Origin of the sequence: Nocardioides sp. cx-173, assembly GCF_021117365.1 — a bacterium.
Lineage (GTDB): Bacteria > Actinomycetota > Actinomycetes > Propionibacteriales > Nocardioidaceae > Nocardioides.
Map to the genome: position 1 here is coordinate 1574340 of NZ_CP088262.1, position 110395 is coordinate 1684734.

Below are 110395 nucleotides of genomic sequence, written 5' to 3' on the forward strand. Positions count from 1 at the left end.
GCGCTCGGGCACCCCTACACCGTCCGCGGTGTCGTCGTCCGGGGCGACCAGCGCGGCCGCGACCTCGGCTATCCGACGGCCAACGTCCCCACCGACGGCCTCACTGCCGCCCCAGCCGACGGTGTCTACGCGGGCCGCCTCCGACGTCTCGACACCGGCGAGGTCTTCCCGGCGGCGATCAGCGTCGGCACCAACCCCACCTTCGACGGGGTGCGCGCCCGGCGCGTCGAGAGCTACGTGCTGGACCGCACCGACCTGGAGCTGTACGGCGTCGAGGTCGAGGTGTCCTTCGTCGACCGGCTCCGCGGGATGGTGGCCTTCGACTCCGTCGACGCCCTCGTCGTGCAGATGCGCGACGACGTCGACCGCGCCCGCGAGATCCTGGGCGCCTGAGGTGTCCCATCACCACCCGACGCAGGGAGACCCGGTTGCGGCCACCGACGCGTGGTTCCTGGCCCAGGGCCTGACCTACTTCGTGCCCGAGAAGCGGGCGTCGGTGCGCTCGGCGCTGAGTCGACGCCGGGTGCTGCCCCTGCTCGGGCTGACCGCCGTGGTGGCCGTCGCGGTGGCCGTGACGCTGCCGTTCCTCGACAAGGGCGAGGAGTACCTGCCTGCCGTGCTGTGGACGCTGCTCGGCGTCGTCGCCACCTGGTACGCGCTCACGGCCTTGGAGGCCCGCTCCATCGTCACCTGGGCCCTGGCGCGCACCTTCGGCAGCCTGTGGACCCTGCTGCCGATGATGACCCGCGCGCTGCCGATGCTCCTGGTCTTCGTGACCTTCCTCTTCATCAACGCCGAGGTCTGGGAGGTCGCATCCTGGCTGGAGACCGGCGACCTGTGGCTGGTGGCGCTGCTCTTCGGCACCATGGCCGCGGCCTTCCTGCTGGTGCGCCTGCCCGAGGAGGTGGACCGCACCGACGACGACGTCGATGAGGCCCTGCTGCTCCACGCGACGGCCGGGACCCCGCTGGAGCAGGCTGCTCGGGAGCTGGTCGACGATCCTGATGCCGACCCGGCGTCGTACGCCGAGGTGGGCGGCTACGAGCGCTGGAACCTGATCCTCGTGCTCGTCGTCATCCAGGCCACGCAGGTGCTGCTGCTGGCGGTCACCGTCTTCGGCTTCTTCATGCTGTTCGGCTCGCTCATCATGCAGCCGGTGATCGTCGAGACGTGGACCGGCGGCAAGCCCGACACCATCCCCTTCCTCGACGGCATCCGCTACCTCGACAACATCTCGGCCGAGCTGGTCAAGGTGTCGGTGTTCCTGGCGTCGTTCTCCAGCCTGTACCTCACCGTCTCGACGGTCACGGACGAGACCTACCGCCAGCAGTTCTTCGGCAGCGTGCTGCACGAGATGGAGCAGGCCGTCGGCGTGCGCGCGGTCTATCTCGCGCTGCGCGACCGGCAGGGGGCCGGGTCCTCGGAACGGTCCGCGGACCCGACCCTTTAGACGTCGAGGTCCTTCTCCACCAGCGCCGCGATCGTCTCGACGTCGGCCTCGTCGTCGCCGGAGACCTCGACGGTGTCACCGTTGCCCGCGCCGAGGGTCATCAGCAGCAGCGCGGAGCTGGCGTCGACCGGCTCGTCGCCGGGGATCCCGATCAGCACCTCCGAGTCGAGGTCGCCGGCGGCCTCGGAGATGATCGCGGCGGGACGGGCGTGCAGGCCGACGGCGGAGCCGACCTTGACGGACTTCGTGGGCATGGTTCTCCTTGGGTGGTGAGTGGTGGGCGGTGCGTCAGAGGGTAGCGACGGCCCGTCCGAGGATCGCGATCGCCTGATCGGCGGTCTGGACGCCGCGCAGCTCGCGGGGGAACTCGGGCCTGACCAGCGCGCGGGCGAGCCTGGTGAGGATCTGCAGGTGGGCGTCGTCGCCGCCCGCGGGGGCCGCGATCAGGAAGGCGAGGTCGGCGGGGCCGTCCTCGGCGCCGAAGTCGACCTTGGGGGAGAGCCGCGCGAAGACCAGGGTCGGCACCTCGACGCCCGCGGTGCGGCAGTGCGGGATGGCGATGCCGCCGGTCAGGCAGGTGGCGGCCTTGGCCTCGCGGGCGAGGACGTCGGCGACGAGCGCCTCGAGGTCGGTGGCGCGGCCCGCCTGGGCGACGACGTCGGCCAGGGCGTGGATCACCGCGTCCTTGTCGGCGCCCAGGTCGGCGTCGAGCCGGACCAGGTCGGGCGTGATCAGAGCGGTCATGGGGGTCAGCCTTCGTGAGGGAGGAGCGCACGTACGGGGACCAGGGCGGCGTCGACCTGGGCGGGACGAGGGATCGTCGTGCCGGGCAGGCCGGCGGCTGCACTCCCATAGGCGACGGCGAGTGCGAGTCGTTGGTCGGGTGGCTGACGACGAAGGTCGCCGAGGAGGTACCCGAAGAGGCTGGAGTCACCCGCGCCGACGGTGCTGACCACGGTGGTGGGCGGGGGAGATGCGTGCCAGGCGCCCTCGGCGTTGACCAGCACGGCTCCGTGGGGGCCGAGGGTCACGAGCACCTCGTCGACGCCGGCGTCGATCAGGGAGCCGGCCGCGCGGGCGGCGGCGGCCGGATCTGCCTCGAGCATCGCCGGGTCCTCGCCGGTGAAGGAGGCGAGCTCCTCCCCGTTGGGCTTCATCAGGTGCGGAGCACCGTCGGCCAGGGCGGCGACGAGGGCGCGCAGCGGGGCGTCGCTGGTGTCGACCGCGACGCGGACCCCGCGCGCGCGCAGGACGGCGACCAGGCCGGCGTACCAGCCGTCGGGCGCGCCGGGCGGCAGTGAGCCGGCCAGCACGACCCAGTCGGCACCGGTGGCGCGACGGGTGACGGCCTCGGCCAGGGCGTCGAGGTCGGCGCCGGCGACCGTGGGGCCGGGGCTGTTGAGCTTCGTCGTGGTGCCGTCGGGCTCGCTGATCGTGACGTTGACCCGCACCGGTCCGGCCGGCGCGACCGGCTCGTGGGGGATGTGGGCGGCGCGCAGCTCGAGGACGAACGGATCCTCCTCGTCTGCGGGGAGCACGGCCAGGGTGGGCACCTCGGCGCTCACGGCGGCTCGGGAGATGTTGACGCCCTTGCCACCGGCCTGCGAGGTCACCGCCTCCGCGCGCTGGACGGCGCCGCGGCGCAGGGGACCGGTGAGCGTGACGGTGCGGTCGATGCTGGGGTTGGGCGTCAGGGTGATGATCACGCGACCACGACCTCGACATCGGCGCTCCGGAGCGCCTGCAGGTCGTCCGCGCCGATGCCGTCGTCGGTCACGAGGGTGTCGACGTCGTCGAGGGTGGCGAAGCGTACGGCGAGCTCGCGGCCCAGCTTGCTGGAGTCGGCGAGCACGACGACGCGCCGCGCGGCCCGGACCAGGGCGCGCTTGGTCGCAGCCTCGTCGCGGTCGGGGGTGGTCAGGCCGTGGGTCAGGGAGAGTCCGTTGGTGCCGAGGAAGACCAGGTCGGCGCGCAGGTCGTCGAGGGCCGCGACGGTGTCGGCGCCGACGGCGGCCTGGGTGGTGGCGCGCACCCGGCCGGGCAGGAGGTGGAGCTCCATCTGGGGCTGCACGACCAGGCGCGCGGCGATCGGGACGGCGTGGGTGACCACGGTCAGGCGCAGGTCGCGGGGGAGCGCCCCGGCAAGGCGCATCGTGGTGCTGCCGGCGTCGAGGAGCACGGTTCCGCCGGCGCTGGGCAGCAGGTCGACGGCCGCCCGGGCGATCCGGTCCTTGCTCTCGGTGTTGGCCGCGTCGCGCTCGCCGAGTCCGGACTCGATGGCGGCCAGCGCGCCCGCCGGGACGGCGCCGCCATGCACCCGCTGGACCAGGCCGAGCCGCTCGAGCGCGGTGAGGTCGCGCCGGACGGTCTCGGTCGTCACGGCGTACTGTTGGGCCAAAGCGGTGACCGACAGGCGCCCTCGCGTGGCCACCAGCTGGGCCATCGCCTGCTGGCGCTCCTCGGCGTACATTGTCATCAGCCCCGTGGCCTCCATCACGTTCTGTGTATGTGTTGTTTTACGTCCGTTTCTGTTGACTGTCAAGGCCGCCGCGGCTTTACTGTGAGCATGGCCACTGACTCGCCCGCTCTGTCAGCCGGACTCCGCGGCACCCCCGTCGTGCCGGGACTCGCCTTCGGGCCGGCCCTGGTCGCCCGGACCGAGGTCCCCACCGAGGCCGTCGCCCGCTTCGGTGACGGGGGCTTCGCCGACGAGGAGGCCACCCTCGCGGCGTACGACGCGGCGGTCGAGCAGGTCTCCTCCGGCTTCATCACCAAGGCGTCCGCGGCCTCGGGCGCGGCCGCGGAGGTCCTCACGGCCAGCGCCGGACTGGCACGCGACAAGGGGCTGCGCTCGGCGGTGCGCAAGGCCCTGCGCGGCGGCGACGACCTGCTGGCGGCGGTGCACGCCGCGGTCGAGCAGTTCGTCGGCGTGTTCACGTCGATGGGCGGGCTCATGGCCGAGCGAGCCACCGACCTGCGCGACATCGAGCGGCGCCTCGTCGCCCGCATCGTGGGGGAGGCCGAGCCCGGCGTCCCCAACCCCGAGCGGCCTTCGATCGTGGTGGCCGAGGACCTGGCCCCCGCCGACACCGCGGGCCTGGACCCCGAGGTGGTGCTGGCGCTCGTCACCGAGCGCGGCGGCCCCACCAGCCACACCGCGATCATCGCGCGCCAGCTCGGGATCCCCTGCGTGGTCGGCACGGCCGGGGTCATGGCGCTGGACGCCGGGCGGCCGCTGCTCGTCGACGGCACCGCCGGCACCGTCCAGGTCGACCCGGACCCCGCGGAGGCCGAGCGGCTCGTGGCCGCCGATCAGGAGAGCCGGGCCGCGCTCGCGACCTGGAAGGGACCCGGCGCGACGGCCAGCGGCCAGCCGGTCAAGCTGCTGGCCAACGTCGCGGACGGGCCGTCGGCGTCCGGTTCGGCCGACGCCCCGGTCGAGGGCGTGGGGCTCTTCCGCACCGAGCTGTGCTTCCTCAACCGTGCCGAGGAGCCGAGCGTCGAGGAGCAGGCCGACATCTACGAGTCCGTGCTCGCGCCGTTCAAGGGCATCGGGCATGTCGTGGTCCGCACCCTGGACGCCGGCAGCGACAAGCCGGTCGCGTTCGCGACCCACGAGGGCGAGGAGAACCCCGCCCTCGGCGTACGCGGGCTGCGCCTGTCCTTTGACAACCCGGGCCTGCTGGAGCGCCAGCTCGACGCGATCGCCCTCGCCGCCGAGCGCTCCGGCACCGAGACCTGGGTGATGGCGCCGATGGTGGCGACCGTCGCCGAGGCGCGCGACTTCGCCGCCGCCGTGCGCGGTCGCGGCCTGAAGGCCGGCGTGATGGTCGAGGTGCCGTCGGCCGCGCTGCTGGCACCGCGGATGCTGGAGGTCGTCGACTTCATGTCGATCGGCACCAACGACCTGACGCAGTACACGATGGCCGCCGATCGCATGGCCACCGACCTGGCCCACCTGACCGATCCCTGGCAGCCCGCCGTGCTGCAGCTGATCGCGATCACTGCCGAGGCCGGACGGCAGGCCGGCAAGTCCGTCGGCGTCTGCGGCGAGGCCGCCGCCGACCCGCTGCTGGCGTGCGCGCTCGTGGGCATGGGCATCACCTCCCTGTCCATGGCCGCCGCCGCCGTCCGCCCCGTCGGCGCCAGGTTGGGAGCGACCACCTCCGAGCAGTGCGAGGACGTCGCCGAGGCCGCACTCGGAGCCGACGACCCCGTCGCCGGCCGTGCTGCGGTGCTGGAGATTCTGGGCGGGTGAGGGCATTGGCAGGGTTATCAGCAGATGCTGGTAAACCTGCTTGCTGCTGGGCATTTCCCTGACGTTCTGGGGTGAAATAACGGCCCAGAACGTCAGGGTTACCAGCAGATGCGGATAACCCTGCTCACGCCCGCAACCACGCCAGCACCGCGCGCACCCGACGATGATCGTCGTCGGCGGTGGCGAGGTCGAGCTTGGTGAAGATGCCGTTGATGTGCTTGGCGACGGCCTTCTCGGTGACGACCAGGCGGGCGGCGATGGCGGCGTTGGCGCGGCCCTCGGCCATGAGGGCGAGGACCTCGCGCTCGCGGGGGGTGAGCCGGTCCAGGGGCCGCTCGTGGCGGTGCGCCATGATCGAGGAGACGACCTCCGGGTCGAGCACGGTGCCGCCCGCCGCGACGCGGCGTACGCCGTCCACGAACTCCGCGACGTCGGAGACCCGGTCCTTGAGCAGGTAGCCGACGGCCCCCTCGCCGCTGGCCAGGAGCTCGCGGGCGTAGAGGTGCTCGACGTACTGCGAGATCACCATCACCGGGAAGCCGGGCCGGGCCACGCGGGCGGCGATGGCGGCGCGCAGGCCCTCGTCGCTCTGGGTGGGCGGCAGGCGCACGTCGACGACGGCTGCGTCGGCGGCGGGATCGCGCAGGGCCGCTGCCAGCGCGGGCTCGTCCTCGACCGCGTGCAGGATCGTGAAGCCGTTGCTCTCCAGCAGCTGGGTCATCCCGGCGCGGAGGAGGGCATGGTCCTCGGCGAGGACAAGTCGCACGGCACCTCCCTCGTCACCACGGTCGGCCCGCCGCTCGGGCTGCTCACGGACATCGTGCCGTCGAACGCGGCGAGACGGCGGCCGATCCCCAGCATGCCCGACCCGGCCGCCGGATCGGCGCCGCCGCACCCGTCGTCGCCGACGACCGCCCGCAGCCGCCCCGACTCGTGCGTCAGCGTGATCCGCGCCCGCTGCGCCCGGGCGTGCTTGCCGACGTTGGCCAGGCACTCGGCGATCGCGAAGTAGACGGCCGACTCGACCGGTGCCGGCGGCCGCCCGTCCAGGGCGGCGTCGAGGTCGACGGGCACCGCCATGTCGAGGGCCAGGGCCTGCGCGGCCCCGACCAGCCCGCGGTCGGCGAGGACCGGCGGGTGTATCCCGCGTACGACGGAGCGCAGCTCGCCGATCGCGGCCGACGTGGTCTCCCGCGCGTCGTTGACGAGGCGGCGTGCGGCCTCGGGATCGTCGGCCAGCAGCTGGTCGGCGAGGCCGAGGCTCATCGACAGCGCCACCAGCCGGGCCTGGGCGCCGTCGTGCAGGTCACGCTCCAGCCGCCGGAGCTCGGCGGCCGAGTGGTCGACCGCGTCGGCCCGGGTCTCGGTGAGCACCTGCACCCGCTGCTCGAGGTGCTCGGTGCGGCTCGAGGCGAGGAACCACAGGTCGACCAGCGACCGGGCCTCCATCTGCGCCCTGATCCCGAACGCCCACAGCGGCAGCAGTACGAAGAGCGCCAGCTCGAGCACGCAGACCAGCGCGAGGACGAAGCCGAACGTCGAGGCCCACACCGCCCACGCCAGGTCGCGCCAGGTCATCGGGTCCCGGAGCACGACCAGCAGCGCCTGGACCGGGTGGCGGGGGACCGGCCGGTAGGGCCGTGGCACGGGGACCCCCAGCACCCTGGCCGCCATCACCCGGTGCCGGTCGGCTATCCAGCGCAGGCACGGCACCGCCACCGCCAGGATCACGATGCCGACCCAGACGACCAGCGTGGCCGTGCCCACCACGGCGAGGATCAGGAACGCCAGGGCCGGGATCGCCAGCACGAGCTGGGCAGCGGCGTACGCCGTCAGGCGCAGCCGGCCCGGCGGGGCGCTCTCGGACGGGGTGCTCACCGCCCCATCCTCCCCGAAATCCGGGGCGCCGGCAGGGGTGCAGGCACCACCGGCGAACCGGGTCCCAGCGCCCCTGACCCTGGGCCTTCGCGTCACGAGGCTGGACTCCCCGAGCCAAGGAGACCGCCATGACCACCAACCCGCTCACCGTGCTGCCGCTGCGCGCGGCCCGCTGGAGCGCCACCCACCCGTGGCGCGCCATCGCCGCCTGGCTGGCGTTCGTCGTCCTCGCCGTCGGCCTGGCCTCGGTCGTCGCCAGCGTCGAGACCGAGGACGCCGACTACCGCCTCGGCGAGTCCGGCCGCGCCGACGAGCTCGTCCTCGAGGCCGGCCTGGACCGCCCCGACTCCGAGAGCGTGCTGATCACGGCGGCGGACGGCGATCTCGACCCCGAGGCCGCCGAGCGGACCGCGGCCCGGATCGCCGACGGCATGGCGGGTCTCGAGGGCGTCGACGCGGTGGCGGCCCCGCAGTGGAGCCCCGACCGGACCGCACTGCTGGTCGCGGTGCAGCTCGCCCGCGACGGTGAGGTCGACGTCGACCCGCTCCGCGAGGTGACGGCCGCAGCCCAGGCCGCGGACCCGGGTCTCGAGATCCGCCAGACCGGCGACGTCTCGCTCGACGAGGCCATCGACGAGCGTGTGGCCGACGACCTCGCGGCGGCCGAGGGGATCAGCGTCCCGGTCACGCTGGTGCTGATGCTGGTCGCCTTCGGCGCCCTGATCGCCGCGGGACTGCCGGTCCTGCTGGCGTTCACCAGCGTCGCCGCGACCATCGGGATCATGGCGCCGGTCACGCACCTGGTGCCGGCCGAGGGCACGGTCACGAGCATGATCGTGCTGATCGGCATGGCCGTGGGCGTCGACTACTCGCTGTTCTACCTCAAGCGCGAGCGCGAGGAGCGGGCCGCCGGACGGACGACGCTCGAGGCCGTCGAGATCGCGGCCCAGACCTCCGGGCACTCCATCCTGGTCTCGGGCGGGGCCGTGATCGCCTCCATGACCGGGCTGTTCGTCATGGGCGGCGCCACGTTCAACTCCCTGGCCGTCGGCGCGATCATCGTCGTCGCCGTGGCGGTGCTCGGCTCCATCACCGTCCTGCCCGCGCTGCTGGTCAAGCTCGGACGCTGGGTCGACCGCCCCCGCGTGCCGCTGCTGTGGCGGGTCAACGCCCGGATCGGTCGCGGCGGGCTGAGCCGACGCCTGCTCGGTCCCGTCGTACGGCGACCGGGCGTCGCCCTCGCGCTCTCCGGGGTCGTGGTGGCCGCCCTGGCCGCGCCCGCGCTCGGCCTGCGGACCAACGCCGCCAACCTGGAGACGCTGCCCGCGTCGATCCCCGAGGTGTCGACGATGCGCGACCTGAGCGCTGCCTTCCCGGCGGAGGGTGCTGCGGCGACCGTCGTCGTCCGCGCCGACCCCGCGCAGCAGGGCCGGGTCTCCGCCGCGCTCGACGACCTCGAGCGACGGGCAGTCGCCACCGGCGACTACGTCGAGTCCGGTGAGGAGGCCACGACGTCCGCCGACGGGCGCACGACGGTGCTCCGCATCGGCATGCCGTACGACGAGGCGGATGAGCGCGTCAACGAGGCCCTGCGCGACCTGCGAGCCGACCTGGTGCCGGCGGCGTTCGAGGCGGTCGATGCCGAGACCGCCGTGGGTGGCGGCGCGGCGGAGAACCTCGACTACCTCGACCGGCAGTCCGACCGCCTTCCGCTGGTCATCGGGTTCGTGCTGCTGCTGACCTTCCTGATGATGCTGGCGACGTTCCGCAGCCTGCCGATCGCGCTGCTCTCGACCGCGCTCAACCTGGCCTCGGTCGGGGTGTCGTTCGGGTTCATGGTGCTGGTCTTCCAGCACGGCTGGGGCACGGACCTGCTCGACTTCGACACCCCGGGCTTCGTCATCGACTGGCTGCCGCTGTTCGTGCTGGTGGTCCTGATCGGGCTGTCGATGGACTACCACGTCTTCGTCGTCAGCCGGATCCGCGAGCACCTCGACGCCGGGCTTCCGGCCCGGCTGGCCGTCCAGCGCGGCATCGCCGACACCGCCGGGGTCGTGACCAGCGCGGCGGCGGTGATGGTCTCGGTGTTCGCGATCTTCGCGACCCTGTCGATGCTCGAGATGAAGATGATGGGCGTCGGTCTCTCGGCGGCCATCCTGCTCGACGCCACGATCATCCGGCTGGTGATGCTGCCGGCCGCGCTGGTGCTCCTCGGCGACCGGGCCTGGTGGCCCCGCCGACCGGCCGGGCCGCCCGACGCCGTCAGCGGCGCGCGGCCTGCACCGTCACTGGTACGCCGTTGAGCGCCGCGTTGCCGGACACGTCGAGCACGGAGGGGTCGGTGAGGTCGTTGATCGAGACCCCCGCGACCTGCGACGCGTGCCGCATCCGGGTGCCGGCGACCTGGTGGCCGTAGCCGTGGGGGAGGGACACCACGCCCGGCATCAGGTCGTCGGTGGCGCTGACCTCGACCTCGACCTCGCCCACGCGCGAGCGGACCCGGACCCGGTCGCCGTCGGCGAGGCCACGAGCGGCGAGGTCGGCGGGGCTCATCAGCAGGTGGTGGCGCGGCCGGCCCCGGGTCAGCCGCGGGGCGTTGTGCATCCAGGAGTTGTTGTCGCGCTGGTGGCGCCGACCGATCAGCAGCAGCTCTCCCTCCCGTACGGCGCTCTGGGCGAGGGCGGCCCGCAGCCGGTCGAGGTCGGCGACGAGGAGCGGCGGGGCGAGGTGGATCCGGCGGTCGGCGGTCTGCAGCCGTCCCGGCATCGTCGGGCGCAGTGGGCCGAGGTCGACGCCCTCGGGGTGGGCGCGCAGGCGGCGCATCGACACCGTGCGGCCGGTCGCGAGCAGGCCGGCCACCACGACGGCGGGGGAGGCGGCCATGCGCGCCGCGGCCACCACCCGCGCGCGCAGCGGCAGCCGCGGCGCCCCGGGCCGGCGCTGCAGCCGCGTGGCGAGACCGGCGAAGATCTGCCAGTCGTGGCGCTGGTCGGCGGCCTTGGCGAACACCGGCGGGGTGTAGCGGGCGGTGTTGCGCACGGCGAAGTTGTGGAAGACCAGGTCGTACTGGTCGCGCTCCAGCGCCGAGGTCGGCGGCAGGATGATGTCGGCGTGCCGCGTCGTCTCGTTGACGTAGAGGTCGACCGACACCATGAAGTCGAGCCCCTCGAGCGCGCGCCCGAGCCCGCCGCCGTCAGGCGTCGACAGCACCGGGTTGCCGGCCAGCGTGACCAGCGCGCGGATCCGGCCCTCGCCCGGGGTCTCGATCTCCTCGCGCAGCACCGAGACGGGCAGCTCCCCGGCGAACTCGGGCAGGTCGCGCACCCGGCTGCGCCAGACGTCGAAGTGCCCAGGGCCGATGACCCGTCGCCCCACGATGTCGACGGCCGGCTCGGGGAAGAGGACCCCGCCCTCGCGGTCGAAGTTGCCGGTCAGCAGGTTGAGGCACTGGATGGCCCACTGGCACACGGAGCCGAAGCCCTGCGTCGAGACGCCCAGCCGCCCATAGGCCACCGCCCCCTCGGCGCCGGCGAGGTCGCGTGCGATCTGACGGACCACCGAGGCCGGCACCCCGCTCACCGCCTCGGCGTGCTCGGGGGTGAAGTCGGCGACCGCGGCTTCGACCGCGGCGACGTCGTCGACGTACGTCGGCGGGTCGGTCAGGCCCTCGGCGAACAGCACGTGCACCATCGCGAGCAGCACGGCGGCGTCGGTGCCGGGGCGGACGAAGTGGTGCTCGGTGGCGACCTTGGCGGTCTCGGTGCGGCGTGGGTCGAGCACGACCATGCGGCCGCCGCGCGCCTTGAGGTCGCGCAGCCGCTGGGGAAAGTCGGGCGCGGTCATCAGGGAGCCGTTGGACGCCATGGGGTTGGCGCCCACCACCAGGAAGTACGACGTGCGGTCCAGGTCGGGCACCGGGAGCAGCAGCTGGTGGCCATAGAGCTGCCAGGCGACGAACTGGTGGGGGAACTGGTCGACCGAGGAGGCGCTGAACCGGTTGCGCGTGCGCAGCGCCCTCACGAACGCCGTGCCGTGGGTGGCGGAGCCGAGCGAGTGGGCGCTGGGGTTGCCGAGATAGACGCCCACGGCGTCTCGGCCGTGCTCGGCTGCCGTGGCCGCGAGCCGGTCGGCCACCAGGTCGAGCGCCTCGTCCCAGCCCAGCTCCTCCCACCCGTCGCCGACCCGGCGCACCGGGCGGCGTAGCCGGTCGGGATCGGTGTAGACGTCGGCGAGGGACACGCCCTTCGGGCAGATGTGGCCCCGCGAGAGCGGGTCGTGCTCGTTGCCGCGGATCGCGGTGACGGCCCCGCGCTCGAGGGTGAGCTCGAGGCCGCAGATCGCCTCGCACAGGTTGCACGCCGCCAGCCGCGTGCCGGTGTAGTCGGACGGCACGGGTGACGCGCTCAGGAGGCCCACGTCCCGCATCGTGCCACGGAAAGCGGACATCGCCGAGAGTCTAAATCGCCTAAGTTACTTGTGTTACGTTACCGAGCATGCGAAGCGCCGTCCCGGGAGCCACCCGCCGTACCGTCCTGTCGACCACCGTCGCCGCCGGCGGGGCCTGCGCCCTGGCGCCGCTCGGCCAGGCCGCCGCAGCACCGGCAGCGCCTGGCGGGCCGATCCTCAAGCCCCTGCCAACGGCGCGGTTCGTCGACTTCGGCACCAACGCCGAGATGCGCTGGGAGTCGGTCGACCCGCGCCGCTACCTGACCGAGCAGTCACGGCTCTTCGTGCGCAACCACACCCGTACCCCGGTGATCGACCGCGACTCCTACGCGCTGCGGATCTTCGGCGACGGGCTGGCCCGCGGACGCTCCGCCGACGCCGCGGTCGAGCTGGGCTGGCGCGAGCTGCGCCGACTGCCCACCACCCAGCTCACGTCCGTCCACGAGTGCACCGGCAACGGCCGCAGCCTCTTCGCCAGCCAGCAGGGCACGCCGGCCTCGGGCACCGCCTGGACGCTCGGTGCCGTCGGCGCCGTGACCTGGACCGGGGTCCGGCTCGCCGACGTACTGCGCCGGGTGGGGCTGGACCGGCGCGCCGTCTCGGTGCAGGCCACGGGCCTGGACGACCCCTACGTCAGCGGCGGCGTCGACTACGGCCGCGTACGCCGCCCGTTCCCCATCGCCAAGGCGCTCGACGACGCGCTGCTGGCCTGGGGCGCCAACGGCGAGGACCTGCTGCCGGACCACGGCTACCCGCTGCGCCTGGTCCTGCCGGGCTGGGTCGGCATCGCCAGCATCAAGTGGCTCGGCTCGCTCGAGGTGTCGCGCACGGAGCTGACCTCCCCGTGGAACACCAAGTGGTACCGCATGACCGGCGGCGAGCACCCGGCCGACTCCCCGCCACTGACGGTCAACCCGGTGCGCTCGGCCTGGGAGCTGCCCTGGGGCGCCGAGCTGGAGGCCGGCCGCCGGGTCGTGCTCACCGGCCGCTCCTGGAGCGGCGCCGGCCCGGTCACCCGGGTCGAGGTCAGCACCGACGGGGGAGCGACCTGGCACCCGGCGGCGCGACGCCGCAGGGGCGGTCACAGCCGTGGCCGCGACGCGGCGTGGGCGCAGTGGTCCTACGTGTGGGACCGGCCCGCCGTCGGCAGCCATGAGCTCCTCGCCCGGGCCACCGACGCCCGCGGACGCCGCCAGCCGCTGGTCACGCCGTACAACGACAACGGCTACTTCTTCGACGCGGTGGTCCGGCACCCGGTCACCGTCGCCTGACCGGTCCAGCATCGGCGGCTTCTTCGCGGCGCTGGTCACCTCGCAGGCGGTCGGCGAGCTGGTCCACGACGCCCAGGACGTCGCCGCCTCCCGGGGCGAAGGGGGCACCTCGGCCGCGGCGACGTTGGTTTGGGACTGATCGGCCCCGCGCGCTAGGCTGCTGCGGTTGCCCTAGGGCGACATCCTGCCGTGAAACGGCCGCGGACAGAGAGTGCCCGGGTGAACAGGCCCCGGCGCGCCGCGCAACGAGTGAACCAGAAGGAGCCGCATGTCCATCGGAACCGATGCAGCGACGAAGAAGAAGATCATCGCCGAGTACGGCACGACCGAGGGCGACACTGGTTCGCCGGAGGTGCAGATCGCGCTGCTCAGCCACCGCATCGCCCACCTCACCGAGCACCTCAAGACGCATAAGCACGACCACCACAGCCGTCGTGGTCTGCTGCTGCTCGTCGGCCAGCGCCGGCGGCTGCTCAACTACCTGCGCAAGACGGAGATCGAGCGCTACCGCTCGATCGTCGAGCGCCTCGGCCTGCGCCGCTGACTGACACGTTGGGACTCACCACCTGGTGGGTCCCAACGCTGCATTGCAGGCTGCACGACAACTGAACAACCACCACAGGAGCGATCCGCGCCACCGCAGGCCCGGTCCTCGGTAGTGATCTTCAGGAGCCCGTCACACCGGCTGCTGCGGGTCTCGATCGAAGATCGGCCACCGCCCCGGCCACTGCCAGGGCATCGTGCGCGCAGTCGCGGATCGCACCGCGAACAGAAAGATCCCACGTGACAGAACCCGTCATCTCCGCCGTCGAGACCGTTCTCGACAACGGCAAGTTCGGCACCCGCACCGTCAAGTTCGAGACCGGGCTCCTCGCCCGCCAGGCCGCCGGCTCGGTGACCGCCTACCTCGACGACGACACCATGCTGCTCTCGGCCACCACGGCCGGCAAGCATCCCAAGGACCACTTCGACTTCTTCCCCCTGACGATCGACGTCGAGGAGCGGATGTACGCCGCGGGCCAGATCCCCGGCTCGTTCTTCCGCAGCGAGGGCCGTCCCGGCGAGGACGCGATCCTCACCTGCCGCCTCATCGACCGTCCGCTGCGCCCGACGTTCAAGAAGGGCCTGCGCAACGAGGTCCAGGTCGTCATCACCGTGATGGCGCTCAACCCCGACGCGCCGTACGACGTCCTGGCGATCAACGCCGCGTCGCTGTCCACCCAGCTCTCCGGCCTGCCGTTCTCCGGCCCGGTCGGCGGCGTCCGCGTCGCCCTCATCGAGGGCCAGTGGGTCGCCTTCCCGAGCCACAGCCAGCTCGAGAACGCCGTCTTCGACATGGTCGTCGCCGGCCGCGTCACCGAGACCGGCGACGTCGCGATCATGATGGTCGAGGCCGAGGCCACCGAGCAGACCTGGACCCTGGTCCAGGGCGGCGTGCAGGCGCCGACCGAGGAGGTCGTGGCCGGTGGCCTCGACGCCGCGAAGCCCTTCATCAAGCAGCTGTGCGACGCCCAGGCCGAGCTGGCCAAGGAGGCCGCCAAGCCGGTCCAGGACTTCCCGGTCTTCCTCGACTTCGAGGACGACGTCTACGACGCCGTCGCCGCCGCCGCCTCCGAGGGCGCCGGCTCCGCGCTGGTCATCGCCGACAAGCTCGAGCGCGAGGCCGCTCTCGACGCCGTCAAGGCCTCGCTTCTCGACCAGCTCGGCGCCCAGTTCGAGGGTCGCGAGAAGGAGATCGGGGCCGCGTTCAAGGCGGTCACGAAGTCCCTCATGCGCGAGCGCGTGCTGCGCGACAAGATCCGCATGGACGGCCGCGGCCTCGCCGACATCCGTCCGCTGCACGCCGAGGTCGGCGTGATCCCGCGCGTTCACGGCTCGGCCCTGTTCGAGCGCGGCGAGACCCAGATCCTGGGTGTCACCACGCTGAACATGCTGACCCTGGAGCAGAAGCTGGACACGCTCTCCCCGGAGAAGACGCGCCGCTACATGCACAAGTACATCTTCCCGCCGTTCTCCACCGGCGAGACCGGCCGCGTGGGCTCGCCCAAGCGTCGCGAGGTCGGCCACGGTGCGCTCGCGCGCCGCGCGCTGCTGCCGGTGCTGCCGACGCGTGAGGAGTTCCCCTACGCGATCCGCCAGCTCTCGGAGGCCATGGGCTCCAACGGCTCCACCTCGATGGGCTCGGTCTGCGCCTCGACCCTGTCGCTGCTGCAGGCCGGTGTCCCGCTGCGGGCCCCCGTCGCCGGCATCGCGATGGGCCTCATCTCCGGTGAGGTCGACGGCAAGACCGAGTACGTCGCGCTGACCGACATCCTCGGTGCCGAGGACGCGATGGGCGACATGGACTTCAAGGTCGCCGGCACCCCGGACTTCGTGACCGCGCTCCAGCTCGACACCAAGCTCGACGGCATCCCCGCCGAGGTCCTGGCCGCCGCGCTGAACCAGGCCAAGGAGGCCCGCACGGCCATCCTCGCGGTCATGAACGAGGAGATCAGCGTCCCGGAGGAGATGTCGGTGCACGCGCCGCGCATCATCACGGTGCGCATCCCCGTCGACAAGATCGGCGAGGTCATCGGCCCGAAGGGCAAGGTGATCAACCAGATCCAGGACGACACCGGCGCGTCGCTGTCCATCGAGGACGACGGCACGATCTACATCGGTGCGACCAACGGCGAGGCCGCCGAGGCCGCCCGCCAGGCCGTCAACGCGATCGCCAACCCGACCATGCCCGAGGTCGGCGAGCGCTACCTCGGCACGGTCGTCAAGACGACCAACTTCGGTGCGTTCGTCTCGCTGATGCCCGGCAAGGACGGCCTGCTGCACATCAGCAAGCTGCGTGGCCTGGCCGGCGGCAAGCGCGTCGAGGCCGTCGAGGACGTCCTGTCGGTGGGCCAGAAGGTCCAGGTCGAGATCGCCGAGGTCGACGACCGCGGCAAGCTGTCGCTCATCCCCGTGGTCGAGGAGGACGCCGCCGAGGCGACCGCCGAGACCGCGGACGCCGAGTGACCGACGCTCCACAGTCGACCCGCCCGAGCTCCTCGGGCGGGTCGACGCCTTCTCGGGGTGCGGGGAGGGCCGCCGGCGCGCAGCCGGTCGGCTCGACCCGCACCCTGCAGACGGTGCGCGACGCCGACGGGCAGGTGACCTCGCGCGTACGCCGTACCGTCCTGCCCGGCGGGCTGCGCGTCGTCACCGAGCAGCTCGCCGGAGCCCGGTCGGCCAGCATCGGCGTCTGGGTCGGCATCGGCTCGCGTGACGAGACCGCGAAGCTGCACGGCGCCTCGCACTTCCTCGAGCACCTGCTGTTCAAGGGCACTCCCGAGCGCTCCGCGCTGGACATCTCCATCGCGCTGGACGCGGTCGGCGGCGAGTTCAACGCGTTCACCGCCAAGGAGTACACCTGCTTCCACGCGCGCGTGCTCGACGAGGACCTGCCGCTGGCCGTCGACGTGCTCGGCGACATGATCACCAGCTCGCGGATCACCGACGAGGACGTCGAGGCCGAGCGCGACGTGATCCTCGACGAGATCGCCATGCACGACGACGACCCCGACGACGTCGTCCACAACCTCTTCGCCGAGCAGGCGTGGGGGAGCGGTACGCCGCTGGGCCGGCCGATCGCCGGCTCCGTCGAGTCGATCGAGGCACTGACCCGCGCCCAGATCCTGCGCTTCTACCGGCGCCACTACCGCGCCCCCAACATGGTCGTCGCGGTCGCCGGCAACCTCGACCACGCCACGGTCGTGCGCCAGATCCGACGCTCGTTCGGGCGCAACGACTTCCTGAGCAGGGACGCGCCCCCCGCGCCGCCGCGCACCTCACGCCGTACGACCAAGGTGCGGGCGGGCGCGGTCACGGCCGTGCGGCCCTTCGAGCAGGTCAACCTGGTCCTCGGCATGCAGGGCCTGCCCCGCAGCGACGAGCGCCGCTTCTCGCTCGCCGTGCTCAACACCGCCCTGGGCGGCGGCACCTCGAGCCGGCTCTTCCAGGAGGTGCGCGAGCGCCGCGGCCTGGCCTACTCGGTCTTCTCCTTCGCCAGCAACTACGCCGACTCCGGCGTCGTCGGTGTCTCGGTCGGCTGCCTGCCGTCCAAGCTCGACGAGGTTCTCGCGGTCGTGCGCAGCGAGCTGGCCAAGGTGGCCGCCGAGGGCATCTCCGCCGACGAGCTCGCCCGGGGCAAGGGCCAGCTTCGCGGCGGCCTGGTCCTCGGCCTGGAGGACTCCGGCTCCCGGATGTCTCGCCTGGGCAAGGCCGAGCTCGTCCACGACGAGCTGCTCGGCATCGACGAGGTCCTCGCCCGCATCGAGGCCGTCACGCTCGACGACGTCCGCGCCATCGCCGCCGAGGTCTTCGCCCGGCCGGAGGTGCTTGCGGTGGTGGGGCCGGCGTAGGGGCAGGGTTATCAGCAGATGCTGATAACCCTGACGTTCTGGGGCGGAACTCTGGGCCAGAAGCGCCAGTTCTGGCCCAGAACCTCCATCGCCGCGCCGCGCCGCGCCGCGCCGCGCCGCGGCTAGGTCGCCAGCAGTACGACGCCGGCGCAGGCGGAGGCCCAGAGCACGCTGGTGAACGTGCCGATGATGAAGCGCTCGGCGGTGCCGGTGTTCTCCTGGTTGCGCAGCTCGGGGTAGCGGCCCAGGCCCTTGAGGGCGAGCGAGATCGCGACGCCCTCGGGCCACCCGGCCATCAGGCTGGCGGCGACGGCCGCGCGCTCGAGGCCGCCGATCCAGGCGCCGCCGCGCAGGACCTCCTCGGCCTGCTGCATGCTCTGCGCGCCCGTGCCGCCCTGGCGGTCCACGAACGCGAACACCCACGCGGTGACGGGGCCGCCGCCCGCGATCGCCAGGAGCCCGGCCAGGGCCACGCCCACGGCCACGGGCGTCTCCCCCTCCAGCTCGGCGGGTACGGCGGTCGCCAGCGCGGCGGCCAGCACGGCGAGGGAGGCCGGTGGCCAGATGCTGCGGCCGGCGGGCGTCCAGCCCCAGGCGGCCGCGACGGCGCCCGCCGCGAGCAGGGCGAGCACGAGGGCGCCGGTCTCGTCGGGGGTCATGGGGTGGCTCCTGTCGGGTCGATGAGCTGGCCGGCGAGGTAGGTGACGAGCTCGCGGGCGCGCCGCCCCTCGACGATGCCGGCCGGCTGCGCGCGCTGGCTCACGGCCGACTGGGTGATGCCGAGGCGCCGCCCGGCCTCCTCGTAGGAGAGACCCTGGGCGTCCACGAGGTCGGCGACCTCCCAGCCGCGGGCGGTGCGCCGTGCGAGCACCGCAGCCCACAGCCACAAGGTCGTCTCGAGAGCACGGGCCGGACCGGCGCCCGTGCCGTCGACGACGCGCAGGTGCCAGGGGCTGGACTTGGCCGCGGTGACGGCCTCCCGGGCGTGTACGAAGGCCGCTCCGGAGCCGGCCCGGGTCGAGGGCGGCAGGGGCAGGTCGACCGCCCCGAAGCCCACCCCGATATTCCACGCGCCGGCGCGCAGCAGCATCTCGAGGGCGGCCGCCAGGGCGGCCGGGTCGTCCAGGACGCCTTGGAACTCGTCACCGGCGGTGCGCTCGAAGCCGCGCAGCTGGGGGAGCCGGGCGAGCTGCCCGAGGGTGGCCGGCACCAGGTCGGGGCCACTGCGGCTGCCCTGCTGGTCGGCGGTGAGGACCGCAAGCATCCGCCCCACCTCCGATCTGGCTGTCGCCTGATGAGCACCCTACATTAGGCAGCAACCTAATGTCGAGCAATCATAAGGCTCTTGCCTTATCGGCGGCCGATGATGCCGATGACCGCGGGCTGCTTGTTGTCGATGACCGACACCCGGAACCCACCCTGGGCCAAGGCGGCGGACGCCCGCTCGAGCACCCGCGGCACCTCCTCGGGCCTGCTGGCCTCGTAGAACAGGTACACCGCGCCGCCGGGGACCACGCGCTCGTGCAACAGCGCCACCTCGTCGGCGCAGTCGCGCACCCAGAACAGGTTCACGTTGAAGGCGAACACCTTGGTCAGCCGCTTGACCGGGACCCGCAGAGTGGCCAGGTCGATCTGGCGGACCGTGAGCCGTCCGGACTCGACATGGGCGGCGTTGCGCCGCTTCGTGCGGTCGACGCCGGACTCCGAGCGGTCGATGGCGAAGAGCTTGCCGCTCTCGAGCTTCGCGCAGATGAGCTCCGCCGCCGCGCCGGGACCACACCCGATCTCCAGGACGTGGTCAGCCGGCTGAACGTCCATGAACTCCACTGCCCAACGGATGCGGGCCGGGATCGTGTTCGCCGCCATGGGCACCAGCCTGCCAGACGCAGGCGCCCGCGTGCAGGGACGGGGCCACCTCGAGGCCTCGGTGTCGCGCTAGATTGCTCCGGTGGCGAGGATCAAGGTGGGCGTGCTCGGCGCGCGGGGAAAGGTTGGCGCCGAGGTCTGCGCGGCCGTCGAGGCGGCGGACGACGCCGAGCTGGTCGCCGCCGTGGACCAGGGTGACGACATCGAGACCCTGGTCGAGCGGGGCGCCGAGGTCGTCGTCGACTTCACCCACCCCGACGTCGTGATGGACAACCTCGCCTACTGCATCCGCCACGGCCTGCACGCCGTGGTCGGCACCACCGGGTTCGACGAAACGCGGCTCGGCGTGCTGCGCGACCTGCTCGACGACGTGCCCGACGTGGGTGTCCTGATCGCCCCCAACTTCTCCATCGGCGCGATCCTGATGATGCGCTTCGCCGCCGTCGCCGCACCCTTCTACGAGTCGGTCGAGATCGTCGAGCTCCACCACCCCGACAAGGCTGACGCGCCGTCGGGGACCGCACGCCGTACGGCGGAGCTGATCGCGGCCGTACGCCGCGAGGCGGGCCTCCCCGCACCGCCCGACGCCACGAGCACCGCACTGGACGGGGCTCGGGGGGCCGACGTCGACGGCATCCGCGTGCACGGCCTGCGGCTACGGGGGCTCGTGGCGCACCAGGAGGTGCTCCTGGGCGGCGTGGGGGAGACGCTCACGATCCGGCACGACTCGATGGACCGGACCTCCTTCACGCCCGGGGTGCTCACCGGCGTCCGCCAGATCCGGAGCCGCCCCGGGCTGACCGTCGGGCTCGAGCACCTCCTCGACCTGGACTGATCCGGCCCACGGCTCGCGCCGCCAGGCCGACGCGACCGTTTCTGCAGGTTTGTGCAGTGCACACACGTGCACCCACCGCACCGGTGCGCCCGGCCGCCCGGTGCGCCAGGGTCTTTCGCAGGGACGGCCACTCCGGTACGTCGCAGAGAGGACCAGAATGCGCACGTCACTCGGACTCGCCGTCGCGGCGGTGCTCGCGGCCGGCACCCTCGGCGCCCAGGCCACCTCGGCCGCCGGCGCCCCCACCTTGGCCGCCGACCGCCAGCACCCCGTCACCGGAGCCCTGGCGGCGCTGGCCCAGCACCCCACCGCGGCACGCTCGTCGGCCGGGCAGGAGTTCCTGCCCGGCGGCACCGTGGTGGATCCCGACGGGAGCACCCACGTGCGCCTGGAGCGCACCTACTCGGGTCTCCCGGTGCTCGGCGGCGACCTCGTCGTCCACCGCGGCCCGGCCGCCGGCTGGGAGGGGGTCAGCCAGACCCTCGCCGCTCCGCTGGAGCTCGCCACCACCCCCGCAGTGGCCGGTACGACCGCGCAGGAGCGGGCCCTGAGCGCCGCCGGCGCACTGAAGGGCATCCGCAACCTCCGCGCCGGCGACAGGGCTCCGCGGCTGGTCGTCGATGCGCTCGTCGCCACGCCGCGCCTGGCCTGGGAGGTCACCACGCTGGGCCGCCACGCGGACGGCACCCCGAGCCGGCTGGCGACGTACGTCGACGCCCGCAGCGGCCAGGTCCTTCGGCGCGAGGAGCGCATCCAGACCGTGGACGGCTCCGGGCAGTCGCTCTACAGCGGCGCCGTGCCGATCCAGGTGGCGCGGTCCGGCTCGGCCTACACCCTGACCGACCCGACTCGCGGCAACGCCAAGACCACCGACATGCAGAACAGGCAGGACTCCATCCTGTGCCAGGTCCTCGGGGCCGGCTGCAGCAACGGCGTCGCGTACTCCAGCCCCGATACGTCGTTCGGCAACGGCACCAGCGCCGACCGCGAGTCGGCCGCCGTCGACGCCCACTACGGCGGCGCCGTCACCTTCGACTACTTCAAGCAGGTGCACGCTCGCAACGGCATCTTCGGCGACGGCACGGGCGCGCCCAGCCGCGTCCACTACGGCAAGGGCTACGTCAACGCCTTCTGGGACGGCACCAAGATGACGTACGGCGACGGCGACGGCGTCGAGTTCGGCCCGCTGGTCTCGCTCGACGTCGCGGGCCACGAGATGAGCCACGGGGTCACGGAGAACACGGCCGGGCTCACCTACTCCGGCGAGTCCGGCGGCCTCAACGAGGCCACCTCCGACATCTTCGGGACGATGGTGGAGTTCTACGCCGCCAACGCCGCCGACCCGGCCGACTACCTGGTCGGCGAGGAGTTCGACCTCGCCGGCCACCAGGGCCTGCGCCGCATGGACAACCCGATCGCCGACGGCAGCTCACCCAACTGCTGGAGCGCCAACACCAAGAACCTCGACGTCCACTACTCCTCGGGCGTCGGCAACCACTTCTTCTATCTGCTGGCCGAGGGCTCTGGCGCGAAGATCATCGGCGGCGTCGCCCACAGCTCCTCGACCTGCAACGGCACGACGGTCACCGGCATCGGCCGCGACGCGGCCCAGAGGATCTGGTTCCGGGCGCTGGACGTCTACATGACCTCCGGCACCACCTATGCGCAGGCCCGCACCGCCACGCTCAGCGCGGCCGCGGACCTGTACGGCGCCGGTAGCGCGCAGCACACCGCCGTCGCCTCGGCCTGGAGCGCCGTCAGCGTGAGCTGACCGTCTCCCAAGGGGAAGGGGCCCGTGCCGGACGGAACCGGCACGGGCCCTTCTCGTCGTCCCACGGGTAGACAAGATTCACCGGGCACCCGGTGAATCTCACGCTGCCCGTATGAAGCTTCGTGGGGGAGCCGGGAGTTTCACCGGGCACCCGGTGAAACTCCCCTCCGTACGTCGGCGCTACGGCTCGACGGTGACCTTGATCGCGGCGCCGCGCTGGACGATGTCGAAGGCGTCGAGGACCCGGTCGAGGGGGATGTGCTCGGTGATCAGGTCCTTGACGGGGACCTGGCCGGTGGAGATGTACTCCAGGGCGCGCTTGTTGTGCTCGGGGGCGGAGCCGTTGGCGCCGTGGATGTGCAGCTGGCGGTAGTGCACGACGTTGGAGTCGCAGGTGATGGTCGGGTCGGTCTTGGGCAGGCCGCCGAAGAACGAGATCCGCCCGTTGCGCGCGGCCATCGCGATGGCCTGCTCCTGGGTGACGTTGGCTGCGGTCGCGGTGATGATGACGTCCGCGCCCCGGCCGCCAGTGAGCTCCATGACCCGCTCGACGACGTCGACCTCGGCGCCGTTGATGACCTCGTCGGGCTGAACGGCTTCGGCCGACATCGCGAGGCGGTCGGCGTTGACGTCGATGAGGAAGACCTTGCCGGCCTGGTGGACGCCGCGCGCGATGCGGATGTGCATGCAGCCGATCGGGCCGGCGCCGAAGACGACGACGGTGTCGCCGGCCTCGATGCCGAGCAGCTCCTGGGCGTTGATCGCGCACGCGAAGGGCTCGGCCGCCGACGCCTCGTCGTAGCCGACGTTGTCGGGGATCCGGTTGAGGCCGTCCACCTTGAGCACCTGCTTCGGGACGATCATGTACTCGGCGAACCCGCCGTCGTACTGGTAGCCGACCGAGGTCTGGTTCTGGCAGACCGCCATCCAGCCCTTCTGGCACTCGTAGCACTCGCCGCACGGCACCGCCGCGATCACCTGGGCGCGGTCGCCGACCTGCCAGTCGCCGCCGTACGTCGCCTGCACGTCGGCCCCGACCTCGACGACCTCGCCGGCGATCTCGTGCCCGATGGTGCGCGGGGGCGTGAGGTTCTGGTGGCCGTTGTGGAGGATCTTCACATCGGTGCCGCAGGTCGAGCAGTTCTTGACCTTGAGCTTGATCTCGTCGGGCCCGCACGTGGGCTCCTCGACGTCCTCGATGCGCACGTCCTCGGGGGCGTAGAACCTCAGGGCCTTCATTCGTCCTCCAGCTGGGGGTCAGGGGGTGGCCGGCCTCTGCCGACCGCGCGTGATGTGACCATGGATACTACCGCATTTGTGGGTTTGATACTGAGTGTGTGGGTTTAGGCTCTTGACGGACGTGAAGTTGAGGAGATACAAAGGCATTCGAAGATCGTGATCGGTGTCACACGCCGATGACTCAGCCCCAGCCCGCTCAAGGGAGAGCTCGATGACCAGCACCGCCACCACGGGGTCCGCCAGCGGCGGGCTTCGCACCCAGGTTCAGCGCTTCGGCACGTTCCTGTCCAACATGGTTCTGCCCAACATCGGCGCGTTCATCGCCTGGGGCCTGATCACCGCTCTGTTCATCGAGACCGGCTGGATCACCTTGATCGGCAAGGACGTCTTCGGCTACGAGGGCGGCTACGGCTTCGTGGAGGACCTCGGGGCCTGGGGCTCCGGCGCCGACGGCACCGGCATCGTCGGCCCGATGATCACCTACCTGCTGCCGTTGCTCATCGGCTACACCGGCGGCCGGATGATGTACGACGACAACATCCGCGGTGGTGTCGTCGGCGCAATCGCCACCATGGGCGCCATCGCCGGTGCCTCGGTGCCGATGTTCCTGGGCGCCATGGTGATGGGCCCCCTTGCGGGCTGGTCCATGAAGCGCCTCGACGCCCTGTGGTCGCACAAGATCCGCCCCGGCTTCGAGATGCTCGTCAACAACTTCTCCGCCGGCATCTGGGGCGGCTTCCTCGCCGTCATCGGCTTCGTCCTCGCCGGCCCCTTCGTTGAGGAGTTCAGCAAGCTGGCCTCCAACGTCGTCAACACCCTCGTCGACAACAACCTGCTGCCCCTGACCTCGATCTTCATCGAGCCGGCCAAGATCCTCTTCCTCAACAACGCGATCAACCAGGGCATTCTCACCCCTCTCGGCACGACCGAGGCTAAGGACACCGGTCAGTCGATCCTGTTCATGCTCGAGGCCAACCCCGGCCCCGGACTGGGTCTGCTCCTCGCGTTCGCCGTCTTCGGCAAGGGAGTCGCCAAGGCGTCCGCCCCTGGCGCGATCCTCATCCAGTTCGTCGGCGGCATCCACGAGATCTACTTCCCCTACGTTCTGATGAAGCCGATCCTGGTGCTGGCCGTCATCGCCGGCGGCATGTCCGGCGTCGCGGTCAACGTCGCCTTCGACTCCGGCCTGCGGTCTCCGGCATCGCCCGGATCGATCATCGCGGTCTGGACGTCGTCGCCGCCCAGCAGCCTGGTCGGCGTGACGCTGTCGGTGGTCGTCGCGGCCGCTGTGTCCTTCCTGGTGGCCTCGTTCCTGCTCAAGATCGACCGCAGCGTCGACGAGGGCGACCTGGGCGCGGCCACGGCTGCGATGGAGGCCAACAAGGGCAAGAAGTCGTCGGTGGCCGGGATGCTGACGCGTCGCGACGCGGACCGCACCGGCCCCATCACCTCCATCGTGTTCGCCTGCGACGCCGGCATGGGGTCCTCGGCGATGGGTGCGTCGGTGCTGCGCAAGAAGATCCAGGCAGCCGGGCACCCCGAGGTCACGGTCGTCAACAAGGCGATCTCGAACCTCACCGACGACTACGACCTCGTGGTCACGCACCAGGACCTCACCGAGCGGGCGCGGCTCAAGACCGGGTCGGCGATCCACGTCTCGGTCGAGAACTTCATGAACAGCCCGCGTTACGACGAGATCGTGCAGCTGGTCGAGGAGTCCGGCGAGAGTGGGGGATCGGCGGCCGCCGAGCCGGAGGCCTCCTCGGCCGCCGCCTCCGCCGGTGTCGGCGGGCTGCTGTCGCCGGAGTCGATCGTGCTGGACGCGGGGTCGGGGACGCGCGAGGAGGCGATCACCCGCGCCGGTGAGCTGTTGGTGGCCGCCGGCGCCGTGGAGCCGTCGTACGTCGACGCCATGCACGAGCGCGAGCAGTCGGTGTCCACCTACATGGGCAACCTGCTCGCGATCCCGCACGGCACCAACGAGGCCAAGCCCGCGATCAAGCGGAGCGCGATCTCGTTCGTGCGCTACTCCGACGGGGTGCAGTGGAAGAACAAGGAGGTCAAGTTCGTCATCGGCATCGCGGCGCAGGGCGACGACCACCTCAAGCTGCTGGGACAGATCGCGGAGGTCTTCTTGGACTCCGAGCGGGTGGCCCGCCTGGAGGCGGCCACGAGCGCCGACGAGGTCCAGGAGGTCCTCGGGGCGGTGCAGCCGGTGTGACCTGGTCGGTGCCGCCCTCAGAGCAGCCGCAGCAGCGCCGCGATGAGGGCGGCACCGAACACCACGACGAGGAACGGTGCCCTCAGCAGGAGCAGCACCATCGCCGCGGCCAGCGCCGCGGCGCGCGCGTCCAGCACCAGGTCGTGACCGCCGGTGAAGACCTGCACCGCGACCAGTCCCGACAGCAGGGCGACCGGGATCAGGTCGGCGATGCGGGCGACCAGCGGTCGCTCGAGGACCCGCGGCGGGACCGAGAGCCCCGCCAGCTTGAGCAGGTAGCAGCCGACCGCCGCCACGAGGATCGCCGTCCAGGTCATGGCGTGCTCCTCGAACGGAGCAGCAGGCCGGCCAGTAGGGCGACGCCTCCGGCGACCAGCACGGGTACGCCGGCCGCCGTCACCGGCACCGCGCCGAGGGCCACGACGGCGGCCAGCAGCGCGACCGCGAGGTTGCGGCGCTCCTGCAGCCGCGGCCAGAGCAGCGCGAGGAACGCCGCCCCGACGGCGGCGTCCAGGCCGTACGTGCGCGGGTCGCCGATGGCCGTGCCGGCGACGGCGCCGAGCAGCGTGAAGAGGTTCCACAGGACGAAGATCGACACGCCCGTGGTCAGGAAGCCGGTCCGGGCCCCCTCCCTGGTCCTGCGGGTTACCGACATCGCCGTCGACTCGTCGATCACCAGGTGGGCGGCGCCGAGACGACGGGGCCCGGTCCAGCCCAGGAGCCCTGCCAGCCGCAGGCCGTAGAGCGTGTTGCGGGTGCCGAGGAGCAACGCCGTCAGCGCGCCGGAGAACGGCGCGCCCCCGGAGGCCAGCACCCCGACGAGGGCGAACTGCGAGGCGCCGGTGAACATCAGCAGCGACAGGGCGCAGGTCTGCAGCACGTCCAGCCCGGAGGCGACCGAGACGGCGCCGAAGCTCACGCCGTAGGTGCCGGTGGCCAGGCCGACGCCGAGGCTGTCGCGGACGATGCGCCGGCGGTCCTCGGGGTCTGCCGACGGCGGGGTCACGAGAAGGCGGTGTGCAGGCGGACCTGCTTGACCTGCGTGCTGCCGGTGCCGTCCAGGTCCAGCGTGCGGTGCGCGCCGTCCGGCGCCCATCCCGCCTCGCTGAGGAAGACCCGGGTCGCGTCGTCCGTCGCCAGTGTCCAGACCATCGCATGGGTGAACCGGTCGGCCAGCATCGTGTCGACGGCGGCCTGGAGCAGCCGCGAGCCGTGCCCCTTGCCGCGCTCCTCGGGCGCGACGGTGAGCTCCTGCATCTCGCCGTCGGAGACCGGGTCGCAGTCGGGGTCCGAGGCCGGGCCGACGATCGCGAAGCCGCACACCCGGTTGCGCTCCAGCGCCACCAGCACCCGGTTGCGGGCGTCCTGCGGCTTGCGCAGCGCCTCCTGCCAGGCGGCTGCGGCGGCCCCCGGGTCGTGGGGGAGCGCCTCGGCCGGCAGGACGTCGGCGTACTGCTCGCGCCAGGTGCGCACCTGGAGCTCCGCGATGGCCGCGGCGTCGTCGGCCCAGGCGATGCGCACGGACACGTCGGCGATGGGGCTGCTCACGCGATCATCTTGGCATCTCGTCGTCGACGAGGTGGCGCAGGTAGGCGTCGGGGCGCTCCAGGAAGCGGCGCCAGTGGTCGACGACCTGCAGGTCCTCCCATGCCGTCTCGCGAAAGCCCCACTCGCCGACCTCCAGGATCCGCGCGCCCGGCATCGCGGCAAGGACGGGGGAGTGGGTGGCGCACAGGACCTGCCCGCCGGCGGCCGTGACCCGCTGGAGGACCGCGACCAGCGCGAGCGTGGACGAGAACGACAGCGCGGCCTCGGGCTCGTCGAGGCAGTAGAAGCCGGCGGAGCCGAAGCGGCTCTCGAGGACCGCCAGGAACGACTCGCCGTGGCTGAGCTCGTGGAACGGCACGTCGCCGCCGAGGTCCTCGATGTAGGTGTACCAGCCGTGCATCGTCTCGGCGCGCAGGAAGAAGCCCCACCGGCTCGCCCCGATCCCGCGGCGTACGGCGAGGGCGCGGTGCAGCGGCGACTCGGACTCACGGGTGGAGTGCCGGCTGTGGGTCGAGCCGCCCTCGGGCGAGAGGCCGTACGCCGCGGCGACGGCCTCGACGACGGTCGACTTGCCCGAGCCGTTCTCACCGACCAGGAACGTCACCCCGCGGGCGAGCTCGAGCCCCTCGCGGGCGAGCTGCCGGACGACCGGCAGCGTCATCGGCCAGGACCGGGGCTCCAGGTCGTGGCCGGGGTCCACCTCGACGCGGCGCACGGGGGGCTGGTCGAAGTCCACGCGCCCAGGGTAGGCGCGCCCGGCTGGGAGCGGCGTCCTAGTGTCGGTGGCATGGAGATTCGTAACCTCGGAGCAAGCGGCCTGAAGATCTCGGCCATCTCGTACGGCAACTGGCTGACCCACGGGTCGCAGGTGGAGGAGGACGCCGCGCTGGCGTGCGTCCGGCAGGCCCTCGACGAGGGCATCACCACCTTCGACACCGCCGACGTCTACGCCAACACCGCGGCGGAGACCGTGCTGGGCAAGGCGCTGGCCGGCGAGCGCCGCGAAGGGCTGGAGATCTTCACCAAGGTCTACTGGCCCACCGGTCCAGGCGCGCACAACGACCACGGGCTGTCGCGCAAGCACATCCTGGAGTCCATCAACGGCTCGCTGCAGCGCCTCGGCACCGACTACGTCGACCTGTACCAGGCCCACCGCTACGACCACGAGACGCCGCTCGAGGAGACGATGGAGGCCTTCGCCGACGTCGTGCGCTCCGGCAAGGCGCTCTACATCGGGGTCTCGGAGTGGCGCGCGGAGGAGATCCGGGCCGCGCACGCGCTGGCCCGCGAGCTGCACGTCCCGCTGGTGTCCAACCAGCCGCAGTACAACATGTTGTGGCGCGTCATCGAGGCCGAGGTCGTGCCGACCTGCGAGGAGCTCGGGCTCGGCCAGGTGGTGTGGTCGCCTATCGCGCAGGGCGCGCTGACCGGCAAGTACCAGCCGGGCAAGCAGCCGCCGGCGGGGTCGCGGGCCACCGACGACAAGGGCGGGTCGAACATGATCTCGCGCTGGCTCAAGGACGACGTCCTGGAGCGCGTGCAGCGGCTGCGGCCCGTCGCCGACGAGGCCGGGCTGAGCATGGCGCAGCTGGCCGTGGCCTGGGTGCTGCAGAACCCCAACGTCTCCAGCGCGATCATCGGCGCCAGCCGCCCCGAGCAGGTGACCGAGAACGTCAAGGCCGCAGGCGTGAGCCTCGACGAGTCGACGATGAGCGCCATCGACGAGGCCGTCGGAGACGTCGCCGAGCGCGACCCCGCTAAGACGCAGTCGCCGCCGAGGCGGGACTTCGGCTGACCGCCGCGGCGCCGGCGGTCGCCAGCACCAGCCCGACCGCCACGCCGACGGCCCAGCCGTCGCGCACGCCGTCACCGAGGAGCGCCACCCCGATGGCCGCCGGCAGCAGCGTCTGCCCGACGATCATCGGGGCGGTGGTCCCGGTGACCGCGTTGGAGTGCATTCCGAGCGAGTAGAGCCAGAACGACACCAGCCCGAAGGCCGGTACGGCGAGCGCGGCCAGCACGACCGGCGCCTCGAGCGGCAGGCCGACCCCGCGCACCGCGATGGCCGATCCGGCGTACCCGAGGCCGGCGAGCGCGCCCAGCACGGGGCCGGACCACTCCCGGCCGACCATCGCGGCCGCGAGCAGCAGCACGACGCCGAGCGCGACCGGCAGCGCGAAGGCCCAGGTCGTCACGACCTCGCCGGGCTCCCCGGAGCCCAGCGACAGCAGGGCGAGCCCGGCCGTGACGGCGCCGACGCCCACCCAGTCGCCGCGGGACAGGTTCTCGCTGACCCGGCGCGACGCCAGCGCGGTCACCGGCAGCGACAGCGAGATCAGCGCCTGCGCCAGGTAGAGCGGCAACAGCCAGATCGCGACCGCGTGCAGCACGAAGCCGCCGAGGTAGGCAGCGACCACGAGCATGGTGAGCGGGTCGCGCACCGAGCGCAGCACGAAGCCCACCAGATGGGTGGGCCGCCCCCCGATCCGGCGTACGGCGGAGGCCTGGACCACCGCCGCGACACCGAACAGCGCGGCGGCCACCAGGCCCGCGAGGAGCCCGGCGACCTGGTCGCTCACCGGTAGTGCTCGGGGAGCTCCTGGCCGATCTTGACCTGCGTCTTGGGCATCCGCATGAACCTCATCTGCATCGCGCGCGTGATCGTGTAGTACGTGGTGCCCTTCAGCGGCTCACCGGGGAAGCGGCGCGCGATCTCCTTGCGCACCCGGCGCCGGAGCAGGAGCAGGTCGACGCCGACCAGCAGCAGCGTGCCGAGCAGCAGCGTGTTGCCCATGCTGCGCAGGTCGGGGTTGCCGGAGTAGCCGAGCACCATGGTGACGATCAGCAGCGGGATCATCAGCTCGACGATCGAGAAGCGGGAGTCGACGTAGTCGCGGATGAAGCGTCGCACCGGCCCCTTGTCGCGCGGCATCAGGTAGCGCTCGTCGCCGGTCTTCATGGCGGAGCGGACCTTCTGGCTCGACTCGATCTTGGCCTGGCGCTGCTGCTGCGCGATCTCCTTGCGGGTGCGCGGCACCTTGGCCCGGGCCTTGGCCGCGGCCTCGGCCTCGCGGCGCGTGGGGGTCGGTCGGCCCTTGCCGCCCTCCCTGGCGGTGGCGGCGGCGTCGGCGGTGGTGGTGGTCTCTGGCTTGCTACGACGGAACAACGAAAGGCCTTCAGCAGGATGGGCGGGAGCGATACCCCCTCAGAGTACCTGCGTGGTCGCGGACGTCACCGTCGGCGCCGTAGGGTGAAGTCCACGTCGTTGCACTCCGCTCCACCTGAGAGGGACCCCCGCATGAGCCTCATGAAGCGCGTCAGCCTGATCTTCCGGTCGAAGGCCAACCAGGCCCTCGACCGGGCCGAGGACCCCCGCCAGACGCTGGACTACAGCTACCAGCGCCAGCTCGACCTGCTCTCCAAGGTACGCCGCGGCGTGGCCGACGTGGCGACGAGCCGCAAGCGCGTCGAGCTGCAGGTGGCCCAGCTCGAGCAGCAGTCGGCCAAGCTGCAGGACCAGGCCGAGAAGGCGCTGTCGATGGACCGCGAGGACCTCGCCCGCGAGGCGCTGACCCGCAAGTCCGGCCTGGTCGGCCAGATCAACGACCTCAAGGCGCAGCACGCCAACCTCCAGGGCGAGGAGGAGAAGCTGACGCTGGCCCAGCAGCGCCTCCAGGCGAAGGTCGAGTCGTTCCGCACCCGCAAGGAGACGATCAAGGCGACCTACACCGCCGCCGAGGCGCAGAGCCGGATCGGCGAGGCCATGTCCGGCATCGGCGAGGAGATGGGCGACGTGGGGATGGCGATCCAGCGCGCCGAGGACAAGACGGCGCAGCTGCAGGCCCGCGCCGGCGCCATCGACGAGCTGATCGCCTCCGGCGCGCTCGACGACGCCTCCTCGCTCAACGCCGGCGACGACATCAGCCGCGAGCTGGAGTCGATGAGCTCGCAGGCCGACGTGGAGGCCGAGCTGGCGCGGATGAAGGGCCTGTCCTCCGGGTCGGCCCCTGACGCGATCGAGGCCGGGTCCGAGCAGCCGGAGGGGGAGCAGCCGCGATGAGCTCGCTGATCGTGCGCATCCTGGGGGAGGGCCAGTACGACGTGCCCGACAGCGCCCTGGACACCCTGAACCAGCTGGACGCGACGCTCGAGGCCGCCGTCGAGACCGGCGACGAGGCGACCTTCCGCGAGGCCCTCACCGCGCTGCTCGACGGCGTACGCGGCCAGGGGGTGGCCCACCCGCTCGACTCTCTGGACGAGTCCGACCTGATCCTCCCGCCGGCCGACGCGACCATCGATCAGGTCCGCGAGCTGCTCGCCGACGACGGGCTGATCCCCGGCTGAGGCCCCGCTTGGAGGCACCGGGAGAATGGGGCCATGGCTCGTACACGGTTCATTGGTGACTCGGGGCTCACCGCCCGCATGACCCTGGTGATGTTCCTGCTCGGGGCGCTCTTCGTCGCCCTCGTGGTGGGCCTGGCCTACGCCGCCGGCGGTGGTCTGGGCATCCTCATCGGGATCGCCGGCATCGGCATCGCGGTCTACCAGTGGTCGTCCTCCGACAAGATCGCCATGCGCGCCATGCGGGCGCGGGAGGTCAGCCCCGAGGAGGCTCCCGAGCTGCACGGCATGATCGACCGCCTGTGCGCCCTGGCCGACATGCCCAAGCCCCGTGTCGGCATCGCGCACACCTCGGTCCCCAACGCCTTCGCGACGGGCCGCTCGCCCAACCGCTCGGTCGTGTGCGTCACGACCGGCATCATGGGCGTCCTCACGGCCGAGGAGCTGGAAGGCGTCCTGGCCCACGAGCTCTCCCACGTCGCGCACCGCGACGTCCTGGTCATGACCGTGGCCTCGTCGGCCGGCATCGCCGCCGGCATGCTCACCCAGGGCGCCCAGTACGGCGGCCTGGGGCTGCTGGGCGGGCGTCGCGACAACAACAACGGCCTGCCCGTGTGGCTGATCGTGCTCCTGGTCAGCCTGGTCGTCTACGCCGTGAGCTTCGTGCTGCTGCGGCTGCTCTCTCGCTACCGCGAGCTGTCCGCAGACCGGGCCGGCGCCTACCTCACGATGAAGCCCGCGGCCCTGGCCTCGGCGCTGCAGAAGATCACCGGCGAGATGAACCAGATCCCGCAGAAGGACCTGCGTCAGGTGAGCGCGGCCAGCGCCCTGTGCATCGCACCGGCGGTCGCCGGCGTCTCGCTGCGCACGCTCACCTCCACCCACCCCTCGCTCGAGCAGCGCCTCGAGCAGCTCGCCAAGATCCAGGCCGAGCTCGGCCGGCCCACCGCCTGATGGGCTTCTGGCAGGCGGTCATGGGCCGCTCCCGTCCCAAGCAGGCCGACCTCGATGCCCTGTTCCTGATCCCGAGTGCGGCGGTCACGCTCCAGACCGCGATCGGGCTGACCCCCACCGGAGTCGGCTCGGTCTGCTACCGAGCCGCGGACGGCGCCGGCTTCGCCGAGACCCAGAGCGACGTGGTGGAGCTCATCACCGGCGCCGTCGACGCGCCGGAGGTGGCGGTGAGCCACGACGACTTCGGCTTCACCTGGCTGAGCGTCCACCGGCAGCCGGACGACATGGGCGGGCTCTGCACCGACCTGCACGCCGTCAACACCACCCTGGAGGCGGAGGGCTTCGGACCGTCGTTGCTGTGCTCGCTGGTGCCGTTCGCCGACTCCGCCGGCCGCCGCGTGGGGCTGGTCTACCTCTACAAGCAGTCGTCCTTCTACGCGTTCGCCCCCACGGGGCCGCAGCAGCGCGACAACCTGCTGGAGATCCAGGTGCGCGACACGCTGCGCGACGAGATCCCGATGGAGCAGGACCTCTCCCGCTGGCTCGCGCTCTGGGGCGCCCCCGGCCTGTGACCGGATCCCCGGCGGGGAGCCGGGTAGGCCCGCCGGGTGAACGCGCCCGCTAGTCCTTGTGGGAGCGGCCCGGCAGGTCGAGCATCCGCTGCAGGGCGACCAGGGCGTCGCGCTCGGTGTCGTCGTCCACGTCGATCTGGTTGACCACGATCCCGTTGACCAGCGACTCCAGCGCCCACACCAGGTGCGGCAGGTCGATCCGGTTCATCGTCGAGCAGTAGCAGACGTTCTTCTCGAGGAAGACGATGTTCTTGTCGGGGTGGTCCTGCGCCAGCCGCTTGACCAGGTTGAGCTCGGTGCCGATCGCCCAGCTGGTGCCCGCCGGCGCGGCCTCGATGGTCTTGATGATGAACTCGGTCGAGCCGACCAGGTCGGCCTTGAGCACGACCTCGTGGGTGCACTCGGGGTGCACCAGGACCTGGATGTCGGGGACCGTCGCGCGCAGGGTGTCGATGACCTCCGGGCTGAAGCGGCCGTGCACGGAGCAGTGGCCCTTCCACAGGATCATCGTCGCGTCGACGAGCTGCTGGGTGGTCAGGCCGCCGTTGGGCTGCTGGGGGTCCCACACCACGCAGTCCTCCAGCGTGAGGCCCATCTTGAGCACCGCGGTGTTGCGGCCCAGGTGCTGGTCGGGGAAGAACAGCACCTTGCCCCGGCGCCCGTCGGCGGCCAGGTCCTGCTTCTGGTCGAAGGCCCACTCCAGCGCCGTCTCGGCGTTGGAGGAGGTGCACACGATGCCGCCGTTGCGGCCGCAGAACGCCTTGATGTCGGCGCTGGAGTTCATGTAGGTCACCGGGACGACGGCGTCCTGGACGCCGGCCACGGCGAGCGCGTCCCACGCGTCCTCCACCTGGGAGAGCACCGCCATGTCGGCCATGGAGCACCCCGCGGAGAGGTCGGGCAGCACGACCCGCTGGTGCGGCCCGGTGAGGATGTCGGCGGACTCGGCCATGAAGTGCACGCCGCAGAAGACGATGTACTCCGCCTCCGGGCGGCCCGCGGCGTCGCGGGCCAGCTTGAACGAGTCCCCGGTGACGTCCGCGAACTGGATGACCTCGTCGCGCTGGTAGTGGTGCCCGAGCACGAACACCCGGTCGCCGAGAGCCTCCTTGGCGGCGCGGGCCCGCTCGACCAGGGCGGGGTCCGAGGCCTCGGGCAGGTCGCCGGGGCACTCGACGCCGCGCTCGGAGGAGAGGTCCACGCCTCGGCCGAGCGGCAGGAGGGGCAGGTCGACGGTCGTCATGGCAGCGATCCTAGTTCGGTGTGGCCGGGGTCTCAGAGCAGGGCACCGTGGTGAACGTAGGGCGAGGGCGGGCTCATTCCCCGCAGCGCGAGGTAGCCCTCCGTGCGCAGCTCGAGCCGGGCGGCGAGGCCGACGTCGATCGCCCACTCGTTGGCGTCGGTGAGGTGGGCAACGGTGTGCTCGGCGCCGCCGTCGGCGATCGCCGCCCACAGCAGCCGCGTGGCCGCGGCGCGGGTGGTGGCCGCGAGCAGCTCCACCCGGCCCTCGGCGAGGTAGGCGTAGCCCGAGCCGGTCGTGGAGTCCGACACGATCGGACGCCACAGCCGCTGCATCAGCTCGTGGTTCGGCCCGTGCGCCGCGCCGCGGACCTGCCGGTCGATGGAGTTCATGAGGTCGGTGTCGGCCGCCGAGCCGTCGCGCACCTTCTCGATGACCGGGATCGCGGAGCGGTCGACCGTGCCGGTGAGGTGCATCTGGGGGTGCAGCGAGAAGCCGGCCAGGCGGTAGCGGCGGACCGCCCGGGGGTCGCTCGAGGCCGACAGCATGCCGCGCAGGCAGCCGCGGCCGTGGTGCAGCGCCGCGTCGAGCAGCTGCTTGCCGATGCCGCGCGACTGCAGATCCGGCCGGACGGCGTACGTCGCGAGACACCAGGTCTTGTCGCGCACGAAGGAGGTCGCCATCCCGATCATCCCGGTGTCGTCGTCGGCCACCCAGCAGCCGCCCGGGTCGGTCTCGAGGAGATGGTGGGTGCGGGTCAGCCAGTCGGCCCGGCGTACGCCGGATCGCGGCTGCGGCTCGGGGTCGCAGAGGCGACGGGTCCGGCGGTCGAACTCCACGAAGCACTGCGCGCTCAGCCGCTCCGCTACGGGCACGTCGTCGGGTCGCATCGGCCGGATCGTCACCTCGGTCACGGCGCCAGCCTAGGTGTCGGCCAGGATGGGGCCCATGCGAGTCCTGGTGGCGCCCGACAAGTTCGCCGGCACGCTCACGGCGGTCGAGGCGGCCCGCGCCATCGCGGCCGGCTGGGCGCGGCGGGCGCCCGGCGATGAGCTCGACCTGGCCCCGATGTCGGACGGGGGGCCCGGGTTCGTCGACGTCCTGCACGAGACGCTGGGCGGGGAGCTCCTGGCGGTGACCGTGAGCGGGCCGTTCGGGGCGCCGACGCCGGCGACGGTGCTCGTGGTCGGCGACACCGCCTACGTCGAGAGCGCCCAGGCCTGCGGCCTGCCGCTGGTGGCCGGCCGGGACGCCGAGCGCGCCACCACGACCGGGGTCGGTGAGCTGGTGCTGGCCGCGGCCGCGACCGGGGCGAGCACCGTCGTGGTCGGGCTCGGCGGCAGCGGCACCAACGACGGCGGCGCCGGGCTCCTGTCCGCGCTGGGCGCCACCGCGGACGGCGTCCTCGACGCCGGACCGGCCGCGTTCGGCGACCTGGGCACCGTCGACCTGGCACCGGCCCGCGCCCGGGTCGCTGGCCTGCGCCTGGTCGTCGCGACCGACGTCGACATCCCGCTGGCCGGGCTGTTCGGGGCGACCAAGACCTTCGGGCCGCAGAAGGGCATCGTCGAGGACCGGCTGGTGACCGTGGACGGGTGGCTGGAGCGGTTCGCGGCCGCGGCCGACCGTCGTACGGCGCTGGAGAAGGGGGCCGGCGCCGCCGGTGGCCTCGGCTTCGCGCTGCTGTGTCTCGGTGGAGTGCGCGAGCCGGGCATCGAGCTGGTCACGGCGGCGGTGGGCCTGGCCGAGCGGGCGCGCAGAGCCGACCTGGTCCTGACCGGGGAGGGGGCCTTCGACTTCTCCAGCCGCTCCGGCAAGGTGCCCTACGGCGTCGCGGCGGTCGCACAGGAGGCCCTGCGGCCGTGCGTCGCGCTGGCCGGGCAGGTGCTCGTCGGCTCCCGCGAGATGCGCGCCCTCGGCGTCGAGTCGGCCCACTCCCTGGTCGACCTGGTGGGGGAGGAGCGCGCCTTCGCCGACCCGGCCGGCTCCCTGGAGGCCCTCGCGGAGCGCGTCGCCCGCACCTGGTCCCGATGAGGGGTGCGGGGAATAACCCGCCGTGTGCGAGGATTGGCAGAGGTAAGAAACCCGCACACGGACTGGGAGTCACACATGACCGAGCAGGTCGATACCACCACTGAGCGTCGCACGGACCAGATCAACCTGAGCCCGGTGGCGGCCGCCAAGGTGCAGAGCCTCCTCGCGCAGGAGGGTCGTGACGACCTCCAGCTGCGCATCTCGGTGCAGCCCGGCGGCTGCAGCGGCCTGCGCTACCAGCTGTTCTTCGACGAGCGCAGCCTGGACGGCGACGTCGTCACCGACTTCGACGGCGTCAGCGTCGTCGTCGACCGGATGAGCGTCCCCTACCTCAACGGCGCGATGATCGACTTCGTCGACAGCATCGAGAAGCAGGGCTTCACGATCGACAACCCCAACGCCACGGGCTCGTGCGCGTGCGGAGACTCCTTCCACTGATCACCACCGCGCAGCGGATGCGATGATGGTGGTCGAGCAGCGACCGCGGCTGAGGCACGAAGCCGCGACGGAGCGTGTCGAGACCCCGTGAGCCGCGAAGCAGCCTGAAGCAACGAGCACCAAGCAACAGCCCCCCGCCGTGACCGGCGGGGGGCTGTTCGGTCTCAACAGGCCTAGGGAGAGGAGGGGTCGGCCTGTCGAGGTCGTGGGCCCCTCAGTCGAGGTGCAGGTGCAAGGCGTTGGCGATGCGGGTGGCCGCGTCGGAGATCCGGATCTCCCGCTTGGGGAGCTCGCGTGGGAAGTCCGCGAAGTGGATGCTGGGCGCCGGGCGGGCGGCCGCCGCGGCGGCGCGGGCCAGATGCGACTCCAGCCGCAGTCGGCGACCGGCGGCCTCGCAGTCGGCGCGCATCTCCTGCGGGCTGGTGAGCTCCTCGTAAGGCGTCATGCGTCGACGCTATTGGCTACTCCCGCGTAGTCCCAGCGGTACCCGTGGGTAGTGTTCGGTGTCATGTCGACCTCCGGTTCGCTGCTCATCGCAGGCTCCATCGCCTCCGACCACCTGATGACGTTCGCCGGGAAGTTCGAGGACTCGCTGGTCGTGGAGCAGCTCCACAACATCTCGGTCTCGTTCCTCGTCGAGGACCTCGAGATCCGCCGCGGCGGCGTCGCGCCCAACATGTGCTTCGGTCTGGGACGCCTCGGTCTGCGCCCGGTGCTGGTCGGCGCGGCCGGCGAGGACTTCGGCGACTACCGCTCCTGGCTCGAGCGCCACAACGTCGACTGCCACTCGGTGCACATCTCGACGACCAAGCACACCGCCCGCTTCGTCTGCACCACCGACCAGACGATGGCGCAGTTCGCGTCGTTCTACCCCGGTGCGATGAGCGAGGCCCGCCAGATCGAGCTGCAGCCGATCGTGCAGCGCGTCGGCGAGCCGGCGTACGTGCTGATCGGCGCCGACGACCCCGACGCCATGCGCCGCCACACCCACGAGTGCCGTCAGCGCGCCTACCCGTTCATCTCCGACTGCTCCCAGCAGCTGGCCTTCTCCGACGGCGAGCTGATCCGCGACCTGATCGACGGCGCCGCGATCCTGTTCTCCAACGAGTACGAGTCGCACATGATCGAGCAGAAGACCGGCTGGTCCGCCGAGGAGGTGCTCTCCCGCGTCGGCACCCAGGTGACCACGCTCGGCGCCCAGGGCGTGCGGATCACCCGCGAGGGCGAGGACGCCATCGAGATCGCGGCGGCCAAGGGGGTCGTGGCCGTGGAGCCGACCGGCGTCGGCGACGCGTTCCGGGCCGGCTTCCTCGCCGGCCTCAGCTGGGAGCTGCCGCTGGAGCGCGCCGCCCAGGTCGGCTGCGTGCTGGCGGCGTACGTCGTGGAGACCGTGGGCACCCAGGAGTACACGTTCACGCACCAGCAGTTCGTCGACCGCGTCGAGGGCTCCTACGGCTCCGAGGCCGCGAAGGACGTCGCCGCCCACCTCTGAGGGCGGTCAGGACCGGCGGCGCACCAGGAACCGGGGCGCGCCGTCGTCGGCGGTGTCCTGCCCGACGTACTCCTGATCGCGCATCCGGCACCACGCCGGTACGTCGTAGCGTGCGGCGGGGTCATGGGCGACGACCGCGAGCAGCTCGCCCACCCCCACGTCGGCGAGGTGGCGGGCCAGCTCGATGATCGGCCGTGGGCAGGGTAGGTCGCGACAGTCCAGCTCGAGCGCCGGCGTCACGGGCGCACGTCCGCCCTGATTTCGGCCACCGCGTCGGGCAGCACCGCGAGCAGGCGCTCCACCTCGTCGGCGGAGGCGTCCCGGCCGAGCGAGAGCCGCACGTTGCCATGGGTGAGCGCCCCCATCGCTGCCAGGACGTGGCTGGGCTCCAGGGTCGACGCGGTGCAGGCGGAGCCGCTGGCCACGGCGAAGCCGCGGCGGTCCAGAGCGTGCACCAGCGCCTCCCCGTCGACGTAGAGGAACGAGAACGTCACCAGGTGGGGGAGCCGGCCCACCGGGTCGCCGACGACGTCGGTGTCGGGGATCGCGGCCACGGCCGCACGGACCCGGTCGACCAGTGCCGTCTGGCGGGCCGCGGTCTCCTCGCGCTCCGCGACGACGGCCTGGAGCGCCGCAGCCGCAGCCAGGGCGGCGGGCACGTTCTCGAACCCGCTCGCCCGCTCGTCCACGCGCTCGTCGCGGGGGAACGGACTGGTCCAGCGCACGCCCTTGCGGACCAGGAGCACCCCGACACCGGCCGGACCGCCCCACTTGTGCGCCGACGCCGCGGCTGCCGCCCATCCCGTGGGCAGGTCCAGGCGCCCGGCGCTAGCGCAGGCGTCCATGAACAGCGGCACCCCCTCGAGGCGCGCCGCCACCTCGGCCACCGGCTGCGTCGTGCCGACCTCGTGGTTTGCCGACTGCACGGCCACGACGGCGGCGCCGCTCGCGGCGGCGATGAGCTCGTCGGCCAGGACCCGCCCCTCGTGGTCCACGGGGGCGGCGAGGGTCTCCCCGGACGCCCACGCGGCCGCATGGAGCACCGCGGAGTGCTCGACCGCGCTGTGCACGATGCCGTCCGACACCCGCGACCGTGCTCGGTGCAGGCCGAGCAGCCCGCGGTGCACGGCCTCAGTCCCCGAGGCCGTGAAGGTCACCTCGTCCGGGCGGACCCCCAGGCTCTCGGCCACCACCGCGCGCGCGTTGTCGAGCAGCAGCCGCGCATTGCGACCCGGCCGGTGCAGGCGCCGCGGGTCGGCGTACCCCTGGTCCAGCGCCGCCAGGAACGTGTCGCGGGCCGCCGGGTGGAGGGGCTCGGCCGAGCCCGAGTCGAGATAGGCGGTCACAGCAGGAGGCTACCGGCGACCCGGTCGGTGACCGGAGGGGCGATTCGGATAGTGTTCTTCCTTGATGTGACCGTCTGAGAGGAAGGCTCGTTCGTGGGTCTGCAACTCCCCGAGCGTAGGGCAGGATCTGGCGTTCTTCGCCGCCGGATACCGCTCCTCGCCGTGCTTGGCCTCGGCCTGTTCGCCCTCTCCGGGTGTGGCTCCGACTCTGGTGAGTGGGAGCGTCTCGCGATGCCGGATCCCGCCACCGTCGAGGGCGAGTCCATCCTGTCCCTGTGGCAGGGCGCCTGGATCGCCGCGCTCATCACCGGCGTCGTCGTCTGGGGCCTGATCTTCTACTCGGCGCTGCACTTCCGCCGCCGCAGCGACGACGAGATCCCGATCCAGACCCGCTACAACCTGCCGCTGGAGATCTTCTACACGATCTTCCCGGTCATCATGGTGATCGTGTTCTTCTCGCACACCGTGCGGGTCCAGAACGAGGTGCTCGAGGACACGCCGCCCGACAACACGATCACCGTCGTGGGGCAGCAGTGGACCTGGACCTTCAACCACCCCTACGGCGAGGAGTACGTCGTCGAGGGGGGCGAGGGCAACGTCATCCCGGTCCTCTACCTGCCGGTCAACGAGACCACCCGCTTCAACCTGGTCACCCCCGACGTGATCCACGACTTCGGGGTGCCCGGCTTCCTGATGAAGATGGACGTCGTGCCCGGCCAGATGAACTCCTACCAGGTCACGCCGAAGCGCATCGGCGAGTACGCCGGCAAGTGCTACGAGCTCTGCGGCGTCTACCACTCCCGCATGCTGTTCACGGTCAAGGTCGTGTCCCGCGACGACTACGACGCCTACCTCCAGGAGCTCGAGGACGCCGGCGAGGTGTACGACGAGCCCATCCTGGGCGGCGCCTACGCCGACACCCAGGCGGGCCTCGACACCGACGACGAGCCCGAGGTCGGCCTGGATCCCGACGATTCCGAGGAGGGGTCCGAGTGACCACCACCGCCGCGAGATCTGCCGACGTCACCGTCGGCCGCAAGCCGCTCGGCCAGCAGCTGGTCCGGATCATGACCACGACCGATCACAAGCTGATCGGCAAGATGTACCTGATCACCTCGTTCGGCTGGTTCATGATCGGCGGCCTCATGGCCATGCTGATCCGCTCCGAGCTCGCGTTCCCGGACCAGCAGATCGTCAACGACGAGCTGTACAACCAGCTGTTCACGATGCACGGCACGATCATGCTGCTGCTGTTCGCCACGCCGCTGTTCTTCGGCTTCGCCAACGTGATCATGCCGATCCAGATCGGCTCGCCCGACGTGGCGTTCCCGCGCCTGAACATGTTCAGCTACTGGCTGTTCCTCTTCGGCGGCCTCATCGCCGCCTCGGGCTTCCTGACCCCGCAGGGGGCGGCCGACTTCGGCTGGTTCGCCTACACCCCGCTCTCGGACTCCGTGCGCTCACCCGGCGTCGGCGGCGACCTGTGGATCATGGGCCTGTGGATGGCCGGCCTGGGCACGATCCTCGGCGCGGTCAACTTCATCACCACGATCATCTGCATGCGCGCGCCCGGCATGACGATGTTCCGGATGCCGCTGTTCGTGTGGAACACGCTGATCACCAGCCTGCTGGTCCTGATCGCGTTCCCCGTGCTCGCCGGCGCGCTGCTCTCGCTCGAGGCCGACCGGATCCTGGGGGCCCACGTCTTCGACACCGCCCACGGCGGCGCCATCTTGTGGCAGCACCTGTTCTGGTTCTTCGGGCACCCGGAGGTCTACATCATCGCGCTGCCGTTCTTCGGCATCGTGACCGAGATCCTGCCCGTCTTCAGCCGCAAGCCGCTCTTCGGCTACGTCGGCCTGGTCGGCGCCACCCTCGCCATCGCCATCCTGTCCGTGGCGGTGTGGGCCCACCACATGTTCGTCACCGGCTCGGTCAACCTCGCGTTCTTCTCGGGGATGACCTTCTTGATCGCGGTGCCGACAGGAGTGAAGTTCTTCAACTGGATCGGCACGATGTGGGGCGGATCAGTCTCTTTCGACACCCCCATGCTCTGGTCGATCGGCTTCCTCACCACCTTCCTGTTCGGTGGCCTGACCGGCATCATCCTGGCGTCGCCGCCGCTGGACTTCCACGTGTCGGACTCCTACTTCGTGGTGGCGCACTTCCACTACGTGGTGTTCGGGACGGTGGTGTTCGCGATGTTCGCGGGCTTCTACTACTGGTGGCCCAAGATGACCGGGCGGATGCTGGACGAGCGGCTGGGCAAGATCCACTTCTGGCTGCTGTTCGTGGGCTTCCACATGACGTTCCTGGTCCAGCACTGGCTGGGCGTGGAGGGCATGCCGCGTCGCTACGCCGACTACCTGCCCGGTGACGGGTTCACCACGCTCAACCAGGTCTCCACGGTCGGCGCGTTCCTGCTGGGTGCCTCGACGCTGCCGTTCCTCTACAACGTCTACATCTCGCGGCGCTCGCCGCTGGTGGGCGTGGACGACCCCTGGGGCTGGGGCCGCTCGCTGGAGTGGGCCACGAGCAGCCCGCCGCCACGGCACAACTTCGTCTCCATCCCGCGCATCCGCTCGGAGTCGCCGGCCTTCGACCTGCACCACCCCGAGATCGCCGCGATCGAGCTCGACGAGAACCGCGCCGCTCGCGACGGTCGCTTCGCCGACGCCCCCGACATGGAGGGGCGCGAGGAGCTGATCGAGGAGCGCACTGACGACGACACCCCGAGGGACGACGCCTGATGAAGTCCGAGACCTGGATGTTCGCCATCTGCACCGTGTTCCTGGTGCTGGTGACGCCCGCCTACTGGTTCGTGACCGAGGGCTCCGACAAGGGCGGTGACTGGACGGGCACCTCCGCGCTCACCATGACCGCGCTGCTGACCCTGATGATCACGCTGTACCTCGGCTTCCACGCCAAGAAGATGGACCCGCGCCCCGAGGACCGCAAGGACGCGGAGATCGCCGACGGGGCCGGGGAGCTCGGGTTCTTCCCGCCCTACAGCTGGTGGCCGCTGTGGTGCGCCCTCACGCTCGGCGTGATGGTCGCCGCCATCGCCGCCACCGCGTGGTGGCTGATGATCATCGGAGCGGTGCTCGGGGCGATCGCGCTGACCGGGCTGGTGTTCGAGTACTACCGGGGCGAGCACGCTCACTGACTCACCCTCGTGGGCGAGGAGCACGGGTTTCTGGGGGGTCCCGGGTTACCCTGGATGAGTTGGCCGCGTCCGGTCGACCCATGTCCGGCACCGCCTCTCCGGGAGTTCCCTCATCATGCCCAGCCGCCGCCTGGTCGGCGCCTCCGCGCTGCTCCTCGCCAGCCTCGCCCTGACCGCCTGTGATGCGGGATCGGCGCTGAGCGACAGTTCCGACGACCCCTCGGGGCCGGCCCGGTCCGGTGCCGCCGGCACCGATCCCGACCAGCCCACCGGCCGGGTCGTCGCCAACGTCAAGCGCGGGGCCACGGTGCCCGTGGACAAGGTCGTGACGGTGCGGGCCACCGATGCGCGGCTCACCGAGGTCACGCTGTCGTCGGGCTCCGGCTCGGTGAGCGGCGCGCTCGCGGACGACGGGCGCACCTGGACCGCCTCGGACCGGTTGGAGCCGGGGGAGTCCTACACCGTCAAGGCGCTCGCCCAAGGGGCCGACGGCGCCCCCGTGCGCCGTACCACCTCGTTTGCGACGCAGGCGCTGACGCTCGATGACCAGACCTACCCCTCGGTCGCGCCGCTGGCCGGCGAGACCGTTGGCGTCGGGATGCCGGTCATCGTCTCCTTCGACGTGCCGGTGACCGACCGGGCCGAGTTCGAGCGCCACATGAAGGTGACCTCGGAGCCCGCCCAGCGTGGCTCCTGGCACTGGCTGTCGGGCAACGAGGCCCACTGGCGTCCGGCGAAGTACTGGCGGGCGGGCACCAAGGTCTCCGTCGACGTGGACGTCAACGGCGTCGCGGCCGGCAACGGCGTCTACGGCCAGGAGGACCGGGAGGTCGACTTCGAGGTGGGCGACGCCCACGTCTACAAGGTCGATGCGGCCGCCCACCACATGAAGGTCTTCGCCAACGGCAAGCTGCTGCGCACGCTGCCCATCACCACCGGCAAGCCGGGCTTCACCACCCGCTCCGGCACCAAGGTGATCATGGAGAAGTACGACCGCAAGCGGATGAACTCCGAGACCGTCGGGATCGCCGCCGGGAGCGCCGACGCCTACGACATCGACAACGTGCAGTGGGCCATGCGGGTCACCGCCTCCGGTGAGTTCATCCACGCCGCCCCCTGGTCCACCGGCTCCCAGGGCTACGCCAACGTCTCCCACGGCTGCACCGGCATGAGCACCGCCGACGCCGGCTGGCTCTACGAGATGTCTCGCCGCGGCGACGTCGTCGAGTACACCGGCACCGACCGCCCCATGACTCTCGACAACGGCTACGGCGACTGGAACGCCTCCTTCGCCGACTACGCCAAGGGCTCCGCCCTCCGCTGACCCGTCACCAACTGCACCGAATCCCCGCTGACCCGTCAGAAAGTTTCTGACGGGTCAGCGTTCTTCCACAGGCGGCCGGAGGCGATGCGTAGGGGAGCTGCGCGCGGGGGACACCCATCAGCATGCCTTTACCTCGCCACCTGGCCACGTTGCTGGAGGCCCGATCGCGGTTGCCGCACGGGCGTCCCTTCACCTCCGCGGAGGCTCGCGAGCACGGGCTCACGTGGCCGCAGCTGCGCGCGCTGGTGAGGGAGCGGCTGCTCGCCCACCCGCTGCGCGACGTCTATGCGATGCCGGATCTCACCGATGATCTGGAGCTGCGTCTCGCGATGCTGCGGCTGGTGGTGCCGCACGACTGTGTGGTGACCGACCGGACCGCGGCGTGGCTCTGGGGCGCGACGATGGCGTTGGCTCCCCACGATCATCTCCAGGTGCCGCAGGTCTCGGTGTTCGCACCGCCGGGGCGCCGGTTGCGCAACGGCCTGGTCGCCAGTGGTGAGCGGCGGCTGGCCCCCGCCGACGTCGTGACCATGGGCGGGATCCAGGTGACCACCCCGCTGCGCACGGCATGCGACCTCGGCAGGCTGCTGCACCGCGACCAGGCCTTCGCCGCGATGGACGCGCTGGCCGACCTGCGACGCTTCGACCTCGATGAGCTGCTGCTCGCGGTGGAGCGGTTCAAGGGCTACCGGGGCGTCGTACAGCTGCGCACGCTGGCGCCGCTGGTGCGGAGGGGCTCACAGTCGCCCACGGAGAGCATCCTGCGCCTGCGGTGGGAGGAGGAGGGGCTGCCGGAGCCTGAGTGCCAGGTCGAGGTCGAAGGTCCGGAGGGCTCGTACTTCCTCGACATCGCCAACCGCCATCATTGTCTCGCCGCGGAGTACGACGGCGCGGAGTTCCACGGCGAGGAGCAGCGCGCGTACGACCAGGACCGGCGCGGCTGGATGGCGACGCACGGGGCCTGGATCATCGTGGTCGTCCGCAAGGTGAACCTGTTCGGCCGCCACCAGGACGTGCACCTGCTGCTCCGGGGCGGACTCGAGCGGGCGCTGCGCCGGCCGGTCCTGCACTGACCCGTCACCAACTCACCGCAAATGACGCTGACCCGTCAGAAAGTTTCTGACGGGTCAGCGGTGGTTCTGTGCAGTGGGGGACGGGTCAGTGGTCGCCGCGGAGGTGCTCGCCGTCGACCGGGTGGACACCGTCGAACTGGTGTCCGTCGGCGGCGTGGCCCTCCAGGGAGGCCTGGAGCTCGTGCTCGTGCTCCGCGTGGTGCTCGGCCTCCTCGAGCTCGGTCTTGGTGACCGGCTGGATGTTGTCGGCGAACATCAGAGCCGACAGCTTGGCGCGCAGGCCGTCGAGACGCCCGCGCTTGGCGGGGATGCCGTTCTCGTCGGTCTCACTGCCGGGCGTCCAGACCTCGTCGGGCTCACGGGCCGTGAGCGTGTAGACCTCGGACTGGCTGATCGGCAGGTGCCGCTCGGAGTAGCCGCCCTCGGGGGAGCGCATGATGACGCCGGTCTCGTACCCGTGCAGCAGCCGCTCCTTGTCCTGACGCTGCAACGAGATGCACCAGCGCCGGGTGATGATGAACGCGATCACCGGCCCGATGAACACCGCAGCACGCATGAAGTACGTGATCTGGTTGATGCTCAGGTGCAGCTTGATGGCGATGATGTCGTTTCCGCCGGCAGCCCACATCAGGCCGTAGAACGTCATCAGCGCCACCATCGTGGCCGTGCGCGTCGGGGCGTCGCGGGGACGCTCGAGCAGGTGGTGATCACGCTTGTCCTTGGTGATCCACGACTCGATGAAGGGCAGCAGCAGCAGGATCGTGAACATCAGCCCCGGCAGGATGATGATCGGGATCAGCACGTTCCACGACAGCGTGACGCCCAGGAACGAGGACTCCCAGCCCGGCATGATCCGCAGCGCGCCGTCGGGCCAGCCCATGTACCAGTCGGGCTGGGATCCGGCGGTCACCTTGGTCGGGTCGTAGGGCCCGTACTTCCACACCGGGTTGATCGTCAGCAGCCCGCCCATGATCGCGGTCATGCCGAAGACGATGAAGAAGAAGCCGCCGGCCTTGGCCGCGTAGACGGGGAGCATCGGGAAGCCCACGACGTTCTGCTCGGTCCGTCCGGGACCTGGCCACTGCGTGTGCTTGTGGTAGACGAGCAGCAGCATGTGGGCCGCGATCAGGGCCAGCAGCAGGCCGGGGATCAGCAGCACGTGGACGATGTAGAGACGCGGGATGATCGCCTCGCCCGGGAACTCCCCGCCGAAGAGGAAGAACGACATGTAGGTGCCCACGACCGGCATCGACTTCATGAAGCCGTCAGCCGCGCGGATGCCGGTGCCGGAGAGCAGGTCGTCGGGCAGCGAGTAGCCGGTGAAGCCCTCGAGCGTGCCGAGCAGCAGCAGCAGGCTGCCGATGACCCAGTTGAGCTCGCGCGGCTTGCGGAATGCGCCCGTGAAGTACACGCGCATCATGTGGATCATCATCGAGGCGATGAACAGCATCGCGGCCCAGTGGTGCATCTGCCGCATGAGCAGGCCGCCACGGACGTCGAAGGACAGGTGCAGGGTCGAGGCGAGCGCCTCGGACATGTTCACACCGCGCAGCAGGTCGTAGGAGCCCTGGTACTCGACCTCGGCCATGCTCGGGGTGTACCAGAGCGTCAGGAAGATGCCGGTGAGGAGCAGCACCACGAAGCTCCACAGCGCGATCTCGCCGAGCATGAAGGACCAGTGGTCCGGGAAGACCTTGCGCAGGTTCTTCTTCATGGCCGTGGCGAGGCCGAGGCGCTCGTCGGCCCAGTTGGCGACGGCGCCGGCCTTGCCGGGCTTCTTGGGCGTGGCCGCGGTGGTGGTGTTGCTGTCGGCGACCTTGCTCGTGTCGACGCTCATGAGTCACGCTCCCAGAAGCTCGGGCCCACAGGCTCGGTGAAGTCGCTCTGCGCGACGAGGAAGCCCTCCTCGTCGACCATGAGCGGCAGCTGGGGCAGAGCCCGCGCCGCGGGGCCGAACACGACCTTGCCGGAGTCGGCCAGGTCGAAGGTGGACTGGTGGCACGGGCACAGGAGGTGATGGGTCTTGCGCTCGTTGAGGGAGATCGGGCACCCGACGTGGGTGCAGATCTTGGAGTAGCAGACGATCCCGTCGACCGACCAGTTCTCCCGGCCCTTGCCGGGGGTGATGTCGGAGGGGTCCATGCGGAGCAGGATCACCGCCGCCTTGGACTTGGCGATCTGGAGGTCGGCGCCGTGCAGGACGTGCTCGCCGTCCTCGTCGACCGCGAAGACGATCTCCGGCTCCGCGTTGACCAGGTCGCCGATCTCGAGGTCGGCCACGTTGATCGGGGTGCCGACGACGTCGCGAACGACGCGCATGCCCTTCTTCCAGACCGTGTGGTAGAGCGCATCCCCCGGCAGCGGACCGAGATCGCGCAGCATGACGATGGCGGGGAGCCCGAGCAGGCCGACCGCTCCGAGGAGCGAGTTGCGCACCAGCGGACGGCGCGCGATGCCGGACTCCTCGAGCCCGAGCTGCAGTGCCTCCACGGTCGCCTCCCGGTCCTCGTCGGAGGAGCGGGCGGGGTGACGCATCTCGACGAGCTCTTGGTCGCTCATCAGCTTGCGAGCCCACTGGATGATGCCGATGCCGATGAAGAGCAGGGCGAGGCCCAGCGTCGAGCCCAGCGCGAGGGTCGAGGCGGCGAAGCCGCCGACGGTCGTGTGGTTGTCACCGATGTCGAAGGCGAAGTAGGCGACCAGGAAGAGGATGACGCACACGGCGGACAGGCCGAAGAGGGAGGCGACCTGGCGCTCGGCGCGCTTGGCCAGCCGCTCGTCGACGTCGGTGGGGCGCCAGGTGTGGTGGGGCAGGCCCGGGTCGGGCACCGCCGGCACGTGGCCGGTGTGCTCTGCCCCGGTCACGCCATGGTCGTGGTCGATGCTCACGCGTCCGCTCCCTTCGAGGGCTGCTTGGTGGAGCGGGTGGTGTGGGCAGCGATCCAGATGGCGAAGCCGACCAGGCCGCCGATGCCGAGGAGCCAGGCGAACACGCCCTCGCTCACGGGGCCGAGGCCGCCGAGACTGAAGCCGCCGTACTCGGGCTGCTCGCGCAGCTCCTCGATGTAGGCGATGACGTCACGCTTCTCCTCGGGGGAGAGGTTGCCGTCGGAGAAGACGTCCATGTTGCCGGGGCCGGTGAGCATGGCCTCGTAGATGTGCTCGGGGGAGGTGCCCATGATGCTGGGCGCCGCGCCGCCGCGGGGCATGGCTCCGCCGTTGCCGTTGAAGTTGTGGCAGGCGGTGCAGTTGGTGAGGAAGATCTGGCTGCCGCGCGAGATCGCCTCCTGCTGCTCCTCGGGGCTGAGGTTGTCGATGCTGTATTCCTCAGGGTCCGGGATGGCCGGCCCGGGGCCGAGCGAGCCGACGTAGGCCGACAGCGCCTCGATCTCCTGCTGGTTGAAGACCGGCGGCTTGGTGGCGGTCTGCGCACCCGGCTGGGTGAGCGGCATCCGGCCGGTCTCGAGCTGGAAGTCGGCCGATGCGGCGCCGACACCGATCAGCGGCGGGCCGTACTGGGTGCCGCCCTCGGTGAGGACGCCCTCGCCGTTCTTGCCGTGACAGAAGGCACAGCTGACCAGGAACAGCTCGCGCCCCTCGGCGATGAGCTCTTCCTCGGATTCTGCGGACCCTGCCTGGGCAGGGGCGAAGGCGGCGTACATGCTTCCGGTCAGCACGAGGCCGAGCATGAGCATGACGATGCCGGCCAGTCGGCCGCGGCGATGCCGCGACAGGCGTCCGGCGGTTCGGTTCAGGAGGCGCACGATAAGTCCTTGCGAGGTCACTGGATGAGGTAGATCGTGGCGAACAGCCCGATCCACACGACGTCGACGAAGTGCCAGTAGTACGAGACGACGATCGCGCTGACCGCCTGCTCATGGGTGAACTTGCGCGCGATGTAGGTGCGCCCGAGGACGAACAGGAACGCGATCAGCCCGCCCGTCACGTGGATCCCGTGGAACCCGGTGGTCAGGTAGAACATCGTGCCGTAGGCCGAGTCCGGGATGGTGATGCCCTCCTGGATCAGCGTGGCGTACTCGACGGCCTGACCGGCGATGAAGATCGCGCCCATGATGTAGGTGAGGATGAACCACTCGCGCAGCCCCCAGCCCTTGATGGCGAGGAGGGAGCCGGAGCGGCCCACCTGGCCCCGCTCGGCGGCGAAGACGCCGAGCTGGCAGGTGAGCGACGACAGCACCAGGATCGTGGTGTTGATGGCCGCGAACGGCACGTCGAGCACCGCGGTGTTCTGGGCCCACAGGTCGGTGCTCACCGCCCGGATCGTGAAGTACGACGCGAACAGGGCGGCGAAGAACATCAGCTCGCTCGCGAGCCAGATGATGGTCCCCACCGCGACCATGCTCGGGCGGTCGTGATGCCCGTGTAGCCGGGATGCCGGAATTGGTGCTGTCGCAGTCGTCGCCACGAGAATCATTATGTCGGTCGCTGCGCCCCGAGGGCGACCCGGCCCCCTCCCCAAGGGGGTCATAAAGTTCTGAACGTGCCCGCACCACCGCTCCTCACCGCCCTGACGGCCGCCGAGAGCCTGCCCCAGCCCTCGTTCGCCTCGTTCTTCACCGAATGGTCCCTCGCTCCGCTGCCGCTCGTGCTCACGGTCTGGGGGGTCGGCCTCTACGCGCTCGGGGTGCGGGAGCTGCGCCGCCGAGGCGACCGCTGGCCCGTGGGCCGCACGATCGCGTTCGGCGTGGGGATGGGGTGCTTCTACGTCGCGACGTCGTCCGGCCTGGCGGCCTACGACACGACTTTGCTGAGCCTGCACATGGTCCAGCACATGGTGCTGTCGATGCTGGTGCCCCTGGCGTTGGCGATGTCGGCACCCGTCACCCTCGCGCTGCGGACCCTGCCGGGCACTCCCCGCCGCTGGCTGCTGGCGGTCCTCCACTCACGGGTGGCGGCGGTGCTCTCGTTCGCCCCGCTGGCCTTCGCCCTGTACGTCGTCTCGCCGTGGGCGCTGTACTTCTCCGGGTGGTACGAGGCGTCGCTGCACTCGGTCTACGTCCACGAGATGATGCACGTGCACCTGGTCCTGGTCGGGTCGCTGTTCTTCTGGCCGCTCGTGGGCGTCGACCCGCTGCCCGGACGGGTGGGCTACCCCTTCCGGGTGCTGCTGACCATGCTCACGCTGCCCTTCCACGCCTTCCTCGGCGTCACGATCATGGGCCAGGAGACGCTCCTGGGCGGCGACTGGTACCCCTCGCTGGCCGACGGTCCGATGGGCTCGTGGCTCCCCGACCCGTACGACGACCAGCACCTCGCGGGCGGCATCCTCTGGGGCGCCGGCGACCTGGTGGGGCTCTCCTTCTTCGCCGTCCTCTTCGCGCAGTGGGTGCGCTCGTCGTTCCAGGAGGCGCGCCGCGAGGACCGGCGACTCGACCTCCAGGAGGCGCGTGAGCGCGCCGTCGCGCCTGGGGCGACCGGGTCCGAGGCCGAGCGGTAGCATGCCGCTCGTGAGCGACTCGACGAACCGCAAGCTCAAGGTCCTGGTCTACAGCGACGACGTGACCACCCGCCAGCAGGTGATCCTCGCGCTGGGGCGCCGACCCCACCCCGACCTGCCCGAGCTGACCTACGTCGAGGTGGCGACCGAGCCGGTCGTCATCCAGAACATGGACGCGGGCGACATCGACCTGGTCATCCTCGACGGCGAGGCCGTGCCGGCCGGTGGCCTGGGCATCGCCAAGCAGCTCAAGGACGAGATCTACCAGTGCCCGCCGGTGCTGGTGCTCATCGGCCGCCCGCAGGACGCCTGGCTCGCGACCTGGTCGCGCGCGGAGGCCGTGGTGGCCCACCCGATCGACCCGCTCCAGCTCGCGGAGTCCGTGGTCGCGCTGCTGCGGGCTCGGGTCCCCGCGCAGGCGTGACCTGGCCCGACGTCCTCGGCGCCCTCGTTGCGGGCTCCGACCTGACGGCGGAGCAGGCCACCTGGGCGATGGGGGAGATCCTCTCCGGGGAGGCGACGCCGGCCCAGATCGCCGGCTTCGCCGTCGCCCTGCGGGCCAAGGGCGAGACCATCGACGAGGTCACCGGCCTGGTCGAGGCGATGTACGAGCGGCGTACCCGGATCTCGGTGCCCGGGCGCCTGCTGGACGTGGTCGGCACCGGCGGTGACCGCTCGATGTCGGTCAACATCTCGACCATGGCGGCGATCGTGGCCGCCGGGGCCGGCGCGAAGGTCGTCAAGCACGGCAACAGGTCCGCCTCCTCGCAGTCCGGCAGCGCCGACGTGCTGGAGGTGCTCGGGATCCGTCTGGACCTGCCGCCGGAGCGGGTCGCGCAGGTCGCGGAGGACGCCGGCATCACGTTCTGCTTCGCCGCGGCCTTCAACCCGGCCATGCGCCACACCGCGGTGCCGCGCCGCGAGCTCGGCATCGGCACCACCTTCAACTTCCTCGGCCCCCTGGCCAACCCCGCCCGCCCGGCCGCTCAGGCGATCGGCTGCGCCGACTCGCGGATGGCGCCGGTGATGGCCGGCGTCTTCGCCCGCCGCGGCGCGGACGCCTGGGTGTTCCGCGGCGACGACGGGCTGGACGAGCTGACCACGACGACGACCTCCTCGGTGTGGCACGTGCACGCCGGCGAGGTGCGGGCCACGACCGTCGACCCCGCCGCGCTGGGCCTCGCCCCGGCCACCGCGGCGGATCTGCGCGGCGGCGACGCCGCCCACAACGCCGAGGTCGTACGGCGCACGCTCACGGCCGAGCACGGGCCGGTGCGCGACGCCGTCGTGCTCAACGCGGGTGCGGCGCTGGCCGTCTACGACCAGCCGGCCGCCTCGGTCGCGGAGGCGCTGCCCGCGGGCATCGCCCGCGCCGAGCAGGCGATCGACTCGGGGGCCGCGCAGGCCGCGCTCGAGCGCTGGATCGCCGCCACCGCTGACTGACTCGGGCTAGTCCAGGCCCAGGGAGAACGCGGACTCCAGGTCGTGGCGCGAGTAGGACCGGAACGCGATGTGGGTCTCGGTCTCGGTGACGCCGGGCACCTTGTTGAGACGGTCGGCGATGACGGCGGCCACGTCGTCGTGGTGGCGTACGCGCACCAGGGCGATCAGGTCGATCTGGCCGGTCACCGAGTAGACCTCGCTGATCCCGTCGAGTGCGGCGATGGCCTCGGCCACCTCGGGGATCCGGGCGACGTCGGCCTTGACGAAGACGATGGCGGTGATCATGGTCGGACTCTAACGCTGCTCGAGGTGATGGCCGGAGTCCTGGCGGGCGAGCAGCGGCCCGTCGAGATGGCGGCCGGCGCCGCGCACGGGGCAGGTCCACTCGCCGTCGACGTCGACGAGGCGCACGGTCGGCGACTCCAGCCAGCGCAGCAGCCGCTCGGTCTCCTCCGCAGTGGCGGCCGGCACCGGGCCGGGAGCGGGGGTGACGGTCTCGGCGGAGGCCCGCAGGGCCTCGACGTAGGCGACCGCGTCGGTGCCGGGTGGGATCACCCCGGCGGCCGCGAGCCGGCCGTAGCGCACGACGTGGACGGCCCAGCGGCCGTCGTCCTCCCGGCGGGCGGCCACCACCTCGGCGCAGCGGGTCAGCGAGGTGAGGCGCTGGGTGCGCGCGGCGGCGCGGACGAACGACGCCAGCCGGTCGCGGTGGACGCCGGCCTCCTCGAAGCGCTGGTCGGTGGCGAGCGTGGCCATGCGCTCGTTGACCAGGTCGACCACCTCGTCGGGGCGGCGCAGCAGCGTCTCCTGCAGCTGTCGTACGACGGCGGCGTAGGTGTGGTGGTCGACGCTGCCGTCGCAGGGCGACAGGCACCGCCCCAGCTCCGCGAGCACGCAGGCCGAGCGCGAGGGGGTGCGGCCGAACCGGTCGGAGCACTGGCGCACCGGGAAGGTGTCGTGGAGGGCGGCGAGGCACTTCTCGGCGAGCTTGCGGCTGCCGAAGGGGCCGAGGTAGTCGGCGTCGTCGTCGAGCACCCGCTTGACCAGTGACAGCCGCGGCCAGGGCTCGCGGGTGAGCTTGACGAACGTGACCTTCTCGGGGAAGCGGGAGCGCCTGTTGTAGCTCGGCTTGTGCTCGGCGATCAGGCGCAGCTCGCGCACCTCCGCCTCCAGCGGGGTGGCGCACTCGATCGCCTGGACCGTGGCGGCCAGCCGCACCATCTCGCCCATGCGCGAGCGGGTCTCCGAGGCGGTGAAGTAGGAGCGCACGCGCGTGCGCACGTCGCGGGAGGTGCCGATGTAGAGGACCCGGGCGTGCTCGTCCTTGAAGAGGTAGACGCCGGGGGAGTGCGGCAGCCCGTCGGCGAGGTGACGCTTGCGTCGCTGCGCCGCGGAGACCCGCGAGGAGAAGGTCTGCAGCTCCTCCAGCGTGTGGACGCCGAGCGCGCCGATGCGCTCCATGAGGCCGTGCAGCACGTCGACGGTCGCCCGCGCGTCGGACAGTGCGCGGTGGTTGGGGGTGGTGCCGCTGTGGAAGACCCGGGCCAACGAGGACAGCTTGCAGTTGGGCGCGTCGTCGCGGGTGATCACCCGGCGCGCCAGCTTGGCGGTGTCGACCACCTCGAACGCCGGCCAGGGGCGCCCCTGGCGCTCGGCGAAGTGGCGCAGGAAGCCGACGTCGAACGGCGCGTTGTGGGCCACCAGGACCGTGCCGGCCGCGAACTCCAGGAACGCCGGCAGCGCCGACTCGATGGCCGGGGCGTCGGCCACCATCGAGTTGCTGATGCCGGTGAGCACGGCGATGAACGCCGGGATCTGGCTCTGGGGGTTGACCAGCGTCTGGAACTCCCCGAGCACCTCGCCGCCGCACACCTTGACCGCGCCGATCTCGGTGATCATGGATCCCGCGGTGGGGGAGCCGCCGGTGGTCTCGAGGTCGACCACGCAGAACGTGACGTCGCGCAGCGACCGGCCGAGCTCGTCGAAGCTGCGCTGTGACTCCCAGCGGCCGCCGGCCGGGGAGGTGACCAGAGGTGCGGGAGGGGCGGCCGGGCTCATGCCCCGACCGTAGGGCGGGCCGCCGACAATCCCCGGACGGCGCGCCCCGGCGCCCGGTCACTAGGCTGCCCGGGTGAGCCAGACACCTGCCCTGCCCGATCCCGCCCACCGCTGGCGCTGCGGCGGCTGCGGCAACCTGACCCGCTTCGACGTGACCCGGACCCGGCGTACCCAGGAGTTCTGGCACTTCGACCTGGCGGGCGAGCACGCCGTCGAGAGCGTCGAGGTGCTCGGGGAGGACGTCGAGTCGGTGTCGTGTCGCTGGTGCGGCCGCAGCGACGCGATCGAGACGGTCGCGCGAAGCGACGCGGACCTGGCCTCCGACCCGTCCTGACCCCGGTCGGACCCGCCGCCCGGGGCCGATGTCGGTGGCGGCTGTCAGCCTGCTCACATGACGACGAGAATCGACTGCGACACCTGCGTGGTGCGCGGGCTGGCCTGCCACGACTGCGTGGTGACCGTGCTCCTGGGGCCGCCGCCGGAGCTCACCTTCGACGACGCCGAGTGCGACGCGCTCGACGTGCTCGCCGCCTCCGGCCTGGTGCCGCCGCTGCGCCTGGTGCGCCCGGTCTCCGGCCCCGAGGTCGAGTCCGCGTGACGGGTGTCCACAAAGTCGGCTCGGGAGTTGGCCAGGGGCCCTCCTGGCCATTAGCCTGAGCGCTCAAGCACCCGTGGAAGTGGTCCACCAGGTCCGCGCGGGGGCTGCGTCGAGTTCGGGACCGTCTTCGGGGGCGGTTCGGGAGCCGGGGAACCAACTCTTCTGGGGTGTATCCCTCGCAAGGCGTCGCGCGCAGGTGGCGGCGAGGAGCGGGGGTAGGGCAAGTCGTGCCCGAACCCGTCAGCTCACCCGGTAGGCGTACGACACGCAAGGGAGACCGCCCGCTCGTGCGGAAGCGACTCATCACGGCCCTCACCGGCCTGGCTCTGGCCACCACCATCGGGCTCGTCCCGTCCACCACGGCCTACGCCGACCCCGACATCGACACCGTGCAGGCACGCGTCGACCGGCTCTACCACGAGGCCGAGCAGGCCTCCGAGCGCTACAACGACGCCAAGATCGAGCTCGAGGCGCTGCAGGGCGACGTCGCCTCGCTGCGCGCCGACCAGCGCCGCCAGGACGCCGCGCTCGACTCCGTCCGCGAGCAGGTCGCCGACGCCATGGTCAGCCAGTACCAGGGCCAGGGCATCTCCGCGGTCGGCGAGATCTTCGTCTCCGACGACCCCGGCGCCTTCTTGTCCCAGCTGACGACGATGTCGTCCTACGAGGACCGCCAGGACGCGCTGCTGGCCGACTACACCGACGAGGTCGAGGCGCTCGACATCCGCGAGACCGCGACCTCGCGCCGCCTCGCCCAGGTCACCGCGCTCAAGGACCGCCTGGCCGACGAGAAGGCCACGGTCGACAAGAAGCACGAGGAGGCCGAGGGCCTCCTCGGCCGGCTCAAGGACGAGGAGCGCGAGCAGATGCTGTCGCGCGGGTCCAAGACCGTCCCCTCCGACGTGCCCGCGTCCGGCCGCGCCGCCGCCGCCGTCGCGTACGCCATGGCTCAGGTCGGCGACTCCTACGTCTACGGCGCCGCCGGCCCCAGCGCGTTCGACTGCTCCGGGCTGACGATGATGGCGTGGGCGCAGGCCGGTGTCGCGCTGCCGCACTCCTCGAGCGCCCAGTACTCCTCCGGCCCCCGGGTCTCGCTGAGCGCACTGCAGCCCGGCGACCTGGTCTTCTACTACAGCCCGATCAGCCACGTGGGGATGTACATCGGCAACGGCCTGATCGTGCACGCGGCCAACCCGGGCGCCGGCGTCAAGGTCTCCGACATGAACGAGATGCCGGTCGTCGGCGCGGTCCGCCCTGGCTGACCGACCGAGCACCGAGGCCGGCCACCCACGTCTGTGGGTGGCCGGCCTTTCGCTGTCGCTGCTGGTCGTGGTCGGGCTGGCGACCTGGGTCCTGCTGCGGGAGGAGCCGTACGTCGCCCCTCGCCCCGACGCCGGCGCCGAGGTGGTCCGGCCGGCCGCGGCGGCCCGGTCGCTGCAGCTCTTGACCCGGGCCGTGGAGTCCTCCGACCCGGCGATGGCGGCCGACGCGGCCCCCGAGGGCGACCAGCGCGCGGCGGACCTGCTGCGCGCGCTCGTCGGCAACGCCGACGCCCTGCGGGTCCGGGACTTCTCCCTGCGCTACCTCGACGAGTCGGGGGCGGCCGACGGTGACACCTGGTCGGCCGCGGTTGACGCGACCTGGCGCTTCGCCGGCTACGACGAGACGTCGGCGCGGGCCGAGGTCGAGGTGCGCTTCGCGGGGCCGGACGCCGGCATCGTCGCGGTCGGCGGCGTCGAGGGCGTCTCGCCGGTGTGGCTGGCCGGTCCGGTGACCGTGCGCCGTACCCCCGACGTGCTCGTGATCGCCGCCGGGAGCGGGGCCGCGGTGAGCACCGCGGCCGCCGACTACCTCGCCCGCGGCAGGGCCGCGCTCCCGGTGGTGGCCCGGGTGCTCCCCGCGTGGCGCGGGCCGCTGGTGCTGGAGGTCCCCGCGACCCCCGACGCCCTCGACCGCGCCCTGGACGCCGAGCCCGGCGACTACGCCGGCGTCGCCGCGGTGACGTCGTCGCCCGATGCCACCCAGGCGCCGGGCGCGCCGGTGCACGTGTTCCTTAACCAGGCCGAGTTCGAGCGCCTCCGGCCGCTGGGCGCCCAGGTCGTCGTCAGCCACGAGGCCGCCCACGTGGCCACGGACGCGACCGGCAGCCAGGCCATGCCGCAGTGGCTGGTCGAGGGCTTCGCCGACTACGTGTCGCTGCGCGACGTCCGGCTCCCGCTCGCGCGCACGGCCGCCCAGGTCATCGCCCAGGTGCGTGAGGACGGGCCGCCCGCGGCCCTGCCCGGCGCAGCGCAGTTCGACGCCTCGACCGGCCACGCCGGGGCGGCCTACGAGTCGGCCTGGCTCGCGTGCGGGGTGCTCGCACAGCGCCGTGGCGAGGCGGCGCTCGTGGGCCTGTACGACGCCGTGCGCGCCGGCAGTACGCTCGCCGACGCGCTGGCCGACGGCTTCGGGTGGACCGAGCAGGAGCTGGTCCGGGCGTGGCAGACCCGCCTGACAGACTTGGCCGCGTGACTGCCGAGGACCCAGGGGCGGAGCGCCGGGTCGCGCTCGTGACGACCCTGGTCGGGCTCGTCGCCTTCGTCGCGCTCGCGGCGTGGCTGGTGCCCTGGGACCCGGTCCCCGGCGGTCGGCTGGAGCCGGCCGACCCGCTCTCGGTGTTCACCCCGGAGCAGGTGGAGCGGGCGGAGGCGTTCTCGCATCACGCCCGGATCCTGAGCTGGAGCTCGCTGGCGGTCTCGCTCGCGGTGGCCTGCTGGCTGGGCCTCACCCGGCGCGGGCGCGCGCTCTTCGGCCGGCTGCCCGGCCCGTGGTGGGTGCAGGTGCCCCTCGCGGTGGCGGTGGTGGACCTCCTGCGCCGCGTGGTCACGCTGCCCTTCGCGGTGCTGCTGTGGCGCGCGCGCGTCGACGAGGGCCTGTCGACCCAGGACGCCGCCGCCTTCTTCTCCGACCTGGTCAAGGGCGAGCTGCTCGACATCGCCGTCACCTCGCTGGGGCTGCTGGCGGTGCTGGCCTGCGCCCGCCGGTGGCGGCGCGCCTGGCCGGCGATCGCGGGCGCCGGCCTGGGAGTGCTCGTCCTGGCCGGATCCTTCGTCTACCCGGTGGTGGTCGAGCCGCTGTTCAACGAGTTCGAGCCGCTGCCCGACGGCCCCCTGCGCAGCGAGATCATGCGGCTGGCCGACGAGGAGGGGGTGGTCGTCGACGACGTGCTCGTCGCCGACGCCTCGCGGCGTACGACGACGCTGAACGCGTACGTGTCGGGCTTCGGCGGCACCCGCCGCGTCGTCGTCTACGACACGCTCGTGGACGGCCTGCCGCAGGACCAGGCGCTCTCGGTGGTCGCCCACGAGCTCGCACACGCCCGGCACGGCGACGTGGTCACGGGCTCGCTGCTGGGGGCCGCCGGCGCCCTCGTGGGGGTGGGGCTGCTGGCCCTCGTGCTCGGCCGCGTGCGTCAGCGCGGCGGCCCGGGTCTGGCGGACCCGGCCGTCGTCCCGCTGGTGCTGGTGCTGCTCGCCCTCGCGTCGCTGGTGAGCTCGCCGGTGAGCAACACCGTGAGCCGGCAGATCGAGACCAGGGCGGACGTGGACGCCCTGCGCGCGACCGACGACCCGGCGGCGTTCATCGCGATGCAGACCCAGCTGGCGCTTCGCTCCCTGTCGGACCCGACGCCGCCGGCCTGGAGCCAGTTCTGGTTCGGCAGCCACCCCACGGGCCTGACCCGCATCGCGCTGGCTCAGCGGCTCGCGAACGACTAGCGGTCGGGGGGGCGGGTGATGCTGGAGAGCAGCCCGATCCGCATGGCGGTGACCAGGGCCTGGGCCCGGTTGGCGGCACCGAGCTTCTGGTAGATGCGCGCGATGTGCGCCTTCGCGGTCGACTCGCTGAGGTAGAGCCGATCACCGATCGCGGCGGCGCCCAGCCCGTCGGCGAGCAGCAGCAGGACCTCGTGCTCGCGGCCGCTGAGCCGGGTCGCCCCCGATGACTGGCGGCGCATCATCGCGCCGACCAGCCCGGTGCACACGAACGAGCGGGGCGACACCGCGGCGTGCCGCACCGTGCGCACCACCTCCGAGGCGGGGGCGTCCTTGCCGACGAAGCCCGAGGCGCCGGCCTCCATGGCCGCGAAGATCTGGTCGTCACCGGAGTGCATGGTGAGGATCACCAGGCCCGCGGTGTCGCTGTGCCGGCGCACGCCCCGGACGATGTCGAGGCCGGTGCCGTCCTGCAGCTGCAGGTCGGCCACGACCACGTCGGGGGCCAGCTCGTCGTAGGCGGCGAGGGCCTCGGCGACCGTGGCCGCGACGCCCACGATCCCCATGTCGTCCTCGAGGTCGAGGACGCCGGCCAGGCCGTTGCGGATCAGCTCGTGGTCGTCGACCAGCAGGACCCGGAGCGCGGACTCGCTCATGTCGCCACCCGGTCCTGCGCGCTCCGGCCGAGCTTCACCTCCACGTGGACCCCGCCCTCGGCGCCGTCGCCGATCGCCAGGTCGGCGCCGATCAGCTGCGCCCGCTCCCGCATGATCGCGAGGCCCTGGGAGTCGGGCCGGCGCTGCTGCAGACCACGGCCGTCGTCGGTCACGGTGATGAGCGCCTCGGGCGGGTTGACCTGGCAGACGACCTCGACCGAGCCCGCTCGGGCATGCCGGACGGCGTTGGTCATCGCCTCCTGGGTGATCCGGAAGAGCTCGGCCTCCACCTCGGCGCGCAGCCGGGTGCTGTGCTCGTCGACGGTGACGGCGATCGGGACCCCCGAGACCTCGCTGAGGTGACGGGCGAGCGTGCCCACCGCGGCGCCCAGGCTCTCGCTCTCGCCGACGCTGGTGCGCAGCGTGAGCACGGACTGGCGCACCTCGGAGACGATCGTGCTGATCCGCTCGCGCAGCGCCGCGAGCTGACCGGCCTGCCGGGGGTCCGCGGGCCGGGCCGCGAGGGCGTCGACCAGGTAGCCCAGGGACGCGATGTCCTGGGCGATCCCGTCGTGCATCTCGCGCGAGAGCCGCCGGCGCTCGTCGGCGGTGGCGGCGTCACGGAACGCCGAGAACAGCAGGGCGGTGTCGAGCTGCACGGCCGCCGAGCCCAGCGCGGTCCGGACCTCCTCCAGCCGGGCCTCGAGGTCGAGCTCGACCCGGTCGGACAGCGTGCCGGCGACGACCGAGCCCTCGCCGAGGGGGAAGGCGAAGGCGCGGCCCTCGACCTGAGTACGGCGCGAGGCCCAGGCCGCCGCGGCCAGGCGCTCGGCCTCCGGGCCCACCGGCGGGTCCTCGAGCAGCGGCACCACGGTCTCGCCGCGGCGTACGTAGAGGGCGAGGGTCTGCGCCGGCGCGTGGTCGTGGACCTGGCTGAGCAGCGCACCCCCGAGGGAGCGGACGTCGAGACCGGAGCTGAGCCCGCCGGACAGGTCGATGAGCTGGCGGAGCAGCCCCTGCGCGTCGCGGTACGGCGCGACGGCGTCAGGCGCGTCGTCGGGCTCCGTGCTCCGGACGTACGCCGCCACGCCCCCGGCCCCGACCCCGGCGACCGTCCAGGTGAACACCGCGAGGCCGGTCTCGACCGACAGCGGGCCGTGGACGACCAGGGCGCCGCCGAGGACCCCCGCCAGCTGCGCGGCGCTCGCGACCGCCATGCCCGCGAAGCCGCGGAGCAGCCCGCCCACGAACGGCGCCAGGGTGAGGGCGGCCAGCACCCCGGTCGTCCACCCCAGGGAGAGGCCGCAGACCAGCCCCACGACCGCCGCCTCGAGCCAGGCCACCCGCACGTGCGGCGCCCGCCAGGCGACGAGCTGCGCCACCGTCCAGGTGAGCGCGACGGCGAGGAGCGCCCAGGCCGCCGGCACGTCGTGGCGCCACAGGACGCGCACTCCCATGGCGAGGAGGACGAACGCGCGCCCCACCGTGGTGAGGCGGACCAGGCGCGCGTGGCGTCGAGCGTCGGTCATGCCGCCCCACCCCCCGCCGGTCGGAACGTGCGCGCTGTCGCGCCCGTCGATCCTCTGTCTGCCCCCGGCACCGAGACTCTGTGCTAGGGAAGATACAGGGCCGCGATCTCGTCCTTGCACTGCCGTAGCACCACGTTGCGCTTGAGCTTCAGGCTCGGCGTGAGCTCGCCGCCCTCCTCGGTCCAGTCGCCGGGCAGGATCGTGAACTTGCGGATCGACTCGGCCTTGGACACCGTCTTGTTGGCGTCCTCGACCGCGGCCTCGATCTCGGCGCGCAGGTCGGGGTCGTCCACGTGGTCGGCGATCGAGCCGGTCTTGCCGTGGGCCTCCGCCCAGGCGGGGAAGGACTCCGGGTCGATCGTGATGAGCGCGGCGATGAACGGCTGGCGGTCGCCCACGACCATGCACTGGCCGACCAGGAGGTGCCCGCGGATCCGGTCCTCGAGCGGGCCCGGGGCGACGTTCTTGCCTCCGGCCGTCACCAGGATCTCCTTCTTGCGCCCGGTGATCCGCACGAAGCCCTCGTCGTCGACCTCGCCGACGTCGCCGGTGTGGAGCCAGCCGTCACGCTCGATCGCCTCTGCGCTGGCCTGCTCGTTGGCCCAGTAGCCCGCGAAGACCTGGCCGCCGCGGAACAGCAGCTCGCCGTCCTCGGCGACGCGGACCGACGTACCGGGCAGCGGACGGCCGACGGTGCCGATCTTGGTGGCCTCGGGGAGGTTGACGGTGAGCGCGGCGGTGGTCTCGGTGAGGCCGTAGCCCTCCAGGACGGTCAGCCCGATGCCGCGGTAGAAGTGGCCCAGCCGGTCGCCGAGGGGAGCGCCCCCCGACACGGCGTACTCGCAGCTGCCGCCCAGGGCGTCGCGGAGCTTGCCGTAGACGAGGCGGTCGAAGAGCGCGTGCTGGGCGCGCACGGCGAGCGAGGCGCGGCCCTTGGCGGAGTCCAGGCCGCGCGAGTAGGCGATCGCGGCGTCGGCGGCGCGGGCGAAGATCGCGCCCCTGCCGTCGGCGGTGGCCTTCTGGGAGGCGGTGTTGAACACCTTCTCGAAGACGCGGGGCACGGCGAGGATGAACGTCGGTCGGAACTGCTGCAGGTCCTCGACCAGATTCTTGATGTCGGCGCTGTGGCCCAGGCGGGTGCGCCGCTTGACCGACCCGATCTGGATGATCCGCGCGAAGACGTGGGCCAGCGGCAGGAACAGCAGGGTGGAGGAGCCCTCGTGGAAGAGGTCGTGGAGCTCGTCGGTGGCCACCCCGAGCTCGAACATGAAGTTGCCGTGGGTGAGCATGCAGCCCTTGGGGCGCCCGGTCGTGCCGGAGGTGTAGATCAGGGTCGCCAGGTCGAGCGGGGTGGCCGACGTGCGGCGCTTCTCCAGCTCCTCGTCGACGACGTCGTGCCCGATCCGTTCGAGCACCGTCACGGCGTTGTCGGCGATCGACCAGACGTGGTTGAGCTCGTCCAGCCCGGCGCGGACCTCCGAGATGCGGGCCAGGTGGGCGGGGGTCTCCGCGACCACGGCCTTGGCGCCGGAGTCTCGCAGGATCCAGGAGATCTGGTCGGCCGCCGAGGTCTCGTAGATCGGGACCGTGACTGCGCCGGCGAACCAGATCGCGTAGTCCAGCAGCGTCCACTCGTAGCGGGTCTTGGAGATCAGGGCCACGCGGTCGCCGGGCTCGATGCCGGAGGCGATCAGGCCCTTCGCGACCGCGGACACCTCGGCCAGGAACTCCTTCGTGGTGACGTCGGTCCAGCCCGAGTCGCCGGGACGGCTGAACACCACCGCGTCGGGGGCCTCACTTGCATTCGCCACCACGTCGTCGGTGAGGTTTCCCGTCGTCGGGATCTCGATCGTCATGGGCGTCGAGAACTCGCGCACGTCTCTCCTCCTCAGGCTGGCCCATCGGGCCGTTGCGGGCAGATTACCGTCGAGGGTCGAGAGGCCGGCCATCCGGTAGCATCGCGGTTCCGATCCACCCGCCTCCCGGGGCGCCAGCTAGGGGTTCACGATGGCCGAACAGACCACCTCCTCGATCGTCGTCGACGCCGCGCCCGGCGACGTGATGGGCGTGATCGCCGACTTCGAGGCCTACCCCCGGTGGGCCAAGGGCGTCACGGTGGCCGACGTCGTGGCCAGCTACGGCCCGGAGCAGGACGGGCGCGCCGAGCAGGTCTTCTTCGCGCTCGACGTCTCGCCGATCAAGGACGAGTACACGCTGGCCTACCAGTGGGACGGCGACGACGAGGTCACCTGGACCCTGGTCGAGGGCAAGATGCTCCGGGCCCTGGACGGCGCCTACGTGCTGCGCGACCTCCGCAACGGGTCCACGGAGGTCACCTACCGCCTCGCCCTGGACGTCAGCATCCCGCTGATCGGCATGCTGAAGCGCAAGGGCGAGAAGATCCTCATCGACACCGCGCTGAAGGGGCTGAAGAAGCGCGTCGAGTCTCTCTGAGACCGCCGTGCGCCTGCTCCTGTTCACCGGCAAGGGCGGTGTCGGCAAGTCGACCGTGGCCGCCGGGACGGCCGCCCTCGCGGCCGACGCCGGCCACCGCACGCTGGTGCTGTCGACCGACGCCGCGCACTCCCTGGCCGACGCCTTCGGGGCGCCGGTGGGGGCGGAGCCGACCGAGGTGGCCGAGCGGCTGTTCGTGCAGCAGGTCGACGCCCAGCTGCGGTTCGAGCAGTCGTGGGCGGAGATCCAGCGCTACCTGCTGAGCGTGCTGGAGGGCGTCGGCGTGGATCCGGTCGCGGCGGAGGAGCTGACCGTGATCCCCGGCGCCGAGGAGGTCCTGGCCCTGCTGGAGCTGCGCCTGCACGCGCTGTCGGGGGAGTGGGACGTCATCGTCGTCGACTGCGCCCCGACCGCCGAGACGCTGCGCCTCCTCGCCCTGCCGGAGGCTCTCGGCTGGTACATGGACCGGGTGCTGCCGACCCAGCGCCGCGTCGTCAAGGCGCTCAAGCCGGTCCTGACGCGCGCCGCGGGCGTGCCCATGCCCGGCGACGGGATCTTCGATGCGGTCCAGCGCCTGCACGCCGAGCTCGACCAGGTCCATGGGCTGCTGTCGGGCCCCGCCGCGAGCGTGCGCCTGGTGCTGACGCCGGAGAGCGTCGTGCTCGCCGAGGCGCGCCGCTCCTACACGAGCCTCTCGCTGTTCGGCTACCGCGTCGACGGGGTCGTCGCCAACCGGGTCTTCCCGGCCGAGGGCGCCGACGACTGGCGCGCCGGCTGGGTGCTCGCCCAGGACGCCGTGCTGGCGGAGGTGGCCCAGTCCTTCGCCGGCCTGCCGGTGTGGCGCTCGGAGTACCGCGCCACCGAGCCGGTCGGCGTCGACGCGCTGCGCACGCTCGCCGCGCAGGTGTACGGCGCTTCGGACCCGCTCGCCGTGCCGGACGGGACCGGGCCCTACCGCGTCGACCGCACCGCCGACGGCGCCGTGCTGCACCTGTCGCTGCCGTTCGTCACCCGGGCCGAGGTCGGTCTCGCCCGCCACGGCGACGAGCTGGTCGTGACCCTGCGCGACGACGCCTCCCTCGGCTCCTCGGGACAGGCCGTAGGGTCGTATCGTCGCCTTCTCACCCTCCCGGCCGGCCTCGCGCGCCTGCGCGTCGCCGGAGCCCGGGTGGACCAGGGTGAGCTGCGGGTCCGGTTCACGGACCCGGCCCAGGACGACGTACGGGAGAAGGCGACGTGAGCGATGCCCAGGACCGGCCCGGAGCCGCCGACGAGCCCGTCGGCAGCGTCGGCGACGAGGCGGCCAAGCTGCTCGGCGCCCTCTCCGAGTGGGCCAAGGACCACGGCGCCGACCTCGGCCAGGGCCTCGGCGGGCTGGCCGGGCAGGCCGCCTCGCTGCTGGAGGACGTCGACGAGCACGTCGCGACCGGGAGCTCCGAGTGCACCTACTGCCCGGTGTGCCGCACGGTGCACGCCGTGCGCCAGACCAACCCGGAGGTGCGGGCCCAGCTGAAGGTCGCCGCGTCCGCGCTGCTCCAGGCGGCCGCCGGGCTCCTGGCCACCCCCGTTCCCCCCGACGCCGCCGGGCGCGGGCACCAGGTCGAGCGCATCGACCTGGACGACGATCTCGGGTCGGAGGAAGAGTCATGAGCCTGTCGTGCGGCATCGACGTCGGAGGCACCAAGATCGCGGGCGCCGTGGTCGACGCGAAGGGCGCCATCCTCGAGGAGGCGCGCGTCGAGTCGCCCGCGACCGATCGCGAGGCCATCGAGGCCGCGATCGCGAGCCTGGTCGCCGACCTGCGCACCCGGCACGAGGTCGACAGCGTCGGGGTCGGCTTCGCCGGGTACGTCGACGCCGGCCGCGCCCGGGTGCTGTTCGCCCCCAACCTCGCCATGCGCGACCTCGACCTGAAGCGCGAGCTCGAGGAGCAGGTCGGCGTGCCCGTGGTCATCGAGAACGACGCCAACTCCGCGGCGTGGGGCGAGTTCGCCTTCGGCGCCGCCGAGGACGTCGACGACCTGCTGATGGTCACCGTCGGCACGGGGGTCGGCGGTGGTCTGGTGCTGGGAGGGGAGCTCTACCGCGGCGCCTACGGCGTCGCCGCTGAGATCGGGCACCTGCGGGTTGTGCCGGACGGCCACCTGTGCGGCTGCGGAAATCGTGGGTGCCTGGAACAGTACGGAAGCGGGACGGCCCTGGTGCGTGAGGCCCGTACGGCGGCCGCGGGCGGCGCGGAGCAGGTGGAGTCGCTGCTGGCCCGCGCCGGCGGCGACCCGTCCGGGATCCACGGGGCGCTGATCACCGAGGCCGCCCGGGACGGCGACCCGTTCGCCGTCGACCTGCTGGCCTCGCTCGGGCGGTGGCTCGGCCACGGCATCGCCTCGCTGACCACCGTCCTCGATCCCGCCGCGGTCGTCATCGGCGGCGGCGTCAGCGAGGCCGGTGACCTCCTGCTCGACCCGCTGCGCGCCGCCTTCGAGTCCCAGCTCATCGCGCCCACCCACCGCCCCGTGGCCGAGATCCGCCTCGCGACGCTGGGCAACAAGGCCGGTGTCATCGGCGCGGCCGACCTGGCACGGCGGTGAGCGCCCTCCACATCGGCGTCGATGTCGGGGGCACCAAGGTGCTGGCCGGCGAGGTGTCGGACCACGGCCAGATGCTGCGGACCGCGCGGCGGCGCACTCCCGGGCGGCAGGCGGAGCCCCGCGCCCTGGACGACGCGGTCACCGAGGCGGTCCTCGAGGTGGCCGACGGGCGCACCGTCGCCGCCGTGGGCCTCTCGGTCGCCGGCCTGGTCGACCTGACCCGGGGCCGGGTGCGCTTCTCCACCCACCTGCCGTGGCAGGAGGACGACACCGCCGCCCGGCTGTCGGCGCGCTGGGGCGTGCCGGTGTTGCTCGACAACGACGTCTCCTGCGCGGCCGTGGCGGAGCTGGCCCACGGCCGCGGCCTGGCCCACCCCGACTTCCTGCTGGTCACCATCGGGACCGGCATCGGCGGTGCGATCGTGCACCGCGGCGAGCTGTGGCGCGGCGCCAACGGCATGGCGGGGGAGTTCGGGCACGTCCGGGTGGTGCCCGACGGCCGTGCCTGCGAGTGCGGCCTGCGCGGCTGCCTGGAGGAGTACGCCAGCGGCAACGCGCTGATGCGCCTGGCCGGCGACGCCTACGAGGACGGCGCGGCGATCACGGCGGCCGCCACCGGCGGTGACCCGGCGGCGATCCAGGCCCTGGCCTCCGTCGGCGACTGGTTCGGCGTCGGGCTGGCCGGGCTCGTCGGCTCGTTCGACCCGCCCGTCGTCGTGGTCGGGGGCGGGGTCTCCGACGCGGGTGAGCTGCTCCTCGGGCCGACCCGCGCCGCCCTCGAGCGCACCCTGGTCGGCGCCGGCCACCGGGACCTGCCGCAGGTCCTCGTCGCGTCCTGCGGGTCGGCGGCCGGCATGGTCGGGGCGGTGCGCATCGCGCGGACCGGCTAGACGACCGCGCCGTCGTCGTCGGGGTCGCGGGGGCCGCGGGGCATGAGCAGCACGAGGTAGAGGAAGCCGCCGACGAACGCCGCCACGAGCAGGTAGGCCAGCAGCGGCGGCAGGTCGATGCCGGCGACCAGGCACACGAGCAGGATGGCCGGAGCCCCGAAGAGGCCGGCCCAGGCGAGCATCCGGTCGGGGGTGGTCGAGGGGACGGGCGGTGGCGGTGGGGGCACGAAGCGGTCCGAGGACCAGTCGGCGTCCGGGTACGGGTCGTCCCAGCTGGCCTCGCCCGCCGCCGGCTCCTCGGGTGCGGCGGCCGGCTCCGGCTCCGGCACCGGCTCGGGGTCCAGGTCGGCCCGGTCTCCGAAGTTCTCGACGATCGCGCGCCAGGCATCGTCGTCGTTGTCGCGCTGCACGACTCGAGGTTACGCCGCGGTCGTCCTCGCCACGAACGCGGCGGACTCGTCGAAGATCCGCGGGGCGTCGTTGTCGAGCGTGGCCACGTGGTAGCTGTCGGTGAGCGTCACGACGGTCACGTCGCGCGAGGACACCTTGCCGGTGATCAGCGGCTGCGAGGCCTCGTCGACGACGTGGTCGACGGTGGAGCGCAGGTACAGGATCGGGCAGGTGACCTTGGGCAGGTCGGCCACCAGCGGCGGCCAGGCGCGCATGAGGGAGTGGATGGCCTTGAGCGGCGTGCGGTCGTAGCCGCGCTCGTCGGCCCCGGCCCTCTTGATGTCGTTGGCCAGCCCGGGGAAGGACGGCACGACGTGCTTGAGCACCGGCAGCAGCTTGACGTCGAGGCGCCTCGTGGCGACGGCGGGGTTGACCAGCACCAGCCCCGACACCTGGTCGGCGTGGTCGGCGGCCAGGCGCAGGGAGAGGGCGCCGCCCATCGAGAGCCCGCCGACCACGACCGCGTCGTTCTCCAGGCAGAGCGCGTCGAAGGCGCGGGTCAGCTCGCCGTACCAGTCGTCCCAGGTCGTGGTGTTGCACTCCTGCCAGGTGGTGCCGTGGCCCGGCAGCCGCGGCACCGACACGGCGTACCCGAGTGCCCCGAGGTGCTCGCCCCACGGCTTGATCGACGCGGGCTGGCCGGTGAACCCGTGGCTGAGCAGCACGCCGACGCGGCGCCCGCCGGTCAGCTCCGGCTGCGCCGCGATCCTCAGTGGCGAGGCGAGGGGGTCGGTCGTCATGGCGCCGATTGTGCACCACCTCGGGGTGTTGCGGCTGTAGGTCACAGCCGCCGGCAGGGACTACGCTGCCCCCAGGTCCGGGCCAGCCGCCGGGGTCGGCGATGAGGAAGGGTGCTTCGTTGTTCTACTGGTTCCTCAAGTGGGTCGCGCTGGGCCCGCTGCTGCGCGTCGTGTTCCGCCCGCAGGTGGAGGGAGCCGAGCACGTGCCCGAGGTGGGCCCGGCGATCCTCGCGAGCAACCACCTCTCCTATGCCGACTGGCTGTTCATGCCGCTCACGCTCCCGCGTCGAGTGACGTTCGTGGCCAAGGCGGAGTACTTCACGAGCCCGGGCATCAAGGGCTGGTTCCAGAAGCTGTTCTTCTCCGGCGCGGGGCAGGTCCCCATCGACCGCTCCAGCGCCTCCGCGGCCGAGGGCGCCCTGTCGTCGGCGAAGCGGATCCTCGAGGAGGGCGACCTGTTCGGGATCTATCCCGAGGGCACCCGCTCCCACGACGGCCGGCTCTACCGCGGCAAGACCGGGGTCGCCCGGCTCGCCCTGGAGACCGGGGTCCCCGTGATCCCCGTCGCCGTGGTCGGCACCGACGTCGTGGCGCCCCCGGGCAAGACCTTCGGGTCGTTCACCCGACCGGTCGTGCGCTTCGGCAGGCCGCTCGACTTCTCCCGCTACGCGGGCCTGGAGAACGACCGCTACATCCTGCGCTCGATCACCGACGAGATCATGTACGAGATCATGCGGCTCTCCGGCCAGGAGTACGTCGACATGTACGCCAGCCGCGCCAAGGAGGAGTCCAAGCGGCTCGAGGCCGAGGCCAAGGCGAAGGCGGACTCGATCTCGCCCCGTGACGGCGACGAGCAGAAGAAGGCGTCCTGACCCAGCTGCGGCTCTGGACCCGCCCGGCGCTCGACGTCGAGGACCGGCTGTTCCGGGCGCTGGGCATCCTGCGGGTGGTGCTGCTGGTCTACGCCCTCGCGCTGAACCTCTACCGCGCCGACGGCTTCGACCACCCGCGATGGGCGCTGGTCTGCGCCGCGGTCATGGTGGTCTGGACGGGCGTGACGCTGAGGGCCTACGCGGACCCGGCGCGCCGTACCCGCCGGCTGCTGGGCGCCGACCTGGCGGTGACCGTGGCGCTGCTCGCGGTGACGCCGCTGGTGAAGGGGGAGTGGTTCAACGCCTCGATCCCCGGCTTCTGGGTCGCGTGCCCGATCTTCGCCTGGGCGATCCACCACCACTGGCGCGGCGGGCTGTTCGCCTCGGTCTGCGTGGCCGGGGTCGACGCCGCGGTCCGCGAGGACCTGACGCAGACCAACTACGCCAACATCTTCCTGCTGCTGGTCGCGGGGCCCATCGTGGGCTTCCTGTGCGAGTCGCTGCAGCTCATGGCGCGTGAGCGCGACGAGGCCCAGCGCGCCGCCCTCGCCGAGGCCGAGCGCGCCCGCCTGGCCCGCACCGTGCACGACGGGGTGCTCCAGGTGCTCGCGCTCGTCCAGCGCCGCGGAGCGGAGCTGGGCGGGGAGGCGGCCGACCTGGGGCGTCTGGCCGGAGAGCAGGAGCAGGTGCTGCGCACCCTGATCCGCTCCCAGGACGCCGTCTCCTCGACCGCGCCCGACGCGACCGCCGACCTCGCCGCCGCACTCGCCGAGCTCGGCGCGCGGGGCCACGTCACCGTCGCCACGCCCGGTACGCCGGTCGAGCTGCCCGCCGCGGTGGTCGCCGAGCTGCGGGCGGTCGTCTCCGCCTGCCTGGACAACGTGGCCGTCCACGTCGGCGCCGACGCCCCGGCGTGGGTGCTCCTGGAGGCGCTGCCCGAGCGGATCGAGGTCTCGGTCCGCGACGAGGGACCCGGCATCCCGGCCGGCCGGCTCGAGGACGCGGCCCGCGAGGGCCGGCTGGGGGTCCGCGAGTCGATCTGCGGGCGCATGGCCGACCTCGGCGGCACCGCCGAGCTCACGACCGGCTCGTTCGGCACCGAGTGGGAGCTGGTCGTGCCGCGGACCCAGCCGGGCTAACGGGCCTCGAGCACCCTGCGCAGGAACTGCTGCGTGCGCTCGTGCCGCGGCTCGACGAGGACCTCCGCGCCGCCCCGCTCGGCGATGACCCCGCCGTCCATGAAGAGCACCTGGTCGGCGACCTCGCGCGCGAAGCGCACCTCATGGGTGACGATCACCATCGTCCAGCCCTCCTCGGACAGGTCCCGGATGACGCCGAGCACCTCACCGACCAGCTCGGGGTCCAGAGCCGAGGTCGGCTCGTCGAGGAGCACGACGTCCGGCTTGAGCGCGAGCGCCCGGGCGATGCCCACGCGTTGCTGCTGGCCGCCCGACAGGTCGGCGGGATGGGCGTCCTCGCGACCCGCGAGACCCACCTGCTCCAGCAGCTGCCGGGCGTCGGCCACGGCCTCCTCCTCGGGGCGACCCTGCACCTGGACCGGTCCCTCGATCAGGTTGCCGAGCACGGTCTTGTGGGGGAAGAGGTTGTGGGACTGGAAGACCATCCCGCTGCGCGCCCGCAGCGTCCGGATCTGCCGGCGCCGCGTGGCCTTGTCGCTCGGCAGCTCGCGGAAGTCAACCGCGGCGTCCCCGATGCGCACCAACCCCGCGTCGGGGGTCTCCAGCACGTTGAGGGAGCGGAGCACGGTGGTCTTGCCGCACCCGGACGGGCCGAGCAGCACGGTGGCGGTGCCTGAGTCGGCGGTGAAGTCCACGCCCTTCAGCACCGGGGTGTCCCCGAACGACTTCGTGAGGCCGCGGACCTCGATCAGCGGGGTGCTCATACGGCGTACCTTCCCAGTCGCTTCTCCAGGGCGTTCTGCCCGATCGACAGGGCGAAGCAGATGACCCAGTAGTACAGGGCGGCGAAGATGTAGAGCGGCATGAACTCGCCGCTGAACGCCGCGGCGTTCTGCGCCTCGCGGAACAGGTCGGTCACCAGCACGACCGACACCAGCGAGGTGTCCTTGACCAGCGACAGCAGCGTGTTGGACAGCGGCGGGACGGCGATCCGCGCGGCCTGGGGCAGCACGATCCGGCGCATCGCCTGCCAGCGCTCCATGCCGATGGTGGTCGCCGCCTCGAGCTGGCCACGCGGCACCGACAGGATCGAGGCGCGGATGATCTCGGCGGCGTACCCGCCGACGTTGAGGCTCAGCGCCAGGCACGCCGCGAGGAACCCAGGTAGCGTCAGCCCGATCTGGGAGAAGCCGTAGAAGAAGATGAACAGCTGGACCAGCAGCGGGGTGCCGCGGATCAACGAGATGTAGAAGCGGGCCGGGGCGCTCAGCAGCGGCGACGCCGACATCCGGGCCAGCGCCACCCCGAGTCCGATCAGCAGCCCGGCGGCGAAGCTGATGACCGTCAGCGGGATGGTGCCCTGGATCGCGCCGCGCACCATCGGCCAGGCGGCGTCCTGGAGCACTCCCACCCAGCTCCGGCTGTCGCGGTCCCTGGCGACGTCGACCTCGTCGGGGTCCGCCACCGAGACGTCGGCTCCGAAGTACTCCTCGGAGATCTCCGCGAGCGTGCCGTCGGCGCCGAGCCGCGCGAGCGCCCGGTCGGCCTGGTCGCGCAGGGCGGCGTCGTCCTTGCGGAAGACCAGCGCCTGCTGGCTGATCTCCTCGCCGGCGTTCCCGGAGATCTTGATGTCGTCGGACCCGGTCGAGGCGAGGTAGTCGAGCACGGCGATGTTGTCGTTGACGATGACGTCGACGCGCCCCTGCACGAGCAGCTCGGCGGCCTGGGCGAAGCCCTCCACCGACTGCACCTTCGCTCCGGCGTCGCGCGCGACCTGGGCCCAGTTGCTGGTCTCGGACTGGGCCGCGGTTCGGCCCTTCAGGTCCTCGAGCGTCGTGATGTCGTCGGTGCCGGCGGCGGTCACGATGACCCCGCGCGAGTAGGTGTAGGGGCGGGTGAACAGGTAGCGCGCCTCGCGCTCGGGGTTGATCGTCACCTGGTTGGCGATGACGTCGATCCGGTCGGCGTCCAGCGCCGGGAAGAGCGCGTCGAACGTCGACTGCACGTACTCCGGCTCGCCCCAGCCCGCCTCCTCGGCGACCGCGCTCATCACCTCGATGTCGTAGCCGGTGAGCTCCTCGGTGCGCGGGTCGACGAACGTGAACGGCGGGTAGGTGCCCTCGGTGCCGACCCGCAGCACCCGGCCGTCGTCGTCCGCGGCCGCCTGGGGGAGCGGGAGCAGCGCGCCGAGCCCGAGCAGTGCGCCCAGGATGGCCAGGACCCGGATCCTCGTCTTCACCACGGCAGCGTGCCACGAGCAGGTGGCCCGTCTCGACCTAGGCTCCCCCTGTGACCATCCACAGCACGCACCCGTTCGCCGACGCCGACCCCGATCCGGTACGCCGGCTGCGGGGCCGCCTCGGCGGTGCGGTCAGCCTGTGGACGGCCGGGGCGGGCCGGGACCGCTCCGGACTCACCGTGACCTCGCTGATGCTGGCCAACGGCGAGCCGGCCCACGTCCTCGCGCTGCTCGACCCGGACGCCGACCTCACCGAGCGCCTGCTGGAGACCGGTCGCGGCGTCGTGCAGCTGCTGTCGTGGCCGGACCGCGACCTGGCCGACGCCTTCGCCGGCACCGCCCCCGCTCCGGGCGGCCCGTTCCGGATGGGCGCCTTCGAGGAGACCGAGTGGGGCCCGCGGCTCGCCTCGAGCGGGACCTGGGCCGCCGTGAGCCTGGCCGACAGCCGCGAGGTCGGCTGGTCGCTGGAGGTCACCTGCCGGCTCGACTCGCTCGCGGTGGGCGAGGACGACGCGCCGCTGCTGCACCGGCGCGGGCGCTACCTGCGCCCGTAGTCCTCTAGGGTCCAGCCCATGACCTCGGAGACCGACCAGCCGCCGACCCGGGTGATGGTCGTCGACGACCACCCCATGTGGCGCGACGCCGTGGAGCGCGACCTGCAGGCCGCGGGCTTCGACGTGGTGGGCGTCGCGAGCAGCGGCTCGGAGGCGCTGGCCCGCTTCCCGGCCTGCCGGCCGCAGGTGGTCGTGCTCGACCTGCAGATCCCCGAGCCCAACGGCGTCGCGGTGACCGCCGAGGTGCTCCGGCAGGACCCGGCCGCGCGGGTGCTGATCCTCTCGGCGTCCGGGGAGCAGGCCGACGTGCTCGAGGCGGTCAAGGCGGGGGCGACCGGCTACCTGGTCAAGTCGGCCTCGCGCGAGGAGCTCCTGAGCGCCCTACGGCGGGTGGCCGCGGGCGACACGGTCTTCACCCCCGGGCTGGCCGGGCTGGTGCTGGGGGAGTTCCGGCGGCTGCTGGAGCCGGTCGAGGACCCGCTGCGGCCGCGGCTGACCGAGCGGGAGACCGAGATCCTCAAGATGGTCGCGAAGGGCATGTCCTACAAGCAGATCGCCGAGCGCCTCGTGCTCTCGCACCGCACCGTCCAGAACCACGTCCAGAACACGCTGCGCAAGCTGCAGATGCACAACCGCGTCGAGCTCACCCGCTGGGCGATCGCGCAGGGGCTGGACGAGGACTGAGCGGGCTCGCGCTCAGGCGCCGCGGGCCGGGTGCGGGCGGCCCCCGGCCGGCGACTCGTCGACCAGGTCGTGGCGCACGGAGTAGCGGCTGCGCAGCCGCTCGTCCTGCTTGAGCCGGTAGCGCTCGCCCAGGCGCCGTCGCGGCTCCAGGGTCCACGCCTGCCGGTCGAGAGTGGCGTTGACCCTCGCCAGCACCGGGCCCACGCGCTCGATGAGGCGCGTGGTGCGCGGTGCGGGGGCGATCCCGAGCTCGTCGGCGATCTCGTCGCCCAGGAAGACCCGCTCGAGCCCGTGCACCACCGGCGGCGCCAGGCGGCGCAGCCGCGCGGGGCGGGCCGGCAGCAGCGCCTCGATCTCCGGCACCAGGAACTCGGAGTTGATGCTGCCGACGAGGTCGCGGCAGTAGGCGTCGACCGGCGGGCGGGTGAGCAGATAGATCTCCTCCAGCCGCTCCTGCTCCTGCCGGTCGCGCGGCAGCAGGGCCGCGTCGATGCCGAGTAGGTGGCCGAGGTAGCGCCAGCGGGCGTAGGCCGCGTCCTCCTCGGCCGGCAGGTACGGCGCCCCGATCGCGCGCATGCCGCGCACCGGGATCAGGCAGAACTCGATCAGCGTGTAGGCCAGGAAGGCCTGGCAGATCGGCACCCCCCACGCTCGCAGGTCCCAGGCGGGGTCGTCGCGCAGGGCGCTGCGCACCAGCGCGTGGATGACCCGCACCCGCACGGTGAGCTCGAAGCCCGACGCGTGGCGCCGGAGCCCACCACCGCGGCTGACCTCCACCAGCCAGGAGCCGACCTCGATGGTGCGCGCGCCGGCGCTCTCGAGGTAGCGGCCGGTCATCTCCAGCGGCCGGGACGCGGCCGAGTTGGCGTAGCCGCTGACCAGCGACGCGGCGCCGAGGACGATGCCGGACTGGCGCGTGTAGCGGCCGATGTGGGCGCTGTCGCGGTCGATCCGGTCCAGGTCGACCCAGTCGGGGACCTCGTCGAGCTGTGCGAAGAGGGCGCGCAGCGAGTCGGGCGCCCCGGCCACGGCGTCGATGCCGTCGCGGCACGCGGTCTTGAGCATCCGCATCGCGCGACCGTGGCCCAGCTCGCCGAAGTCGGCGACGAACGCGTCGGCGAGCGGGTCTCCGCGCCACATCGCCTCGAAGTACGTCGTCGCGAAGTCCCCGAACCGGCGCCTCGCCTCGTCCGCGTGACGCACGGTCGTCGGCAGGCCGGTCGCTGCGGTCTCTGCTCCCATGGCGAGAGCATAGGGCCGGGCGGCCCTATGCTCGTCGCGTGCCGATCCGCGCCTACCTCGGGCGCCTGGGTGTCGACCAGGCGCTGCCCCCGACGCTGGAGTCGCTGCGCCTGCTGCACCGCCGCCACCTGGAGCACGTGCCGTACGAGAACCTCGGCATCATGCTCGGCCAGGGTCCCTCCGTGGATCCGGACTCCAGCCTGCGGCGCGTCGTCGACCACGGCCGTGCCGGCTACTGCTTGCACCAGAACGCCGTGCTCGAGCTGGTCCTGGTCAGCCTGGGGTTCACCGTCGAGCGGCGCCACGGCCACGTGTGGACGCACGAGGAGTCGCGCGACGACACCTTCCTCAACCACCTGGCGCTGGTGGTCTCCGGGCTGCCGACGCCGGACAACCCGGGCGGTCTTTGGTGGCCCGACGTGGGGCTGGGTGAGGGCTTCTGGGAGCCGCTGCCGCTGGTGGTGGGCGAGTACGACGACGGGCCGTTCCGGTTCGCGATCACCGAGGTGCGCCCCGACGGCTGGTCCTTCCGCAACGACCCGTCCGGCAGCTTCGTCGGCCTGGAGGTGACCGACCGGGCCACGGACCCGGCGGCCGTGCTGGCCGCCCACGCCGTGCTGTCGACGCCCCCCGACGGCGCGTTCGCCCGGATCCTCGTGGTCCAGCGCCGCGACGAGGACGGCGGCGACACGCTGCGGGGCTGCGTCGCCACGCGGCAGGACGGGGACGGGACGCACCAGCGGGACCTCACCACCTACGACGCCTGGGCCGGCGAGCTCCTGCGTCTGGGCGTCTCGCTGGACGGGTTCGCCGAGCAGGACCTGCGCGCGCTCTTCCAGCGCACGCTGGCAGCCCACGAGGGCTGGGTCGCGGCGGGGCGGCCGTGAGCGCCGGCGCCGACCTGCTCGAGGTCGCCGACGAGCTCTACGCGCTCGGGCTGCCGGACTTCACGCCCACCCGCGACGCCCGCGCCAAGGCGCTCAAGGGCACCGACCTCGCCGGGCCGGTCAAGGCGCTGAAGAAGCCGTCGGTGGCCGCGTGGGTGGTCAACCTGCTGGTGCGGCGCGAGGGTGAGCAGGTGCAGCGGATCCTCGAGGTCGGCGCCTCCCTCCGCGAGGCCCAGGCGTCGATGTCCGGCGACGAGCTGCGGGCTCTCACCCGCCAGCGCCGCCAGGTCACCGCCGCGATCACCCAGCAGGCGCGGTCGCTGGCGTCCGCCGCCGGGGTCAAGGTGACGTCGGCCGTGGGGGACCAGGTCGAGTCCACGCTCACCGCCGCGATGCTCGATGAGCGGTGCGCGGAGGCGGTGCGCAGCGGGCTGCTGGTGACGGCCCTCGCGACCACCGGCGTCGGCGAGACCGACCTGAGCGGCGCCGTGGCGGTGCCCGAGGCGCTGGGGTTCACCGCCACCCAGGTCGAGGAGGCGCCCGCGGCCCGCCCCGAGCTGCACGTCGTACCCGACCCGGAGGCGGATGCGAAGGCGCTCGCGGCCGCCCAGGAGGCCCTCGACGCCGCGGAGGAGGAGCTGGTCGCGGCGCGGGCGGCGTACGACGAGGTCAACGGTGCCGTCGAGGAGCTCGAGGCCCGCTCGATGCAGGTGCAGGCCGAGATCGACGAGCTCAAGCGCCGCCTGGCCGAGCTGGAGACGACCTCGGAGGAGGTCGACGACGAGCTCGACGAGGCCGAGGACGCCCGTACCGAGGCCAAGCAGACCCTCGACGAGGCGACCCGGGCCCGCGACGCCGCGGCCAGGTCGGTCGCCAAGCTGCGGTAGTCCCTGACGTTCGTGTCATGGATCGCCGACGTCGATGACACAAACGTCCGGGACTACCCGTTCGGCTAGGCGCTAGTCCAGCCCTTCGCGCGCTCGACGGCGTCCTGCCAGCGGGCGTAGGCGGCGTCGGCGGTGGGGCGGTCGGTGGCGGGCTCGAAGCGGCGGTCGAGCTGCCAGGTGTCGCGCAGGTCGTCGGTGGAGGACCAGACCCCGGTGCCGAGCCCGGCCAGGAACGCCGCGCCCAGGGCGGTGGTCTCCACCAGCTGCGGCCGCTCGACGGACACGCCCAGCTGGTCGGCCTGGACCTGGCAGAGCAGGTCGTTGGCGGAGGCGCCGCCGTCGACGCGCAGCGAGGCGCGCGTGGGCATGGTGTCCAGCACGTCGCGGACCTCGAAGGCGATCGCCTCGAGCGTCGCGCGCACCAGGTGGGCCCGGGTGGTGCCGCGGGTGATGCCGATGATCATGCCCCGCGCGTGCGGGTCCCAGTGCGGGGCGCCGAGGCCGGTGAGCGCCGGCACGAAGACGACGCCCTCGGTGTCCTTGACGGTCGCCGCGATCGCCGCGGTCTCGGCGGCCGAGCCCACGATCTGCAGCCCGTCGCGCAGCCACTGCACGGCCGCGCCGGTCACGAAGATCGCGCCCTCCAGGGCGTAGGTGAGCTCGCCGTCGGGGGAGCGCCAGGCCGCCGTCGAGAGCAGTCCGGCGTCGGAGCGCTGCAAGGTGGTGCCGGTGTTGGTGAGGATGAACGACCCGGTGCCGTAGGTGCACTTGGAGTCGCCCTCGTCGAAGCAGGTCTGCCCGAAGAGCGCCGACTGTTGGTCGCCCGCGATGCCGGCGATCGGCAGCTCGAGGTCGAGGAACGAGCGCGGGTCAGTGGTCGCGATGTCGCCCCAGTTGGGCACCAGCTCCGGCAGCGCGCCGCGCGGGACCCCGAACAGCGAGCAGAGCTCGTCGGACCAGTCGCCGATGGTGAGGTCGAAGAGCAGGGTGCGGCACGCGTTGGAGACGTCGGTGACGTGCTCGAGGCCGCGGGTCATCCGCGCGATGAGGTAGGAGTCGACGGTGCCGACGGCGTAGCGGCCGGACTCGACCAGCCCCCAGGTCCGCGGCTCGTTCTCGGCCAGCCAGGTGAGCTTGGTGCCGGAGAAGTACGGGTCCAGGCGCAGCCCGGTCAGCTCGGTGACGCGGTCCTCGTGGCCGGCGTCGCGCAGCCGTGTGCAGATGTCGGCCGTACGGCGGTCCTGCCAGACGATGGCGCGCCGCGGGGAGCCGAGCGTCTCGCGGTCCCAGAGCAGGATCGTCTCGCGCTGGTTGGTGATCCCGATGCCGGTCAGCTCGGCGGCGTCGACCTGCTTGAGGGCGTCGCGCGTCGCCTGCAGCGTCGCCTGCCAGATCTCCTCGGGCGCGTGCTCGACCCACCCCGGCTGGGGGAAGTGCTGCGCGAACTCCTGGTAGCCCTTGGCGGCGATCCGTCCCTCGGGCGTCACCACCACGGCGGTGACGCCGGTCGTGCCGGCGTCGATCGCGAGGACGCTCACCGGGTCTCGTCCCGCACGATGGCGAGCACCCGCCGGTCGATCCACGCGAGGTCGGGGGCGACCCTCATCTCGTAGTTCTCGGTGCCGACCCAGGCCAGGAAACCGGGGTGGCCGGCCGCGCGGGCGAAGGCCTCGAGCTCGGCCTCGAGCTCGGGCGTCACTGGCACCTGGTCCTCCTCGGTGGAGGCGGTCAGGTAGAGATCGTTGAGCTCCAGCAGCCGCGCGAGCTCGTCGATGGGTGCCGGATGGTCGTCCACGCGCAGGTCTGCGGCGATGTCGTCGCCGCCGCCGTACCCGGCGCCCTCGCTCACCACCAGCAGCGCCGCCGACTGCCGCCCGCGCTTGTCGCCGCCCGCCGCGTCACCGGCGGCCAGCGCCAATAGCAGCCGGTCCGCGAGCGGGGCGTCGGCGGCGGAGGCGTGCCAGGCCTGCTCCATCGCCTCGACCACCTCGGGGCCGGCCAGGCAGTTGCCCTGGATGGCGTAGCCCTCGCCGATCACGCCGCCGGCCCAGTCGATGCAGGCCTGCCCGGTGTGGGAGGCGGCGCTGCCGTCGACGTCGACGATCCCCACTTGGCGCTCCTCGCGCCCCTCGTCCTCCTCCAGCAGGCGCTGGAGGGCGACGGGGGCCGTGGCGCCCTCGTCGAGGTGCGCGAGCGCGATGCCCTTGTAGGCGACGTTGGCGTCCGCCTGCGTGGCGATGGCTCCGACCTGGGCCACGGCGGCGGGGACCACGGCACCCACGGCCAGGAACTTCGAGGCCACCGCGACCCCCCAGGACTCACCGTCGGCGGAGCGGGCCACGATCGAGAACGTCATGCGCGCGACTGTAGCCACCGCCCGCTGTGATGTCCGGTAACCGCTTGCCCTCGACCCCACCTGAGCCCGCAGGATGGTCGAGTGCTGCAACGTCTGGGGTTCCCCGCCGTCGGTGACCACCGGCGCTTCGTCACGGCGCTGGCCATCGACGCGGTCGGCAGCGGCGTCTTCATGCCGGTCTCGATGCTCTACTTCCTGGTCACCACCGACCTCACCCTGGTGCAGGTCGGCGGCGCCATCTCCCTGGCGAGCCTGGTGGCGCTGCCCGCCGGCCCGCTGATCGGCTCGGTCGTCGACCGCATCGGGGCCAAGCGCGTCCTGCTGGCCGGCAACGTCCTGCAGGCGGTCGGCTTCGCGGCCTACCTGGTCTCCGACTCGTTCGCCGTCGTCACGCTCTGGACCGTCGTGGTGACCCTCGGCCGCACCGCCTTCTGGGGTTCCTTCGGCAACATCGTCACGGCGATCTCCGCCCCGGGGGAGCGCGAGAAGTGGTTCGGCTTCCTCGGTGCCCTGCGCAACGTCGGCTTCGCCGTCGGCGGGCTGGCCGCCGGCGTCGCCATCACCGTCGGCACGCCCGGCGCCTACGCCACCGTGGTCGTCGCCAACGCGGCGTCGTACGCCGTCGCGCTCGCCCTGCTGCTCGCCGTGCCCGCCACGCACTCCGGGACCGCGGTCCGGGCCGAGCCCGGCTCGTGGGCGCTCGTGCTGGCCGACCGCCCCTACCGGGTGCTGTTCCTCGCGCAGCTGGCCTACTCGACCTCGATGATGGCCCTGAACTTCGCGATGCCGGTCTACGCCACCGAGGTGCTCGGGCTGGCGGGGTGGGTCACGGGCGCGATCTTCACGCTCAACACGATCATGGTCGGCTTCGGTCAAGGGCTCGTCGTGCGCGGTCTGACCGGACGGGTGCGCTGGCGGGTGCTGATGAGCGCCAACGCCACCTTCGCGGCGTCGTTCGTGGTCCTGCTCGGGGCGAGCCGGCTCTCGGCGGTGCTGGCGACCGTCGTGGTGCTGGTCGGGTCGGTCGTCTACACGCTCGGCGAGCTCGTGGGCGGGCCGGTGCACGGGGCCCTGTCGGCCGAGGCCGCTCCCGAGCACCTGCGCGGTCGCTACCTCTCGCTCATCCAGCTGGCCTGGAACGGCTCGGGCGCGGCTGCGCCGGTCGGCATCGCCTGGCTGCTCGACCGCGGCCCGGAGCCGGTGTGGGCCGCCTTCGTCGCGGTCGCCGTGGCGGGGATGCTCTTCGCCGCCCGGTTGGGGACCGTCATGCCGCGCGCCGCCCAGCGGGTCACCAACCGGGTCGAGGACCCCCTGCCTGCCTGAGCTCGCCACTGCGGTTGGAGCGCGTCCGCCCGGGGCAGGATGTCGCCGTGCTCAACGACCTCACGTGGCAGACCCGCAGCATGCTGTTCACCCAGACGCTGGGGCCGGCGCTTGCCCTCGGCTCGCTCTTCGTCCTGGCCGGGGACAACTGGACGGTGGCCGCCGTGCTGTTCGGTCTCGGCCTGGCGGTGATGATCGGGTGGTGCGTCGCGGTGGTGGTCTGGAACCGCCGCGTCGACCGGCGGTTCAAGGCGGCGCTGGTCCGCGCCGGCGAGGAGATCGTCACGGGCCGGGTCACCGCGACCCCGGCCATCGGCCGGGTCGTCCGCAGCCGGCGTGCGCGGCGCGAGCCGGCGTACCTGGCCGGCACGCCGCACCCGCTGCCGAGCCCCTCGGTCGCTCTCGTCGTGACCGTGCTGACCGAGGGCGGCTCGCGCCGGGTGGCCGCCCTGGTGCCCGCCATGGGCGGGCTCGAGGCACGCCGGGCCCCGGTCGCCGTCCTGCTGCACCCGCACGAGCGCGAGGCGGCGGTGCTGGACGACCGGGTCACCTCCGAGCAGCTGGCCGCCATCGCCTCCGACCCGCGGTGGGGCACCGAGCGGCTGCCGACGGACAGCAGCGTCGCCGGCGGCTACCTGGCCGCGTTCGGATGCGCGGTCCTCGGCGTGCTGACCGGGGTCGGCATCGCGGTGCTGGCGGGCGCCCTCGCCACGTGACGGACTTCCTCACTAGGGTGTGGGAGTCCAGTTGAACGTTCCAGCCAGGAGGTCCCATGCGCGTCGGAGTGCTCACCGGAGGTGGCGACTGCCCCGGACTGAACGCGGTGATCCGCGCAGTCGTCCGTAAGGGGGTCCGCACCCACGGGTTCGAGTTCGTCGGCTTCCGTGACGGCTGGAAGGGCCCGCTGGAGGGCCTGACGATGGAGCTCGGCATCGACCAGTGCCGCGGCATCCTGCCGCGCGGCGGCACGATCCTCGGCTCCTCGCGCACCAACCCGTTCAAGATCGAGAACGGCGTGGAGCGGATCAAGGACAACCTCGAGCAGCACGGGGTCGACGCGCTCGTGGCCATCGGCGGCGAGGACACCCTGGGGGTCGCGACGAAGCTGGCCGACCTCGGCGTGCACGTGGTCGGCGTACCCAAGACCATCGACAACGACCTGTCGGGCACCGACTTCACCTTCGGCTTCGACACCGCGGTCAACATCGCCACGGAGGCCATCGACCGCCTGCACACGACCGCCGAGTCGCACCACCGCGTGCTCGTGGTCGAGGTCATGGGCCGTCACGCCGGCTGGATCGCGCTGCACGCCGGCATCGCCGGCGGCGCCAGCGCCGTCCTGATCCCCGAGCAGCCCTTCGACATCGACCGGCTCTGCGCCGACGTCGAGGCGCGGTTCAAGACCAAGTACGCGCCGGTCATCGTGGTCTCGGAGGGCGCCGTGCCCGCCGAGGGCGGTTCCATGACGCTGGTGTCGGGGGAGCAGGACGCCTTCGGCCACGTGCGGCTCGGCGGCATCGGCGACCGGCTGGCGAGCGAGATCGAGCAGCGCACCGGCAAGGAGGCGCGCGCGGTGGTCCTCGGTCACATCCAGCGCGGCGGCACGCCCACGGCGTTCGACCGCTGGCTGGCCACGCGCTTCGGGCTGCAGGCGGCCGACGCGGTCGCCGACGGCGACTGGGGCACGATGATGGCGCTGCGCGGCACCAAGATCATCCGGGTCCCGCTCAGCGAGGGCACGGCCGAGCTCAAGCTGGTGAGCCCCGAGGAGTACGCCGAGGCCGAGGTCTTCTTCGGCTGACAGCCCTATGTCAAGCAGCCTCCTTGGTGATGAGGCTGAGCCGGCCGTGTAGGTCGGGGTTGTAGGGCACTTGGTCGTGCCAGCAGCGCCAGAGGATCCTGGTCCAGGCTTGGGCCAGGATCCTTGCCGCGTGGGGGTGGCGGCAGCCGCGCTGGCGGGCGCGGTCGTAGGTATCGCGGGCCCAGGCGTTGGCGCGCGGGGTGTCTTGAGCCCAGTCGATGAGCGCGGCGCGGAGAGTCTTGTTGCAGCCGCGTCGGTAGGCGACGTTGAGGTGTTTGCCGGACTGTCTGGTTGAGGGTGCGACCCCGGCGGCTGCGGCGAGCGCGGCGGCATCTGGGAAGCGGGCGCGGCAGTCGCCAATCTCGGCCAGGAGGGTTGCGGCGCGCACGGTTCCAGCGCGTGGGAGGGACTGGAAGATCGGGCCGTCGGGGTGCGCGAGGAGCGCTTCCTTGATCCGGGTCTCGAGGATCGATTGCTGTTCGCGGAGCTTGCTGAGCAGGTCGACCAGGGTGAGTACGACGAGTTCGCTGGCTTCGGCTGCTGGGCCGCTCACGCGTCCGGTGGCTGCGTTGCGCAGGTGGTCGACGAGATCGGCGGCGCTCTGGCGACCGCAGTAGCCATTGGCCTTGAGCCAGTGCGCCATTCGAAGCTGGGACAGCCACGCGGCCTTGGCTTCGGTCGGGAACCGGCGCAAGAACGCCAGGCTGATACCGATGTCGAGCTGGCTGAACAGTCCGATCGCTCCGGGGAAGTTGTGCTGCAACACCGCCAACAGCTGGTTATGCACCGCAATCCGGTGATCGATCAAGTCGTGACGCGAACGCACCAGCATCCGCAACGCGATCGTCTCCTCGGTATCGGGTTGTACAACCGCCCAGCGTGCGGTGTCGGTGCGTAAGGCGTCGGCCAGGACAAACGCGTCGAACCGGTCGTCCTTGTTGCCTGCACTGCCGTAGCGCGCACGTAGCGACTTCACTTGACGCGCCGAGATCACCACGACCTCGAATCCGTCGCGGATCAGATGCTCGACCACCGGCCCGTCGCCACGTTCGATCCCGACCTGGGCCACGCCGTGACGGCGCAGCAAGGTCGTGATCTTGCCCAGTCCCGGCTTCGAGTGCGGGAGCGTGACTTCCTCGATGCGCTGCCCATCGTCATCGACGATGCACAACGCGTGGTGCTGCCAGGACCAGTCGATCCCAGCGAAAGTGGGCGTAGCCTCCATGATTAGTGCTCCTTCCGTATAGCCCACGGAATCAGCACTCCGGCCCCGGGACGTGACGGCCGGTTGGTCACTGCGGCACTCGCGGTGCAAAGCCCTATGGCCGGTCTGCACGTCCCGGGCCACCAGGCCCTGCAACTGTCAGCCAGGTCCTCACCAAGGCGGGACTGCGTCAGTTCGGCAGTGACCTAGCAGCACCGGGGTGCAGACAAGGCATACGCCTGTCTGAGACCTACGGTCCACCAGTGACGCCTCAGTGCTCGACCGCGGCGAGGTCCAGCTCGCGCGGTGCCAGCAGCGCCACCAGTCCGGCGATCGCCAGCATGGCGAGTCCGCCCGCGAGCCCGACGCGGGCGAGCGCCTCACTGAGGGTGGCGGCGCCCAGGCCCGCGGTGGTGGCGATGCTGCCGAGGATCGCGACCCCGAGGACCGCGCCGATCTCGTAGCTCGACTCCTCGAGTACCGCAGCGCTCCCGGCCTGGTCGAGCGGCGCGCCGGCCATGATCACCGCCGAGGCGACCGCGAGGGAGGCCAGGCCGAGACCCACCAGGCTCAGCGCCACCGCCACTCCCGGGTAGGCCAGGGGCTGCGGGAGGACGGCGAGGAGCAGCAGGCCGGCCGAGCCCACGACCAGCCCGCCGGCGAGCACCGTCCGGGCGCCGATGCGGGCGGCGAGAGCCGGGGCGAACGGGCCGGCGAGGATGCCGCCGGCCGCCATCGGCAGCAGGGCGACGCCGGCGTCGAACGGCTCGTAGGCCTGGCTCAGCTGGAGCCACTGGGCGACCAGCAGGAGCAGCCCGGCCATCGCGAAGCTGCTGACCAGCGCGGTGAGCATGCCGGCGCTGAAGGCGCGTCCGCGGAACAGGCGCAGCTCCAGCATCGGCTCGGCGGCCGCGAGGCACCGGCGTACGAACAGCGTCAGCGCGACGACGGCGACGACGGTCGCCACGACGGCCTCGGTGTCGGGCCCGTCCTTGCCGAGCTGCTTGATCGCGTGGACCAGCGCCACCATGCCGAGCATCGACAGCACCAGCGTCGCGACGTCGAGGCGGCCCGGCCGCGCCGAGCGACTCTCGGGCAGCAGCACCAGGGCGGCCACCACGGCGACCACCATCACGGGGACGTTGAAGAGGAACGCCGAGTGCCAGCTGAAGCGCTCCAGCAGCGCGCCGCCCACGATCGGCCCGAGGGCGCTCCCGACGGCGGCGACCGAGCCCCAGACCCCGAGCGCGGTGGCCCGCTCGCGGGGGTCGGAGAAGAGGGTCCGGATCAGCGACAGGGTGGAGGGCATGATCATCGCGCCGCCCACGCCGAGCAGGGCGCGCACGGCGATCACCTCGCCGGCGGTGTCGGCGACGAGCACGACCAGCGAGGCCAGCCCGAACACGGTGAAGCCGCCCACCAGCATCCGGCGCCGGCCCCACCGGTCGCCCAGCGAGCCGGCGGCGACCAGCAGCCCGGCCAGCACGAGGGGGTAGACGTCGACGATCCAGAGCAGCTCGACGGGGCCGGGGCGCAGGTCCGCGGACATGTCGGGCAGGGCCAGGTTCAAGACGGTCATGTCCATGACCACCACGAGCAGGCTCGCGGACAGCACCGCGAGCCCGGCCCAACGGCGCCGGGTCGCCGGGGTCTGCTCCCGGGGCGTCGACGTAGCCGCGGTCATCGGTGCGCTACCTCGTTGAGGCAGCGCAGCGCGGCGTCGAGCACCTCGTCGCGGCTCTGCACGGGATCTCCTGAGACGAACGTGGCTCTAGCGAGACATCAGTATCTCACGAGGTCCGTGCCGCACGAGCGGCGCAATGACGAGGTTTGTGCGAGCGTGAGTGGTGGAAGTGTGGTGGGGATCGTCGACGAGCGGGAGGCAGCACATGACCGGACAGAGCGCGGAGCCCGTTGACGTCAACGGCCGGGAGCCCGGCCTCAAGCGGGTCCTCGGACCGAAGCTGCTGCTCCTCTTCATCGTCGGCGACATCCTGGGTGCCGGGGTCTACGCCGTCACCGGCAGCCTCGCCGGCCAAGTGGGCGGCATCGCCTGGCTGCCGTTCCTCGTGGCGTTCGCCGTGGCCACCTTGACCGCCTTCTCCTACCTCGAGCTCGTGACCAAGTACCCCCAGGCCGCGGGAGCAGCGCTCTACACGCACAAGGCGTTCGGGATCCACTTCATCACCTTCCTGGTGGCCTTCACGGTGGTCTGCTCGGGAATCACCAGTGCCTCCACGTCCTCGGGGCTGCTCGCGTCCAACCTGCTGATCGGCCTCGATGAGATCCTGCCGGGCATCCCGACGGGGGACACCGCCTCGCTCCTCGTCGCGCTGGCGTTCATGCTCCTGCTGGCCGGCGTGAACCTGCGCGGGGTCGGCGAGAGCGTGAAGTTCAACATCATCTTGACCCTCGTCGAGGTCAGCGCGCTCGCGATCGTCATCGGCATCGGCATCTTCGCCGTCAGCCGCGGCGACGGCGACCTGTCGCGGGTGACGGTCTTCGAGAACCCGGACGACAAGGGGCTCTTCGCGGCAGTCACGATCGCGACGGCGATCGCCTTCTTCTCCATGGTCGGCTTCGAGGACTCCGTCAACATGGTGGAGGAGGTCGACGAACCGGAGCGGATCTTCCCCAGGGTGATGCTGACCGGGCTCGGCATCGCGGTGCTGATCTACATGCTGGTCGCGATCTCGGTCGTCGCCGTCGTGCCCTCCGGCACGATCTCGAGCCCCACGAACCCCGAGGCCGGCGTTCTCATCGACGTGGTGAAGATCGGCGCTCCCGACGTGCCGATCGACAAGCTGTTCCCCTTCCTCACCGTCTTCGCCGTGGCCAACACCGCCCTGATCAACATGCTGATGGCCAGCCGGCTGATCTACGGCATGGCCCGCCAGGACGTGCTGCCGAGCAGCCTCGGCCGGGTCAGCCCCAACACCCGGTCCCCGTGGGCCGCGGTGGTCTTCACCACGGTCATCGCGCTGGGGCTGATCTTCGTGGTGCGCGTGGTCCTCTCCGCCTCCAGCGTCACGTCGCTCTCGGGCACCACCGCGCTGCTCCTGCTCGCGGTGTTCACGATCGTCAACGTCGCCTGCCTCGTGTTGCGCCGTGACCCTGCGGGGCGGTTCAAGGCGCCGACGGCCTTCCCGGTGCTGGGCGCCCTGTCCTGCGCCTACCTGCTCGGTCCTTGGGCCCGGCTGCCGGAGAACTACGTCCAGTACCGCATCGCCGGCGTCCTGCTCGCCATCGGCGTCGTGCTTTGGGTGATCACCTGGATGACCAACCGTGGCGTGCGCGCCAAGAAGACCGGCTTCCGCGACATCGAGCACCTCGAGGAGTAGTCCTAGTGTGAGCCGGCTCACATCGGGGTACGGCATGAGCGCGCCAGTTTCGGTGGCCGGTCAAGACGAGGAGCGATGAAATGCGCACACGATTGGTGAAGCTGCTGGTGGCGACTCTCACGGCGGGCGGCCTCATGGTTGCGCCGGCCCCGGCAACCCAGGCCGATGTCCAGGGTGACGTGGTGATGGTGGGGGAGAAACCCGTCGCGGGGACCTACGACATGGCCTACAACAACTACAGCGAGAAGATGAAGGTCTGCACTATGTCGCGAGAACGCAAGCGCGACTACTACTGCGAGTTCCACGGCTACCGCGTCGCTCGGGGAAAGATGCACGTCAAGCTGCACACCTACCGAGTCAGGGAGGGCATGCGGAAGTACGACTTCTACGTCCTCGACGTCGACGTCGACAACACCGACCGCTACGGAAAGTCCAAGAAGGGTTGGATGAAGGTGCATATCGAGAACGTCGGCGCGGTCAAGCTGGTCGACTTCTCCGACACGACCTCGGTCTCGGCGACCAAGGCCGACTGTGCCGAGATCGGGCTCTCCATCGGGCACAGCGTCGGCCCGGCCTCGGCGTCGATGGACTGGGGAAGTGTGCGCTTCTGCGACAAACAGGCCAGGTACTACATCGAGGGAAGCACCGGCGACCACACCGTCTACGAGGCTGAGCACACCCGGCAGATCTCGTCCCTCAGCAGCCAGCGGATCGTCAAGGTGCCGCGGGGCAAACGTCCCGTGTTCTCGGTGACCGTCCACCTCCCCAACGACGACTGCACCAAGACCGGCTATGGCAACTGCACCGCTTTCAAGAACTCCACCTACCTCAAGACGTGGAAGATCGGCACCCGCGGGTGAGAGCGAGTTCGGCCGTTGCCGCAGCGCTGCGTACGCTGGGCTGGTGAGCAGTGACATCCCCGACCTCGCCGCCCTGCACGCCCTGGGGCCGGCCCAGCAGCCGACGTACGCCGACCGCGACGCGGTCGACGCCGCCGTCGCCCGCCTCCGCACTGCGCCGCCGCTGGTCTTCGCGGGGGAGTGCGACGACCTCAAGGCCAAGCTCGCCGCGGTGACCCGCGGCGAGGCCTTCCTGCTCCAGGGCGGCGACTGCGCCGAGACCTTCTCCGGCGTCACCGCCGACAACGTCCGCAACAAGCTGCGGGTGCTGCTGCAGATGGCCGTCGTGCTGACCTACGCCGCCTCCGTGCCGGTCGTGAAGCTGGGCCGCCTCGCCGGCCAGTACGCCAAGCCGCGCAGCTCCGACCTCGAGACCCGCGGCGACGTCACGCTGCCGGCGTACCGCGGCGACGCCGTCAACGGCTACGACTTCACCGCCGAGTCGCGCGTGCACGACCCGCAGCGGCTCGTCGACGTCTACAACGCGTCGGCGTCCACGCTCAACCTGGTGCGCGCCTTCGTCACCGGCGGCTACGCCGACCTGCGCCAGGTCCACACCTGGAACACCGACTTCGTGCGCGACTCGGTCGTGGGCCAGCAGTACGAGAAGCTGGCGCACGAGATCGACCGCGCGATGTCCTTCATGAAGGCGATCGGCGCGGACCCCGACGAGTTCCACCGGGTCGACTTCCACTCCTCGCACGAGGCCCTGGTGCTCGAGTACGAGCACGCGATGACCCGCATCGACTCACGCACGCAGCTGCCCTACGACGTCTCCGCCCACTTCCTGTGGATCGGTGAGCGCACCCGGCAGCTCGACAACGCGCACGTCGAGCTGCTGCGCCACATCCAGAACCCGATCGGCGTCAAGCTCGGCCCGTCGACCACCCCCGACGACGCGCTCGCGCTCGCCGCGCGCCTCAACCCCGACAACGAGGCCGGGCGCCTGACCTTCATCACCCGCTTCGGCGCCGGCAAGATCCGCGACGGGCTGCCGCAGCTGGTCGAGAAGGTCACCGCGGAGGGCGTCAACGTCGCCTGGGTCTGCGACCCCATGCACGGCAACACCTTCGAGGCCAGCTCGGGCTACAAGACCCGCGCGTTCGGCGACGTGATCGACGAGGTCCAGGGCTTCTTCGACGTCCACCACGGCCTCGGCACCTGGCCCGGTGGCATCCACGTGGAGCTGACCGGCGACGACGTCACCGAGTGCGTCGGCGGCGGCGAGGCCCTGCTGGAGGCCGACCTGGGCGGGCGCTACGAGTCGGTCTGCGACCCGCGCCTCAACCGGGTCCAGTCCCTCGAGCTGGCCTTCCTGGTCGCCGAGATGCTCCGCCGCGCCTGATGATCGACCTGCGCAGCGACACGGTCACGCAGCCGACCGAGGCGATGCGCGCGGCGATGGCGCGCGCCGACGTCGGGGATGACGTCTACGGCGAGGACCCCACCGTCCTGGAGCTCCAGGAGCGCGTGGCCGGCCTGCTCGGCCACGAGGCGGCGCTGTTCACCCCGACCGGGTCGATGGCCAACGTCCTCGCGGTCCGCTCCCTCGTCGCTCCGGGCCAGGAGGTCCTCTGCGAGGCGAGCGCCCACATCGCGCGCGCCGAGCTCGGCGCCCACGGCGCGTACAACGGGGTCACCATGCGCACCTGGGTGCACCCCCGTGGGCAGGTCGACCTGCCGATGATCCAGGGCATGTTCGCCCCCGAGCTGGGCCCGTTCTTCGTGCGGACCACGGCCATCTCGGTCGAGAACACCCACAACTTCGCCGGGGGAGCGGTGCTCCCGCTGGCGGACCTGCGCGACCTGCGCGAGTACGCCGTCGGCGCCGGCGCCGCGGTCCATCTCGACGGTGCCCGGATCTGGAACGCGCACGTCGCGACCGGCACCCCCCTCGCCGAGTACGGCGCCGTGGCCGACGTCATCGCCGTGTGCCTGTCCAAAGGGCTGGGCGCCCCGGTGGGCTCACTGATGGTCGGCAGCCGCGACGCCATCGACGAGGCCCGGATCTGGCGCAAGCGCATGGGCGGCGGGATGCGCCAGGTCGGCGTGCTCGCCGCGGCCGGGCTGCACGCCCTCGACCACCACGTCGAGCGGCTCGCCGACGACCACACCCACGCCCGGCTCCTCGCCGAGGCGTGCGGGGTCGACCCCGCGACCGTGGACACCAACATCGTCGTCGTCCCGCGCCAGGACGCCGCCGACTTCGTGGTCCGCGCGGCCGAGGCCGGAGTGCGCGTCGCCGTCGTCGGCCCGACCGTCGTACGGCTGGTGACGCATCTCGGTGTCACCCGCGACGACGCCGAGCGCGCCGCGAAGGTCCTGGGCGCGCTGTAGTCCCTGGCGTCGAACGGCGGGTGTGAAACTCACGGCTCCCGCATGGAGTTTCGTCGGGGAGGCGTGAGTTTCACCGGGTGCCCGGTGAAACTTGATGCGGTCCGCGGCCGGGTGCGGCCAGGCGGTACCTCGCGACTCATCGGTCACCTTTGCCGCACCACCAGCGTGAAACTCACGGCTCCCGCATGAAGCTTCGTCGGGGAAGCGTGAGTTTCACCGGGTGCCCGGTGAATCTCCTCCCCGCGCCGCTACCTCACGCCGGCGTGCCAACCAGCGCGACGTCGCTGATCGCGGTGTAGTTGCGGGCTGAGCGGCCCGAGCCGGGGGCGGAGACCTCGACGAGGCGCAAGGTGACCGTGGAGGTGGTGACCGAGTCGACGTCGATGGTCTGCAGGCGGCGGGTCTGCTCGAGGTTCTGGGTGAGCGTCGTGCCGTCGTCGAAGCTCCACTCCGCGACCAGGACGCGGCGGTTGCCGCGGTACCAGTCGAGGGTGCGGTCGCCGTCCGGGGAGCTCTTCGCGTAGCCGTTGACCATGCCGACCTGCGTCAGCGTGGTCTCGGCACCGAGGCTCAGCGTGATCGTGGATCCGCTGCCGTCGCCCGGCATCCGCCAGCAGGTGGTCGCGACCCCGTCGAGCAGGTTGCGCGCCTCGTAGCGCACCAGGTTGCCGTCGACGTCGGTGTTGGGCGGTGCCGTGCGCGGGACCTTGGCCGTGGCCAGGCGGGCCACGTTCTCGGGCTCACCCGGCTCGGCGGGCTCGGACGGTGTCGGCGTCGGCGTGGGCGTGGGGGTCGGCGTCGGAGTGGGCGCCTCGCTGGTCGGCGTCGGGGTGGGGGCGGGGTCCTTCGCCGACCCCTCGTCGTCACCGCCGCCGGTCACCAGCAGCACCACCCCGAGCGTTGCCACCAGCACCAGAGCGACGGCGCCGAGCGCCCAGGGCAGCCACCCCGGCCGGCTGGACCCGGGGGCGCGGTGCCCCGAGGGGGCGTACGCCGGCGGGGGACCGCTCGGCCTGGGGCCGCGGACCTCGTCGGCGTACAGCGGGAACCGCGGCTGCGCCGGTGCGTGCAGCACCGGGGGCGGCGGGGCCGGGCCCTCGGCGGGGCGTGAGGGGTCCACGACGGCCGGCCGCTCGGCCGTGTCGGTCGGCCCGGCGCCGGGCGCCGGATGCCCGCAGTCGAGGCAGTAGCGGCCCACCCCCAGCGGGTGCCCGCACCTCTCACACGTCTCCACGCGCGGAAGCCTAGGGCCTCTGCTCCCGGCCCTCCACGCGGATCCGCTCCCCGGCGCCCACGCGACCCACCGCGGGGGGCAGCTTGCGCACGGCGCCGGCCAGCTCGCGCAGGTCGCTGCCGAGGAGGGCCTGGGGCCCGTCGCACAGCGCGGTCTCGGGGGCCGGGTGGACGTCGACGATGATCCCGTCGGCGCCCACGGCGATCGCGGCGCGCGAGAGCGGCACCACGAGGTCCTTGCGGCCGGCGGCGTGGGAGGGGTCGACGATGATCGGCAGGTGGCTGGTCGCCTGGACCACCGGCACCGCGGAGATGTCGAGGGTGTTGCGGGTGGCCGGCTCGAAGGTCCGGATGCCGCGCTCGCACAGCACGATGTCGAGGTTGCCGCGCTGGGCGACGTACTCGGCCGCCATCAGCCACTCCTCGATGGTCGCGGTCATGCCGCGCTTGAGGAGCACCGGCTTGCCGGCGTCGCCGACGGCCTGAAGCAGGCCGAAGTTGGCCATGTTGCGGGTGCCGACCTGCAGCATGTCGACATGCTCGGCGACCACCTGGACGTCGCGCGCGTCGACCACCTCGGTGACGACCGGCAGCCCGGTGGCGGCGCCTACCTCGGCGAGGATCTCCAGTCCGGCGAGGCCGAGGCCCTGGAAGGCGTACGGCGAGGTCCGCGGCTTGAAGGCGCCGCCGCGCAGGATCGTGGCGCCCGCGGATCGCGCCATCTGCGCCGCGGCGAGCGTCTGCTCGGCCGTCTCCACGGCACACGGCCCGGCCAGGAAGGTGAACGTGTCGGGACCGATCGGCACCTGGGCGCCCGGGCGGCCGACCCAGACCGTCGAGCGGGTCGCGTGGTGCTGGCGGCTCACCAGCTTGTAGGGGTCGCTGATCCGGTGCACGTCGGCGACGCCGCGCAGGGTGCGCAGGTTGAGGTGGTGGAAGGACTCGATGTCCCCGACCAGCCCGATGATGGTGCGGACCACGCCCTTGGAGACGAAGGCCTCGCCGCCGACCGCCTCGACCTTCTCGACGACGTGCGCGACGTCCTCGTCGGTGGCGTCCGGTGACATGACGACGACCATGGGGTTCCTCTTCTCGGTGCGTGCCCGACCCGGCCCGGACAGCACGACGCCCCGGTCGGTGGCCGGGGCGGTGGATGGAGTGTGAGCGCGTCTAGACGGCTCGCACGGGGATGCCCGGCGAGTGCCCAAAGAGATACGTGTGCGTCACGGGGGCGACTCTAGCCACCCTGGAGGCCTGCCGACCGGCCCGGCTCACACCGCGAGACGCCGGGCGGCCACGCGCGAGCGCAGCTCCTTCAGCAGCGGGATGTCGCGGGTGTCGGCGTCGCGCGAGTCCGGGGTCTCGAGGATGAACGGCACGCCCTCGGTGGCCGGGTGCGCGAAGAGCTCCTCGAACGCACCGGTCCCGATGTGACCCTCGCCGATGCGCTGGTGGCGGTCCTTGAAGGCCCCGCGGACGTCCATCGAGTCGTTGGCATGCACCAGCCGCAGCCGGCCGGGCCCGCCGATCTCGACGATCCGGTCGAGGGTGGCGGTGGTGCCGCCGGGCTCGTCGAGCGGAGCGCCCGCGGCGAAGACGTGGCAGGTGTCGAGGCAGATCCCGGCCTTGGGGTGATGGTCGAGCGCGTCGAGGTAGCCGGTGAGGTCCTCCACGCCGGCGCACAGCGACCGGCCCTGGCCGGCGGTCGGCTCGAGCAGCAGCCACGGCGCCGCGTCGTCGGCGACCGCGTCGAGGATCGGCAGCAGCGCCTCGCGCACCTGGCGCATCGCGGCGGCGTGCCGCTCGGCGCCGCCATCGGGGTCGACGTAGGAGCCGGTGTGGACCACGACGCCCTCGGCGCCGATCTCGGCCGCCCGGCGCAGGTTGTGCGCCACCAGCGCCACCGAGCTCTCGTACGTCGCGGGCGTGGGGGAGCCGAGGTTGACCAGGTACGGCGTGTGGATGAAGGTCCGCATCCCGCGGCGCTCGGTCTCGGCGCGGAACCGCGCGTCGTCGGCGGGCTTGCCCGCCGAGCGCGCCCACCCGCGGGGGTTGCCCACGAAGACCTGGATGGTCTCGGCGCCGACCACGTCGGCGTTGGCCAGCGCCCCCTCGGCGAGCCCCTTGCCGACCAGGACGTGGGTGCCGATCGGGTTGCGCATGGGAGGAACGCTATCCGGCGCCGGATTGCCTAAGCATCTTAGGTAGAAGCATGATGACGCTAGGAAATGAGGGGGGAGCCATGCGCGCCGGCATCACCAAGGACCGGCTGGCCCGGGCGGGGGCGGAGCTCGCCGACGAGGTCGGCTTCGACCAGGTCACGCTCACGGAGGTGGCGCGCCGCTTCGGCGTCAAGGTGGCCAGCCTGTACTCCCACGTCGCCGGCTCCGAGGACCTGCGCCGACGGATCGCCCTGCTCGCCCTCGAGGAGCTGGCCGACCGCGGCGACGCGGCCCTGGCCGGTCGCTCGGGCCGCGACGCGCTGGCCGCCCTGGGCGACGTCTACCGCGACTACGCACGCGAGCACCCGGGTCGCTACGCCGCGGCTCAGCTCCCGCTCGACACCGAGACGGCGCGGGCGAGCGCCGGGCCCCGGCACGCCGCGATGGCGCGGGCCGTGCTGCGCGGCTACGACCTGGCCGAGCCCGACGCCACGCACGCCGTACGGCTGCTGGGAAGCGTCTTCCGCGGCTTCGTCGACCAGGAGCTCGCCGGTGCCTTCAGCCACAGCGAGCCCGACTCCGCCACGTCCTGGCAGCGGGTGCTCGACGCGCTCGATGCCCTGCTCCGCAGCTGGCCCACCACCACCGAGAGGTCCTGATGTCCCACCAGATCGCCGCGCTCCTGCGCGGTGCCGTCGAGACCGAGCCCACGCCCCGCGGCCTGCGCCCGCACCGGCTCCCCGCCCTCGCCCGGGAGCAGGCCGCCGACCCCCAGCTGAGCATGGCCGAGGAGCAGCCCTCCGGCGTCCGCCTCGCCTTCCGCACCTCGGCCTCGCTGATCGAGCTCGACGTGGTGCCAACCAAGCGCGACTACGCCGGCGCCCCGCCGCGACCCGACGGTGTCTACGACCTGGTGGTCGACGGCCGGCTCGCGGCCCAGGCCACGGCCGAGGGCGGCGACGTGCTCTCGATCGACCTCGCGACCGGCGCGACGGAGCACCGCCCCGGGGAGCCGGTGACGCTGCGCTTCGACGGCCTCGGCGACCAGGCCAAGGACGTCGAGATCTGGCTGCCGCACGACGAGGCCACCCTGCTGGTCGACCTGCGCGCCGACGCCGTCATCGAGCCCTCGACCGTGACCGGCCGGCCGGTCTGGGTCCACCACGGCAGCTCGATCAGCCACGGCTCCAACGCCGCCCACCCCACCGGCACCTGGCCCGCGCTCGCCGCGCGCCTCGCGGACGCCGAGCTGGTCAACCTCGGCTTCAGCGGGAGCGCCCTGCTCGACCCGTTCGCGGCCCGGACCATCCGGGACCTGCCGGCCGAGGCGATCAGCCTCAAGATCGGCATCAACCTGGTCAACGCCGACGTGATGCGGCTGCGCGCCTTCCGGGCCGCCGTCCACGGCTTCCTCGACACCGTCCGCGACGGGCACCCCACCACTCCGCTGCTGGTCGTCTCGCCGATCCTGTGCCCGATCCACGAGCAGACGCCGGGGCCGAGTGCCATGGATGTGATCGGCCTGGCCGCGGGCGAGCTGCGGTTCAGCGCCGCGGGCGACCCCGCGGAGGTGGCCGCCGGCAAGCTGACGCTCGAGGTGATCCGCGCCGAGCTGGGCCGAATCGTCGCCCAGCGCGCGCTCTCGGACCCGCACCTGCACCTGCTCGACGGCCGCGAGCTCTACGGCGAGCAGGACCACGCCGAGCTGCCCCTGCCCGACGACCTGCACCCCGACGCCGCCGCCCACCGGCGCATGGGCGAGCGCTTCGCCCGCCTTGCCTTCGGCCCGGGCGGCCCGCTCGGAACCTAGTCAGCCGGCGTACTTCTCCAAGATGCCGGAGCGGTCCAGGAGGCGGCCCTCGCCGTCGACGACGGCGGTGCCGATGGTGAACGGGGTCGGGGAGACGTGGAGCTGCTTGGGCATGCCCTGGGGGCGGGTCTCCCACAGGCGGCTGCCGTCGGGGGCGTCGCGCCAGTGGGTGGCGTAGTCGCGCAGGTCCAGCTCCATGCGGTCGTCGTAGACGTCGACGAGCAGGTAGTTGGTCAGACCGAACGCGAACAGCCCGCCGTGCGAGACCTGCAGGATGCCGTCGCGGTGGACGGCGGTGACGTCGTGCACCTCGCCGCTGAGGTAGAGGTCCACGCCGTAGCGCTTGAAGAGACGCCACAGCGGCGAGTGGGCCCCGCCCTCGTACATGAGCTTGCTCGAGCCGTGCGAGCGCACCGGGCCGACGATCGGGGTGTGGCCCTGGGCGATGACCCACCTCACGCCGTCCTGGCGGGCCTCGCGCAGGACCCGCTCCACCCAGCGCAGCTGGGGCCGGTCGAGCCGGATCCGCATGCCCCTGGCCGTGGCATCGAAGACGTTGAGGGTGAGGACCTGCACGTCGGGCCGGGGCCGCCATGCGTACGCCGACAGCTCGTGCTTCGAGCCGCGCGGCCGGTCGGCGTAGCGCGGGCTCCCGTCGGCCCGTCGTCCGAAGCGCTTCGCGAACTCCTGCTCGAACAGCGGGGCGAGGCGGCGCTTCTCGGCTCGCCAGGGGTTGTCGCCGAACTCGTGGTCGCCCATGGCCGCGTGGACCTCCAGTCCTCGCTCGGCGAAGCGCTCCTTCCACTGCGGGTAGTACGTCGCGGCGGCGCGGCGCAGCGCCGCCTTGCGCTGGGCCAGGGTCCGGTCGGGGCCGAAGTTCCCCGACCGGTCGACCTCGGTGCCCCACCAGCCCTCGACGAGGTCACCGGCGACCAGGACGCTCTCCGGGCGCTCGGCCCGCCAGTCGTCGAGGATCGTGTCGAGAGCGCGCCGGTAGTCGGCGTTGGTCGAGTTCGCGGTGCGGCCGGGGCGCCAGAAGCCCGGCCCGCGGGCCAGGTCGCCGACGTCGGCGTTGAGGAAGTCCGGGCTGGACAGCAGGCGCAGGTCCGGCTCGGCCACCGGGGCCCCCGGCGTGACCAGGCGCGCCCCGAGGGGCGTGGACCGGCCGTCCACCGTGACGGTGGCGTCGACCTGCTGACCCGGCTCGCCGTCGACCAGCGCGTCGAGGGAGACCGTGCGTCTGCTGCCGGTGGAGCGCACGAGGCAGGTGAGCGTGCGGCCGTCGGCCGACACGTACGAGGCCCGCTCGCGCACCGTGACCGTGGGCCGGCACGCGTCGGGGACCGAGGCGAGGTGGGCGTTGCTGAGCCATAGCGTGACGACCGTGTCCCTGCCCCGTCGGGCGGGGACGGTGACGGTGCCGTGCAGCTCGCTGCCGGCCGCGGCGAACGGCGAGTCGGAGGACCAGCCGGCGTCGGGAGCTGCGGGTGCTCGTCCCAGCGCGGCCGGCCCGACGAGGGCGACGATCAGCGCGAGCGGGACTGCGAGACCGAGGGCCGAGACGGTGATCTGACGGGTTCGACCCGTACTGCGGGAAAGCACGCGGAGCAGTGTCACACGAGGTTGAGGGTCACCGTGCTTCCTTCGGGGATCATCGCGCCGGCGCCGGGGTCCATGCTGTAGACGAAGCCCAGTCCGATGTACGTCGAGCCCCGCACGACCTTCACCTCGAAGCCGAGCGCCTCCAGCTTCTCGACCGCGCTCTCGTAGCCCGACGCCGTCACGTTGGGCACCTCGACGAGCTTGGGTCCCTTCGAGACCACGAAGCTGACCGCCTCGCCGCGAAAGAGCGTGCCGGTGCGGGGCGTCTGGCTGATCACGTGACCGTCGGGCACGGCGTCGTCGTAGACCTCGGAGGTGACCTCGGCCTCGAGGCCGCGCCTCTCCAGCGCCCGCCGTACGTCGTCGATGTCCTTGCCGACCCAGCTGCCCACCTTGATCGGCCGGCGGCCCTTGCTGACCACGAGGTCCACCGCCGCACCGGGGCGCAGCGTGGTGCCCATCGCCGGCACGCTGCGCAGGACGGTTCCGGCGGGCACCGTCTCCGACCAGCGCTCGATGGTCTCGTCGTAGGCGAGCTTGACCTCGATCAGGGCATCCTGAGCCTGGTCCTCGGTGAGGCCCTTGAGCTGGGGCACGTCGTAGCGCTCCTTGCCGAGCGACACGGTCACGGTGACCGTGCCGTCCTGGAGGATGCGCGACCCGGCCGTGGGGTCGGTGGCGATCACCATGCCGGCCGGGACGGTCTCGGAGTACGCCTCGTCGGCGTACTCCACGGTGAGCCCGGCGGAGTCGAGCTTGTCCTCGGCCGCGGCCTGGGCCAGACCGATCACGCCGGGCGTCGAGGTGTAGCGGGCCCAGCCGAGCCAGTAGGCGGCGCCGCCTCCGGCCGTGGTGAGCAGCAGGGCGAGGACCAGCAGCAGCGGGCCCCTGCGGGAGCGTCGCGGCCGCTGCGGCCGGGGCCTGGGTGGCCGCGGCTCGCGGGTCGGTGCGGCGGGGGGCGCGGAGGCGGGCGGCCTCATCGGCGGCGGCTTGGCCGCCGGGTAGGTCGCCGTGTCCTCGCGGACCGCGGCGGCGGGCTCCATGAGCGCGGCCATCTCCGCGTCGTCCCACATGTCCGGGGAGGTGTCGCCCTCGCGGGCGGGCGCCAGGAGGGCGAGGTCGGCGGTCAGCTCGGCGTCGTCCGGTGCGCCGTCGGCCAGGGCGTGGGCGACCCGGTGCACCTGGTGCAGCAGTACGGACGCGTCGGCCGGTCGCTGGCCCGGGTCGCGGGCGGTGGCGCGGGCCACCAGCGCGTCGACGTACGGCGGCAGGTCCGGCACGAGCGCGGACGGCGGCGGCACGTCGTGGTGGACGTGCTTGTAGGCGACCTGGATCGGCGACTCGCCCTCGTGCGGCTTGGACCCGGTGAGCAGCTCATAGAGCACCACGCCCGCGGCGTAGACGTCGGCGCGGGCGTCGGCGCGGCCCTCGACGACGAGCTCGGGCGCGAGATAGCTGACGGTCCCGATCAGGACACCCTTGGTGGCGGTGTGCTGGGTGTCGGCGCTGACGGCCTTGGCGAGCCCGAAGTCGGCGACCTTGACCCGGCCGTCGTCGGCGATCAGGACGTTCTCGGGCTTCACGTCGCGGTGGACCAGCCCGGCGCGGTGAGCCGAGGCGAGAGCAGACAGCACCGGCTCGAGCAGGGCGAGCGCCCGCGCGGGCGGCATCGGGCTCTCCTTGGCGATGGTGTCGCGCAGCGTGTGACCCTGGACGAGCTCCATCGCGAGGAAGACGATGCCGTCGTCGTTGCCCTGGTCGAAGACGGACACGACGTGGGGGTGCGAGAGCCGGGCGGCGGCCCGCGCCTCGCGCACGAAGCGGGCCGCGAACTCGTCGTCGTCGCCCAGACCCGCGTGCATGACCTTGATGGCGACCGTGCGGTCGAGGCGGGTGTCGGTGGCCTCGTAGACGCTGGCCATGCCGCCGCGGGCGATGCGGGCCCCGACCAGGTAGCGGTTGTCGAGCAGTCGGCCGCTCACGGGGTCGGGCAGGCCGGAGCTCGGCACGTGCCGATCAGCGCTCACAGCGACCCTCCTGCGGCCGGACGGGGAAGGATCCGGTGGGGCAATCGTACGGTCGCCGGGTCTCCGGGCGGGTTTGAGGCCGCCCCGGCGTGGCGCGGACCCCGAGGGGCCCGACGGGGGACGCCCATTTCGGCGGCGGACCCCCGGGTGGAACCATGGTCCCCATGAGCGAGACGCGACTGGCCGACCACGACCTGGCGGCCCTGGTGCCCGAGTGGATCGACTGGGCCGAGGCCGCCCAGCAGCTGGGCGTCACCGTGGGCAAGGTGAAGACGATGATCCGCGACCACGACCTCGCCGCCGCCGTCCCCGTCCCCGGTGAGGGGCAGAAGGTCCCCGCGGCGTTCGTCCAGGACGGCCTCGTCGTCAAGGGGCTGCCCGGCCTGCTGACGCTGATGCACGACAACCGCTACGACGACCGCGAGATCATCGCCTGGCTGTTCCTCGAGCAGGAGGACCTGCCGGGCCGCCCGATCGACGCGCTGCGCGAGAACCGCGGCACCGAGGTCAAGCGCCGCGCCCAGGCCATGGCCTTCTAGACGGCCCGCTGGGTCGCCGCTGCGGCGAGCTGGCGCAGCACCTGGCCGGCCCGCTCGTGGACGCCCGCCTGCGCCAGGCCGGTCACCGCGTGCTCGGCGAGCGCGGCGATGACCTCCTCGACCTGCGCGTGGGCGCCGCTGGCGTCGATGATGCCGCGCAGCCGCGCCACCTCCGCCTCGTCGAGCGGTCGGCCGAGCGCCCGGTCCAGCAGGGCGGCGTCGTCGTCGGGCGCGGAGTCCAGCGCCAGCGCCACGAGCACGGTGCGCTTGCCCTCGACCAGGTCGTCGCCGGCGGGCTTGCCGGTCGCGTCGGGGTCGCCGAAGACGCCGAGCAGGTCGTCGCGGAGCTGGAACGCCTCGCCCAGCGGGAGCCCGAACGCCGAGAGCCGCTCGAGCATGGCCGCGTCGGCGCCGGCCAGAGCGGCGCCGATGTGGAGCGGCCGCTCGATCGAGTACTTGGCGGACTTGTAGCGCAGGACGGTCATCGCGGTGTCGACGTCGGCGCGGCCGCGGGCCTGGACGGAGACGTCGAGGAACTGCCCGGCGATCACCTCGCTGCGGCACGCGTCGAAGACCTCCAGCGCCGCGGTCACCCGCTCGGCGGGCAGGCCGCAGCGACGCAGCAGCTCCTCGGACCAGCTCAGCAGCAGGTCGCCCAGCAGGATGGCCGCGGCGGCGCCGTACTGCTCGGGGTCGCCGCGCCAGCCGTCGCCGCGGTGCTCGGCCTCGAAGGCGCGGTGCGTGGCCGGCCGGCCACGACGGGTGTCGGAGGCGTCCATGAGGTCGTCATGTACCAGCGCGCTCGCGTGCAGCATCTCCAGCGACGCGCAGGCGCGCGCCAGGGCCGCCTGGTCCTCCAGCTCGGGGCGGACCGCCTGGTAGCCCCAGTAGCAGAACGCCGCCCGGAACCGCTTGCCGCCCGACACGGCGCGCCGTGCCTCCGCGACTAGGCGCGCGGCGTCGGGACCGAGTGGGGCGAGGGCGGCCTGCTGCTGGTCGAGGAAGGCGTCGAGCGCCGCCTGGACCGCCGCGCGGAACTCCTCGCCGTCCCACTGCTCCGGACCGGGCGTCTCGTCGCTGACCACCTGCAGCACCCTAATGGTCACGATTCGGACAGCACCGTCCGGCTACCTACACTCTCGGCATGGACCGCAGACCTGGCCGCGGCGTGGCCGAGCTGATCGCCGAGGGTCAGCGCTCGTTCTCCTTCGAGTTCTTCCCGCCGCGCGACGAGGCGGGCGAGACCCAGCTGTGGAAGGCGATCCAGGACCTCGAGCCGTTCGCGCCGACCTTCGTCTCCGTGACGTACGGCGCCGGCGGCTCCAACCGCGACACGACGATCCGCGTCACCAGCCGGATCGCCCGCGAGACCTCGATGACCCCGGTCGCGCATCTCACCTGCGTCGGCCACACGCGCGCGGAGCTCGAGGCGATCCTCGACTCCTACCTCGCCGCCGGCGTGCACCACGTGATGGCCCTGCGCGGCGACCCGGAGGAGGGTCCGCGGGCCGCCTGGACCCCGACGCCCGGCGGGCTCGACTACGCGACCGAGCTGGTCGAGATGGCGCACGCGCGCGGCGAGTTCCGCATCGGCGTGGCCGCCTTCCCGGAGGGCCACCCGTCCGCGGAGTCGCTCGACGCGGACGCCGACGTGCTGGTCGCCAAGGCGCGGGCCGGTGCGGAGTTCGCGGTCACCCAGATGTTCTTCCGTGCCGAGGACTACTTCGGTCTCGTCGATCGCGTGCGTGCGCGCGGGGTCGACATCCCGATCCTGCCCGGCATCATGCCGATCCTGAACCTCGCCGCGATCCGCCGCCAGGGCGAGCTGATCGGGACCGACGTGCCCGCCGACGTCGTGGCCCGCATCAGCGCCAAGGACGGGGACCCGGTGGCCATGCGCGCCGAGGGCATCACGCTCGCCGCCGAGCTGTGCGCGGACCTGCTCGCCGGCGGCGCTCCGGGCCTGCACTTCTACACGCTCAACCGCTCCAAGGCGACGCTCGAGATCTTCCAGGCGCTGCAGATCACCGTCTGAGGGGACTAACGTCGCGCGTATGCGCACGGTCACCGTCTCCGGCCATGGGGCCGCGACCGCCCACCCCGACTCGGCGGTCGTCCGCGTCGCCGCGGTCCACCGCGGCGCGACACTCACCGACGCGCTCGCCGGGGCGTCGTCGGCGGGGGACACCGCGGTCGCGGTCGCCCGGGGGCACGTGGCGGCGTCGTCGGTGGGCACCGTCGAGCTCGCGGTGTGGCCGGCCCACGACGAGCAGGGCCGTCCGGCGGGCTTCGAGGCTCGCCACGGCTACCGCATCGCCTGCGACTCCCTCGAGGTCGCCGGCACCCTCGTGGGGGAGCTCGCCACGCAGGTGGGGGACCGGCTCCAGGTCGAGGGTGTCACGCTGGAGATCTCGGACAGCTCCGTCGCGCTGGCCGCCGCTCGCGAGGCGGCGTACGCCGACGCCCTCGCCCGAGCCGAGCACCTCGCCGCCCTCGCCGGAGTGACGCTCGGCGACGTGCAGGCGATCGTGGAGGGTGCGGTCGCTGGGCTCTCGGCGCAGACTGGCGAGGTGGGCGCCGCCTACTCGTCCAGGCTGGACCTGACCTTTGAGCCGGGTCGGTCGTCCCTCGCCCAGGCACTCACCGTGACCTGGGCCGTTGTGTGACCCATCCACGACCTGAGGAGGTCGCCCCATGAACCACTCGCAGGCATTCGACCCGTCACTGCACGAGCCCGGATCCGCCGCCGCGCAAGGGCGCTGCTCGCACCATGCCGGGAGCGACGCCGACTGCGCGGGCGACGCCGTGGTGTCGTTCCAGGCCGGGGAGGGGCGCTGGGAGTCCGGGTGCTCCCTGGCCCTGGAGCAGCTGGTCGAGAGCGGCGACATCGAGCCGCTCGGCCAGGGCGCCTGAGCGGTCAGGCGCCGTTCGGCGTCTCGTGCCAGGCCCAGTGCGCCTGGGCGTACTCGCCCGCGCGGGACACCAGCGCGCCGCACACCCGGCAGACCAGGGTGGCTTCGGCGTCGGTGTCGAAGATGCCCATGACGTCCGGGTCGGCTTCCTCTGTGGCCATGGGACCACGATAGTGGGGTCGCATGACGAGTCCCACCCATCTGGCACGTCCGGTCGCGGGCAACGGCACCGGGGTCCTCGTCCTCGCCGGCTCCAGCGGACGGCTGGACGTCGGGCGCGCCGAGATGCTCGCCTCGTGCGGCGTGACGGCGCTGGCGCTGAGCTGGTTCGGTGGGGAGGGCCAGCCGTCGGTGCCACGGGAGGTGCCGCTGGAGACGTTCGCCGACGGGATCGACCGGCTGCTTGCCGAGTGCTCGCGCGTGGTGCTGCTGGGGCTCTCCTACGGCGCCGAGGCCGCGCTGCTCACCGCGACGATCGACCGCCGCGTCGACGCGGTCGTGGCGCTGGCGCCCACCGACGTCGCCTGGGAGGGCCAGCACGAGCATCCCGACGACCCACGGCGCAGCAAGTGGACGCATCGCGGGGTACCCGTCCCGTTCGTGCCGCTCGACCGGTCCTGGGAGCCACCGTCCGCGCTGCCGGCGTACGTCGAGCTGTACGAGCGCAGCCGTGAGCTGGCCGGCCACGAGGTCGTGGAGGCAGCCACCATCCCCGTCGAGCGGATCCGCGCCGAGGTGCTGCTCGTCGCGGGCGGTACCGACCGGGTGTGGGCGAGCACTGCGGCCGCCGGGCGCATCGCGGTGCGGCGTCGTGCGCGCGGGCTGGAGACGACCGTCGTGGTCGATCCCGCGGCGGGCCATCCCGTCGTGCTGCCGGGGGAGGTGGTGCCGGACCTGTCGCGCCCCTACGCGGTCGGCGGCGACGAGGGCGCGCCGCAGCGGCTGGGAGCGCTCGCCTGGCCGGAGATCCGGCGGGTCCTGCGGATCGAGGACGCGGTGGAGATGCCACGGATGCCGCCGGCACGGATTGCGGCGTCGAGGGACACCGGCGAGCATGAGGAATGACCAGGCCCGTCCTCAGGAGGCTCAGACGGGGCCTGCTGGTGGTGCTGCTGATCTTCGGGACGGGGGTAGCGATGCTGTGGGCGCTGCAGCGGCAGCTGATCTACTTCCCCGACTCCTCGCCGGTGCCACCCGCCGCCGAGGTCATCGACGGCGCGCGTGACGTCACCCTGCACACCGACGACGGGCTGGAGCTGGGCGCCTGGTTCGTGCCCCCGGCGGGCCCGGGCGACACCGAGATGGCGGTGCTGATCGCGCCTGGCAACGGCGGCAACCGCGCGGGCCGGGCCCGCTTCGCCGAGGAGCTGAGCCGCCGCGGTCTCGCCGTACTGCTCATGGACTACCGCGGCTACGGCGGCAACCCGGGCAGTCCCAGCGAGAGCGGCCTCGCCGCGGACGCGGACGCCGCCGTAGCGGCCCTGGAGGAGCTCGGCTACCCGCCGCGTCGCACCGTCTACTTCGGCGAGTCCCTGGGCTCGGGGGTCGTGGCGGCGCTCCAGGCCCGGCGGCCACCGGCGGGGGTCGTGCTGCGCTCGCCGTTCACCGCGCTGGCCGACGTGGGCGCGCACCACTACCCGTGGCTGCCCGTGCGTGCGCTCCTGCGCGACCGGTTCCCGGTCGTGGAGCACCTCGCCACCAGCGACGTGCCGGTGGTGGTCATCTACGGCGACCGCGACTCCGTGGTCCCGACCGCGCTCAGCGAGCGGGTCGCGGACCAGGCACCCTCACTCCACGAGCGGGTCGTGATCGCGGGTGCCGACCACAATGACGCCGTGATGTTCGGGTCCCGGGTGGCCGCCGTGGTCGCGCGGCTGGCGCGCAGCGTCGCGTAAGCCCCGGTGTCGGTCGCGTCTACGTCGGCGCAACCTCTTGTGCTCGAACAGGTGTTCGGTTAGAATCAGGCATGCTTGACGTTCACCCCTCCGAGCTCGACGCGCGCGCCACCCTCGCCGCAATCGAGGGTGGCGTGCGCTGCAGGCGGGAGGCCGAGCTGGCCCAGGCTTTCCTGGCGCTCCACTGGTGCGACCTGCACTCCTCCGACCCCGCCCAGGAGCCGGGGCCGCGCCCACCGGGATCGGACCGGCTGGACCGGCTCGGCGGTGACGGGACGCCCGGCGTACGGGAGCTCGCGCTCTGCGAGCTCGCGGTCGCGTGTCAGCTCCACGTGCTGAGCGCGCGCTCGCTGGTGGGGGACCTGCTCGACCTGCGCCACCGGCTGCCGCGCACGTTCGAGCGGGCGGTCGCGCTCGACGCGGAGCTGTGGCTGGCGCGCCGGGTGGCGTCGATGACCCGGGACCTGCCGTTCGAAGTGATGCACCTGGTCGACGACGCGGTCGCTGCCGCGATCGGCTCCCAGGCGCCCTCGCGGGTGATCGAGCTCTGCGAGGCGAAGAGGATCGAGGTCGACCTGGCGGCGCACGAGGCGCGCCTCGGCGCCGAGCGCAAGCGGCGCTACGTCGGACTCTCCCGCCGCGACGGCACCGGACTGCGCAAGGTCATCGCCCGGGTCAGCGAGGCCGACGCCCACGAGATCACCGCGATGGTCGACACCGTCGCCGATCTCCTGGCCGATCGCCCCGAGCACGCCGGCCTGGGCCGCGACGAGCTCCGTGCCGTCGCCTTCGGGTGGCTGGCGCGTCCTTTCGGCGTCCTGCGGCTCCTCGCCGAGCACGACCGGACCCCCGACAGTGCGGCGCTGCTGGAGAAGCTCGACGGCCTCGACCTCACCCGGCTCCGGCCGAAGGCCGTCGTCTACGTCCACGTCCACGAGGCCGCCCTCGCCGGGATGCCGGGCGTGGCCCGGGTGGAGGACCTCGGCCCGCAGCTGCTCTCCCGGCTCGCCGACCTCCTCGGTCACCGCCACATCCGGCTGACACCGGTCATCGACCTCAACGACCAGGTCTCGGTCTCGTGCTACGAGCACCCCGAGGCCGTCAAGGAGCGGATCCACCTGCTGCGGCCAGGCGACCAGTTCCCGCACGCCTCGAGCATGTCACGCAGGCTCGACCTCGACCACCCCGTGCCCTACTCGCCGCACGGCCCGCCGGGCCAGACCTCGACGAGGACGAGTCAGCCCCTGACCCGCACGAACCACCGGGCCAAGACCCACCTCGGTCACCGCGCCACTCCGCTGGAGAGCGGCGAGGTCGTCTGGCGCACCCGCCACGGCCTGACCCGCGTGGTCGACTCCGCGGGCACCCACGTCATCGACGCCTCCGAGGCCGATGCCCTCACCGGCGACGACCCGCTCGACCGCGCCCTCGCGCGCCTGGTCGTCCGGCACCGGACCGGACAGCTGGACGACGTGATCGAGCGGCGCCGGATGGACGGCGGCGAGGAGGGCTGATCAGCCGCCGTCCTCGGCGAGGATCGTGGGCGGCAGCCAGTCGGCCCCCAGGAGCTGCGCGACGTCGGCGAGGCCCGTGGTGTCGCTTCCGACCGTGTCGGAGGCCGCGGCGATCCGCTCCACCATCACCCGGCCGACCTGCTCCTCGACGGTGCCCTCGGCGTAGGCGATGTGCCACGGCGAGACCTGGTGGTCGCGGTGGGTGCGACCGGTCACCTGCCGAGCGGCGATGCCCGAGAAGCGGGCCTGGTGGAAGACGCCGACCCGCGGCTCGGTGCTGGCCCGGCGGTCGTCAACGAGGGTCTCGCCGGCGTGCAGGCTGATCGAGGCGACCGTGGTGAAGACGCAGACCTTCGCCTGGCCGGTCTGGAACCGCAGCCGCTCGGCCTCGGCGTCGAACCGGTCGGTGCCGTAGATGGTGGCCACCTCGATGCCGGAGTCCCGCAGCCGGTCGGCGATCGGGTCCGCGGCGGTCGAGACGAACTCGACAGAGCACGCGACCTGCCGCTCGGACTCGATCTGCTGGGCGATCCAGGCGACCGTCGAGTCGACCCGGATCAGCCCCGCCTTCTGTCGAAAGCGCAGCAGCGCGGCCCTGCCCTTGGCGGTGTTACGGCCGCGTCGGGCGAGGTCCATCTCCCGACAGAACTCGCCCCACTCGGCCTCGTACGCGCTCCGCTCGGCCGGGCTGAGCGCCACCGGCATGCCGGAGATGGGCACCGGCCCCCACGGGGCGGCGCGGTGCAGCATCGCCGGAGGCCGCTCGTCGGCGAGCCAGCCGCGGACCAGCTTGAGGTCCGCGGCGCGTCGTGCTGCATCAGTGGTCCAGGTCGCGCCGTAGCGGCCCTGCTCCACCCCGACGCCGTGGCGCTCGAGTGCGCTGGCGAATGCGGTCCCGGGCTGGGTCGCGTTGGTCCACTCCTTCACCTGCTCGCCGAGCACCTGCGCGTAGGCGGGAGCGAGGTACGGCAGCTCGAGGGGAGTGTGTCCGGGCGTCGCCGTGGTCGCGATGACGAACGGCGCCGTGTCGTGCGGCCGCCCGTGCCCCGAGATCCTGGCCCAGAGCTTCCACCGCTTCGTCGTCGTACGGCGCAGCGCGTGGGCCTCGTCGGCGATGATCACGTCCCACTGGTGGTCCTTGACCTTCTCCAGCCGGTCCCAGGTGATCACGACCCAGTCCAGACCCCCGTCGCCCAGCGCCGTGATCGTGCGGCACCAGTGGCCGATGGTGATCGCGGCGGGCCGGTCGGCCACGACGAGCACCCGCCGCGCGCCGCGGAGGTCGCCCACCGCCGTCGCTCCGAGGACCGCGGAGATCGTCTTGCCCACGCCCGGCTCGTCGGCCAGCAGGAACTGCCGTCCGCCCGCCGCAGCGCGCGCCGCGATCGCGTCGGCGGCCTCGAGCTGGATCCTCCGGGGCTCCAACGCGTCGGTCGGCTCGGGTGCCGGCGTCGGATCGTCGGGGTTGAGGGTGTTCTCGACGAACCGACCCAGCGTGTACGGCCCGGGGGAGTACGGCGCGAGGTGCGCGGGCAGCTCGCGCCCGACGTACAGGTGGGTCTTGACCGCCGGGTGCCAGGTGGCGCCGTCGACCTGGGTCCCGTACGGGACGTCGAGCACCCACACCCGCTCACCCGGCCCGGCGGACGGCAGCGGCCGTGCGCTGCGCGCACGGGCACGAGGTCGGCGAGCTCTGGACACCCCCGGACGCTACCGGGGCCGCTACCGCAGCCGCGGCAGCACGTCGGCGGCGACGGTCTCGAGCACCGACTCGTCGCCGACGTACGTCGTGTCCTCGCGCGGCCAGTGCGTGACCAGGTCGGTGAAGCCCAGGTCGGCGACCCGTCCGGCGACCTCCTCGAAGAAGGCGACGCTGGACAGCGCGAAGCGACCCTGCCCCGAGAGGTGTGGCGCGGCGTCGGTGAGCACGTAGCGGGGGAGGGCGGCGAGGTCGCGGCCCGCGGCGGCGGCAGCGTCGGAGAAGATCGCGGCCGACTCCGCCAGCCCGGCGCACCAGCCGTCGAGCGAGTCCGTGGCGTGCGGCCCGGTCGTCACCCAGCCGTCGCCGTGCGCGGCGGCAAAGCGAAGCGAGCGGGGCCCGTTGGCCGCGACGAGGTACGGCGTGCGGTGCAGCCCCGGCCGCGTGCGGGCGTCCGCGGTGGAGAACCAGCGCCCCTGACTGCTGACGTGGTCGCCGTCGCGCAGCGACTCGAGCACGCCGACGAACTCCTGGAACCGGTCGACCCGCTCGCGCACGGACAGCTCGCCGGCGCCGAGGACCTGCGAGTCAAGGTCGCCCCCGGTGCCGAGGCCGAGCAGGAACCGCCCGCCGGAGATGTCCTCGAGTGCCTGGGCGTCGCGGAAGAGCAGGTAGGGGTGGCGGAAGTTGGGGGCGGACACCAGCGTGCCGAGCCCGATCCGCTCGGTGACCCCGGCCGCGGCCGCCAGCGTCGGCGTCGCCCCGGCCCACGGCGAGTCGGGCAGCCCGCCCCAGACCAGGTGGTCGTAGGTCCAGGCGTGGTCGAAGCCCATCTCCTCGGTGGCCTGCCACCGGGGAGCGGCCTCGGTCCACGGCTGGTCGGTCAGGAGGGTCAGGCCGAAGCGCATGCCATGAGCCTAGGGCCCGGCCCTATCCGCGGACCGTGCCGCCGTGGTAGGCCGAGACATGGACACCGCGACGCTGCTCAAGGAGCTCGAGCCCACGGTCGAGGCCAACCTCGACCGGCACCTGGACGTGGCGCAGGAGTGGATGCCGCACGAGTACGTCCCGTGGGCCGAGGGCCGCAACTTCGCGCTCCTCGACGGCGAGCCGTGGTCGCTGGAGCAGTCGACGCTCTCGCCGATCGCCCGCACCGCGCTGGAGGTCAACCTCCTCACCGAGGACAACCTGCCCAGCTACCACCGCGAGGTCGAGCGTGCGTTCGGCCGGGACAGCGCGTGGGGGGAGTGGGTGAACCGGTGGACGGCCGAGGAGGGCCGCCATGCGTTCTGCATCCGCGACTACCTGCTGGTCACCCGCGGCGTCGACCCCGACGAGCTCGAGCGGGCGCGGATGCAGACCATGGAGGCCGGCTTCGACTCCGGTGACAAGCCGCTGCTGCACGTGTGCGCGTACGTGTCCTTCCAGGAGCTGGCGACCCGGGTCTCGCACCGCAACACCGGGCGGATCACCGAGGACCCGGTCGCCGAGCGGCTCCTCACCCGCGTCGCCAAGGACGAGAACCTGCACATGATCTTCTACCGCAACATCATCGAGGCCGCCCTGCAGCTCGCGCCCGGGCCCACGATGCGCGCCATCACCGACGAGGTCCTCGACTTCCAGATGCCCGGGGCGGTGATCCCCGGCTTCGCGCGCAAGGCGGTCCAGATGGCCCGGGCCGGGATCTACGACCTGCGGATCCACCACGACGACATCGTCCAGCCGCTGGTGCGGCAGTGGCGGCTCTTCGAGCTCGAGGGCCTCGACGAGGAGGGCGAGCGCGCCCGCGACGAGCTCGCCGCCGCGATGGCAGCGCTGGACGAGCAGGCCACCCGCTTCGTCGAGCAGCGCGAGGCGGCCGCGGCCAAGCGCGCGGCGCGCCGGGCGTGAACCAGCGGATCGAGGTGTGGCTGCTCGCGGTGATGTCGGGGTGCGCCCTCGTGCTGTTCGTCGCCGACGTGGCCGACGACCGCGCGGTGAGGTCGCTGCTCTGGTTGGCGGTCGCCCTCTTCTTCGCGGTCCTCGCCGTTCGCGCCGGACGGTCGGCGGCCCGGCGTCGCCGCAGAACGTAGGCTCGGCCCTGCCCGCAGTACCCAGGCAGACCAGGAGGCGCCGTGCCCCACCCCGCAGCCCGACTGCGCACGATCCTGCCCGGCCCGAGCCGCGCCGCGGTCGGCGCCACGATCGCGGGCGGCGTGCTGACCGGTCTCGCGTCGGCGCCCGAGCGGGTGGGGCGGCTGTTCCGCCGGCGCTTCCCGACCGTGGCGGTCACCGGGATGACCGGCGTCGGCAAGACCCAGCTCGCCGACCGGCTCGCACGCCGTACGTCGGGCACCGGCGCGGGCGAGGTCGGCTCCGCGGTGATGGAGCGTCGGACCCGCCGCTCGGCGCGGCTGCACGGATTCCGCTTCCTGGTCGTGCCCGGGGACAACGCGGCGACGCGGCTCGGTGCGCTCGACGAGGTGTTCCACGACGAGCCGGTCGACGGCGTGATCCACGTCGTCGCCAACGGCTACGCCACCCCGCGGCGTACGGCGGGCACCACCGGCTCGGCCACCGCCAGCCGGGAGGAGCAGCTCGCCGCGGAGCTCGAGGACTGGACGATCACCGCGCACCGGATCGCCTCGATGGCCGTGCGCCGCGGCAAGCCCGTGTGGCTGGTCATCGCCGTCACCAAGGTCGACCTGTACCCCGACGACCTCGACCAGGTCCTGGACTACTACTCACCGGGCAGCGGCTCGCCGTTCGGCGACAAGATCGACGAGCTCCGCGCGCTGGCCGGCGGCGCGCGGCTCTCGGTCGACGTGCTCCCCGTGTCCAGCCAGGGCGGCGAGCGCAGCTCGGCCGTCTCGGCCAAGAAGGCCTCCGCGATGGTCGACGCGCTCGCCACCCGGCTGGCCCAGCTCAGCGGCCACGTCTGACCTAGGCCGGGCCGACCGCCTGGGCGACGAGAGCGGCGGACAGGCCGACGTACGGCAGGCCGGCGCCGGGGGTGGCATGGGCTCCGGCGGTGTAGACGCCGGGGATCGGGGTGTCCGGCCCGAGCCGCTGGTGGACGGTCGCGCGGCCTTGCCACAGCACGCCGAGCGGCGAGCCGCCCCACTCGTCGACGAGCTGGCGCGGCGAGCGGTCGACGCGGGCGACGACGTGCTCGCGCACGTCCAGCCGGTGACGGGCCAGCGCGCGCAGCAGGTCCTCGGCCAGCCGGCCGCGTCCGTGCACCGTCCATGCGGTGCCCCCGGGAGGCGCCGTGCCGCCGTGCCTTACCACCAGCATCGGGTCGCCGTGCAGCACCAGCTCGTGGGGGACGTCGGGCACGTCGCCGTCCAGGCCGAGGTGGGCGACGACGGGCGGGATCGCCGGCATCGTGCGCTCGACGTACGGCGCGAGGGCGGGCAGTCGCCGGGGGTCGATGGCGACGACGACCACGTCGGCCGCGACCTCGCCGAGCTCGGTGCCGACCG

The 110395-nt window shown here is 72.5% G+C and carries 112 protein-coding genes, 1 pseudogene and 1 riboswitch (2 of these 114 only partly in view); of the genes and pseudogenes, 62 read left to right on the top strand and 51 right to left on the bottom strand.

Translation table 11 applies throughout. The annotated features are described in order from the left end of the window. Positions 1-393 carry the 3' end of a bifunctional riboflavin kinase/FAD synthetase gene (locus tag LQ940_RS07615; RefSeq protein WP_231242398.1) on the top strand. 543 nt of this gene lie to the left of the window's left edge, so the window shows 393 of its 936 coding nt (coding positions 544-936); its start codon lies beyond the left edge, outside the window; its stop codon occupies positions 391-393. A 1-nt stretch (position 394) separates the two neighbouring features. Further along, positions 395-1450: a hypothetical protein gene (locus tag LQ940_RS07620; RefSeq protein WP_231242399.1), complete on the top strand. Its 1056-nt coding sequence runs from the start codon at positions 395-397 to the stop codon at positions 1448-1450. Here the strand turns inward: LQ940_RS07620 and LQ940_RS07625 are convergent. Genes LQ940_RS07625 through LQ940_RS07640 form a run of 4 tightly spaced genes read right to left on the bottom strand, consistent with a single transcriptional unit; the run spans position 1447 to position 3944 of the window. Next, on the bottom strand, positions 1447-1704 hold the full coding sequence (locus tag LQ940_RS07625) for an HPr family phosphocarrier protein (protein WP_231242400.1): 258 nt from the start codon (positions 1702-1704) through the stop codon (positions 1447-1449). The two genes, LQ940_RS07620 and LQ940_RS07625, sit on opposite strands and share 4 nt — an antisense overlap. Before the next feature lie 34 nt (positions 1705-1738). Then, positions 1739-2194: a PTS sugar transporter subunit IIA gene (locus tag LQ940_RS07630; protein WP_231242401.1), complete on the bottom strand. Its 456-nt coding sequence runs from the start codon at positions 2192-2194 to the stop codon at positions 1739-1741. 5 nt (positions 2195-2199) lie between these two features. Further along, positions 2200-3156, bottom strand: coding sequence for a 1-phosphofructokinase family hexose kinase (locus tag LQ940_RS07635; protein WP_231242402.1), 957 nt, complete (start codon positions 3154-3156; stop codon positions 2200-2202). Further along, on the bottom strand, positions 3153-3944 hold the full coding sequence (locus tag LQ940_RS07640; protein WP_231242403.1) for a DeoR/GlpR family DNA-binding transcription regulator: 792 nt from the start codon (positions 3942-3944) through the stop codon (positions 3153-3155). The genes LQ940_RS07635 and LQ940_RS07640 overlap by 4 nt, the downstream gene beginning before the upstream one ends. 72 nt (positions 3945-4016) lie before the next feature. Here LQ940_RS07640 and ptsP point away from each other — a divergent pair, with 72 nt between their 5' ends. After that, positions 4017-5708 (top strand): phosphoenolpyruvate--protein phosphotransferase, encoded by a 1692-nt coding sequence (gene ptsP / locus LQ940_RS07645; protein ID WP_231242404.1) that lies wholly within the window; start codon positions 4017-4019, stop codon positions 5706-5708. A gap of 124 nt (positions 5709-5832) precedes the next feature. Here ptsP and LQ940_RS07650 read toward each other — a convergent pair whose 3' ends face one another. Together LQ940_RS07650 and LQ940_RS07655 are read right to left on the bottom strand one after the other, a co-directional pair. Beyond that, on the bottom strand, positions 5833-6474 hold the full coding sequence (locus LQ940_RS07650) for a LuxR C-terminal-related transcriptional regulator (protein WP_231242405.1): 642 nt from the start codon (positions 6472-6474) through the stop codon (positions 5833-5835). After that, positions 6426-7586 (bottom strand): sensor histidine kinase, encoded by a 1161-nt coding sequence (locus LQ940_RS07655; protein WP_231242406.1) that lies wholly within the window; start codon positions 7584-7586, stop codon positions 6426-6428. The genes LQ940_RS07650 and LQ940_RS07655 overlap by 49 nt, the downstream gene beginning before the upstream one ends. Positions 7587-7714: 128 nt before the next feature. Here LQ940_RS07655 and LQ940_RS07660 point away from each other — a divergent pair, with 128 nt between their 5' ends. Beyond that, positions 7715-9889, top strand: a complete 2175-nt coding sequence (locus LQ940_RS07660) for an MMPL family transporter (RefSeq protein ID WP_231242407.1) — start codon at positions 7715-7717, stop codon at positions 9887-9889. On the opposite strand, the gene LQ940_RS07665 is transcribed toward LQ940_RS07660, so the two are convergent. After that, on the bottom strand, positions 9849-12032 hold the full coding sequence (locus LQ940_RS07665) for a molybdopterin-dependent oxidoreductase (protein WP_231242408.1): 2184 nt from the start codon (positions 12030-12032) through the stop codon (positions 9849-9851). The genes LQ940_RS07660 and LQ940_RS07665 overlap by 41 nt on opposite strands. Positions 12033-12079: 47 nt before the next feature. On the opposite strand from LQ940_RS07665, the gene LQ940_RS07670 reads away from it, so the two are divergent. The 4 genes from LQ940_RS07670 to LQ940_RS07685 all read left to right on the top strand — a co-directional run bounded on the left by LQ940_RS07670 (position 12080) and on the right by LQ940_RS07685 (position 17694). Further along, positions 12080-13303 carry a molybdopterin-dependent oxidoreductase gene (locus LQ940_RS07670; protein WP_231242409.1) on the top strand — a complete coding sequence of 408 codons (1224 nt, stop codon included), beginning with the start codon at positions 12080-12082 and terminating at the stop codon, positions 13301-13303. A gap of 268 nt (positions 13304-13571) precedes the next feature. Beyond that, positions 13572-13847, top strand: coding sequence for a 30S ribosomal protein S15 (rpsO, locus tag LQ940_RS07675; protein ID WP_134738691.1), 276 nt, complete (start codon positions 13572-13574; stop codon positions 13845-13847). A 239-nt stretch (positions 13848-14086) separates the two neighbouring features. Continuing rightward, positions 14087-16309, top strand: coding sequence for a polyribonucleotide nucleotidyltransferase (locus tag LQ940_RS07680; RefSeq protein ID WP_231242410.1), 2223 nt, complete (start codon positions 14087-14089; stop codon positions 16307-16309). A gap of 113 nt (positions 16310-16422) precedes the next feature. Further along, positions 16423-17694 carry a M16 family metallopeptidase gene (locus LQ940_RS07685; protein WP_231242411.1) on the top strand — a complete coding sequence of 424 codons (1272 nt, stop codon included), beginning with the start codon at positions 16423-16425 and terminating at the stop codon, positions 17692-17694. 122 nt (positions 17695-17816) lie between these two features. On the opposite strand, the gene LQ940_RS07690 is transcribed toward LQ940_RS07685, so the two are convergent. The 3 genes from LQ940_RS07690 to LQ940_RS07700 all read right to left on the bottom strand — a co-directional run bounded on the left by LQ940_RS07690 (position 17817) and on the right by LQ940_RS07700 (position 19560). Then, positions 17817-18353 (bottom strand): hypothetical protein, encoded by a 537-nt coding sequence (locus LQ940_RS07690; RefSeq protein ID WP_231242412.1) that lies wholly within the window; start codon positions 18351-18353, stop codon positions 17817-17819. Beyond that, a complete protein-coding gene (locus LQ940_RS07695) occupies positions 18350-18958 on the bottom strand; it encodes a transposase (RefSeq protein ID WP_231242413.1) in 609 nt (202 codons plus the stop codon). The genes LQ940_RS07690 and LQ940_RS07695 overlap by 4 nt, the downstream gene beginning before the upstream one ends. Positions 18959-19044: 86 nt before the next feature. Then, positions 19045-19560, bottom strand: coding sequence for a class I SAM-dependent methyltransferase (locus LQ940_RS07700; protein ID WP_231242414.1), 516 nt, complete (start codon positions 19558-19560; stop codon positions 19045-19047). Between the two features lie 91 nt (positions 19561-19651). Between LQ940_RS07700 and dapB the strand changes: the two genes are divergently transcribed. Next, a complete protein-coding gene (gene dapB / locus LQ940_RS07705; RefSeq protein WP_231242476.1) occupies positions 19652-20395 on the top strand; it encodes a 4-hydroxy-tetrahydrodipicolinate reductase in 744 nt (247 codons plus the stop codon). A gap of 157 nt (positions 20396-20552) precedes the next feature. Further along, complete coding sequence (locus LQ940_RS07710) at positions 20553-22166, top strand: M4 family metallopeptidase (RefSeq protein ID WP_231242415.1); 1614 nt, start codon at positions 20553-20555, stop codon at positions 22164-22166. A gap of 180 nt (positions 22167-22346) precedes the next feature. Here LQ940_RS07710 and LQ940_RS07715 read toward each other — a convergent pair whose 3' ends face one another. Next, positions 22347-23405 (bottom strand): zinc-dependent dehydrogenase, encoded by a 1059-nt coding sequence (locus LQ940_RS07715; RefSeq protein ID WP_231242416.1) that lies wholly within the window; start codon positions 23403-23405, stop codon positions 22347-22349. Positions 23406-23616: 211 nt separating this feature from the next. On the opposite strand from LQ940_RS07715, the gene LQ940_RS07720 reads away from it, so the two are divergent. After that, entirely contained in the window at positions 23617-25626 is a 2010-nt protein-coding gene (locus LQ940_RS07720; protein WP_231242417.1) for a PTS mannitol transporter subunit IICBA, read from the top strand. A 17-nt stretch (positions 25627-25643) separates the two neighbouring features. On the opposite strand, the gene LQ940_RS07725 is transcribed toward LQ940_RS07720, so the two are convergent. From LQ940_RS07725 to LQ940_RS07740, 4 genes are read right to left on the bottom strand one after another with little or no spacing between them, the layout of a single operon-like run. Then, complete coding sequence (locus LQ940_RS07725) at positions 25644-25943, bottom strand: AzlD domain-containing protein (RefSeq protein WP_231242418.1); 300 nt, start codon at positions 25941-25943, stop codon at positions 25644-25646. Beyond that, entirely contained in the window at positions 25940-26632 is a 693-nt protein-coding gene (locus tag LQ940_RS07730) for an AzlC family ABC transporter permease (RefSeq protein WP_231242419.1), read from the bottom strand. The genes LQ940_RS07725 and LQ940_RS07730 overlap by 4 nt, the downstream gene beginning before the upstream one ends. Next, entirely contained in the window at positions 26629-27174 is a 546-nt protein-coding gene (locus LQ940_RS07735) for a GNAT family N-acetyltransferase (protein WP_231242420.1), read from the bottom strand. Before LQ940_RS07735 ends, LQ940_RS07730 begins: the two co-directional genes overlap by 4 nt. Positions 27175-27178: 4 nt before the next feature. Continuing rightward, positions 27179-27910, bottom strand: coding sequence for an AAA family ATPase (locus LQ940_RS07740; protein WP_231242421.1), 732 nt, complete (start codon positions 27908-27910; stop codon positions 27179-27181). A 51-nt stretch (positions 27911-27961) separates the two neighbouring features. Here LQ940_RS07740 and LQ940_RS07745 point away from each other — a divergent pair, with 51 nt between their 5' ends. Continuing rightward, a complete protein-coding gene (locus tag LQ940_RS07745; RefSeq protein WP_231242422.1) occupies positions 27962-28969 on the top strand; it encodes an aldo/keto reductase family protein in 1008 nt (335 codons plus the stop codon). Here the strand turns inward: LQ940_RS07745 and LQ940_RS07750 are convergent. Beyond that, positions 28932-29753 carry a hypothetical protein gene (locus LQ940_RS07750; protein ID WP_231242423.1) on the bottom strand — a complete coding sequence of 274 codons (822 nt, stop codon included), beginning with the start codon at positions 29751-29753 and terminating at the stop codon, positions 28932-28934. The genes LQ940_RS07745 and LQ940_RS07750 overlap by 38 nt on opposite strands. Further along, positions 29750-30340, bottom strand: coding sequence for a DUF3043 domain-containing protein (locus LQ940_RS07755; RefSeq protein WP_231242424.1), 591 nt, complete (start codon positions 30338-30340; stop codon positions 29750-29752). The genes LQ940_RS07750 and LQ940_RS07755 overlap by 4 nt, the downstream gene beginning before the upstream one ends. A gap of 132 nt (positions 30341-30472) precedes the next feature. Between LQ940_RS07755 and LQ940_RS07760 the strand changes: the two genes are divergently transcribed. Genes LQ940_RS07760 through pspAB form a run of 4 tightly spaced genes read left to right on the top strand, consistent with a single transcriptional unit; the run spans position 30473 to position 33041 of the window. After that, complete coding sequence (locus LQ940_RS07760) at positions 30473-31234, top strand: PspA/IM30 family protein (protein WP_231242425.1); 762 nt, start codon at positions 30473-30475, stop codon at positions 31232-31234. Next, a complete protein-coding gene (pspAA, locus tag LQ940_RS07765; protein ID WP_308217424.1) occupies positions 31231-31518 on the top strand; it encodes a PspA-associated protein PspAA in 288 nt (95 codons plus the stop codon). Before LQ940_RS07760 ends, pspAA begins: the two co-directional genes overlap by 4 nt. Positions 31519-31551: 33 nt before the next feature. Continuing rightward, positions 31552-32469: a zinc metalloprotease HtpX gene (gene htpX, locus LQ940_RS07770; RefSeq protein WP_231242426.1), complete on the top strand. Its 918-nt coding sequence runs from the start codon at positions 31552-31554 to the stop codon at positions 32467-32469. After that, entirely contained in the window at positions 32469-33041 is a 573-nt protein-coding gene (gene pspAB, locus LQ940_RS07775) for a PspA-associated protein PspAB (RefSeq protein WP_374229514.1), read from the top strand. Before htpX ends, pspAB begins: the two co-directional genes overlap by 1 nt. Before the next feature lie 49 nt (positions 33042-33090). Here pspAB and nadA read toward each other — a convergent pair whose 3' ends face one another. Then, on the bottom strand, positions 33091-34284 hold the full coding sequence (gene nadA / locus LQ940_RS07780; protein ID WP_231242428.1) for a quinolinate synthase NadA: 1194 nt from the start codon (positions 34282-34284) through the stop codon (positions 33091-33093). Positions 34285-34316: 32 nt separating this feature from the next. Next, positions 34317-35195 (bottom strand): GNAT family N-acetyltransferase, encoded by an 879-nt coding sequence (locus LQ940_RS07785; protein WP_231242429.1) that lies wholly within the window; start codon positions 35193-35195, stop codon positions 34317-34319. Between the two features lie 34 nt (positions 35196-35229). On the opposite strand from LQ940_RS07785, the gene LQ940_RS07790 reads away from it, so the two are divergent. Both LQ940_RS07790 and erpA read left to right on the top strand, forming a co-directional pair. Next, the gene (locus LQ940_RS07790) at positions 35230-36315 is read left to right on the top strand and encodes a glycerate kinase family protein (RefSeq protein ID WP_231242430.1); all 1086 of its coding nucleotides are present in this window, start codon (positions 35230-35232) and stop codon (positions 36313-36315) included. Positions 36316-36390: 75 nt separating this feature from the next. Next, positions 36391-36753 carry an iron-sulfur cluster insertion protein ErpA gene (gene erpA / locus LQ940_RS07795; RefSeq protein WP_231242431.1) on the top strand — a complete coding sequence of 121 codons (363 nt, stop codon included), beginning with the start codon at positions 36391-36393 and terminating at the stop codon, positions 36751-36753. 214 nt (positions 36754-36967) lie between these two features. On the opposite strand, the gene LQ940_RS07800 is transcribed toward erpA, so the two are convergent. Further along, the gene (locus LQ940_RS07800) at positions 36968-37198 is read right to left on the bottom strand and encodes a hypothetical protein (RefSeq protein WP_231242432.1); all 231 of its coding nucleotides are present in this window, start codon (positions 37196-37198) and stop codon (positions 36968-36970) included. Positions 37199-37261: 63 nt separating this feature from the next. On the opposite strand from LQ940_RS07800, the gene LQ940_RS07805 reads away from it, so the two are divergent. Beyond that, on the top strand, positions 37262-38245 hold the full coding sequence (locus LQ940_RS07805; protein ID WP_231242433.1) for a carbohydrate kinase family protein: 984 nt from the start codon (positions 37262-37264) through the stop codon (positions 38243-38245). Positions 38246-38251: 6 nt separating this feature from the next. Here LQ940_RS07805 and LQ940_RS07810 read toward each other — a convergent pair whose 3' ends face one another. Beyond that, on the bottom strand, positions 38252-38485 hold the full coding sequence (locus tag LQ940_RS07810) for a sulfurtransferase TusA family protein (RefSeq protein ID WP_231242434.1): 234 nt from the start codon (positions 38483-38485) through the stop codon (positions 38252-38254). Then, positions 38482-39591, bottom strand: coding sequence for a cysteine desulfurase family protein (locus LQ940_RS07815; protein ID WP_231242435.1), 1110 nt, complete (start codon positions 39589-39591; stop codon positions 38482-38484). Before LQ940_RS07815 ends, LQ940_RS07810 begins: the two co-directional genes overlap by 4 nt. A 162-nt stretch (positions 39592-39753) precedes the next feature. Here LQ940_RS07815 and ctaC point away from each other — a divergent pair, with 162 nt between their 5' ends. From ctaC to LQ940_RS07840, 5 genes are all read left to right on the top strand, one after another. After that, on the top strand, positions 39754-40587 hold the full coding sequence (ctaC, locus tag LQ940_RS07820; protein ID WP_269217237.1) for an aa3-type cytochrome oxidase subunit II: 834 nt from the start codon (positions 39754-39756) through the stop codon (positions 40585-40587). Next, positions 40584-42341, top strand: a complete 1758-nt coding sequence (gene ctaD / locus LQ940_RS07825; RefSeq protein ID WP_374229515.1) for an aa3-type cytochrome oxidase subunit I — start codon at positions 40584-40586, stop codon at positions 42339-42341. The genes ctaC and ctaD overlap by 4 nt, the downstream gene beginning before the upstream one ends. Then, on the top strand, positions 42341-42757 hold the full coding sequence (locus LQ940_RS07830) for a cytochrome c oxidase subunit 4 (protein WP_231242437.1): 417 nt from the start codon (positions 42341-42343) through the stop codon (positions 42755-42757). The genes ctaD and LQ940_RS07830 overlap by 1 nt, the downstream gene beginning before the upstream one ends. Before the next feature lie 115 nt (positions 42758-42872). Then, on the top strand, positions 42873-44081 hold the full coding sequence (locus LQ940_RS07835) for a L,D-transpeptidase (RefSeq protein WP_231242438.1): 1209 nt from the start codon (positions 42873-42875) through the stop codon (positions 44079-44081). 122 nt (positions 44082-44203) lie between these two features. Next, the gene (locus LQ940_RS07840) at positions 44204-45154 is read left to right on the top strand and encodes a hypothetical protein (protein WP_231242439.1); all 951 of its coding nucleotides are present in this window, start codon (positions 44204-44206) and stop codon (positions 45152-45154) included. Between the two features lie 85 nt (positions 45155-45239). Here the strand turns inward: LQ940_RS07840 and qcrB are convergent, their stop codons facing one another. Genes qcrB through ctaE form a run of 4 tightly spaced genes read right to left on the bottom strand, consistent with a single transcriptional unit; the run spans position 45240 to position 49589 of the window. Continuing rightward, entirely contained in the window at positions 45240-46991 is a 1752-nt protein-coding gene (gene qcrB, locus LQ940_RS07845; protein WP_231242440.1) for a cytochrome bc1 complex cytochrome b subunit, read from the bottom strand. Further along, entirely contained in the window at positions 46988-48043 is a 1056-nt protein-coding gene (gene qcrA / locus LQ940_RS07850; RefSeq protein WP_374229516.1) for a cytochrome bc1 complex Rieske iron-sulfur subunit, read from the bottom strand. The genes qcrB and qcrA overlap by 4 nt, the downstream gene beginning before the upstream one ends. Then, positions 48040-48918, bottom strand: coding sequence for a cytochrome bc1 complex diheme cytochrome c subunit (gene qcrC, locus LQ940_RS07855; protein ID WP_231242441.1), 879 nt, complete (start codon positions 48916-48918; stop codon positions 48040-48042). Before qcrC ends, qcrA begins: the two co-directional genes overlap by 4 nt. A gap of 17 nt (positions 48919-48935) precedes the next feature. Then, the gene (ctaE, locus tag LQ940_RS07860) at positions 48936-49589 is read right to left on the bottom strand and encodes an aa3-type cytochrome oxidase subunit III (RefSeq protein ID WP_269214576.1); all 654 of its coding nucleotides are present in this window, start codon (positions 49587-49589) and stop codon (positions 48936-48938) included. A 66-nt stretch (positions 49590-49655) separates the two neighbouring features. Between ctaE and LQ940_RS07865 the strand changes: the two genes are divergently transcribed. From LQ940_RS07865 to trpD, 3 genes are read left to right on the top strand one after another with little or no spacing between them, the layout of a single operon-like run. Further along, positions 49656-50612 (top strand): cytochrome c oxidase assembly protein, encoded by a 957-nt coding sequence (locus LQ940_RS07865; RefSeq protein ID WP_231242443.1) that lies wholly within the window; start codon positions 49656-49658, stop codon positions 50610-50612. 1 nt (position 50613) lies between these two features. Then, positions 50614-51036, top strand: a complete 423-nt coding sequence (locus LQ940_RS07870; protein WP_374229517.1) for an Rv3143 family two-component system response regulator — start codon at positions 50614-50616, stop codon at positions 51034-51036. Then, on the top strand, positions 51033-52055 hold the full coding sequence (gene trpD, locus LQ940_RS07875) for an anthranilate phosphoribosyltransferase (protein WP_231242445.1): 1023 nt from the start codon (positions 51033-51035) through the stop codon (positions 52053-52055). Before LQ940_RS07870 ends, trpD begins: the two co-directional genes overlap by 4 nt. A gap of 6 nt (positions 52056-52061) precedes the next feature. Here the strand turns inward: trpD and LQ940_RS07880 are convergent, their stop codons facing one another. Together LQ940_RS07880 and LQ940_RS07885 are read right to left on the bottom strand one after the other, a co-directional pair. Further along, positions 52062-52340 (bottom strand): Lrp/AsnC family transcriptional regulator, encoded by a 279-nt coding sequence (locus tag LQ940_RS07880; RefSeq protein ID WP_231242446.1) that lies wholly within the window; start codon positions 52338-52340, stop codon positions 52062-52064. A gap of 9 nt (positions 52341-52349) precedes the next feature. Beyond that, entirely contained in the window at positions 52350-54113 is a 1764-nt protein-coding gene (locus LQ940_RS07885; RefSeq protein WP_231242447.1) for a DEDD exonuclease domain-containing protein, read from the bottom strand. Between the two features lie 73 nt (positions 54114-54186). Between LQ940_RS07885 and LQ940_RS07890 the strand changes: the two genes are divergently transcribed. The 5 genes from LQ940_RS07890 (at position 54187) to LQ940_RS07910 (ending at position 58469) form a co-directional block, all read left to right on the top strand. Next, on the top strand, positions 54187-54447 hold the full coding sequence (locus LQ940_RS07890) for a hypothetical protein (RefSeq protein WP_231242448.1): 261 nt from the start codon (positions 54187-54189) through the stop codon (positions 54445-54447). A 57-nt stretch (positions 54448-54504) separates the two neighbouring features. Then, positions 54505-54711: a hypothetical protein gene (locus LQ940_RS07895; RefSeq protein WP_231242449.1), complete on the top strand. Its 207-nt coding sequence runs from the start codon at positions 54505-54507 to the stop codon at positions 54709-54711. 109 nt (positions 54712-54820) lie between these two features. Beyond that, positions 54821-54985: riboswitch (cyclic di-AMP (ydaO/yuaA leader) on the top strand. 13 nt (positions 54986-54998) lie between these two features. Next, positions 54999-55973, top strand: coding sequence for a C40 family peptidase (locus LQ940_RS07900; protein WP_231242450.1), 975 nt, complete (start codon positions 54999-55001; stop codon positions 55971-55973). 37 nt (positions 55974-56010) lie between these two features. Then, entirely contained in the window at positions 56011-57225 is a 1215-nt protein-coding gene (locus tag LQ940_RS07905) for a hypothetical protein (RefSeq protein ID WP_231242451.1), read from the top strand. After that, positions 57222-58469, top strand: a complete 1248-nt coding sequence (locus LQ940_RS07910; protein WP_231242452.1) for a M48 family metallopeptidase — start codon at positions 57222-57224, stop codon at positions 58467-58469. Before LQ940_RS07905 ends, LQ940_RS07910 begins: the two co-directional genes overlap by 4 nt. Here the strand turns inward: LQ940_RS07910 and LQ940_RS07915 are convergent. From LQ940_RS07915 to LQ940_RS07925, 3 genes are all read right to left on the bottom strand, one after another. Then, positions 58466-59122 (bottom strand): response regulator transcription factor, encoded by a 657-nt coding sequence (locus tag LQ940_RS07915; RefSeq protein WP_231242453.1) that lies wholly within the window; start codon positions 59120-59122, stop codon positions 58466-58468. The two genes, LQ940_RS07910 and LQ940_RS07915, sit on opposite strands and share 4 nt — an antisense overlap. Further along, a complete protein-coding gene (locus tag LQ940_RS07920) occupies positions 59119-60651 on the bottom strand; it encodes a sensor histidine kinase (RefSeq protein WP_231242454.1) in 1533 nt (510 codons plus the stop codon). The genes LQ940_RS07915 and LQ940_RS07920 overlap by 4 nt, the downstream gene beginning before the upstream one ends. A gap of 83 nt (positions 60652-60734) precedes the next feature. Beyond that, positions 60735-62528, bottom strand: a complete 1794-nt coding sequence (locus LQ940_RS07925) for an AMP-dependent synthetase/ligase (protein WP_231242455.1) — start codon at positions 62526-62528, stop codon at positions 60735-60737. Positions 62529-62658: 130 nt separating this feature from the next. Here LQ940_RS07925 and LQ940_RS07930 point away from each other — a divergent pair, with 130 nt between their 5' ends. Genes LQ940_RS07930 through LQ940_RS07950 form a run of 5 tightly spaced genes read left to right on the top strand, consistent with a single transcriptional unit; the run spans position 62659 to position 66583 of the window. After that, entirely contained in the window at positions 62659-63105 is a 447-nt protein-coding gene (locus LQ940_RS07930; RefSeq protein WP_231242456.1) for an SRPBCC family protein, read from the top strand. Positions 63106-63112: 7 nt separating this feature from the next. Then, a complete protein-coding gene (locus tag LQ940_RS07935) occupies positions 63113-64345 on the top strand; it encodes an ArsA family ATPase (RefSeq protein WP_231242457.1) in 1233 nt (410 codons plus the stop codon). Next, positions 64342-64755, top strand: coding sequence for a hypothetical protein (locus tag LQ940_RS07940; protein WP_231242458.1), 414 nt, complete (start codon positions 64342-64344; stop codon positions 64753-64755). The genes LQ940_RS07935 and LQ940_RS07940 overlap by 4 nt, the downstream gene beginning before the upstream one ends. After that, complete coding sequence (locus LQ940_RS07945) at positions 64752-65693, top strand: ROK family glucokinase (RefSeq protein ID WP_231242459.1); 942 nt, start codon at positions 64752-64754, stop codon at positions 65691-65693. Before LQ940_RS07940 ends, LQ940_RS07945 begins: the two co-directional genes overlap by 4 nt. Further along, positions 65690-66583 carry an ROK family protein gene (locus tag LQ940_RS07950; RefSeq protein ID WP_231242460.1) on the top strand — a complete coding sequence of 298 codons (894 nt, stop codon included), beginning with the start codon at positions 65690-65692 and terminating at the stop codon, positions 66581-66583. The genes LQ940_RS07945 and LQ940_RS07950 overlap by 4 nt, the downstream gene beginning before the upstream one ends. Here LQ940_RS07950 and LQ940_RS07955 read toward each other — a convergent pair. Continuing rightward, entirely contained in the window at positions 66580-66993 is a 414-nt protein-coding gene (locus tag LQ940_RS07955; RefSeq protein ID WP_231242461.1) for a hypothetical protein, read from the bottom strand. The genes LQ940_RS07950 and LQ940_RS07955 overlap by 4 nt on opposite strands. Positions 66994-67002: 9 nt before the next feature. Then, positions 67003-67773, bottom strand: a complete 771-nt coding sequence (locus LQ940_RS07960) for an alpha/beta hydrolase (protein WP_231242462.1) — start codon at positions 67771-67773, stop codon at positions 67003-67005. A 119-nt stretch (positions 67774-67892) separates the two neighbouring features. On the opposite strand from LQ940_RS07960, the gene LQ940_RS07965 reads away from it, so the two are divergent. After that, entirely contained in the window at positions 67893-68645 is a 753-nt protein-coding gene (locus LQ940_RS07965) for a lysophospholipid acyltransferase family protein (protein WP_231242463.1), read from the top strand. Between the two features lie 77 nt (positions 68646-68722). After that, a complete protein-coding gene (gene macS, locus LQ940_RS07970) occupies positions 68723-69784 on the top strand; it encodes a MacS family sensor histidine kinase (protein WP_231242464.1) in 1062 nt (353 codons plus the stop codon). On the opposite strand, the gene LQ940_RS07975 is transcribed toward macS, so the two are convergent. Together LQ940_RS07975 and LQ940_RS07980 are read right to left on the bottom strand one after the other, a co-directional pair. Next, positions 69781-70548 (bottom strand): amino acid ABC transporter ATP-binding protein, encoded by a 768-nt coding sequence (locus LQ940_RS07975; protein WP_269214577.1) that lies wholly within the window; start codon positions 70546-70548, stop codon positions 69781-69783. The genes macS and LQ940_RS07975 overlap by 4 nt on opposite strands. After that, the gene (locus tag LQ940_RS07980; RefSeq protein WP_231242465.1) at positions 70545-72023 is read right to left on the bottom strand and encodes an ABC transporter substrate-binding protein/permease; all 1479 of its coding nucleotides are present in this window, start codon (positions 72021-72023) and stop codon (positions 70545-70547) included. The genes LQ940_RS07975 and LQ940_RS07980 overlap by 4 nt, the downstream gene beginning before the upstream one ends. A 50-nt stretch (positions 72024-72073) precedes the next feature. Here LQ940_RS07980 and LQ940_RS07985 point away from each other — a divergent pair, with 50 nt between their 5' ends. Continuing rightward, positions 72074-72577, top strand: coding sequence for a flavin reductase family protein (locus tag LQ940_RS07985; protein ID WP_231242466.1), 504 nt, complete (start codon positions 72074-72076; stop codon positions 72575-72577). A gap of 18 nt (positions 72578-72595) precedes the next feature. Beyond that, a complete protein-coding gene (locus LQ940_RS07990) occupies positions 72596-73261 on the top strand; it encodes a response regulator (RefSeq protein ID WP_231242467.1) in 666 nt (221 codons plus the stop codon). A 12-nt stretch (positions 73262-73273) separates the two neighbouring features. On the opposite strand, the gene LQ940_RS07995 is transcribed toward LQ940_RS07990, so the two are convergent. Beyond that, on the bottom strand, positions 73274-74503 hold the full coding sequence (locus tag LQ940_RS07995) for an oxygenase MpaB family protein (protein WP_231242468.1): 1230 nt from the start codon (positions 74501-74503) through the stop codon (positions 73274-73276). 38 nt (positions 74504-74541) lie between these two features. Here LQ940_RS07995 and LQ940_RS08000 point away from each other — a divergent pair, with 38 nt between their 5' ends. Together LQ940_RS08000 and LQ940_RS08005 are read left to right on the top strand one after the other, a co-directional pair. Next, a complete protein-coding gene (locus tag LQ940_RS08000; protein ID WP_231242469.1) occupies positions 74542-75390 on the top strand; it encodes an arylamine N-acetyltransferase family protein in 849 nt (282 codons plus the stop codon). Then, complete coding sequence (locus LQ940_RS08005) at positions 75387-76277, top strand: hypothetical protein (RefSeq protein ID WP_231242470.1); 891 nt, start codon at positions 75387-75389, stop codon at positions 76275-76277. Before LQ940_RS08000 ends, LQ940_RS08005 begins: the two co-directional genes overlap by 4 nt. A gap of 65 nt (positions 76278-76342) precedes the next feature. Here LQ940_RS08005 and glpK read toward each other — a convergent pair whose 3' ends face one another. Both glpK and LQ940_RS08015 read right to left on the bottom strand, forming a co-directional pair. After that, positions 76343-77815: a glycerol kinase GlpK gene (glpK, locus tag LQ940_RS08010; RefSeq protein ID WP_231242471.1), complete on the bottom strand. Its 1473-nt coding sequence runs from the start codon at positions 77813-77815 to the stop codon at positions 76343-76345. Beyond that, entirely contained in the window at positions 77812-78633 is an 822-nt protein-coding gene (locus LQ940_RS08015) for a DUF1028 domain-containing protein (RefSeq protein WP_231242472.1), read from the bottom strand. Before LQ940_RS08015 ends, glpK begins: the two co-directional genes overlap by 4 nt. Before the next feature lie 81 nt (positions 78634-78714). Between LQ940_RS08015 and LQ940_RS08020 the strand changes: the two genes are divergently transcribed. Genes LQ940_RS08020 through LQ940_RS08030 form a run of 3 tightly spaced genes read left to right on the top strand, consistent with a single transcriptional unit; the run spans position 78715 to position 81757 of the window. Beyond that, on the top strand, positions 78715-79956 hold the full coding sequence (locus LQ940_RS08020) for an MFS transporter (RefSeq protein ID WP_231242473.1): 1242 nt from the start codon (positions 78715-78717) through the stop codon (positions 79954-79956). Positions 79957-80003: 47 nt separating this feature from the next. Beyond that, positions 80004-80672 (top strand): hypothetical protein, encoded by a 669-nt coding sequence (locus LQ940_RS08025; RefSeq protein WP_231242474.1) that lies wholly within the window; start codon positions 80004-80006, stop codon positions 80670-80672. Between the two features lie 56 nt (positions 80673-80728). Continuing rightward, entirely contained in the window at positions 80729-81757 is a 1029-nt protein-coding gene (locus tag LQ940_RS08030) for a 6-phosphofructokinase (protein ID WP_231242475.1), read from the top strand. Between the two features lie 10 nt (positions 81758-81767). Here the strand turns inward: LQ940_RS08030 and LQ940_RS08035 are convergent, their stop codons facing one another. Then, positions 81768-82982, bottom strand: a complete 1215-nt coding sequence (locus tag LQ940_RS08035) for an IS110 family transposase (RefSeq protein ID WP_231245224.1) — start codon at positions 82980-82982, stop codon at positions 81768-81770. Positions 82983-83232: 250 nt separating this feature from the next. Beyond that, positions 83233-84645 carry an MFS transporter gene (locus LQ940_RS08040; protein ID WP_231244008.1) on the bottom strand — a complete coding sequence of 471 codons (1413 nt, stop codon included), beginning with the start codon at positions 84643-84645 and terminating at the stop codon, positions 83233-83235. A 205-nt stretch (positions 84646-84850) separates the two neighbouring features. Between LQ940_RS08040 and LQ940_RS08045 the strand changes: the two genes are divergently transcribed. From LQ940_RS08045 to LQ940_RS08060, 4 genes are all read left to right on the top strand, one after another. Continuing rightward, positions 84851-86302: an APC family permease gene (locus tag LQ940_RS08045; protein ID WP_231244009.1), complete on the top strand. Its 1452-nt coding sequence runs from the start codon at positions 84851-84853 to the stop codon at positions 86300-86302. An 80-nt stretch (positions 86303-86382) separates the two neighbouring features. Further along, positions 86383-87162 (top strand): hypothetical protein, encoded by a 780-nt coding sequence (locus LQ940_RS08050; RefSeq protein WP_231244010.1) that lies wholly within the window; start codon positions 86383-86385, stop codon positions 87160-87162. After that, positions 87095-88546, top strand: coding sequence for a class II 3-deoxy-7-phosphoheptulonate synthase (locus LQ940_RS08055; RefSeq protein ID WP_374229538.1), 1452 nt, complete (start codon positions 87095-87097; stop codon positions 88544-88546). The genes LQ940_RS08050 and LQ940_RS08055 overlap by 68 nt, the downstream gene beginning before the upstream one ends. Then, complete coding sequence (locus LQ940_RS08060) at positions 88546-89538, top strand: threonine aldolase family protein (RefSeq protein WP_231244012.1); 993 nt, start codon at positions 88546-88548, stop codon at positions 89536-89538. Before LQ940_RS08055 ends, LQ940_RS08060 begins: the two co-directional genes overlap by 1 nt. Positions 89539-89791: 253 nt before the next feature. On the opposite strand, the gene LQ940_RS08065 is transcribed toward LQ940_RS08060, so the two are convergent. The 3 genes from LQ940_RS08065 to LQ940_RS08075 all read right to left on the bottom strand — a co-directional run bounded on the left by LQ940_RS08065 (position 89792) and on the right by LQ940_RS08075 (position 92933). After that, the gene (locus LQ940_RS08065; protein ID WP_231244013.1) at positions 89792-90772 is read right to left on the bottom strand and encodes a discoidin domain-containing protein; all 981 of its coding nucleotides are present in this window, start codon (positions 90770-90772) and stop codon (positions 89792-89794) included. Between the two features lie 10 nt (positions 90773-90782). Next, positions 90783-91850 (bottom strand): 3-deoxy-7-phosphoheptulonate synthase, encoded by a 1068-nt coding sequence (aroF, locus tag LQ940_RS08070; RefSeq protein WP_231365086.1) that lies wholly within the window; start codon positions 91848-91850, stop codon positions 90783-90785. Positions 91851-92042: 192 nt separating this feature from the next. Then, positions 92043-92933, bottom strand: coding sequence for a deoxyribonuclease IV (locus tag LQ940_RS08075; protein ID WP_231244015.1), 891 nt, complete (start codon positions 92931-92933; stop codon positions 92043-92045). An 80-nt stretch (positions 92934-93013) separates the two neighbouring features. On the opposite strand from LQ940_RS08075, the gene LQ940_RS08080 reads away from it, so the two are divergent. Together LQ940_RS08080 and LQ940_RS08085 are read left to right on the top strand one after the other, a co-directional pair. Continuing rightward, complete coding sequence (locus LQ940_RS08080; protein WP_231244016.1) at positions 93014-93592, top strand: TetR/AcrR family transcriptional regulator; 579 nt, start codon at positions 93014-93016, stop codon at positions 93590-93592. Then, complete coding sequence (locus tag LQ940_RS08085; RefSeq protein WP_231244017.1) at positions 93592-94743, top strand: SGNH/GDSL hydrolase family protein; 1152 nt, start codon at positions 93592-93594, stop codon at positions 94741-94743. The genes LQ940_RS08080 and LQ940_RS08085 overlap by 1 nt, the downstream gene beginning before the upstream one ends. Here LQ940_RS08085 and LQ940_RS08090 read toward each other — a convergent pair whose 3' ends face one another. The 3 genes and pseudogenes from LQ940_RS08090 to pknB form a co-directional block, all read right to left on the bottom strand. Next, complete coding sequence (locus LQ940_RS08090) at positions 94744-96345, bottom strand: metallophosphoesterase family protein (RefSeq protein WP_231244018.1); 1602 nt, start codon at positions 96343-96345, stop codon at positions 94744-94746. It abuts the gene before it with no gap. Between the two features lie 11 nt (positions 96346-96356). Further along, a complete protein-coding gene (locus tag LQ940_RS21865) occupies positions 96357-96566 on the bottom strand; it encodes a PASTA domain-containing protein (protein WP_442939788.1) in 210 nt (69 codons plus the stop codon). Beyond that, positions 96567-98339 (bottom strand): annotated as a pseudogene (gene pknB, locus LQ940_RS08095) (Stk1 family PASTA domain-containing Ser/Thr kinase); the annotation flags it as partial. Positions 98340-98536: 197 nt separating this feature from the next. Between pknB and LQ940_RS08100 the strand changes: the two are divergent. Then, on the top strand, positions 98537-98911 hold the full coding sequence (locus LQ940_RS08100; protein ID WP_231244020.1) for an Rv2175c family DNA-binding protein: 375 nt from the start codon (positions 98537-98539) through the stop codon (positions 98909-98911). Here the strand turns inward: LQ940_RS08100 and LQ940_RS08105 are convergent. Next, complete coding sequence (locus LQ940_RS08105; protein WP_231365087.1) at positions 98908-99996, bottom strand: polyprenyl synthetase family protein; 1089 nt, start codon at positions 99994-99996, stop codon at positions 98908-98910. The two genes, LQ940_RS08100 and LQ940_RS08105, sit on opposite strands and share 4 nt — an antisense overlap. A 59-nt stretch (positions 99997-100055) precedes the next feature. Here LQ940_RS08105 and metF point away from each other — a divergent pair, with 59 nt between their 5' ends. The 3 genes from metF to LQ940_RS08120 are packed head-to-tail and all read left to right on the top strand — an operon-like array spanning position 100056 to position 101824. Continuing rightward, positions 100056-100946: a methylenetetrahydrofolate reductase [NAD(P)H] gene (metF, locus tag LQ940_RS08110; protein WP_231244022.1), complete on the top strand. Its 891-nt coding sequence runs from the start codon at positions 100056-100058 to the stop codon at positions 100944-100946. Positions 100947-100965: 19 nt separating this feature from the next. Further along, positions 100966-101577 (top strand): SIMPL domain-containing protein, encoded by a 612-nt coding sequence (locus LQ940_RS08115; protein ID WP_231244023.1) that lies wholly within the window; start codon positions 100966-100968, stop codon positions 101575-101577. A 28-nt stretch (positions 101578-101605) separates the two neighbouring features. Continuing rightward, the gene (locus LQ940_RS08120; RefSeq protein WP_231244024.1) at positions 101606-101824 is read left to right on the top strand and encodes a hypothetical protein; all 219 of its coding nucleotides are present in this window, start codon (positions 101606-101608) and stop codon (positions 101822-101824) included. Positions 101825-101828: 4 nt separating this feature from the next. Here the strand turns inward: LQ940_RS08120 and LQ940_RS08125 are convergent, their stop codons facing one another. Further along, positions 101829-101984 (bottom strand): hypothetical protein, encoded by a 156-nt coding sequence (locus LQ940_RS08125; protein WP_231244025.1) that lies wholly within the window; start codon positions 101982-101984, stop codon positions 101829-101831. Between the two features lie 22 nt (positions 101985-102006). Between LQ940_RS08125 and LQ940_RS08130 the strand changes: the two genes are divergently transcribed. From LQ940_RS08130 to LQ940_RS08140, 3 genes are all read left to right on the top strand, one after another. Beyond that, the gene (locus LQ940_RS08130; protein WP_231244026.1) at positions 102007-102888 is read left to right on the top strand and encodes an alpha/beta fold hydrolase; all 882 of its coding nucleotides are present in this window, start codon (positions 102007-102009) and stop codon (positions 102886-102888) included. Beyond that, positions 102885-103718 (top strand): alpha/beta hydrolase, encoded by an 834-nt coding sequence (locus LQ940_RS08135; RefSeq protein WP_231244027.1) that lies wholly within the window; start codon positions 102885-102887, stop codon positions 103716-103718. The genes LQ940_RS08130 and LQ940_RS08135 overlap by 4 nt, the downstream gene beginning before the upstream one ends. 71 nt (positions 103719-103789) lie before the next feature. Continuing rightward, on the top strand, positions 103790-105232 hold the full coding sequence (locus LQ940_RS08140) for a hypothetical protein (RefSeq protein WP_231244028.1): 1443 nt from the start codon (positions 103790-103792) through the stop codon (positions 105230-105232). Here the strand turns inward: LQ940_RS08140 and LQ940_RS08145 are convergent, their stop codons facing one another. Both LQ940_RS08145 and LQ940_RS08150 read right to left on the bottom strand, forming a co-directional pair. Further along, complete coding sequence (locus LQ940_RS08145) at positions 105233-106933, bottom strand: helicase (RefSeq protein ID WP_231244029.1); 1701 nt, start codon at positions 106931-106933, stop codon at positions 105233-105235. Positions 106934-106954: 21 nt separating this feature from the next. Further along, entirely contained in the window at positions 106955-107839 is an 885-nt protein-coding gene (locus tag LQ940_RS08150) for an LLM class flavin-dependent oxidoreductase (RefSeq protein WP_231244030.1), read from the bottom strand. A 58-nt stretch (positions 107840-107897) separates the two neighbouring features. Here LQ940_RS08150 and LQ940_RS08155 point away from each other — a divergent pair, with 58 nt between their 5' ends. From LQ940_RS08155 to LQ940_RS08165, 3 genes are read left to right on the top strand one after another with little or no spacing between them, the layout of a single operon-like run. Continuing rightward, positions 107898-108821, top strand: a complete 924-nt coding sequence (locus tag LQ940_RS08155) for an acyl-ACP desaturase (protein WP_231244031.1) — start codon at positions 107898-107900, stop codon at positions 108819-108821. Further along, positions 108818-109003 carry a hypothetical protein gene (locus tag LQ940_RS08160; protein ID WP_231244032.1) on the top strand — a complete coding sequence of 62 codons (186 nt, stop codon included), beginning with the start codon at positions 108818-108820 and terminating at the stop codon, positions 109001-109003. The genes LQ940_RS08155 and LQ940_RS08160 overlap by 4 nt, the downstream gene beginning before the upstream one ends. 42 nt (positions 109004-109045) lie before the next feature. Continuing rightward, positions 109046-109852, top strand: a complete 807-nt coding sequence (locus LQ940_RS08165) for a GTPase domain-containing protein (protein WP_231244033.1) — start codon at positions 109046-109048, stop codon at positions 109850-109852. Position 109853: 1 nt separating this feature from the next. Here the strand turns inward: LQ940_RS08165 and LQ940_RS08170 are convergent, their stop codons facing one another. Further along, positions 109854-110395, bottom strand: the 3' portion of a protein-coding gene (locus LQ940_RS08170) for a phytoene desaturase family protein (protein ID WP_231244034.1). It continues 760 nt past the right edge of the window; 542 of the gene's 1302 nt are visible here — the last part of the coding sequence; its start codon lies beyond the right edge, outside the window; its stop codon occupies positions 109854-109856.

Excerpts from the sequence above, each read along its gene's own strand:
- LQ940_RS08085 (WP_231244017.1), top strand. The coding sequence starts at position 93,592 with ATGTCCCACCAGATCGCCGCGCTCCTGCGCGGTGCCGTCGAGACCGAG.
- ctaE (WP_269214576.1), bottom strand. The coding sequence starts at position 49,589 with ATGATTCTCGTGGCGACGACTGCGACAGCACCAATTCCGGCATCCCGG.
- LQ940_RS07995 (WP_231242468.1), bottom strand. The coding sequence starts at position 74,503 with ATGGGAGCAGAGACCGCAGCGACCGGCCTGCCGACGACCGTGCGTCAC.
- LQ940_RS07920 (WP_231242454.1), bottom strand. The coding sequence starts at position 60,651 with ATGACCGACGCTCGACGCCACGCGCGCCTGGTCCGCCTCACCACGGTG.
- LQ940_RS08115 (WP_231244023.1), top strand. The coding sequence starts at position 100,966 with ATGCGCACGGTCACCGTCTCCGGCCATGGGGCCGCGACCGCCCACCCC.
- LQ940_RS07695 (WP_231242413.1), bottom strand. The coding sequence starts at position 18,958 with ATGCTTGCGGTCCTCACCGCCGACCAGCAGGGCAGCCGCAGTGGCCCC.
- LQ940_RS08075 (WP_231244015.1), bottom strand. The coding sequence starts at position 92,933 with ATGCGCAACCCGATCGGCACCCACGTCCTGGTCGGCAAGGGGCTCGCC.
- LQ940_RS08080 (WP_231244016.1), top strand. The coding sequence starts at position 93,014 with ATGCGCGCCGGCATCACCAAGGACCGGCTGGCCCGGGCGGGGGCGGAG.
- LQ940_RS08150 (WP_231244030.1), bottom strand. The coding sequence starts at position 107,839 with ATGCGCTTCGGCCTGACCCTCCTGACCGACCAGCCGTGGACCGAGGCC.
- LQ940_RS07805 (WP_231242433.1), top strand. The coding sequence starts at position 37,262 with ATGTCGACCTCCGGTTCGCTGCTCATCGCAGGCTCCATCGCCTCCGAC.
- LQ940_RS07800 (WP_231242432.1), bottom strand. The coding sequence starts at position 37,198 with ATGACGCCTTACGAGGAGCTCACCAGCCCGCAGGAGATGCGCGCCGAC.
- rpsO (WP_134738691.1), top strand. The coding sequence starts at position 13,572 with ATGTCCATCGGAACCGATGCAGCGACGAAGAAGAAGATCATCGCCGAG.
- LQ940_RS07660 (WP_231242407.1), top strand. The coding sequence starts at position 7,715 with ATGACCACCAACCCGCTCACCGTGCTGCCGCTGCGCGCGGCCCGCTGG.
- LQ940_RS07630 (WP_231242401.1), bottom strand. The coding sequence starts at position 2,194 with ATGACCGCTCTGATCACGCCCGACCTGGTCCGGCTCGACGCCGACCTG.
- LQ940_RS08040 (WP_231244008.1), bottom strand. The coding sequence starts at position 84,645 with ATGACCGCGGCTACGTCGACGCCCCGGGAGCAGACCCCGGCGACCCGG.
- LQ940_RS07975 (WP_269214577.1), bottom strand. The coding sequence starts at position 70,548 with ATGAGCACCCCGCTGATCGAGGTCCGCGGCCTCACGAAGTCGTTCGGG.
- metF (WP_231244022.1), top strand. The coding sequence starts at position 100,056 with ATGGACCGCAGACCTGGCCGCGGCGTGGCCGAGCTGATCGCCGAGGGT.
- LQ940_RS08035 (WP_231245224.1), bottom strand. The coding sequence starts at position 82,982 with ATGGAGGCTACGCCCACTTTCGCTGGGATCGACTGGTCCTGGCAGCAC.
- LQ940_RS07670 (WP_231242409.1), top strand. The coding sequence starts at position 12,080 with ATGCGAAGCGCCGTCCCGGGAGCCACCCGCCGTACCGTCCTGTCGACC.
- qcrB (WP_231242440.1), bottom strand. The coding sequence starts at position 46,991 with ATGAGCGTCGACACGAGCAAGGTCGCCGACAGCAACACCACCACCGCG.
- LQ940_RS08130 (WP_231244026.1), top strand. The coding sequence starts at position 102,007 with ATGACGAGTCCCACCCATCTGGCACGTCCGGTCGCGGGCAACGGCACC.
- LQ940_RS07915 (WP_231242453.1), bottom strand. The coding sequence starts at position 59,122 with ATGAGCGAGTCCGCGCTCCGGGTCCTGCTGGTCGACGACCACGAGCTG.
- LQ940_RS07830 (WP_231242437.1), top strand. The coding sequence starts at position 42,341 with ATGAAGTCCGAGACCTGGATGTTCGCCATCTGCACCGTGTTCCTGGTG.
- pspAB (WP_374229514.1), top strand. The coding sequence starts at position 32,469 with ATGGGCTTCTGGCAGGCGGTCATGGGCCGCTCCCGTCCCAAGCAGGCC.
- LQ940_RS08100 (WP_231244020.1), top strand. The coding sequence starts at position 98,537 with ATGAGCGAGACGCGACTGGCCGACCACGACCTGGCGGCCCTGGTGCCC.
- LQ940_RS07840 (WP_231242439.1), top strand. The coding sequence starts at position 44,204 with ATGCCTTTACCTCGCCACCTGGCCACGTTGCTGGAGGCCCGATCGCGG.
- LQ940_RS07835 (WP_231242438.1), top strand. The coding sequence starts at position 42,873 with ATGCCCAGCCGCCGCCTGGTCGGCGCCTCCGCGCTGCTCCTCGCCAGC.
- LQ940_RS07720 (WP_231242417.1), top strand. The coding sequence starts at position 23,617 with ATGACCAGCACCGCCACCACGGGGTCCGCCAGCGGCGGGCTTCGCACC.
- LQ940_RS08060 (WP_231244012.1), top strand. The coding sequence starts at position 88,546 with ATGATCGACCTGCGCAGCGACACGGTCACGCAGCCGACCGAGGCGATG.
- LQ940_RS08135 (WP_231244027.1), top strand. The coding sequence starts at position 102,885 with ATGACCAGGCCCGTCCTCAGGAGGCTCAGACGGGGCCTGCTGGTGGTG.
- ptsP (WP_231242404.1), top strand. The coding sequence starts at position 4,017 with ATGGCCACTGACTCGCCCGCTCTGTCAGCCGGACTCCGCGGCACCCCC.
- LQ940_RS07930 (WP_231242456.1), top strand. The coding sequence starts at position 62,659 with ATGGCCGAACAGACCACCTCCTCGATCGTCGTCGACGCCGCGCCCGGC.
- LQ940_RS08045 (WP_231244009.1), top strand. The coding sequence starts at position 84,851 with ATGACCGGACAGAGCGCGGAGCCCGTTGACGTCAACGGCCGGGAGCCC.
- LQ940_RS07960 (WP_231242462.1), bottom strand. The coding sequence starts at position 67,773 with ATGACGACCGACCCCCTCGCCTCGCCACTGAGGATCGCGGCGCAGCCG.
- LQ940_RS07665 (WP_231242408.1), bottom strand. The coding sequence starts at position 12,032 with ATGTCCGCTTTCCGTGGCACGATGCGGGACGTGGGCCTCCTGAGCGCG.
- LQ940_RS07760 (WP_231242425.1), top strand. The coding sequence starts at position 30,473 with ATGAGCCTCATGAAGCGCGTCAGCCTGATCTTCCGGTCGAAGGCCAAC.
- LQ940_RS07945 (WP_231242459.1), top strand. The coding sequence starts at position 64,752 with ATGAGCCTGTCGTGCGGCATCGACGTCGGAGGCACCAAGATCGCGGGC.
- pspAA (WP_308217424.1), top strand. The coding sequence starts at position 31,231 with ATGAGCTCGCTGATCGTGCGCATCCTGGGGGAGGGCCAGTACGACGTG.
- LQ940_RS08120 (WP_231244024.1), top strand. The coding sequence starts at position 101,606 with ATGAACCACTCGCAGGCATTCGACCCGTCACTGCACGAGCCCGGATCC.
- LQ940_RS08055 (WP_374229538.1), top strand. The coding sequence starts at position 87,095 with ATGGCAACTGCACCGCTTTCAAGAACTCCACCTACCTCAAGACGTGGA.
- LQ940_RS07790 (WP_231242430.1), top strand. The coding sequence starts at position 35,230 with ATGCGAGTCCTGGTGGCGCCCGACAAGTTCGCCGGCACGCTCACGGCG.
- LQ940_RS07625 (WP_231242400.1), bottom strand. The coding sequence starts at position 1,704 with ATGCCCACGAAGTCCGTCAAGGTCGGCTCCGCCGTCGGCCTGCACGCC.
- LQ940_RS07690 (WP_231242412.1), bottom strand. The coding sequence starts at position 18,353 with ATGACCCCCGACGAGACCGGCGCCCTCGTGCTCGCCCTGCTCGCGGCG.
- LQ940_RS08015 (WP_231242472.1), bottom strand. The coding sequence starts at position 78,633 with ATGACGTTCTCGATCGTGGCCCGCTCCGCCGACGGTGAGTCCTGGGGG.
- LQ940_RS07870 (WP_374229517.1), top strand. The coding sequence starts at position 50,614 with ATGCCGCTCGTGAGCGACTCGACGAACCGCAAGCTCAAGGTCCTGGTC.
- erpA (WP_231242431.1), top strand. The coding sequence starts at position 36,391 with ATGACCGAGCAGGTCGATACCACCACTGAGCGTCGCACGGACCAGATC.
- LQ940_RS07700 (WP_231242414.1), bottom strand. The coding sequence starts at position 19,560 with ATGGCGGCGAACACGATCCCGGCCCGCATCCGTTGGGCAGTGGAGTTC.
- nadA (WP_231242428.1), bottom strand. The coding sequence starts at position 34,284 with ATGACGACCGTCGACCTGCCCCTCCTGCCGCTCGGCCGAGGCGTGGAC.
- LQ940_RS08140 (WP_231244028.1), top strand. The coding sequence starts at position 103,790 with ATGCTTGACGTTCACCCCTCCGAGCTCGACGCGCGCGCCACCCTCGCC.
- LQ940_RS08125 (WP_231244025.1), bottom strand. The coding sequence starts at position 101,984 with ATGGCCACAGAGGAAGCCGACCCGGACGTCATGGGCATCTTCGACACC.
- htpX (WP_231242426.1), top strand. The coding sequence starts at position 31,552 with ATGGCTCGTACACGGTTCATTGGTGACTCGGGGCTCACCGCCCGCATG.
- LQ940_RS08155 (WP_231244031.1), top strand. The coding sequence starts at position 107,898 with ATGGACACCGCGACGCTGCTCAAGGAGCTCGAGCCCACGGTCGAGGCC.
- LQ940_RS08030 (WP_231242475.1), top strand. The coding sequence starts at position 80,729 with ATGCGCGTCGGAGTGCTCACCGGAGGTGGCGACTGCCCCGGACTGAAC.
- LQ940_RS07885 (WP_231242447.1), bottom strand. The coding sequence starts at position 54,113 with ATGAGCCCGGCCGCCCCTCCCGCACCTCTGGTCACCTCCCCGGCCGGC.
- LQ940_RS07745 (WP_231242422.1), top strand. The coding sequence starts at position 27,962 with ATGGAGATTCGTAACCTCGGAGCAAGCGGCCTGAAGATCTCGGCCATC.
- aroF (WP_231365086.1), bottom strand. The coding sequence starts at position 91,850 with ATGGTCGTCGTCATGTCACCGGACGCCACCGACGAGGACGTCGCGCAC.
- LQ940_RS07895 (WP_231242449.1), top strand. The coding sequence starts at position 54,505 with ATGACGACGAGAATCGACTGCGACACCTGCGTGGTGCGCGGGCTGGCC.
- LQ940_RS07880 (WP_231242446.1), bottom strand. The coding sequence starts at position 52,340 with ATGATCACCGCCATCGTCTTCGTCAAGGCCGACGTCGCCCGGATCCCC.
- LQ940_RS08050 (WP_231244010.1), top strand. The coding sequence starts at position 86,383 with ATGCGCACACGATTGGTGAAGCTGCTGGTGGCGACTCTCACGGCGGGC.
- LQ940_RS07710 (WP_231242415.1), top strand. The coding sequence starts at position 20,553 with ATGCGCACGTCACTCGGACTCGCCGTCGCGGCGGTGCTCGCGGCCGGC.
- LQ940_RS07725 (WP_231242418.1), bottom strand. The coding sequence starts at position 25,943 with ATGACCTGGACGGCGATCCTCGTGGCGGCGGTCGGCTGCTACCTGCTC.
- LQ940_RS07990 (WP_231242467.1), top strand. The coding sequence starts at position 72,596 with ATGACCTCGGAGACCGACCAGCCGCCGACCCGGGTGATGGTCGTCGAC.
- LQ940_RS07715 (WP_231242416.1), bottom strand. The coding sequence starts at position 23,405 with ATGAAGGCCCTGAGGTTCTACGCCCCCGAGGACGTGCGCATCGAGGAC.
- LQ940_RS07640 (WP_231242403.1), bottom strand. The coding sequence starts at position 3,944 with ATGGAGGCCACGGGGCTGATGACAATGTACGCCGAGGAGCGCCAGCAG.